The organism is Clostridium sp. AF29-8BH (assembly GCF_003478145.1).
GTDB lineage: Bacteria > Bacillota > Clostridia > Lachnospirales > Lachnospiraceae > Otoolea > Otoolea fessa.
The window spans coordinates 1-115343 of sequence record NZ_QUEL01000005.1 but is presented as its reverse complement, the minus strand read 5'-3'; the positions used below and the strand labels follow the sequence as shown (position 1 = coordinate 115343).

General features: G+C 49.7%; 96 protein-coding genes, 4 tRNA genes, 10 pseudogenes and 1 riboswitch (1 of these 111 running past the window's edge). Of the genes and pseudogenes, 8 read left to right on the top strand and 102 right to left on the bottom strand.

Annotated features, from left to right (window positions below):
* From DWZ16_RS05450 to DWZ16_RS05405, 10 genes are all read right to left on the bottom strand, one after another.
* Positions 1–268, bottom strand: the beginning of a protein-coding gene (locus DWZ16_RS05450) for a tRNA (adenine(22)-N(1))-methyltransferase (protein WP_118522422.1). It extends 500 nt beyond the left edge of the window; only the first 268 of its 768 coding nucleotides appear in the window; the start codon lies at positions 266–268; the stop codon falls past the left edge of the window.
* Positions 269–311: 43 nt separating this feature from the next.
* A complete protein-coding gene (gene rpoD, locus DWZ16_RS05445) occupies positions 312–1427 on the bottom strand; it encodes an RNA polymerase sigma factor RpoD (RefSeq protein WP_118522421.1) in 1116 nt (371 codons plus the stop codon).
* A 204-nt stretch (positions 1428–1631) separates the two neighbouring features.
* Positions 1632–3545 carry a DNA primase gene (dnaG, locus tag DWZ16_RS05440; RefSeq protein ID WP_118522420.1) on the bottom strand — a complete coding sequence of 638 codons (1914 nt, stop codon included), beginning with the start codon at positions 3543–3545 and terminating at the stop codon, positions 1632–1634.
* Between the two features lie 10 nt (positions 3546–3555).
* The gene (locus DWZ16_RS05435; protein WP_022359692.1) at positions 3556–4563 is read right to left on the bottom strand and encodes a deoxyguanosinetriphosphate triphosphohydrolase; all 1008 of its coding nucleotides are present in this window, start codon (positions 4561–4563) and stop codon (positions 3556–3558) included.
* Between the two features lie 324 nt (positions 4564–4887).
* The gene (locus DWZ16_RS05430) at positions 4888–6570 is read right to left on the bottom strand and encodes a carbon starvation protein A (protein WP_118522419.1); all 1683 of its coding nucleotides are present in this window, start codon (positions 6568–6570) and stop codon (positions 4888–4890) included.
* A gap of 262 nt (positions 6571–6832) precedes the next feature.
* Positions 6833–8590, bottom strand: a complete 1758-nt coding sequence (locus DWZ16_RS05425; protein WP_118522418.1) for a S8 family peptidase — start codon at positions 8588–8590, stop codon at positions 6833–6835.
* A 99-nt stretch (positions 8591–8689) separates the two neighbouring features.
* Positions 8690–8773: transfer RNA gene (locus DWZ16_RS05420), tRNA-Leu, on the bottom strand.
* A gap of 4 nt (positions 8774–8777) precedes the next feature.
* Positions 8778–8861: transfer RNA gene (locus DWZ16_RS05415), tRNA-Leu, on the bottom strand.
* A 166-nt stretch (positions 8862–9027) separates the two neighbouring features.
* Positions 9028–9111: transfer RNA gene (locus tag DWZ16_RS05410), tRNA-Leu, on the bottom strand.
* Positions 9112–9115: 4 nt separating this feature from the next.
* Positions 9116–9199: transfer RNA gene (locus DWZ16_RS05405), tRNA-Leu, on the bottom strand.
* A 481-nt stretch (positions 9200–9680) separates the two neighbouring features.
* On the opposite strand from DWZ16_RS05405, the gene ychF reads away from it, so the two are divergent.
* Together ychF and DWZ16_RS05395 are read left to right on the top strand one after the other, a co-directional pair.
* On the top strand, positions 9681–10778 hold the full coding sequence (gene ychF / locus DWZ16_RS05400; RefSeq protein WP_022359782.1) for a redox-regulated ATPase YchF: 1098 nt from the start codon (positions 9681–9683) through the stop codon (positions 10776–10778).
* 78 nt (positions 10779–10856) lie between these two features.
* Positions 10857–11300 carry a hypothetical protein gene (locus DWZ16_RS05395; RefSeq protein WP_118522417.1) on the top strand — a complete coding sequence of 148 codons (444 nt, stop codon included), beginning with the start codon at positions 10857–10859 and terminating at the stop codon, positions 11298–11300.
* A gap of 150 nt (positions 11301–11450) precedes the next feature.
* Here DWZ16_RS05395 and DWZ16_RS05390 read toward each other — a convergent pair whose 3' ends face one another.
* The 29 genes and pseudogenes from DWZ16_RS05390 to DWZ16_RS05245 all read right to left on the bottom strand — a co-directional run bounded on the left by DWZ16_RS05390 (position 11451) and on the right by DWZ16_RS05245 (position 42873).
* Positions 11451–12242, bottom strand: coding sequence for an RnfABCDGE type electron transport complex subunit B (locus DWZ16_RS05390; RefSeq protein WP_022359780.1), 792 nt, complete (start codon positions 12240–12242; stop codon positions 11451–11453).
* A 15-nt stretch (positions 12243–12257) separates the two neighbouring features.
* Positions 12258–12833, bottom strand: a complete 576-nt coding sequence (locus tag DWZ16_RS05385; RefSeq protein WP_107001556.1) for an electron transport complex protein RnfA — start codon at positions 12831–12833, stop codon at positions 12258–12260.
* The gene (locus tag DWZ16_RS05380; RefSeq protein WP_022359778.1) at positions 12833–13534 is read right to left on the bottom strand and encodes an electron transport complex subunit RsxE; all 702 of its coding nucleotides are present in this window, start codon (positions 13532–13534) and stop codon (positions 12833–12835) included. Before DWZ16_RS05380 ends, DWZ16_RS05385 begins: the two co-directional genes overlap by 1 nt.
* 14 nt (positions 13535–13548) lie before the next feature.
* Positions 13549–14157, bottom strand: coding sequence for an RnfABCDGE type electron transport complex subunit G (locus tag DWZ16_RS05375; protein ID WP_107001557.1), 609 nt, complete (start codon positions 14155–14157; stop codon positions 13549–13551).
* Positions 14157–15098, bottom strand: coding sequence for an RnfABCDGE type electron transport complex subunit D (locus tag DWZ16_RS05370; RefSeq protein ID WP_107001558.1), 942 nt, complete (start codon positions 15096–15098; stop codon positions 14157–14159). Before DWZ16_RS05370 ends, DWZ16_RS05375 begins: the two co-directional genes overlap by 1 nt.
* Before the next feature lie 13 nt (positions 15099–15111).
* Positions 15112–16437, bottom strand: coding sequence for an electron transport complex subunit RsxC (gene rsxC, locus DWZ16_RS05365; RefSeq protein ID WP_107001559.1), 1326 nt, complete (start codon positions 16435–16437; stop codon positions 15112–15114).
* 375 nt (positions 16438–16812) lie between these two features.
* Positions 16813–18183, bottom strand: a complete 1371-nt coding sequence (locus DWZ16_RS05360) for a sodium-dependent transporter (protein ID WP_107001560.1) — start codon at positions 18181–18183, stop codon at positions 16813–16815.
* Positions 18184–18351: 168 nt separating this feature from the next.
* Positions 18352–19248 carry a ribokinase gene (locus DWZ16_RS05355; RefSeq protein WP_118492118.1) on the bottom strand — a complete coding sequence of 299 codons (897 nt, stop codon included), beginning with the start codon at positions 19246–19248 and terminating at the stop codon, positions 18352–18354.
* Positions 19249–19269: 21 nt separating this feature from the next.
* Positions 19270–20298, bottom strand: a complete 1029-nt coding sequence (locus DWZ16_RS05350; RefSeq protein WP_118522416.1) for a LacI family DNA-binding transcriptional regulator — start codon at positions 20296–20298, stop codon at positions 19270–19272.
* Complete coding sequence (locus DWZ16_RS05345) at positions 20295–21440, bottom strand: M20 family metallopeptidase (protein ID WP_118467447.1); 1146 nt, start codon at positions 21438–21440, stop codon at positions 20295–20297. Before DWZ16_RS05345 ends, DWZ16_RS05350 begins: the two co-directional genes overlap by 4 nt.
* A 25-nt stretch (positions 21441–21465) precedes the next feature.
* Positions 21466–22212, bottom strand: coding sequence for a glutamine amidotransferase (locus DWZ16_RS05340; RefSeq protein ID WP_107001564.1), 747 nt, complete (start codon positions 22210–22212; stop codon positions 21466–21468).
* Positions 22213–22229: 17 nt separating this feature from the next.
* Positions 22230–23504 carry a M20 family metallopeptidase gene (locus DWZ16_RS05335; RefSeq protein WP_117795130.1) on the bottom strand — a complete coding sequence of 425 codons (1275 nt, stop codon included), beginning with the start codon at positions 23502–23504 and terminating at the stop codon, positions 22230–22232.
* A gap of 32 nt (positions 23505–23536) precedes the next feature.
* Positions 23537–24475, bottom strand: a complete 939-nt coding sequence (locus DWZ16_RS05330) for a nucleoside hydrolase (RefSeq protein ID WP_022359767.1) — start codon at positions 24473–24475, stop codon at positions 23537–23539.
* A gap of 41 nt (positions 24476–24516) precedes the next feature.
* Positions 24517–25454: pseudogene (locus DWZ16_RS05325) on the bottom strand (ABC transporter permease).
* A gap of 8 nt (positions 25455–25462) precedes the next feature.
* Positions 25463–26509, bottom strand: a complete 1047-nt coding sequence (locus DWZ16_RS05320; RefSeq protein ID WP_118522415.1) for an ABC transporter permease — start codon at positions 26507–26509, stop codon at positions 25463–25465.
* A complete protein-coding gene (locus DWZ16_RS05315; RefSeq protein WP_118522414.1) occupies positions 26506–28044 on the bottom strand; it encodes an ABC transporter ATP-binding protein in 1539 nt (512 codons plus the stop codon). The genes DWZ16_RS05320 and DWZ16_RS05315 overlap by 4 nt, the downstream gene beginning before the upstream one ends.
* A gap of 139 nt (positions 28045–28183) precedes the next feature.
* Complete coding sequence (locus DWZ16_RS05310; protein ID WP_107001569.1) at positions 28184–29290, bottom strand: BMP family lipoprotein; 1107 nt, start codon at positions 29288–29290, stop codon at positions 28184–28186.
* A gap of 441 nt (positions 29291–29731) precedes the next feature.
* Complete coding sequence (gene eno, locus DWZ16_RS05300) at positions 29732–31024, bottom strand: phosphopyruvate hydratase (protein ID WP_118522412.1); 1293 nt, start codon at positions 31022–31024, stop codon at positions 29732–29734.
* 58 nt (positions 31025–31082) lie between these two features.
* The gene (locus DWZ16_RS16000; protein WP_118522411.1) at positions 31083–33962 is read right to left on the bottom strand and encodes an acyl-CoA dehydratase activase-related protein; all 2880 of its coding nucleotides are present in this window, start codon (positions 33960–33962) and stop codon (positions 31083–31085) included.
* Positions 33935–34261, bottom strand: a complete 327-nt coding sequence (locus DWZ16_RS16620) for a BadF/BadG/BcrA/BcrD ATPase family protein (protein WP_412694292.1) — start codon at positions 34259–34261, stop codon at positions 33935–33937. The genes DWZ16_RS16000 and DWZ16_RS16620 overlap by 28 nt, the downstream gene beginning before the upstream one ends.
* Entirely contained in the window at positions 34195–34959 is a 765-nt protein-coding gene (locus DWZ16_RS16615; RefSeq protein ID WP_118522409.1) for a BadF/BadG/BcrA/BcrD ATPase family protein, read from the bottom strand. Before DWZ16_RS16615 ends, DWZ16_RS16620 begins: the two co-directional genes overlap by 67 nt.
* A gap of 26 nt (positions 34960–34985) precedes the next feature.
* The gene (locus DWZ16_RS15990; RefSeq protein WP_118522408.1) at positions 34986–35777 is read right to left on the bottom strand and encodes a BadF/BadG/BcrA/BcrD ATPase family protein; all 792 of its coding nucleotides are present in this window, start codon (positions 35775–35777) and stop codon (positions 34986–34988) included.
* A 394-nt stretch (positions 35778–36171) separates the two neighbouring features.
* Positions 36172–37422: a GTPase HflX gene (gene hflX / locus DWZ16_RS05275; protein WP_118522407.1), complete on the bottom strand. Its 1251-nt coding sequence runs from the start codon at positions 37420–37422 to the stop codon at positions 36172–36174.
* Between the two features lie 14 nt (positions 37423–37436).
* Complete coding sequence (locus DWZ16_RS05270; RefSeq protein WP_118522406.1) at positions 37437–38246, bottom strand: tetratricopeptide repeat protein; 810 nt, start codon at positions 38244–38246, stop codon at positions 37437–37439.
* Between the two features lie 19 nt (positions 38247–38265).
* Positions 38266–38697, bottom strand: a complete 432-nt coding sequence (locus DWZ16_RS05265; protein WP_117795742.1) for a dUTP diphosphatase — start codon at positions 38695–38697, stop codon at positions 38266–38268.
* Between the two features lie 301 nt (positions 38698–38998).
* Positions 38999–40158 (bottom strand): annotated as a pseudogene (gene gltS, locus DWZ16_RS05260) (sodium/glutamate symporter).
* Between the two features lie 202 nt (positions 40159–40360).
* Complete coding sequence (scpB, locus tag DWZ16_RS05255) at positions 40361–40969, bottom strand: SMC-Scp complex subunit ScpB (RefSeq protein ID WP_118467432.1); 609 nt, start codon at positions 40967–40969, stop codon at positions 40361–40363.
* Positions 40953–41771: a segregation and condensation protein A gene (locus DWZ16_RS05250; protein WP_107001576.1), complete on the bottom strand. Its 819-nt coding sequence runs from the start codon at positions 41769–41771 to the stop codon at positions 40953–40955. Before DWZ16_RS05250 ends, scpB begins: the two co-directional genes overlap by 17 nt.
* A gap of 160 nt (positions 41772–41931) precedes the next feature.
* Positions 41932–42873 carry a metallophosphoesterase gene (locus DWZ16_RS05245; protein ID WP_107001671.1) on the bottom strand — a complete coding sequence of 314 codons (942 nt, stop codon included), beginning with the start codon at positions 42871–42873 and terminating at the stop codon, positions 41932–41934.
* A 290-nt stretch (positions 42874–43163) separates the two neighbouring features.
* Here DWZ16_RS05245 and DWZ16_RS05240 point away from each other — a divergent pair, with 290 nt between their 5' ends.
* Entirely contained in the window at positions 43164–43973 is an 810-nt protein-coding gene (locus tag DWZ16_RS05240) for a YihY/virulence factor BrkB family protein (protein ID WP_107001577.1), read from the top strand.
* Between the two features lie 378 nt (positions 43974–44351).
* Here DWZ16_RS05240 and rlmD read toward each other — a convergent pair whose 3' ends face one another.
* The 3 genes from rlmD to DWZ16_RS05220 form a co-directional block, all read right to left on the bottom strand.
* Positions 44352–45731 carry a 23S rRNA (uracil(1939)-C(5))-methyltransferase RlmD gene (gene rlmD / locus DWZ16_RS05230; protein WP_118522405.1) on the bottom strand — a complete coding sequence of 460 codons (1380 nt, stop codon included), beginning with the start codon at positions 45729–45731 and terminating at the stop codon, positions 44352–44354.
* Positions 45732–45992: 261 nt separating this feature from the next.
* Positions 45993–46286 carry a hypothetical protein gene (locus DWZ16_RS05225; protein ID WP_022359751.1) on the bottom strand — a complete coding sequence of 98 codons (294 nt, stop codon included), beginning with the start codon at positions 46284–46286 and terminating at the stop codon, positions 45993–45995.
* A gap of 161 nt (positions 46287–46447) precedes the next feature.
* Positions 46448–48886 carry an ATP-dependent helicase gene (locus tag DWZ16_RS05220; protein WP_107001579.1) on the bottom strand — a complete coding sequence of 813 codons (2439 nt, stop codon included), beginning with the start codon at positions 48884–48886 and terminating at the stop codon, positions 46448–46450.
* Positions 48887–49131: 245 nt separating this feature from the next.
* Here DWZ16_RS05220 and DWZ16_RS05215 point away from each other — a divergent pair, with 245 nt between their 5' ends.
* Complete coding sequence (locus DWZ16_RS05215; RefSeq protein ID WP_022359749.1) at positions 49132–49746, top strand: DUF1836 domain-containing protein; 615 nt, start codon at positions 49132–49134, stop codon at positions 49744–49746.
* A 280-nt stretch (positions 49747–50026) separates the two neighbouring features.
* On the opposite strand, the gene DWZ16_RS05210 is transcribed toward DWZ16_RS05215, so the two are convergent.
* The 25 genes and pseudogenes from DWZ16_RS05210 to cysK all read right to left on the bottom strand — a co-directional run bounded on the left by DWZ16_RS05210 (position 50027) and on the right by cysK (position 74648).
* Positions 50027–50341, bottom strand: coding sequence for a YerC/YecD family TrpR-related protein (locus DWZ16_RS05210; protein WP_022359748.1), 315 nt, complete (start codon positions 50339–50341; stop codon positions 50027–50029).
* A 168-nt stretch (positions 50342–50509) separates the two neighbouring features.
* A complete protein-coding gene (locus DWZ16_RS05205) occupies positions 50510–51334 on the bottom strand; it encodes a Cof-type HAD-IIB family hydrolase (RefSeq protein ID WP_118467424.1) in 825 nt (274 codons plus the stop codon).
* 91 nt (positions 51335–51425) lie between these two features.
* On the bottom strand, positions 51426–51773 hold the full coding sequence (locus DWZ16_RS05200; protein ID WP_333490920.1) for a response regulator: 348 nt from the start codon (positions 51771–51773) through the stop codon (positions 51426–51428).
* 51 nt (positions 51774–51824) lie between these two features.
* Positions 51825–52139: pseudogene (locus DWZ16_RS16610) on the bottom strand (response regulator); the annotation flags it as partial.
* Positions 52140–52331: 192 nt separating this feature from the next.
* Positions 52332–52888, bottom strand: a pseudogene (locus DWZ16_RS16605) (HAMP domain-containing sensor histidine kinase); the annotation flags it as partial.
* Positions 52831–53988: a hypothetical protein gene (locus tag DWZ16_RS16600; RefSeq protein WP_412694289.1), complete on the bottom strand. Its 1158-nt coding sequence runs from the start codon at positions 53986–53988 to the stop codon at positions 52831–52833. The pseudogene DWZ16_RS16605 and the gene DWZ16_RS16600, both read right to left, overlap by 58 nt.
* Complete coding sequence (locus tag DWZ16_RS05190; protein WP_118522403.1) at positions 53978–54793, bottom strand: substrate-binding periplasmic protein; 816 nt, start codon at positions 54791–54793, stop codon at positions 53978–53980. The genes DWZ16_RS16600 and DWZ16_RS05190 overlap by 11 nt, the downstream gene beginning before the upstream one ends.
* A 360-nt stretch (positions 54794–55153) precedes the next feature.
* Entirely contained in the window at positions 55154–57787 is a 2634-nt protein-coding gene (ppdK, locus tag DWZ16_RS05185; protein WP_022359744.1) for a pyruvate, phosphate dikinase, read from the bottom strand.
* Positions 57788–58121: 334 nt separating this feature from the next.
* Entirely contained in the window at positions 58122–59510 is a 1389-nt protein-coding gene (locus tag DWZ16_RS05180) for a glycine--tRNA ligase (protein ID WP_118522402.1), read from the bottom strand.
* Positions 59511–59605: 95 nt separating this feature from the next.
* Complete coding sequence (locus DWZ16_RS05175) at positions 59606–60265, bottom strand: hypothetical protein (RefSeq protein ID WP_118522401.1); 660 nt, start codon at positions 60263–60265, stop codon at positions 59606–59608.
* A 155-nt stretch (positions 60266–60420) separates the two neighbouring features.
* Positions 60421–61446, bottom strand: a complete 1026-nt coding sequence (locus tag DWZ16_RS05170) for an acyltransferase family protein (RefSeq protein WP_118522400.1) — start codon at positions 61444–61446, stop codon at positions 60421–60423.
* A gap of 30 nt (positions 61447–61476) precedes the next feature.
* Positions 61477–62124: a DNA repair protein RecO gene (recO, locus tag DWZ16_RS05165; RefSeq protein WP_022359740.1), complete on the bottom strand. Its 648-nt coding sequence runs from the start codon at positions 62122–62124 to the stop codon at positions 61477–61479.
* Between the two features lie 20 nt (positions 62125–62144).
* A complete protein-coding gene (gene era, locus DWZ16_RS05160) occupies positions 62145–63062 on the bottom strand; it encodes a GTPase Era (protein ID WP_118481871.1) in 918 nt (305 codons plus the stop codon).
* A 26-nt stretch (positions 63063–63088) separates the two neighbouring features.
* Positions 63089–66007: an insulinase family protein gene (locus DWZ16_RS05155; RefSeq protein ID WP_118481872.1), complete on the bottom strand. Its 2919-nt coding sequence runs from the start codon at positions 66005–66007 to the stop codon at positions 63089–63091.
* A gap of 115 nt (positions 66008–66122) precedes the next feature.
* Entirely contained in the window at positions 66123–66935 is an 813-nt protein-coding gene (locus DWZ16_RS05150; protein ID WP_107001589.1) for a YdcF family protein, read from the bottom strand.
* A gap of 34 nt (positions 66936–66969) precedes the next feature.
* The gene (locus DWZ16_RS05145; RefSeq protein WP_118467416.1) at positions 66970–68208 is read right to left on the bottom strand and encodes a peptidase U32 family protein; all 1239 of its coding nucleotides are present in this window, start codon (positions 68206–68208) and stop codon (positions 66970–66972) included.
* Positions 68209–68222: 14 nt separating this feature from the next.
* A pseudogene (locus DWZ16_RS05140) lies at positions 68223–68863 on the bottom strand (O-methyltransferase).
* Positions 68850–69263, bottom strand: a complete 414-nt coding sequence (locus DWZ16_RS05135; protein WP_118522399.1) for an aminodeoxychorismate lyase — start codon at positions 69261–69263, stop codon at positions 68850–68852. The pseudogene DWZ16_RS05140 and the gene DWZ16_RS05135 overlap by 14 nt, the downstream one beginning before the upstream one ends.
* A gap of 30 nt (positions 69264–69293) precedes the next feature.
* Positions 69294–70960, bottom strand: a pseudogene (locus tag DWZ16_RS05130) (ribonuclease J).
* 34 nt (positions 70961–70994) lie between these two features.
* Positions 70995–71297 (bottom strand): DUF1292 domain-containing protein, encoded by a 303-nt coding sequence (locus DWZ16_RS05125; protein ID WP_107001592.1) that lies wholly within the window; start codon positions 71295–71297, stop codon positions 70995–70997.
* A 56-nt stretch (positions 71298–71353) separates the two neighbouring features.
* On the bottom strand, positions 71354–71791 hold the full coding sequence (ruvX, locus tag DWZ16_RS05120; RefSeq protein ID WP_118293431.1) for a Holliday junction resolvase RuvX: 438 nt from the start codon (positions 71789–71791) through the stop codon (positions 71354–71356).
* A gap of 107 nt (positions 71792–71898) precedes the next feature.
* Positions 71899–72162, bottom strand: coding sequence for an IreB family regulatory phosphoprotein (locus DWZ16_RS05115; protein WP_022359731.1), 264 nt, complete (start codon positions 72160–72162; stop codon positions 71899–71901).
* 110 nt (positions 72163–72272) lie between these two features.
* Positions 72273–73271, bottom strand: a complete 999-nt coding sequence (locus DWZ16_RS05110) for an ATP-binding protein (protein WP_412694288.1) — start codon at positions 73269–73271, stop codon at positions 72273–72275.
* A 5-nt stretch (positions 73272–73276) separates the two neighbouring features.
* Positions 73277–73441, bottom strand: coding sequence for a rhodanese-like domain-containing protein (locus tag DWZ16_RS16595; protein ID WP_412694287.1), 165 nt, complete (start codon positions 73439–73441; stop codon positions 73277–73279).
* Positions 73442–73713: 272 nt separating this feature from the next.
* Positions 73714–74648, bottom strand: a pseudogene (cysK, locus tag DWZ16_RS05105) (cysteine synthase A).
* Positions 74649–75440: 792 nt separating this feature from the next.
* Here cysK and DWZ16_RS05100 point away from each other — a divergent pair.
* A pseudogene (locus DWZ16_RS05100) lies at positions 75441–76198 on the top strand (tRNA threonylcarbamoyladenosine dehydratase).
* 126 nt (positions 76199–76324) lie between these two features.
* Here DWZ16_RS05100 and mtaB read toward each other — a convergent pair.
* Positions 76325–77640 (bottom strand): annotated as a pseudogene (gene mtaB / locus DWZ16_RS05095) (tRNA (N(6)-L-threonylcarbamoyladenosine(37)-C(2))-methylthiotransferase MtaB).
* Between the two features lie 91 nt (positions 77641–77731).
* Between mtaB and DWZ16_RS05090 the strand changes: the two are divergent.
* Positions 77732–77962 (top strand): HPr family phosphocarrier protein, encoded by a 231-nt coding sequence (locus DWZ16_RS05090; RefSeq protein ID WP_022359725.1) that lies wholly within the window; start codon positions 77732–77734, stop codon positions 77960–77962.
* Between the two features lie 154 nt (positions 77963–78116).
* Here the strand turns inward: DWZ16_RS05090 and thiI are convergent, their stop codons facing one another.
* The 29 genes and pseudogenes from thiI to DWZ16_RS04950 form a co-directional block, all read right to left on the bottom strand.
* Positions 78117–79295: a tRNA uracil 4-sulfurtransferase ThiI gene (gene thiI / locus DWZ16_RS05085; protein ID WP_117795086.1), complete on the bottom strand. Its 1179-nt coding sequence runs from the start codon at positions 79293–79295 to the stop codon at positions 78117–78119.
* Positions 79296–79375: 80 nt separating this feature from the next.
* A complete protein-coding gene (locus tag DWZ16_RS05080) occupies positions 79376–80530 on the bottom strand; it encodes a cysteine desulfurase family protein (RefSeq protein WP_118522398.1) in 1155 nt (384 codons plus the stop codon).
* A 31-nt stretch (positions 80531–80561) separates the two neighbouring features.
* Positions 80562–81296, bottom strand: a complete 735-nt coding sequence (locus DWZ16_RS05075) for a 16S rRNA (uracil(1498)-N(3))-methyltransferase (protein ID WP_118522397.1) — start codon at positions 81294–81296, stop codon at positions 80562–80564.
* A 2-nt stretch (positions 81297–81298) separates the two neighbouring features.
* Positions 81299–82255: a 50S ribosomal protein L11 methyltransferase gene (prmA, locus tag DWZ16_RS05070; RefSeq protein WP_107001601.1), complete on the bottom strand. Its 957-nt coding sequence runs from the start codon at positions 82253–82255 to the stop codon at positions 81299–81301.
* A 273-nt stretch (positions 82256–82528) separates the two neighbouring features.
* A complete protein-coding gene (locus DWZ16_RS05065) occupies positions 82529–83290 on the bottom strand; it encodes a sulfite exporter TauE/SafE family protein (RefSeq protein ID WP_107001602.1) in 762 nt (253 codons plus the stop codon).
* 92 nt (positions 83291–83382) lie between these two features.
* Positions 83383–84639 carry a radical SAM family heme chaperone HemW gene (gene hemW, locus DWZ16_RS05060; protein WP_118522396.1) on the bottom strand — a complete coding sequence of 419 codons (1257 nt, stop codon included), beginning with the start codon at positions 84637–84639 and terminating at the stop codon, positions 83383–83385.
* A complete protein-coding gene (gene lepA / locus DWZ16_RS05055) occupies positions 84639–86453 on the bottom strand; it encodes a translation elongation factor 4 (protein ID WP_022359720.1) in 1815 nt (604 codons plus the stop codon). Before lepA ends, hemW begins: the two co-directional genes overlap by 1 nt.
* 178 nt (positions 86454–86631) lie before the next feature.
* Positions 86632–87858, bottom strand: coding sequence for a stage II sporulation protein P (gene spoIIP / locus DWZ16_RS05050; RefSeq protein ID WP_118522395.1), 1227 nt, complete (start codon positions 87856–87858; stop codon positions 86632–86634).
* A gap of 88 nt (positions 87859–87946) precedes the next feature.
* Positions 87947–88948 (bottom strand): GPR endopeptidase, encoded by a 1002-nt coding sequence (gpr, locus tag DWZ16_RS05045; protein ID WP_118522394.1) that lies wholly within the window; start codon positions 88946–88948, stop codon positions 87947–87949.
* A gap of 593 nt (positions 88949–89541) precedes the next feature.
* Positions 89542–90147, bottom strand: a complete 606-nt coding sequence (gene yihA / locus DWZ16_RS05040) for a ribosome biogenesis GTP-binding protein YihA/YsxC (RefSeq protein WP_107001606.1) — start codon at positions 90145–90147, stop codon at positions 89542–89544.
* 21 nt (positions 90148–90168) lie between these two features.
* Positions 90169–92490 (bottom strand): endopeptidase La, encoded by a 2322-nt coding sequence (gene lon / locus DWZ16_RS05035; protein WP_118522393.1) that lies wholly within the window; start codon positions 92488–92490, stop codon positions 90169–90171.
* 142 nt (positions 92491–92632) lie between these two features.
* On the bottom strand, positions 92633–93931 hold the full coding sequence (gene clpX, locus DWZ16_RS05030; protein WP_117795072.1) for an ATP-dependent Clp protease ATP-binding subunit ClpX: 1299 nt from the start codon (positions 93929–93931) through the stop codon (positions 92633–92635).
* Positions 93932–93974: 43 nt separating this feature from the next.
* A complete protein-coding gene (gene clpP, locus DWZ16_RS05025) occupies positions 93975–94556 on the bottom strand; it encodes an ATP-dependent Clp endopeptidase proteolytic subunit ClpP (protein WP_022359226.1) in 582 nt (193 codons plus the stop codon).
* Between the two features lie 249 nt (positions 94557–94805).
* On the bottom strand, positions 94806–96092 hold the full coding sequence (gene tig / locus DWZ16_RS05020; protein WP_022359227.1) for a trigger factor: 1287 nt from the start codon (positions 96090–96092) through the stop codon (positions 94806–94808).
* Positions 96093–96291: 199 nt separating this feature from the next.
* A complete protein-coding gene (locus DWZ16_RS05015; RefSeq protein WP_118522392.1) occupies positions 96292–96846 on the bottom strand; it encodes a DJ-1 family glyoxalase III in 555 nt (184 codons plus the stop codon).
* 47 nt (positions 96847–96893) lie between these two features.
* Complete coding sequence (locus tag DWZ16_RS05010; protein WP_182427297.1) at positions 96894–97556, bottom strand: phosphatase PAP2 family protein; 663 nt, start codon at positions 97554–97556, stop codon at positions 96894–96896.
* Between the two features lie 47 nt (positions 97557–97603).
* A pseudogene (locus DWZ16_RS05005) lies at positions 97604–98076 on the bottom strand (CYTH domain-containing protein).
* 36 nt (positions 98077–98112) lie between these two features.
* On the bottom strand, positions 98113–98391 hold the full coding sequence (locus DWZ16_RS05000; protein WP_118522390.1) for a DUF4160 domain-containing protein: 279 nt from the start codon (positions 98389–98391) through the stop codon (positions 98113–98115).
* Positions 98375–98647, bottom strand: a complete 273-nt coding sequence (locus DWZ16_RS04995; protein WP_107001611.1) for a hypothetical protein — start codon at positions 98645–98647, stop codon at positions 98375–98377. Before DWZ16_RS04995 ends, DWZ16_RS05000 begins: the two co-directional genes overlap by 17 nt.
* Positions 98648–98699: 52 nt before the next feature.
* The gene (locus DWZ16_RS04990; protein WP_227589388.1) at positions 98700–98987 is read right to left on the bottom strand and encodes a hypothetical protein; all 288 of its coding nucleotides are present in this window, start codon (positions 98985–98987) and stop codon (positions 98700–98702) included.
* 376 nt (positions 98988–99363) lie between these two features.
* The gene (locus DWZ16_RS04985; RefSeq protein WP_107001612.1) at positions 99364–100356 is read right to left on the bottom strand and encodes a galactose/methyl galactoside ABC transporter permease MglC; all 993 of its coding nucleotides are present in this window, start codon (positions 100354–100356) and stop codon (positions 99364–99366) included.
* 14 nt (positions 100357–100370) lie between these two features.
* Positions 100371–101879 carry a sugar ABC transporter ATP-binding protein gene (locus tag DWZ16_RS04980; protein WP_107001613.1) on the bottom strand — a complete coding sequence of 503 codons (1509 nt, stop codon included), beginning with the start codon at positions 101877–101879 and terminating at the stop codon, positions 100371–100373.
* A 112-nt stretch (positions 101880–101991) separates the two neighbouring features.
* Positions 101992–103083 carry a substrate-binding domain-containing protein gene (locus DWZ16_RS04975; RefSeq protein ID WP_181357250.1) on the bottom strand — a complete coding sequence of 364 codons (1092 nt, stop codon included), beginning with the start codon at positions 103081–103083 and terminating at the stop codon, positions 101992–101994.
* Between the two features lie 247 nt (positions 103084–103330).
* On the bottom strand, positions 103331–104359 hold the full coding sequence (locus DWZ16_RS04970) for a galactose ABC transporter substrate-binding protein (RefSeq protein WP_118522389.1): 1029 nt from the start codon (positions 104357–104359) through the stop codon (positions 103331–103333).
* Positions 104360–104383: 24 nt separating this feature from the next.
* Entirely contained in the window at positions 104384–104638 is a 255-nt protein-coding gene (locus tag DWZ16_RS15985; RefSeq protein WP_243021934.1) for a hypothetical protein, read from the bottom strand.
* Complete coding sequence (locus DWZ16_RS04965; RefSeq protein ID WP_243021933.1) at positions 104596–105357, bottom strand: substrate-binding domain-containing protein; 762 nt, start codon at positions 105355–105357, stop codon at positions 104596–104598. Before DWZ16_RS04965 ends, DWZ16_RS15985 begins: the two co-directional genes overlap by 43 nt.
* Positions 105358–105388: 31 nt before the next feature.
* The gene (locus DWZ16_RS04960; protein WP_107001616.1) at positions 105389–107188 is read right to left on the bottom strand and encodes a sensor histidine kinase; all 1800 of its coding nucleotides are present in this window, start codon (positions 107186–107188) and stop codon (positions 105389–105391) included.
* Positions 107188–108816 (bottom strand): response regulator, encoded by a 1629-nt coding sequence (locus DWZ16_RS04955; RefSeq protein WP_118472438.1) that lies wholly within the window; start codon positions 108814–108816, stop codon positions 107188–107190. The genes DWZ16_RS04960 and DWZ16_RS04955 overlap by 1 nt, the downstream gene beginning before the upstream one ends.
* A gap of 174 nt (positions 108817–108990) precedes the next feature.
* A complete protein-coding gene (locus DWZ16_RS04950) occupies positions 108991–109173 on the bottom strand; it encodes a hypothetical protein (protein ID WP_107001618.1) in 183 nt (60 codons plus the stop codon).
* A 185-nt stretch (positions 109174–109358) separates the two neighbouring features.
* Here DWZ16_RS04950 and DWZ16_RS15980 point away from each other — a divergent pair, with 185 nt between their 5' ends.
* Positions 109359–110159, top strand: coding sequence for a hypothetical protein (locus DWZ16_RS15980; protein WP_233430273.1), 801 nt, complete (start codon positions 109359–109361; stop codon positions 110157–110159).
* A gap of 46 nt (positions 110160–110205) precedes the next feature.
* Positions 110206–110311: riboswitch (TPP riboswitch) on the top strand.
* A gap of 140 nt (positions 110312–110451) precedes the next feature.
* On the opposite strand, the gene DWZ16_RS04940 is transcribed toward DWZ16_RS15980, so the two are convergent.
* On the bottom strand, positions 110452–111192 hold the full coding sequence (locus DWZ16_RS04940) for a L,D-transpeptidase family protein (RefSeq protein WP_118467382.1): 741 nt from the start codon (positions 111190–111192) through the stop codon (positions 110452–110454).
* Positions 111193–111281: 89 nt separating this feature from the next.
* Entirely contained in the window at positions 111282–112007 is a 726-nt protein-coding gene (locus tag DWZ16_RS04935) for a YczE/YyaS/YitT family protein (RefSeq protein ID WP_243021932.1), read from the bottom strand.
* Positions 112008–112304: 297 nt separating this feature from the next.
* On the opposite strand from DWZ16_RS04935, the gene DWZ16_RS04930 reads away from it, so the two are divergent.
* Positions 112305–113645 carry an MATE family efflux transporter gene (locus DWZ16_RS04930; protein ID WP_118522388.1) on the top strand — a complete coding sequence of 447 codons (1341 nt, stop codon included), beginning with the start codon at positions 112305–112307 and terminating at the stop codon, positions 113643–113645.
* A gap of 109 nt (positions 113646–113754) precedes the next feature.
* Here DWZ16_RS04930 and DWZ16_RS15335 read toward each other — a convergent pair whose 3' ends face one another.
* The 3 genes from DWZ16_RS15335 to DWZ16_RS04920 form a co-directional block, all read right to left on the bottom strand.
* Positions 113755–113949 carry a hypothetical protein gene (locus tag DWZ16_RS15335; RefSeq protein WP_146143927.1) on the bottom strand — a complete coding sequence of 65 codons (195 nt, stop codon included), beginning with the start codon at positions 113947–113949 and terminating at the stop codon, positions 113755–113757.
* 56 nt (positions 113950–114005) lie between these two features.
* Complete coding sequence (locus DWZ16_RS04925; RefSeq protein WP_118522387.1) at positions 114006–114686, bottom strand: hypothetical protein; 681 nt, start codon at positions 114684–114686, stop codon at positions 114006–114008.
* Between the two features lie 169 nt (positions 114687–114855).
* Positions 114856–115343: IS200/IS605 family accessory protein TnpB-related protein (locus DWZ16_RS04920; RefSeq protein WP_243021931.1), on the bottom strand; the 488-nt coding region annotated here is incomplete at its 5' end.

The following is a 115343-nucleotide window of genomic DNA, read 5'->3' as shown; positions in this document are numbered from 1 at the left end:
CTGCCTCGCCTGCCTTCAATTTTGCCAGTCCGTCTGACAGGCGCAGTTCAATTTTCCCGGAAAGCCCCACCTCTTCCACGTGTTCTTCCGCCCGCTCCAGTGGGCCTTTCCGCACATCCATCGCCAATGCCGACGGGCACACGCCCTTCTGCACCAGCCAGATCGGCACATAACCGTGATCGGTGCCGATATCTGCTACCCGGCTGCCCGGCTGTACAAAAGAAGCGATCCGTTCCAGACGCTTCGAGAGTTTTACTTCTGTCCGCATGATTTATTCTCCTGTGTTCTACTTTTTATTTCTTCTTTCCAGATCATTCATCCAGATAATCCTTCAATTTTTTGCTCCGGCTCGGATGGCGCAGCTTCCGCAGCGCTTTCGCCTCGATCTGGCGGATCCGCTCGCGGGTGACATTGAACTGCCGTCCTACCTCTTCGAGCGTGCGCGGTCTGCCGTCGTCCAGGCCAAAGCGCAGACGCAGCACCTTCTGCTCCCGCTCGGTCAGCGTATCGAGCACTTCCATGAGCTGTTCATGCAGCAATGTATAGGTTGCCGCATCGACCGGAACCTGCACATGATCGTCCTGAATGAAATCGCCCAGATGACTGTCTTCCTCCTCGCCGATCGGTGTCTCCAAGGAAACCGGATCCTGTGAAATCTTCATGATCTCCCGCACACGCTCAACTGGCATCTCCATCTTTTCCGCGATCTCCTCCGGGGTAGGTTCCCGTCCAAGTTCCTGTAAAAGCTGTCTGGAAGTCCGGATCAGACGGTTGATCGTCTCCACCATGTGAACCGGAATCCGGATCGTCCGCGCCTGATCCGCGATCGCGCGCGTGATCGCCTGACGGATCCACCAGGTTGCATAGGTGCTGAACTTAAATCCTTTTGAATAATCATATTTTTCAACCGCCTTGATAAGACCCAGATTTCCTTCCTGAATCAGGTCAAGGAACTGCATGCCTCTGCCGACATAGCGCTTCGCAATGCTGACAACCAGGCGCAGATTCGCCTCCGCCAGACGTTTTCTGGCATTTTCATCTCCCAGCTCCATCCGCTTCGCCAGTTCAATCTCCTCTTCCGGGGAAAGCAGCGGCACTTTTCCGATCTCTTTTAGATACATCCGGACTGGATCATCGAGGCTGACGCCATCCGGGATGCTGAGATCCAGGTTGTCCACGTCGATCGGCTCCTCCTCCTCGCCGTCTTCAAAAAGTTCTGGCTCCATGTCCTCATCGTCATCCATCCGGAGAACGTCTACATGATGATTTTCCAGAAAATCATAGATCCGATCGAGCTGTTCCGGGCTCAGTATCTCACCATGGAAATAATTCAATATTTCTTTATTGTCCAGTACATTTTTCTTTGTTTTTGCCAATTCCAGAAGCTGTGTGAGTTTTTCTTCAAATGTAACTTTTTTCTCTTCCATAGTTCGTCCTTCCTTCCATCCTCAGAATCTGCCCGACCATTTCCAATTTTGTTACTGAACACGCATACGTGTCCAGTAACGGAATTTGCCGTGGCTTCGCATTTCAATACGGCAAATTCCTGCTGCCACCACGTTTTCTTATGGCACTTTCGGTTCCAAAAGTGCCTACCCGTGTACAGTAACCCAATTTTTCCCAATCCGCAATCACTCCAACGTAATTACGAGCGAAGGCAATCCCGCCTGTTCCCGTATGAGCCGCTGCAGCTCATTCAAATCCGACGCCCGCCGGATCTGATCGTCGAGGCTGTTCTTCTTGATCCGGCGCACCGTCTCCGCAAATGCCTTTTTCTGCTCCTCATTGTTTAAGGATTCTTCCAGACTTGCATTGAAAAGCGCCGCGACTTCTTTATAATTGCCCTCGTCGTCGATAAAGCGGTTCAAAATCGCCGCCGGATTGACATTTCCAGCTTCCAGACCCTCAAATACAGCTTTTGCCGCTTCTTTATAAAGTGGTTTTACAAAATCCTCCGGTCCGATGATGTCCTTGATCCGGGCATACAGCGATGGTTCTTCAATCAGCCATGTAAGAAGCAGGCGTTCTGAACGGCGGATGCCCTCGTCCTTCTCCTTCTTCCTGCCCACCGGTCTCACCGCCGGTCCCGCATTTCCCGGAAACTCTGCATTTCCAGCACCGCGGTTTTCCGCCATTGCCCCGGCACTGCCGACGCTTCCGCCTACCTCCCTGTTTTGTACCGCACCAGTCGTATTTCCGGTTCTATATGAATCCCCATAGCGACCCGCATATCCGCCTGCTGCCGTCTCCCCGACGCCATACCGGCTTCCGAGCTGGTTGACCAGCCGCCGCAGATCTTCATAATTGATAAAGTATTCCCTCGAAACCGCCTGTATATAATTATCCCGCTCCAGCGCCTCGCCAAATTCAAGCAGCTTGCGCGCCGTCTGATTGTAAAATGCCGTCTTCTGCTCCGGATCTTCCATATCAAAACCGGCTTTCAGCACATCGATCTCATAGAGAAAGCTGTTTCTAGCCGTCCCGATCCGCTTTTCAAACTCCTCTGCTCCCAGGTTTTTCATAAATTCATCTGGATCCTTATACGGACGCATATTCAATACCTTGGTTGAAATTCCTGCCCGCTTGAGGATCGGAATCGCCCGCAGCGCCGCTTTGACGCCCGCGCCATCGCTGTCGTAGGTCAGAATGACCTGATCCGTATACCGCTTCAGAAGCGCCGCATGCTGCTCGGTCAGCGCCGTTCCCAGCGATGCGACCGCGTTCGTATAACCCGCCTGATGCATGGAAATCACATCCATGTAGCCCTCGCAGAGCATCATATATTTCTTTCTCGAAGTACGCGCGTAATTAAGTCCGTATAGATTCCGGCTTTTGTCAAACAGCATCGTCTCCGGTGAGTTTAAGTATTTCGGTTCCCCGTCCCCGAGGACACGTCCGCCAAACCCGATCACCCGGCTGTTGACATCCATGATCGGAAACATAACACGGTTCCAGAACTTGTCCCTGGCGCCGCGCTCCTCGATCGTCACCAGCCCCGTATCCTTTAAAAGCTCGTCCTCATAGCCCTTGCTTTTCAGATACCGGTACAGATCGTCGCTGATTTTATTGGAAAATCCCAGTCCGAACCGCCGGATCGTCTCATCCGTCAGCTTCCGCTTTACCAGATAATCATATCCTATCTTTCCCTGCGGCTGCTTGAGCTGGTAATAAAAATAATTGGCTGCCAGCTTATTGATCTCCAGAAGCGCCGCCTTGCGGTCCGCCTTCGCCTTTGCCTCTTTAGAATATTCCATCTTCGGCAGTTTCACGCCCGAACGGTCCGCCAGCATCTCAACCGCCTCGCGGAATGAATAATTTTCATATTCCATCACAAACGTAATCACATTGCCGCTGACACCGCAGCCAAAGCAGTGGTACATCTGCTTGGACGGCGACACCGAAAAGGATGGCGATTTCTCATGATGAAACGGGCAGAGTCCAAACAGGTTGCTTCCCTTCTTCTGCAGCTTCACGTATCCGGAAATCACATCCACAATGTCGCTACGCATTCTGACTTCCTCGATTACCTCTTCCGGATAATACATTTCTTCCTCCTTATACGCTCCAGGCTTTCGGAATAAACAATTCCTTAAACCGGTCAATCGCGTAAATATCTGTCATACCCGCGATATAATCGCATACCGCGCGCTCTTTCGTCTCATTTCTCATCTCCATAATCCGGTGGGATTCTTCCGGAAGTTCCTCCGGATGCGCCATATAATATCCATACAGCATCTCGATCATCTGCTGTGCGCGCCCTTCCTCCGCTTTCGCAATCCCGTCATGGTAGACATGGTCAAACATCCAGCGGCGCAGCCCGTGCATCGCCTCCTCGCGTTCCGGTGACATCGCCACCTCCGGCTTGTCCTGGCTGTGCTCGATGATGTCGTGGATCATGATATTCAGCCGCTCATGCACACTGTTTCCCAGAATGTCCGTGTACTCCCGCGGCAAATCCTCTTCCTTCATGATCTTTCCCCGGATCGCATCATCTATATCATGGTTTATGTAGGCAATTTTATCTGAAAGCCGCACAACATTCCCTTCCAGCGTCGCCGGATGACCGCTCGTCCGGTGGTTCAGGATCCCGTTGCGAACCTCCCAGGTCAGGTTCAGCCCCTGCCCCTTCTGCTCCAGCACCTCCACAATACGGACACTCTGCTGATAATGCGCGAACCCCTCGCTGCAGAGCCGGTTGAGCACCGCCTCCCCCGAATGACCAAACGGCGTATGTCCCAGATCGTGCCCCAGCGCGATCGCCTCCGCCAGAGACTCATTCAGCCGCAGCGCTTTCGCGATCGTGCGCGCTATCTGCGATACTTCCAGCGTGTGCGTCAGGCGCGTCCGGTAATGGTCGCCCTCCGGCGCCAGAAAAACCTGCGTTTTCTGTTTCAGACGCCGGAACGATTTGCTGTGCAGAATACGGTCGCGATCGCGCTGATACTCTGGCCGGATGTCGCAGAGCGGTTCTTTCCGCTCCCGTCCCCGTGTATTCGCACTCAGCGACGCATACGGACTCAGGGTTTCCTGTTCCCATTTTTCGATCGTTTCTCTGATATTCATCCAGATCCCACCTTTATTCAGAATAATTTACGGAATAAATTCGAAAGTTCGCCCATTATCTTATAATAATATCATATTTTTGTAATTTGGGACAGAGGTTTTCCATGGATTTTTGATCTTTTTCTATTTTCTTTTTTTATTTTATGTGGAAAGAAGGGGAATTATGACTACTTATTTCCATCTATTGAACAAAGGGGCTTAGAATGAAAAAGAGAAGACATCTGTTCTTTTGAATACAGACATCCTCTCTTTGCTATCATACATACAAAACGTAACGGCTGTCCCTGATGGACCTCATCTACATTTTATTTTCACTTATTATTTTTACTTATCCGCTTTTTCAAGCAGTTTCTTGATACCCTGAATTGCTACTAATACACCCAGGATTAACAGCAGCACTGCAAATACAAGCTGCAGTGTATTTCCCAGATCCAGACCGCTCGTCATAAATGCGTTTGTGAGCTTTATGATGGTCATGCTCAGTGCAGTAAAGGTAACTGCCATCATGAACAGCATCGGCACCCAGAGCATCCAGCCCTGACGCTTGGTTTTCTTTAAGAATACTGCACAAGCTACAAGAGCAAGTACCGATAACAGCTGGTTTGCAGAACCGAATAACGGCCAGATCTCTGCATAGCCGACCTTGGTAAGCAGGTACGCGAGTACCAGTGTGATGATGGTTGCAAAATATTTATTGGTTACTACTTTTACAAACGGGCTCATATTTTCCTCGTCTGTGTCCGAATCCATGAAAAATTCCTGGAACGACAGACGTCCTACCCGGGCAACCGAATCCAGGGAAGTCAGTGCAAATGCAGATACCGCCAGGTTGATTAATGTAAATACAAGCGAATGCGGCAGACCAACTACGGAAAGAAAGTTTGCGATCGCGCCTGCAAAAATCTGCGGCTGGGTGGTAAGTCCCTGTGCTGCTGCCTCGCCATCTGCAAAGGAAGCAACTGCAATCAGTGCGATGATAGCAAGCATACTCTCCATCAGCATTGCGCCAAACGAAACCGGAAGCATGTTCTTTTCATTTTTGATCTGTTTAGATGCAGTACCGGAAGATACCAGAGAATGGAAACCGGAAACTGCGCCACAGGCAATCGTTACAAATAAAATCGGGAACATATACTGTCCATTTACATTAAAGCTTGTAAACGGTTTCAAATTACATGCCGGATTGGCCACAAATACACCGATAACTGCACCGACGATCATAAAGATCAGCAGATAGCTGTTCAGATAATCACGCGGCTGAAGCAGCGCCCATACCGGAGCGACACTGGCAATCAGAATGTACACAAAGATAATAATATGCCAGGTTCCAAGATCGACATAGACCGGGAAATTCAGTCCCAGCGCGATCGCTGCCACCAGTAATAAGATAGCGACGGCTGTGTTGATCCATTTGTTGAATTTGGTATATTTGAGGAAATATCCAAGTGCAACTGCCTCGATGATAAATAACATAGAAGTAGTTGCAACGGCTCCATTTGCCGCTATCTTTGTGACAGCACCTGCCTCATCGACCGTAAATCCCTTAAATGTTCCCGCTACAACGTCTGCAAACGCTGCGACAACCAGAATACAGAACAGCCAGCAGAATAAAAGAAATAATTTCTTTCCTAATTTTCCAATGTACTCTTCGATGATGTATCCGATTGTACGTCCCTTATTTTTGACAGACGCATACATGGATGCAAAATCCTGAACGGCGCCGAAAAATACGCCGCCGATTAAAATCCAAAGCAGGACCGGAAGCCATCCAAAAATTGCCGCCTGGATCGGACCATTGATCGGACCCGCACCGGCGATCGACGCGAACTGATGACCAAACACAACGTTTGTATCAGCCGGTACATAATCGACACCGTCCTCCATCTCATATGCCGGAGTTTTGGCATTCGGATCGATGCCCCACTTATTCTGGAGATAACGCCCGTACAGGAGGTATGCTCCTCCCAGAACAACGATGGCGATTATCATCATCATTACTCCACTCATAGTTAAACCTCTTTCCTTTGTTTATTTATAAAAAAACGCCTCTGCTATCCAGTCGGATAACAAAGGCGAATTTTCTATCCCAACAGCTTTCCCGATCCATCCAGTGACTCTCTGTATTTCCGTTCTTTTATGTCTTTCCATGCTCATTGCATTTTATATCATATAAATTATACTCTTTTGAGCGGAAAATTCAATTAACACTTTAAATATAATTTACAATTTCATTTATTGTTTTTTGTGCACCTTGCACTTCCTATTGTTTTTACAACGGGAAACTTCGCTCCAGACACAATGCCCCATACCCCACCCTCTCATTCGGATATACCGTCTCCCCAGGCAGACTCCGCGCCCCGCGGATGAGATATGCTTTCAGCTTCTCCCCATACAGATAGGGATCGTTCCCATTTACAATCCCCCATTGCATCATCAGCGCCGCCGATCCGGTCACAAATGGAGCGGCAAAGGAAGTTCCTGTCACCGCCTCATATCCGCCGCCTGCGCGGGCGGTGATGATATTTACACCAGGTGCCGCCAGCTCTGGTTTGATCGGATGCCCCAATCTTGAAAATCCACGACCGGAAAAATCTGCATACGCCTGCGTGGCGTCATCGTACGCCCCAACCGAAATCGCCCGGCTGGCGGTCGATGGGATTGTCAGCGTCGTGTCCGGCGATGCCGCCAAAAAACGTGTTTCTCTGTTCAGTGCCATGCCCGCTGGCAGCCACAGATCATACTGACCATCCCGTATTTCTTCTGGAATCAGACGGATTTTCCAGAGCCCGTCCTGAATGTAGCTTCCTTTTGGAATCAAATCCAGATAAATCTCCTGCGCCTGACTGTATGGACTCGGCATCCCATAATATAGAAGAATCTCTTCCGTCTCATAGGAAAGCCGTTGTGCTCCCAATGATTCCCGGATCACCCCGGTGCTGCTGCCGCCCGGGCTGAAAATTTCTACTGAAAACCGGTCCTGATACAATTTCCATAGCTGCACACCGAAGCCCGTCTGATATTCCCCCACTGCAAGCTCTATCTCCACCGGACGTCCCATCTGCAGAAATCCCGCCCGGTGTCCCATGCTGTATCCTTCATTTCCGGTTCCCACGATGATGGAAGTCCGCCCCCGCTCTGCCATCGAATTTAGATACGTCTCCAGCAGGCTGGTTCCGTCATGCGAACCGTATGTATTTCCAAAGCTCAGATTCACCGCCACCGGCATCCGCCATTCCTGTGCGATTCCCACCACATAGTCCAACGCCCGCATCAGCTCTGTTGTCCTGGGAAATGAATCCGCAAGCGGCGTTCCAAGCTTCACGACCAGAAGTTCACTCTCCCAGGCTACTCCCCGGTAGTGTCCGCCGCCCTCCCAGCCATTTCCGGCTGCAATCGCCGCAACTGACGTCCCGTGCCCGCTCACATCCCGCGACTGGACGATCTCGTAAGCGCGTTCCCGGCTGCCCGCCTCCAATGCCCGGTTGAGCTCCTCCCGCGTATAAATCCGGTTCTGCTCCTGATCCCAGAGTGCGGCGATGCGCGTCGTTCCATCTGCGTTTCGAAAGTCCGGATGGAAATAATCGATTCCGGAGTCGATGATGGCAGTCAATGTGCCGCGACCACTTAAATCAGCATCTCTGCCATACACGTTTTGAGAGACTTGATTTCCGCTCTGCACCGGCGCAATACAGGTATCACGAATCGCCCGGTTCACCTCAAAATAAAGACGCTTCGGCTTTTCTATATACTCAACCTGTGATAATCCTGCCAGATCATCCACCTGCGATTCAGGGAGCCGCACAATCGCGTAGCCGCCGGAAAGTGGATAAATTTCCGCCTGCGGCAGCTGTTCCTGCAACTTTTCCACAGTTCCATTATATTGAATGATTAATTCCCAGCGTTTCGTATTCTGGTCATATCCCATCTGAAGTGCCGGGGACTTTTCCCGTTCCGCTTCTGTCGCATCCAAAGATAAGTTTAAAAGGTTTTCTTTTTTCTGGCTCTTGCCATTCACTAATTCACTCATTTTACAGTTTATGCTTATATGGCAAATCCCAGCATCATATTCTATCTATTTTTTTAACAAAACAAAACCCGGCACATCTCTGTACCGGGCTATCGATCATGCAGAAGAAGGGACTTGAACCCTCATGATGTTGCCATCACACGGACCTGAACCGTGCGCGTCTGCCAATTCCGCCACTTCTGCTTACTGCGGGAGATGGGACTTGAACCCACACGAGCATACACCCACAAGATCCTTAGTCTTGCCTGTCTGCCAATTCCAGCACTCCCGCTTACTGTTTTTCAATTTTCTCTATTCGATGATTTTCTCACCGACAAAGAGTAGTATAGCACAATTTCATTTAAATTGCAAGCCTGTTTTCCGCAAATTTATATCTGAATTTATTGAATCAGAGTATAGCAAAAACCCGGCACATCTCTGTACCGGGCTATCAGTCATGCAGAAGAAGGGACTTGAACCCTCATGATGTTGCCATCACACGGACCTGAACCGTGCGCGTCTGCCAATTCCGCCACTTCTGCTCACTGCGGGAGATGGGACTTGAACCCACACGAGCATACACCCACAAGATCCTTAGTCTTGCCTGTCTGCCAATTCCAGCACTCCCGCTTACTGCTTTTTATTTTTGCCTGTCGAGTGAGTCACTCACTGACGAAGGTTAGTATAGCACAGGCGCTCCGCGAATGCAAGCATTTTTTTGTTTTTTTTATTTTTTTTTATTTGTTCTAATTATTCCTATATTTTTATAGTTTCTTTCTACTGCAAAATCATGTATTTCAGCCCTATCCTACCACTCCGCAGCTCCCTAAAAAAATCCTTTCTTACTTCTTAAACAGGAAAATAGACAACCATTACACATTTCCTGCTCACGCATACGTGTCCAGTAACCATTTCTGCATTCCTATAGCCACAAAATGTCTCCTTTGAGATTGAAAAAGCGCTGTCTTTCTGCTATAATACATAGTTGCATTGATTTCTTTCATTAAAATTAAGAAACATTACAAAAAGGGCGTAAAAAGGCGCAATAAGAAACCGAAAGAAAGGCGGAAATCCTGATAAGCAAAGGGTTTTCGGATAGGTAAATCATAAAATGAAATTAGGTATCGTAGGTCTGCCAAACGTAGGCAAAAGTACACTGTTTAATTCTCTGACCAAGGCCGGCGCTGAGTCTGCCAATTACCCGTTCTGTACCATCGATCCGAACGTCGGTGTCGTACCGGTTCCGGATCCGCGTCTGGGTCAGTTAGCAGCTCTTTATAATTCTGCCAAAATCACTCCGGCTGTGATCGAGTTCGTTGATATCGCTGGTCTGGTAAAGGGCGCTTCCAAGGGCGAAGGTCTTGGAAACCAGTTCCTTGCCAATATCCGTGAGGTAGACGCGATCGTACACGTTGTCCGTTGCTTTGAGGATCCAAATGTTATCCATGTAGACGGCAGCGTCAATCCGCTCCGCGATATCGAAACCATCAACCTGGAGCTCATCTTCTCCGATATGGAAGTTCTGGAACGCCGTATTGCCAAGACAACCAAGAGCGCCATGGGAAATAAATCCCTTGCAAAAGAGCTGGAAACTCTGAAAAAACTGTATGCGCACCTTGAAAACGGCAATCTGGCTAAGAGCTTTGAGCCGGAGGACGAGGATGAACTCACGTTCATCAATACGCTGGATCTCTTAACCTGGAAACCGGTTATCTTCGCTGCTAACGTATCTGAGGATGATCTGGCAGATGACGGTGCTTCCAATGAATATGTAAAACAGGTTCGCGAATTTGCAGCTGAGAACGACAGTGAGGTATTTGTTATCTGTGCACAGATTGAACAGGAAATCGCAGAACTGGACGAGGACGAGAAAAAGATGTTCCTCGAAGATCTCGGTCTGACCGAATCCGGTCTTGAAAAACTGATCGCAGCCAGCTACCGTCTGCTTGGTCTCATCAGTTATCTGACTGCCGGAGAAACCGAGACACGCGCATGGACCATCAAGGTCGGCACCAAAGCTCCGCAGGCAGCTGGAAAGATCCACTCTGATTTTGAGCGCGGTTTCATCAAAGCCGAGGTAGTCAACTATCAGGATCTTTTAGACTGCGGTTCCTACAATGCAGCCAGAGAAAAAGGGCTGGTACGCATGGAGGGCAAGGACTACGTGGTGAAGGACGGCGATGTTGTGCTGTTCCGTTTTAATGTTTAATACCCCTTCTATATAATTTAAAAACATTTTCCCCGAAATTCGCTCATACACTGTATTAAACGAATTCCGGGGATTTTTATGAGCTCAAAAACAAAAATTGTCGTACTCCGCATGAAAGAGATTATTTATACTGCTATCTTTATCGGACTGGGGCTTCTTCTCATCGCCCTTCTTCTCATCATGTTCCGACCGGGCAGGAAGACGCAGAGCGCCTCCGCTCCCGCTGCGGTCGGCATTTCCTATCTGCCTGGTATGTACAGTTCTACCCTGACACTCGGCAGCCAGGCAGTCAACGTCGAAGTCACGGTTGATTCCACCCAGATCACCTCTGTTACCTGCCGTCCTTTAAGCGATTCCATCGAAACTATGTACCCACTGCTCTCCTCCTCCGCTTCGCATCTCTCGGAGCAGATCGTGAGCACGCAATCGCTTGAAAATCTCTCCTTTGAAAGTGGCAGCCAGTATACCTCACAGGCATTATTAAATGTGATACATACTGCATTAGCAAAAGCAATCCTTTAAATTTCGTATAGCATAACATCAAAAATTTCAAAGAACCCCTTCATCGGATGCTTTAGAAAAGCACCTTATCTTTTAACCAAAAAAATCCGGCTGAACCATCTTTTCAAACGGTTCAACCGGACTTTTTATTTCCGTATTCTTTTACGTTATTTACTGAATAACCTTAACCGGGCACTTCGCTGCACAAGCTCCGCAGTTTACGCACTTCTCATAATCGATAACAGCTACGTTGTTATCCATATGGATTGCGTCAAACTTACACTGCTTGGTACACAGCGTACAGCCGATACAGCCAACCTGGCAGGCTGCCTTGACAGCCGGTCCACGATCGTGGGAGCTGCACTGTACCAGATGTTTTGCCTTGTACGGTACCAGGTCGATCAGATGTTTCGGGCAGGCTGCCACGCAGGCACCACACGCTACACACTTCTCTTTGTCTACAACCGCTACGCCGTCTACCACGTGGATTGCATCGAATTTACATGCCTTCACACAGGTACCGAAGCCGGTACAGCCGTAAGAACATGCCTTTGCACCGCCACCCGGTACAACGGATGCCTTCGCACAGTCCTCGATACCATGGTACTCGTACTGTACTTTTGTCTTGTCGCAGGTACCTTTACATTTAACGAAAGCTACCTTCTTCTCAGAGGAACCAGCCTCTACACCCATGATAGCAGCGATCTTCTCGCCAACCGGAGCACCGCCGACCGGGCAGGCATTAACCGGAGCTTTGCCCTCTGCGATGGCCTTTGCAAGACCATCACAGCCCGGGTAACCACAGCCGCCGCAGTTGTTGCCTGGCAGCTCTTCACGGACAGCTGCCTCTTTTTCATCTACTTCAACTTTAAATTTCGCGCCGAACAGACCCAGACCGACACCAACGATGATGCCGACTGCCGCGATCACGACAGCAGCGATAATGATTGAATTCATATCCATTTTCGTCTCCTCCTTCTACAGTAATCCGGAAAATCCGAGAAATGCAATCGCCATCAGACCAGCCGTTACAAGTACGATAGGAGATCCCTGGAAGTTATACGGGATATCATTTCCCTCGATGTGCTCACGGATACCTGCCAGAAGCACGATGGAGATGGTATAACCAACGGCTGTACCAACACCATTTACCACGCTCTGTAAAAATCCATATCCGTTCTGGACGTTTGTCAGGGCAACACCAAGAACGGCACAGTTTGTTGTAATCAGCGGAAGGAATACACCCAGCGCGTTATACAGGGAAACCATGCACTTCTTTAAGAACATCTCAACGATCTGAACCAGTGCTGCGATAACGAGAATGAAAACGATGGTTTTCAGGTAATCGATACCAAGCGGTGCCAGAACGAACTGATAAATCAGGTTTGCAACGATAGATGCGATGGTAATAACGAAAATAACCGCACCACCCATACCAGCTGCTGTTTCAACTTTTTTGGATACGCCGACGAAGGAGCAGATACCGAGGAACTGGCTCAGTACGACGTTGCTGACCAGCGCCGAGCTTATCGCAATAATAAGTAATTCTTTCATCACTTCTCCTCCTGTTCCTTCTTAACTTCTGCATCATGACCAGCACAGCTTAAGCAGTCGCCGCTGCAGCAGCCACCCTTCTTCTTCTCTTTTACGGAACCGTTTGTTGCACACGGCATCTTCAGACGATTCTGAAGAGCAGTCAGGCAAGCCAGTACGAAGAATGCACCCGGCGCCAGGATGAAGATTGAGATCGGCTGATAGGAAGCCGGCATAATCTGGATACCAAAGATAGTACCTGCACCCAGAAGCTCACGGAAGGAACCGATGAGTGCCAGAGCAACTGTAAATCCAAGTCCCATACCGATACCGTCAAATGCAGACAGGATCGGGCCGTTCTTCATAGCATATGCCTCGGCACGGCCAAGGATGATACAGTTAACTACGATCAGCGGAATGTAAAGTCCCAGGGAAGCATATAAGCTTGGAACGAAACCTTCCATCAACATATCTACGATGGTTACGAAGGATGCTACGACTACGATCTCTGCCGGCAGACGCACGCCGTCCGGAATGATCTTACGAAGCAATGCAATCAGAAAGTTCGCCGCAATCAGTACGGCGGTTGTCGAAAGTCCCATGCCGACACCGTTGATGGCGGAAGTGGTTACCGCCAGGGTCGGACACAGACCCAGCATCTGAACGAAAATCGGGTTTTCTTTCCAGATACCGTTATATAAGCGCTCTACATATTTATTCATAATCTTTCCACCTCCTACTGTGCCAGGCAGTTAGCCACGAAATAGATAGCTGCATCTGTCGCGTTGGTGACTGCCTTGGAAGTGATCGTTGCACCACTGATGGCTTCAATCTGATTATCTGCAGACGCGCCTGTCTTTGTAACTTCCAGGTTCTCAGCTTTCTTGCCGATAAACTGATCCTTGAAATCCGGTTCTTTGGCTCTCATACCAAGACCTGGCGTATCGCTGATGCTTAAGAAACCGATACCGGTCAGCTCGCCCTCGTTGCTGATACCAACTGCGATCTGCACGTTGCCGCCGTAGCTCTCTGCGGAGGTAGAGGTAATCAGGTAACCGATCTGGTTGCCGCTTGCATCCAGCGCTTCTTTTGCATCATTGATGGTAACTTTTCCAAATCCCCACTCAGAGATGCTGTCCGCTGCAGCAGTTACTGCGTCAGCCAGCTCCTGCGGTTCATCAAAGCTTGCCGCATCCGGGTAAACTTCCTGATAAGTTTTAGTAGCTGCTGCCTCCTGTGCCTGTGCAATCGGATCCAGCGTAATATCATGTACTGTTCCCAGACAGATACCAGCTACCAGAGTAATAACGAAAAGGATGATTGTATTTTTGATAATCTGGTTCATTATTTCTTCTGACCTCCTTTTCCAAATGCTGTCGGAAGCGTATAGCGCTCAATCAGCGGTACCAGCAGGTTGCTGAAGATGATCGCATAGGAAACGCCCTCCGGAGAAGCACCCCAGAGACGGAAGATTCCGGTTACGATTCCGAGGATCAGTCCGTATACGATCTGTCCCTTCGGAGTCAGAGGACTCGTTACATAATCGGTTGCCATAAAGAATGCACCGAAGATAAGACCACCTGCACAGATCTCACTGAGAGAATAGGTCAGGTTGAATCCACCAAACAGGAATGTAAATACAAATACGGTTCCAATGTAAATCAGCGGGATAACCGGGCTGATAACTTTGCGGACTACCATGTAAATCGCACCAATCAGCAGGGCAATTACAGATACCTCACCGATAGTTCCCGGGATACGTCCGATTACCAGGGATGCCAGATCCACTGTCTCACCGGCTCTTAACTGTGCCAGCGGAGTTGCACCTGTCAGACTGTCAAATCCAAGCTTTGCGGATGAGAAGTTATTCATAAACAGAGCGAAGGAAGTCAGAAGGAAACATCTGGCTGCCAGTGCCGGGTTCATGAAGTTCTGTCCCAGACCACCGTAAAGCTGTTTTACAACGATGATTGCAAAGAATGCACCAAGAACCGGGATCCAAACCGGGATTTCCGGCGGCATATTCAGTGCAAGAATCATGCCGGTAACAACTGCACTGCCGTCCGAAATCGTAATCGGCTTGTGCATTAATTTCTCATAAAGATACTCGGCTGCCACACTGGCGATCACGGTAGCGATCAGAACCAGAAGTGCATTCATGCCGAACTGCCATACACCATAAACACTGGCAGGAATCATGGCGATCACAACGTCAAACATCAGGCGCTGTGTCGTAACTCCGTCACGAACGTGAGGTGATGACGATACTTTTAATAATTTTTCCATTTCTTCCCACCTCCTACTTTCTGCGGCTGGCTGCTACTGCCTTACGCATCTCTTTGAATGCCTGGGTCAGCGGCCGTCTTGCCGGACAAGCATATGCACAGCATCCGCACTCAACGCATTCCATGCCGTTTAAGCTCTGGAATTTCTCAAGATCGTGAGCCGTAGATGCTTTCATCATCAGCGGAGGTACAAGGTGCTCCGGACAAACGCCTACACAGCGTCCGCAGCGGATACATGCTGACGGCTCCATCGCTGCTACCTGGTCCTTGGTAAAGGTGGTCAGCGCAGATGAAGTCTTCGCTACCGGGAAGTCAAGGCTGAAAAGAGCCTGTCCCATCATAGGACCACCAGAAATCATCTTCTCCGGTTCCTGTTTAAAGCCGCCTGCTGCCTCTACCAGTCTCTGATAGTTGGTACCAAGACGTACCTCAAAGTTCTGCGGCTCTGCAATGGCATCACCGGTTACCGTAATGATCTTGCGGATCAGCGGAGTTGTCTTGCATACTGCATTATAAATAGAAGCAACGGTATCAATATTGTCTACGATACAGCCTGCATCTGCCGGCAGCATGGAAGAATTGATCTCACGTCCTGTCACTGCATAGATAAGTGTACGCTCACCACCCTGCGGGTACTTGGTAAGCAGCGGACATACTTCGATTCTCGGCTCGTCCTTTACCATCTCCGTCAGCTTCTTGATAGCCTCCGGCTTGTTGTTCTCGATACCGATAACACCCTTCGCATTGTCAAACAGCTGAAGCATAACCTTCAGGCCGCCGATAATCTGCTCCGGACGCTCCATCATGGTACGATAGTCACTGGTTAAGTACGGCTCACACTCTGCACCGTTGACGATAACGTAATCAATTGCGTTCTCATCTTTCGGAGTAAGCTTTACATGTGTCGGGAAACCAGCGCCGCCCAGGCCGACGATACCGGCATCCTTAACGATCTTACGGATCTCTTCTTTCGACAGCTTTGTTGCATCTCTGTCTGTTCCGAAGCCCTCAATCGCCTCTTCTTCACCGTCATTCTCCACCAGGATTGACTGAACCATTGCACCATTGGCAACCAGCTTGGACTCGATTCCCTTTACTGTACCGGAAACAGAACTGAGTACGTTTGCGGAAATAAATCCGCCTGCCTCTGCAATGATCTGGCCTTTCAGCACGTGATCGCCCTTCGCTACCAGTGGTTTCGCAGGTGCGCCAATATGCTGGGACAGCGGATAAACCATGATCTCGCCCTGTAACGGTTCGAGAACCTTGATCGGCTTATCCTCAGACAGTTCTTTACCCTCATATGGATGAATGCCGCCTATAAATGTAGCCAAACCCATCAATTAAACCCTCTTTCTCTTACTAAATTTTCCTTCATCCTCCACCCATTCACCTCCCGTCAGATGCCTTTTCTGCCGAAATTGTGAAAATATTATCGGGCGTAGGAGCTAGAATCTACCGCGTATAGTATAACACAGGTAAAAAAAATTCACAATTGAAAAATGAATCTTCTGCCCCCTTCACTCTGTATAAAAATTAATACAAATGGTTATAATATAGCTTTTGTTTATACAGAATTAACAAAACTGTGTAAAAATCCCGTAAAACTTTCTCTTAAATACTATGTCAATAGCCTTGGCGAACAAAGGAAAGTCCGGCGGAGTTTGCCTCTGCCGGACTTTCCTTTGTTCTCGTTACCTAAAGAGCTGCACAGTCTACTGGAAAAACTTACTCCAGTACCCCTGCACAAAAATAAACAGCACAATCAGTGGAATGACATATGTCACATACGCTCGCACCTGGCGCGGGAACTTCACGCCTTTTCCCTCATTTGCCTCCTTGAGAAAATTCTCAAATCCCCATCCATACCGGCTGGTACAGAACATCAGGTAAACGAGACTTCCGAGTGGAAGCAGGTTGTTGCTGACGATGAAATCCTCGAGATCCAACACGTTGCTGCCCTCTCCGAACGGCATGAAACCACTCCAGAGATTGAAACCCAGCACGCACGGAAGCGACAGGACCGCAATCACCACCAGATTGACGCAGACTGCCTTTTTGATCGAACAGCCAGTCAGATCCGTTGCAAAGGATACGATATTCTGGAATACCGCTGTGACCGTTGATGCCGCCGCAAAGGTCATAAAGACAAAGAACAGCGTGCCCCAGAAACGTCCGCCTGCCATGTGGTTAAATACATTCGGCAGCGTGATGAAGATCAGGCTTGGTCCCTGTCCTGCCTCGATACCGTAAGCCGCACACGCCGGGAAAATGATAAGTCCTGCCATAAACGCTACCAGCGTGTCAAGGACCAGTACATTGATTGCCTCGCCGGTCAGGCTGCGCTCTTTATCGATATAACTTCCAAAAATCGCCATCGCACCGATACCGATACTCAACGTAAAGAACGACTGTCCCAGCGCCGCAAATACGACCTTGCCGACACCAACCTCCTGAATCTTGCCAAAATCCGGCTTTAAGTAAAATTCAAGTCCCGGACGTCCGCCTTCCATCCGCACCGAATTGATTGCCAGCACAACCATCAGGAATAACAGGCAGACCATCATCATCTTTGTGATCTTCTCAACGCCGTTCTGGAGTCCCATCGCACAGATGGAAAAACAGAATACGACACAGAGCAGCATAAATACCGTCATCAGTCCCGGATTTGCCAGTACAGAGCCAAATTCCCCGGCTACACCGTCCGCATCCAGACCCACGAAATCGCCTTTCGCCATCTTGAACACATACAGCAGAAGCCATCCGGCTACCGTCGTATAAAACATCATCAGGACATAGTTGCCCGCCATCGCGAACCATTTTTCAAAATGCCACTTAGTACCCTTTGGCTCCAGCACATCAAATGAAAGCGCCGCACTCTTCTGGCTCGCTCTGCCGACCGAGTATTCCATAACGATGATCGGAAGACCTAAAAGCACCAGAAATGCCGCATAAATCAGTACAAACGCCGCGCCGCCATACTGACCGACAATGTACGGGAATCTCCACACATTTCCCAGACCGATCGCACAGCCCGCGGAAATCAGGATAAATCCCAGCCGAGAGGAAAAACGTTCTCTTCCCATTTCTACTTACCTTCTCCTTTTTTATTTCTACATGCCCACACTGACAAGAGTCAGACGGGCGCAAAAAGAGGCGCCTCCGCAAATCCCGGTACCAGCCCGAATTTCGGAAACGCCACCAAATGGTATTTTACTATATTCTGTTTTAAAAGACAAGTTTTCAGGTGCTTTTTATCCCTCAAACGTCTCTACTTCCTCCCGGTTCGGCACCGACGGAGCTGCTCCTGGGCGTGAAACGGCGATCGCTGCCGCTTTTGCCGCATGTTCCAGCGCCGTCTTCGGGTCTTCACCGAGCTGTAAGCCGCCGATAAAATAACCGGTAAATGTATCGCCTGCCGCCGTCGTGTCCACAACCGGCACTTTATAGATTCCCTGACGAAGGACTGTGTCGCCATCGCGGTACACGGAACCATCGCCGCCGAGTGTCAGGACAATCTTCGCCTCCGGGAACCGTTTTACCAGTCCGTTCATCAGCGCCTGCGGATCTTTGGTTGCCTCAATGCCGCAGATATCCGACGCCTCCACCTCATTTAATAAGAAGTAATCCACATATTCCAGCGGATAGGACAGGATCTTCGCATTCATCGGGGACGGATTCAGAACGATCTTCATGCCTTTTTCATGGGCTTTCTCCATGATATAGCCGATCTCGCTGATCTCATTCTGTAAAATCAGGAAATCGTCCGCCTCAAACTGTGTCAGGACGCGATCCACCATTTCCCTCGTGATCCGCTGGTTGGCACCGCCATACAGCAGAATGCAGTTCTGCCCTGCCGGATCTTTCTGGATGATCGCGTGTCCTGTCTGCCCGTCGAGATGCTCGATCAACTCCGTGTGGACGCCCGCCTTCTTCATCTGCTCGATAAGGAAATCTCCATCCCCGGCTCCGACAGCTCCGGCGTGCCATACGTCTGCGCCCGCCTTGCTCAGCGCGATCGACTGATTCAGCCCTTTGCCGCCGCTGAATACCTGCAGCGACTCGGAGGACATCGTCTCTCCCGCTCTTACAAAATGATCCACCTGATACGTATAATCAATATTCAGTGAACCAAAATTCAATACCTTCACTCTGCTCCCCTCTCTCTCCGGTTACCGGGACGGCTGTATTCTCGCCGTGCTCTCCCGCACCACCAGTTCCGGCGCAAAGATTACCTTGCTCTCCGGTCTTTTATGTTCCCGTATCTGTTTCAGAAGCAGCCGTACCGCCTCTCTTCCCATCTCCCGTACCTGCTGGCGTACCGTTGTCAGCGGCACCTCCAGCATCCGTGCATAGAAAACGTCATCGTATCCGACAACCGAAACATCTTCCGGTACTTTCTTTCTATATTCCTTGAGTTTTCTGCATACGCCATACGCCGAAGCGTCGTTGCAGGCGAAAATCGCCGTAAAATCCTGTGAAATGAGCTTTTCGACCGCCGCCGCGCCGCCCTCCTGCGTATACTCGCCGGCACAGACGAGACGTTCATCCACTGGAATTCCCGCCTCCTCCATCGCCCGGCAGTAGCCATGGTAACGGGCCTCCGAATCCATCTGGGTCGCATGCGGTCCCACAACGCAGGCAATCCGCCGGTGTCCAAGGCTTAACAGATGGCGCGCCGCCAGATAACCGCCGATCTCATGGTCGGTACCGACCGCCGGACAGTTCCGAAGCTCCGGGATCCGGTCAACTACCACATAGGGTATGTGGATCGATTCCAGATAATCGATCTCCTCCGCCGCCATCTCCCGCGTATTATCTTTAGCCATGATAAACACAATGCCGTCCGCGCCTTTATCCGCCAGAAGATCGATATACTCGCGATCCCGGTCATAATTATCATTCGTGTTGCAGAGAATCACACTCCAGCCATTTTCGCGGCACGCCTCATCGATCGCACGCGCCATATTGGCAAAATATACATTGGAAATATCCGGGACGATAAATCCTATGGTCTTGCTCTGCCGCTTTACCAGACTGACCGCGAGCTGGTTCGGACGATAATTCAGTTCCCGCGCCTTCGCTAGGATCTGATTCTTTGTCTCATCCGAGATCTTATATCCTTTTCCATTGAGAACCAGTGAGATTGTCGTCACGGAAAAACCAGTCGCAGCGGCAATATCCTTGATGGTTGCCCTCACTCATCCACCTCCGATGCGATCAGATCCATGAGAACCTGAATGGATTTCTGATATTTTTCTATCTCGACCCGCTCATTTGGCTTATGCGCCATGCCTGCCTCGCCCGGACCAAATAAGAGAACGGCTGCATCCAGCTTGTGTTCCACGAGGATCGAAGCATCTGTAAAGAAATTAATCCCAGTCGTCTCCACCGGAAGCCCTTTTTTCTCCAGTCCCTTCGAGAGCTGTTTCACAAGCGGATGGGATTCTCCAATCTCGATCGCCCGCCGGTCATTGACAATCCGGCAGCTGACGCGGAATTTTTCTTCTGATGTAACGGAACGCGCCGCCGCAAACGCCTCCGCCTGACCGACTACCATCTGACTTGTCAGTCCTGGTGTCATACGGATATCCATGAGAATCCGGCAGGTGTCCGGCGTCATATTTGGCGCCACGCCTCCGGAAATCTGCGTTACCTGCGCGGTCGATGCGCCGAGAACCGGGTGTGTGAAGCTTTTCACATATGTTTCAATCTCACCGGTCAGCGCCATCGCCTGTTCCACGGCATTGCAACCCTCCTGCGGGTATGCCCCGTGGCTCGTCTTTCCGTGTGCTTCTATCTCCAGCCACAGGCAGCCTTTCTGCGCCACGCCCAGCCTGCATCCCGTCGGTTCTCCTATCAGAAGCGTTCCAATCGACGTCTCCGGGACTTCCTTTAAGATCTCCCTGGCGCCGATGCCGCCCTTTTCCTCATCACAGGTTCCGAGGAAATGGATCGTACGCGGCACCGGACGACCGGATTTTTTATATTCACAGAGCGCGTACACCATCGCGGCAAGCCCACTCTTCATATCGCTGGCACCGCGGGCATAGAGAAAACCGTCCCGTTCCACCGGAACCGCCGGGTCAGTCTTCCATTCTCCGGTATCTCCGTAAGGAACCGTGTCCAGATGCCCGTTCCAGAAGATCGGAGCGCCATCCGACTCCCCCTCAAGCTCCGCCAGCACATTGGCGTGTGTCGCGTCAATCCGCTGTATATGTGCAGAAATTCCCGATTGTTCGAAATACTTGCACAAATATTCTGCCACTGCTCCCTCGTCATCCCGTCCATTGACACTCCGAATGGTCAGAAGCTCTTTTAAAAGTTTCACCGCTCCGTCCATACGCGCTCTCCTTTTTCCTGCTATCTTATTTCTGAATCAGCCAGTCTGCGATATTCTGCCACAATTTATTGTAGTATTCCCACTCACAGAATTCCGGCGGTGCCCAGTGCGGTGCACAGTCGGTTGTGACAACACCGCTGCGCCCTTTTCCATAAGAAGCAAACGCGATAAACGGATCGCCCTCTACAGTAACCGGAACCTCTGCCTCCGGTTTTGCGATTACCTTATTGTAACCGAGAACCTCCGGCCAGTCGGTCGGAATGCCCTTTAAAGCTTCATGCTCGCCCACGGTTACCGGTTTTACACCCTCGCAGTGTTCCATACGATCATCGACCGTCAGAACCTCAACTGGAAGAACCTCCTGTACGGCTGTGTCATGCCATTTGCCCTTTGCATCCACGCCGGAGAAGGTCAGATAGCCGCCGACCATCAGAAGAGCGCCGCCATCGTTGACATAGTCGCGGATCAGATTGCAGCGGTTCGGCATTTTCTCACTGCGGTTAAACGTAGCACCCGGCAGAAGCAGGGTGTTCGCTCCAATATCGGACAGAATTACCAGATCATACTGTTTCAGTTCTTCCATTGTAAATGGAAATTCTTCATTTGCCAGATGGTTTGGAAGGAAGGTTACTTCGTAGCCGCCTGCCTCCAATGCAGCTTTCAGCCATTTCTCTCCTGTCTCATAGGTAGAGGTATAAAACGCGTCAAAGCCCTTTACATGGGTGGTATAGCTCATCCAGGACTCGCCTGCCAGTAATACTTTCTTGCTCATGATCATATCTCCTTTTCTCATTTATTTTTTCCCCACGCCAAAATCAGTTTCGCATACACCAGAATCGCTTCCAGATAGGAATCGAGCTTCAGCCACTCATCCACGGTATGGCACTGTGCGCCCTCACCCGGTCCGTACTGGATCGTCGGGCATCCGGCAATGTTGCGCCACAGGCGGGAATCACAGCCAAAATGGGATCCTTCCACCTTCACGTTGCGCGAAAGTGCCTCACTGTACGCCTCCTTAAAGGTGTCTACCAGCGGATGATCCTCCTCCATCTCAAACCCGTGTCCGGTCTGGTAAATGGAAATCTTCGGCGGATGTGCCTCCATCCACGCGTCGGAACGGCTGATCCGCTCAACGACCTCTGTAAATTCCTTTACAACCATATCCTGATTCATCAGGGTCGGAACATAGTGGACGCAGGTAGAAAAACTGCACTCGCCCGGCACGGTAGAACCGGCGGTTCCACCCTCGATCACGCCGATATTTAAGCTCGGCGGCGGAAGCAGGCGGTGGCGGATCGTCAGAAGCCAGCGGTGCTCCATCTCATTTAACCCCTGAATTACTTTGATCGCCTTCTCGATCGCGCTGACGCCCTCGGCTTTTGCACCGGAATGGCACGCTTTTCCTTCAAAATCAACCTTAAAGAATACCCAGCCCATATGCGCCAGAATCAGGGTATCGTCGGTCGGCTCGCAGTTGACAACGCCGTCGGCTTTCAGACCGCGCATTACCGCCTGGATCGAGCCATTGCCTCCGCCTTCCTCGTCACACACGGAGGTAATTGTCACATCGCCCGGCAGCTCATACCCGGCATCCTGCAAAAGCTTTACCGCCATCACCGATGCCATCAGACCGCCCTTCATATCCGTGCAGCCGCGTCCGTACATCTTGCCATCCCGAATTACCGGCTCAAACGGCGGGTTCGTCCAGCCGTCTTCCATCTCCGCCGGCATAACGTCAATATGACCGTTAAATAACAGGCTTTTTCCGCCCTGTTTTCCTTTAAATGTCGCATAGACATTGGCACGGTCGGTCTGGTTGTGCCCCAGGTTTCCTTCCTGATGCTTTTTGTAGCTTTCCTGAATCACAGCCTCATCCATCGGATCCACCGTGATCTCGTCGGCTCCCATCGATTCAAACAGGTTTACCATATACTCCTGTCCCTGTTTCTCCAGACCACCGTCGATTCCGTGCCCTAAGTCATGAGTATCAATTCCCACCAGATTCTTGAGTTCTTCGATATATTTCTCTTTGTTCTGCTCTAAAACTTCTTTCAGGTCTCTCATCTATATCTGCCTCCGAACACAAGTATTATGAACTATGCCTCGCTGTATCTTCTCAGCCCTGCCTCAACGATATCCCAGAACTTCGCCGCATCGATATCGATCGCTACGTTTGCAGTCGGCTCCTGTCCGCCGTAACCGAAGAAATCGCAGTTAGTACGTCCGTAGGACTGGACGCTGCGGATGTCAATGTCCACATGCATCGGTTTCAGGGTCACAACGCTCGGATCAATCAGCCATGCGATCGTAACCGGATCGTGCAGAGGTCCGCCTTCCCAGCCAAATACCTCTTTCTGGGTCTTGCAGAAGAAGCGCATCAGATCCGCAAAGAGCTTGGATGCCTTATTGCCTATCTTCTCCATCCGGTCAACGATCTCCGGATAGCACAGTACCTTGCGGGTAACATCCAGACCCATCATCGTGATTGGGCGTCCGCTGGTAAAGCATACATATGCTGCATCCGCATCGGCGATGATATTGAACTCTGCTGCTGGAGTTACGTTACCATTGGTATACGCGCCTCCCATCAGGACGATCTGTTTGATCTTCGGAATAATCGCCGGTTCCATCCGCATCGCCATCGCCAGATTGGTCATCGGACCGGTTGTCACCATCGTGATATCGCCGTCGGACTCCATCAGGGTTTTGATGATGAAATTGACTGCATGCTCTTTCTCTAATTCTTTTGTCAGCGGCGGGAAAACCGGACCATCCAGCCCTGTTTCACCGTGGATATCGCCCGCTATCATTTTTTCACGCACCATCGGCTGTCCGCAGCCCGCATACACTGGCACATCCACACCGAGCCACTGGCACACATTTCTCGCATTAATCTGCGTTTTCTCCAGCGTCTGGTTGCCTGCTACGACTGTAATACCTAACAGATCGATCTTGTCACTGTTCGCCGCCAGCGTGATCGCGACCGCGTCATCATGTCCCGGATCGCAGTCAAGAATAATTTTTGTCTTTTCCATCTGATTATGTCCTCCTTATAGTGTTTTATCTTTCTTCATCATCAGCTTCCCACATGCAGGGAAGATTCTCTCTTCTTGTTGGTTGAAATCTTCGCAATCATGGAAATTGCCAGTACCGCAATGGTCACGATATACGGCATCATCAGAACGAACTGGGATGGAATGCCATATGCCTGGAGACGGGCACCGACGGAATCTGAAAATCCAAAGAGCAGACAGCCCAGTGTGGTCAGAACCGGGTTCGCGCCGCCGAAATACATGGCTGCAACGCCCATGAAACCACGGTTATTGGTCATGTTCTCGATAAACTGGGTACTGTATCCCAGGGAAAGATGTGCACCTGCCAGACCACCGATGAGACCAGAAAGCAGCATCGCCTGATATTTGATTGCATTTACCTTGATACCTGCCGTCTTGGCTGCTTCCGGAAACTGCCCCACCGCACGCAGACGCAGTCCCCATACAGTCTTATAAAAGAAGAACTGAAGCAGAATAATCAGAACGATGGCAAACCACTCGGTCACACACCAGTTGTTAAACAGGTCGCCAACCACCGGCAGATTGTCTAAAAATCCGAGCGACACACGCGGAATTGCTTTGATGTCCGGGCTGGAAAAACTGCCGGTGCTGTGGAAGATCGCATTTACCATGAATTTTGTGAGCGCCAGCGCCAGCAAGTTGATACCCATACCGATCGCACAGATCTCAGAGTTATAACGGATGTGACCGACCGCATGATCATCGCAATCACAGCACCCGCGATCATCGCCGCGATGATACCTAACAGCCAGCTTCCGGTAAAGTAGCTGACCGCTACTGCTGTAAAAGCACCTACCAGCATGATACCCTCAGTACCGATATTTAAGATATTGGCCTGCTGGGTGATTGCCGCACAAAGAGCGGCAAAGATGATCGGAGTCGCTGAACGAAACGTTGCATAAATCAGCGACGCATTAAAGATTTTATCAAAATTCTGCATTATCGCATTCATGCCTTATCCTCCTTCTTCCCCTCCGTTTTCTTTTTACGTTTCTTTGTAAACTGGAATGCAGTCTCCATGGTCGCTATGATAATGAAAACTGCTGTAATGGTATCAACCAGTGATTTCGGCACACCGGTTGACTGCTGCATTCCCATAGCGCCCGATTTTAAAACTGCCAGGAAAAATGCCATAAATGGAGTCGAAACCATGTTGTTCTTTACAATCAGAGCTGCCAGCATACCATTGCTTCCAAGTCCGGTTGCAAAGTTGTTCAGGAAATATCCATGAACACCCAGAACCTCGATGCATCCTGCCATGCCGCCCAACATACCAGAAAGCATCATGGCACCGATAAACACCTTCTTAGAATCAATTCCCACATAATCCGCATGAGTCGGATTCAGGCCAACGGTACGAATCTTATAGCCCCAGCTGCTCTTCTGAAGCATAAAAATAATCACAATCACGGTGATGGCCGCGATGAAAATACCTACGTTAACACTGCTGGGTTTCATAAACTGATACAGCCTTACCGTAACCGGCAGGGACTGAGCGTTAGCAGTACCCGCACTCATAGGTCCGCTGACCAGATAAGATGTAATATAAAGGGCTACCGTGTTCATCAAAATGGTGGTACATACTTCATTTACATTATAATAGGCACGCAGAACCGCCGGAATAAAGGCCCAGGCAGCTGCTACCGCCATAGCGCCTACAAAACAGGCCACATACAGAGCCGGCTTCGGAAGGAAGGTCCAGTTAATGCCAATATAAGCAGCTGTGATACCGCCCAAGAAAACCTCGCCCTCAACACCTACGTTAAAAGCACCTGCTTTCGCTGCAACTGCAAAGGCAATGGATGTCAGCAGCAGCGGAGTAAATCCTGCCAAGGTTGTGCCCAGACGGAGCTTTCCGTCAAAAGCACCGCGGAACAGCGCCGCATATGCATCAATGGGATTTTCCCCGATGGCTATGATAAACAGCGCACCGACACCCATCGCAACGAGTATCGTAATAAGAATCCTTCGAATACCATTTAATGTCTGATTCATACTGCTGCTTCACCGTCCTTCCCTGTGTCTGTACCGCCCATCATAAGCAGACCCAGATTGTTTTCATTGGCCTCGTCGGCCCTCATCTCGCCGGTAATTTTACCTTCATGGATAACTACGATACGATCCGAAAGGGAGATAATCTCCTCCAGCTCTGCCGAAACCAACAGAACACCGGCGCCTGCCTTTTTCGCCTTTTCCAGGGTGTTTCGAATCAGTTCGATGGCACCGATATCTACACCTCTGGTAGGCTGGGATGCTACCAGAAGCTTATTGCCAAGAGATACCTCCCGGGCTACTACTACCTTCTGTGCATTGCCGCCGGATAAGGAGGATGTAGGAAGATTATAATCCGCCGGGCGGATATCAAACTGCTCTACCATCTCCTTTGCATAGGCATCCTGTCCCGATTTATTCATCATGATGCCCTTGGTAAAGGGAGGCTGATCCAGCCGAACTGCAATCAGATTTTCCTCAATGGTCATGGCACGGTTCAGACCTCTTGTATTTCGGTCCTCCGGAATATGGGAAAGACCGCTCTCCCTTACTTTTCTCGGACTCTGATTCGTAATATCCTTACCACAAAGAAGGATCTTGCCTTTCTCTACCTTGCGGAGTCCGGTGATCGCCTCAACCAGCTCACTCTGTCCATTTCCATCGATACCTGCCACGCCGACAATCTCGCCGGTCTTGACATGCAGGGACATGCCCCGGATCTTCGATGTCTCCTTCTGACTGGGAATCCACACATCCTGAACCTCCAGAATCGTATCTCCCACCTCAGAATAAGCCTTATCAATGTTTAAGAATACTTCACGTCCGATCATTCGTTTGGTCAGATCCAGCGGAGAGGTTTCCTCTTTATTAACAGTGCCCATATATTGTCCCTGACGCATCACAGAGATGCGGTCTGATATTGCCATAACCTCATTCAGCTTATGAGAAATAAAGACAAGGGATTTTCCATCCTGTTTCAGATTATTCAGGATTTCAAACAGACGTTCCGCCTCCTGAGGGGTCAGAACCGCTGTAGGCTCATCCAGAATGATGATATCAGCACCTCGCATCAATGTCTTGATAATCTCCACACGCTGCGCCTCACCTACTGAAATCTGGCTTACCTTTTTATCCAGCTGCACGTCCATATGATACTGTTCAATATACTTTTTAACTTCTTTTCTTGCCTTGTCAAAGTCAATTGTCAATCCCTTTTTCGGTTCAAATCCCAGAATAATATTCTCCAGAACCGTCAGCTCATTCACCAGCATAAATTCCTGATGGACCATGCCGACACCGTGCTCAATTGCAAGCTTCGGTGTGATGGCTCCCATCGGTTCACCTTTGACGATAATCTCGCCCTCGTCAATGGGATACATGCCGTACAGAAGCTTCATCATGGTGGATTTACCAGCTCCATTTTCACCAATCAGTGAATGGATCTCGCCCTTTTTCAGAGTAAATTCACCATGCTTTACCGCCTGAACCTGCCCGAAATTTTTGACAATTCCTTTCATCTCCACTACGTATTCGTTCATTCGATCACCCTCTCGTCCGGAAATGCCTGACGGCTCTTTCCAAGAAAAAACATTTTGTTGAAAATGAAGGGGAACCTGAAAGAATTCAGATCCCCCTTCGCCGCCAGGTTTCACTCGCTCCCGGCCTTGTCTTTATCAATTATGCCTGTGGGCCAAATCCTTCATAGTTTTCAACTACGATCTCGCCGGATTTGATCTTCTCGGCAAGCTCATCACACTTATCAACGATATCCTGCGGGAATTTGTCGCCCAGAGATTCTTTGATAACAGAGAAATCGGTCAGGCTGACACCGCCGTCCTTCAATGCCAGATATTTGGTTGTGCCGCCCTCAAAAGTTCCCTCTACTGCAGACTGGATAACCAGATAGCAAGCATTATCAACTCTCTTAACCATGGAAGTAAGAACATGTCCAGGCTGATCGGAATCCTGGTTTAAGTCAACGCCGATTGCGTATTTGTCAGCTTCTTTTGCACCTTCCAGAATACCAACACCGGTACCGGATGCTACGTTCATGACAATATCAGCACCCTGCTCATACTGTGCTAACGTCAGCTCTTTACCCTTTAACGGATCCGTCCAGCTTCCTGCAAAAGCCTGAAGAATCTTGATATCCGGATCGATATACTTCGCGCCCTGCTCATAACCTGTATAGAAGTCATGAAGTACCGGAATATCCATACCGCCTACCCAGCCGATGATATGATCTTCATTGACATTCGGGATATCGGTCTTGGTGGTGAACATAGCTGCTGCCGCACCTGCCAGGAAGGAGCCCTCATTCTGAGCAAAGCTGATGGACTCAACGTTCGGCAGATCAACGGTTGTATCGATAACTGCAAACTTGGTATCCGGATAACTGGATGCATTCTCAGTGATATAATCTGCGATGTTGGAAGAAGCACCGATGATTAAATCGTAGCCGTCATCACAAGCCTGAAGTAGGTTTGCTTTCCACTCTTCAGCAGTGGTACCCTCAAGGCTCTTAAGCTCGATGCCGAAATCCTCAACTGCTTTCTGTGCACCCATGTTGCAGGAGTCATTGTAGCTCTTATCACCTAAGTTGCCGGTGTAGACAACACACACACGAAGCGGTTTGTCAGATTTCTCTGAAGCGTCGGCTGCCTTTGTCTCGGTATTGCTGCTGTCAGCTGCCGTTGTCTCAGCAGTACTTCCGCCACCGCCGCAGGCTGTTAAGCTGGCACACATTGCTGCTGCAAGTACAATGCTTAATGTTCTCTTTCTCATTCTTTCATCCTCCTTTTTATGTGAAATACGTTATCCGCCGGACCATTCCTTTGGTAAAACGTTTTTCCATTCGTTCAAAAAAAATAAATCCTTTTTTCATATTTGCTTTACAGTTATTTTACAATCATTCCCACTGTTTTGTCAATAAATTTCGTATAAAAACGATTATTTTTTAAAATATTGTCAAACTTTTAGCAATATTCCTTTTTTCGGTCTTATGCAAAACAAAAAGGAATACGTTTCTCTCCGTCCTGGTTGTACGGTAAAACGCATTCCTTTTCAAAGTTGTATTCTATTTTCCTTTGTTTCGACGCCATCCGGCATTTCCCCAGATGATTTTTGTCTGTTTCTGAGGAAATGCATTCGTTTTCGGAACAATTCACACATTTCATGCAATGTAACAGATTGCTTGTCTGCACGATATCTCGCAAAAAAGACAACTTAATTTTTATTAAATGCCTCCTTCCCCGGATACTGTGCGCCGGTTCCCAGCTCTTCCTCAATCCGCAGAAGCTGGTTGTATTTTGCCACGCGCTCACTCCGGCTCGGTGCGCCCGTCTTGATCTGGCAGGTATTCAATGCGACCGCCAGATCTGCGATCGTCGTATCCTCGGTCTCGCCGGAACGGTGGGATACAATCGCCGTGTAACCTGCCTTATGTGCCATCTTGATTGCCTCCAGTGTCTCGGAGACGGATCCAATCTGGTTCAGCTTAATCAGGATCGAATTGCCGCAGCCGAGACGGATACCTTTTTCCAGGCGTTCGGTATTTGTTACAAACAGATCGTCGCCGACCAGCTGCACCTGTCCGCCGAGTTCTGCGGTCATCTTCTGCCAGCCTTCCCAATCCTCCTCGTCCAGACCATCCTCGATGGAGGCGATCGGGTATTTCCCGCAGAGCTGTTTCCAGTGTGCGATCAGCTCCTCGGAGGTGAAGTGTTTGCCATTCTTCGGAAGCAGATATTCGCCCTTCCTGCCGCTCTTCCACTCGCTGGATGCCGCATCCATCGCCAGGACAAAATCCTCGCCCGGCTTATATCCGGCTCTCTCCACTGCCTCTAAGATGCACTGGATTGCTTCTTCGTCACTTCCCAGATCCGGTGCAAAACCGCCCTCATCGCCGACGGAGGTTGCCAGTCCGCGCTCTTTAAGCAATGCTGCCAGCGCATGGAACACCTCGGTACACCAGCGGAGTCCCTCGCAAAAGCTCTCCGCGCCAACCGGCATAATCATAAATTCCTGTACATCGACAGTATTTGCCGCATGCGCGCCGCCGTTTAAAATGTTCATCATCGGGACCGGAAGACGGTTTCCAGATACGCCGCCGAGAAAACGGTACAGCGGAAGACCATACGCATTGGCTGCCGCCCGTGCGCTCGCGATCGAAGCCGCCAGGATCGCATTCGCGCCCAGCTTGGATTTATCCTTGGTTCCGTCCGCCTCGATCATCGCTTTATCAACCGCATAGACGTCCGCCGGATCCATGCCCTTTAATACTTCTGCAATCACGGTATTCACATTCTGGACTGCTTTTTGTACGCCCTTTCCGCCAAAACGCGACTTGTCGCCGTCGCGCAGCTCCAGAGCCTCAAATTCACCTGTCGATGCACCGCTCGGTGCCGCGCCGCGTCCTATGCTTCCGTCTGATAGATAAACTTCCGCCTCCACTGTTGGATTTCCTCTCGAATCAACAATCTCCCGTCCAATCACCTTTTCAATTTCCAGATGTTTCATAGCCTGTCCCTTTCCGCCGCGTGGGCTTATGTGATTTCTATTTTTGTCTAACCCGAAATCAGGAAACTTTCTGCTTTTTATTATCGGCGTTTTTCTGTTTTCTATTCATAGTCTCCACGGGGCTTCTCTGCCCCACGTCCGGCAGGGCAACCGTGTCCACGCTTCTTTCTTTCACATTCATAATCAGCATCTGCAGGCGGTTTTCCAGATTGGCAAAGCTCACATCCGGATCGTAGTCAAGCGGCAGGATCTGGGCGTCCGGGTACATTTCCCGCATTTTTTTTACGATGCCGCGTCCTACCACATGGTTTGGCAGACAGCCAAATGGCTGTAAAATCACAAATGCCCGGCAGCCATGCGCCGCATGGTGCAGGATCTCGCCCGGAATCAGCACGCCCTCGCCCGCATCAAAGGTGTGCGGGATGATCGGGTCACTTTCCTTTACCAGTTCCGGCAGGCGGCAGACAGGCGTATAGAGCGGATGCTGTTTCGCTATCCGATCCGCTGCCGCGTGCGCAGCGTCAAATACCCGGTTCGCCACATGATACCAGTTTTTCTTGACAAACGGCTTTTTCAGATGATACGTCCGAATCTGCTCATCCTGGCAGAAATACGTTTTCCGGATAACATCCGTCATCCGCGCCTCGATAATCTCAAATCCATTTTTCTCCAGGTAGCGCTCAATCTCATGATTCGCGCCCGGATGGAAATTGAGGAGATACTCGCCGATGATCAGGACGCGCGGGCGCGGCTGGCTCCGGTCATATTCGATCGCATTCATCCGCTGAATCGCCTTTTTAAAGCCTCGCAGAGCGCCTGAAAACCCATGCTGCTCCAGACCATCCACGACGAAATCCATCGCCTCGTCAAATGCCTGATCGCTGCTTCCGGAAACCTTCTCATACGGGCGGATCTTGCGAAGCAGCTCTTCCAGAATATCGATCATCGGAAGCGCTCCCGCCAGACGGATCGCCGACATAAGGTTCATCCGGAAGCCCGGATGCAGATCATGATAATCGACGTCATCATTCGTCAGAATCGCCACCTCCGGGTAGCCGGCGTCGTTAAGCGCCTTGCGAAGCAGCGCACTGTAATGGGTCAGGCGGCAGTCACCGATGTATTTTCCCATACCGATCGCCGTCTCAGATGGCACATACTGACCACTCCGAAGTGCTGCCAGCGCCTCGCCGATGACAATCTGCGCCGGGAAACAGATATCGTTGTGGACATACTGCTTTCCGAGGCGGATCGCCTCTTCCCTGCCGACCGCCAGCGGAACTGCCCGGATTCCCTGTGTCTTCAACGCCGCCGACATAATCCGGCAGAACGCGTGGGAGGTGTTCGGGACCAGAACCGTGCGCTTCTTGCGGTCTTCCACCTCAAATTTAACCGAATATGGATCCGAAAGTTCGTGAACCTGCCAGGATTTTTGAATGTCTGGTCCCAGCGCAGCCGTCCCGCATTCATTTCCGCCGCCCGCATTCTCCTGTCGGCTTGTTCCAGGCTGGTTTTGCAGCCTCTCCGCCATCTCCCGCTTCTTCCGCCGCATGTTGATCGTCTCCAGGAAGGAACGCACCCGGATCCGCAGCGGTCCCTGTACCTCGCTCTCGTCAAGTTTCAGGATCAGCGGTGATTTTCCGGAGATTTCCCGCATCATACGCTGGATCTCATCCGACAAATATGCGTCATGCCCGCATCCAAAGCTTACAAACTGGACATATTCCAGATTCTGGCTCTGTGCCGCCAGAACCGCGGACGCCAGCATCCGCGCGTGGTAATTGTTTACGACATCCAGACGGCTGTGGCTTAAATCCACATTTTCAATGCCCGGAACAGAATCTGCCGTCAGAACCGGAACGCCGAACTCGGTCAAAAGCTCCGGCAGGCTGTGGTTGACAAGCGCATCATTCTGATACGGTCTTGACGCCAGCACCACCGCATAGCGCCCCTCTTTTTCCACCTCTTCCAGAACCTTCGCTCCCGCCTCTTTCAGGCGGCTCCCAAACTGCCGCATCGCATCATTTCCTGCAAGAACCGCCTTTTTCGTTTCCGACGGCTGGATGGAAAATGTCTGTTCCATATATGTAATAAGCTGACGTTCTTTATCTTCCTCCCTGTACCAGTAAAATAACGGTGCATCAAACGGAATGCCCCACTGTTTCTCCGGAGAATCCGAGTTGCGGATCACAAGCGGATATCCCTTCACGACTGCACACATGGACTCGCTCGTTGATTCCGTATTTTCCGATCCGATCGCCGCAATCGACGGCATAAAAATACGATCCACTTTCTTCTTTACCAGATCGCGGATATGCCCGTGCACCAGTTTTGCCGGAAAGCAGACGGTATCTGAAGTTACCGCGCTTAAGCCTTCCTCAAACATCTTGTGCGTGCTCGGGGATGAAATCTGAATCTCAAAGCCCAAAAAACGCCAGAACGTCGTCCAGAACGGCATCGTATCCCAGAAAGCAAGGACGCGCGGCAGACCGATGGTTATATTTCGCCGCACAGTATCAGACACAGCATTCGGCACAAGACCAGTCTTAGCGGCTGCCCGCTCTGAATGACTTTTTGCAGACGATGCATCCCCTTCTTCCGCTTGATCCAGATAATCTGCAAACAGGAGTTCTTCCCGCAATTTATAGAGATTTGGCACTTTATTCCGGGTTTCTGACGCTATTTTCAGTCGCTCGCGCACCTTCACATCCTTCGGATCGCCAAGAATCTCGCCCCGCTCACAACGGTTGTTCGTGATCCATGAGGTTCCATTCGAAAACCGCACCACCGCACGCTGACAATGGTTCATACAGAACGGACACGGCACATTCGCCTCCTGCTGCCAGGTCAGGGACTCCATTTGATCCAAACCAATAAAATGCGGCTGTTTCCGGCTCTGTGCTTCTTCCTTCGCTAAAAGCGCCGCACCGATCGCCCCCATAATGCCCGGATACGCGCCCGGATCACCGGGCGGCCGACATACTGTTCCAGCGCACAGAGAACCGCATCATTTTCAAACGTTCCGCCCTGTACGACAATCCTCTTTCCCAGAGAATCCAGGTTCGACACACGGATAACCTTTGTAAATACATTTTCAATGATCGAACGGCACAGCCCCGCCATGATGTCCTCCGGCAGCTTTCCATTTCTCTGCTCCGTCACGATACTGCTCGTCATAAAGACGGTACAGCGGCTTCCGAGCGCAGCCGGATGCTGCGAAGAAAATGCCTTTTCAGCAATCTCCCGCGCCGGAATATGCAGGAGGATGCAAAATTTTCCAAAAACGACCCACAGCCGGATGAGCAGGCTTCATTCACGACAATATTTGTGATAACGCCATTGTCCAGCCAGATTGCCTTCATATCCTGACCGCCGATGTCCAGAAGAAACGTCGCATCCGGCGTGTATTTTGCCGCCGCACGCGCATGTGCCACCGTCTCAACCGCGTGTGTCTCGGCCGAAAATGCACGTGAAAACAGCATTTCTCCATAACCGGTCGTCCCGGCTGCCAAAATCTCCAGCCGCACGCCGTGGGACGCATACTTTTCCCGCATCGCAATCAATGCTTTCTTTGCCACCGTCAGCGGATCGCCTTGATTCGGCGCATAAAAGGAATCCAGAAGTTCCTCATTCTCATCTAACAGGACAAATTTTGTCGTCGTACTGCCCGAATCAATACCCAGATATGCCCGCAGCGTACTGCCTGACTGCGGATATACTGTTTTTCGTTCCGGACGTCTGTGTCTCTCCTGAAATTCCGTCTGCGCCGCCTGATCGGCAAAAAATGGACGGGAACGGAACGTGCCCTCCGCCATCTCATCGCCATTTCCGGCTTCACTTTGTTTCTTTGCTTCCTCGCGCGCCGCACGCACCTTCTCGATCCGATCTAACAGTCCGTCTGCCGTGGCGAGCGCCTCTTCCTTCGAAAAAAGCTTCACTGCCGCACGCGCCGCACCGCAGGCAATCAGAAGTTCCGGCCGTCCGGACTTAAAATTTCCTCCGGCCGAAGGTCCAGACGTTCAGCAAACACGCGCACCAGCGTCCGGTTAAAGGTCAGCGGACCGCCCTCAAAGACAACCGGCTTCTCGATCGAAAGTCCCTGTGCCAGACCGCCGATCGTCTGTTTGGCAATCGCATGGAAGGAGGAAAGCGCCAAATCTGATTTTTTCACCCCCTGATTTAAAAGAGGCTGGATGTCGGTCTTGGCGTACACGCCGCACCGTCCGGATATATCATATACGGTTGTTCCCTGTGCCGCCAGCGCGTCAAATTCCTCAACCGGTGTCTTAAGAAGAGAAGCAATCTCATCCACAAACGCACCTGTACCGCCAGCACAGCTGCCGTTCATCCGCATATCTGCGACCTGCAGCTCGCCCGTCCGTTTATCCCTCTGGAAAAAGATAATCTTCGCATCCTGTCCACCCAGCTCGATCGCCGTTCCGATTTCCCCGTACATGGCTTTCAAGGCGATCGAGTTCGCCACTACCTCCTGTACATAAGGGATCCCCAGCTCTTCCGAGAGGTGCTTTGCGCCCGAACCGGTCATCGCCGTCAGAAATGACCGCCCCGCAAGCGTCTCTTTCACCAATTTTACAGCTCTCGACACACTCTGAAGCTGATCCGAGTGATGGCGTGTATAGTCCGAAAACAGGACTTTCCCCGTTGCCGCCTCCATCACTGCCACCTTCGTCGTCGTTGAGCCAACGTCAATTCCGACGAGAATCTGTTCCTGTCTGTTTTGTCCCTTCTGTTCCATTCTGTATCTTCTAACTCCTTTATCCCAGATGTCTGAAAACTTGTGCGGTCATTCTATCCGACACAAACAGCCTGCGCCCTGTCATCTCTTTTCTCTTCATCTTAACAACTTCTTAGCATCCGCCAAAACATGAAGAAGAGGCATACGGTTTTTCCCCGCACACCTCTTTACCGTATGGATCTGTACGCATCTGCCTTCCAGCATTCTGTACAGCCATAAATATGCTACATTCTAACAAATTTAAAATAAAAAGTCAATTCCCGGCAGTTTCAAAAGTGCCGTAAGAAAACGTGGTGGCAGCAGGAATTTGCCGTATTGAAATGCGAAGCCACGGCAAATTCCGTTACTGGGCACGTATGCGTGAACCGTAACACAGTAACCTATCATCTGCCTGTTAGCGCATCAGCCCTGCGTAGAGCTCCGTCGGCACATACGCCTCCACGTAAATGCCATCTTCCCGGTACTCTTCTTTTAAAAGCTGACCGTATTTGCGGATCGTCTGGATGCGTCCAGCCTCCTGGTAGGAAAATACCTTTTCCAGATAAATCTTGCGGTTTCGCAGAATCATTTCCAGAATATCCTTCAGCTCATCCAGCCCCGCGCCCGTCTTCGCGGAAATCTGCACCTGATAATCAGAATGCAGATCTTTCAGCGTCTCCGGCTGCTCCACCTGATCCATCTTGTTAAAGACTGTTACCACCGTCTTATCGCCGATCTCCAGCTGACGCAACGTATCATATACGACATACATCTGCGTGTCCATCTGCGGATTCGACGCATCGACCACATGGAGGACAATATCGCTATAACGTGCCTCCTCCAGCGTACTCTTGAACGCCTCGATCAGATGGTGCGGCAGTTTGCGGATGAATCCGACCGTATCTGTCAGCAGGATCTCCTGTCCGCTCGCCAGCTTTAATCCACGCGTCGTCGGATCCAGCGTCGCAAACAGTTTATCCTGTGCCAGGATTCCTGCACCCGTCAGGGTGTTTAAAAGCGTTGACTTACCGGCATTCGTGTAGCCGACGATCGCCGCCGACAGCGTATATTTCCGGTCGCGCTGTTTTCTCGTCACCTCGCGGTGGCGTTTGACATCTTCCAGTTCCGACTTTAGCTGCCCGATCCGCTCATGAATCAGACGGCGGTCCATCTCCAGCTTCTTTTCACCCGGTCCTCTCGTACCGATACCGCCGCCCAGACGGGACAGGGAACTGCGCAGACCGACCAGGCGCGCTGCGCGGTAACGCAGCTGTGCCAGCTCAACCTGGATTTTTCCCTCGCTCGTCGTCGCATGCGCCGCGAAAATATCGAGAATGACCATCGTCCGGTCCATTACCTTCGTATCCAGCGCCGATTCCAGATTGCGAAGCTGTGCCGGGGACAGTTCATCGTCGCAGATCACGCCGGTTGCGCCCATTTCCCAGACCATCTCCCGCAGTTCCCCGATCTTTCCACTGCCCAGATAGGTGCCTGGATGAATCTTCTCCCGGTTCTGCACCAGACGCCCGATCGCCGTCGCTCCGGCGGTATCCGCCAGCTCCTCCAGCTCATCCAAGGACACCTCCGTATCATCTTCATCAGAGGTGCTGACCGCCACCAGAATGACGCGCTCCTCCAGTTCTTTCATATCGAACAATTCTGCCATATTACCTCCAATATTTACCGGCTTTCCAGAAAACGGATTTCCTTCTGCACCTCCGGTGTGTCCGCACCGGCTGCCTGGCACTCCTTAAACTGTTCCAGCGCCTTCGCAAAATCGCCCTCTTTCTCATAGAGAACCGCAATATTCTGCCGGATTACCAGCGCCGTCTCACTGTCCGCCAGCGAAAGCGCCTCCTCATAATGGGACATCGCGCTCTCATAATCGCCAGCCTCCATTTCACTGATCGCAAGCTGATTATAAATCTCCGGCCCCGACACGCCGCGCTCGATCGCCTGATTGCAGTACTGGGCTGCGAGCTCACTATCCCCGGCATCCCGCGCCGCCGACGCAAGCGCCGTAAACGCCAGACTCACACCCGGAGCCGCGGCGCTGCTCTTTTTGCTGTTCTTCGCCTTTTCCTCCGCTGCCGCAAAATCCTTTTCGGCATCCTCCGCCTGTCCGGCTGCTGCCTCCGATGCCGCTTTATAATAGAGGTATTCCGCTTTTCCGCCGTCTACCTCCGCCAGAATTCCATAGGTCTGCGTTGCCGCCTTATAATCCGCCAGTTTGTATTCTGCCTCGCCGCGGTATTTTAAAACATCCAGCTCAAAAGAATTGACGATCCCATCGCTCTCATCCAGCGCTTTTCCAAACGAATCAATCGCATCCTGATAATTACCTGCATTTAACTGCTCGATTCCGGTCATACGCGCCTCTTTCGCTTCCTTCGATTCACCGCCGCAGCCGGAAAGGATGCCCAGTGAAAGCACCGCTGCCGCCAGAAAAAGACTTACTTTTTCTCGTTTTAACCTCTTTATCTGCTTCATTTTTTACCAAACCTTTTTATTAATTCTTTCCCGTACTTCCGATCCCGCCGCGATCTTTATTGTCAAGCTTCTCCGTCTCCTCAAATACGATCTTCGGCTGATGCTCCATGATGCGGAACTGGCAGATGCGGTCATTGACATGGATCACTGTATCACGCAGCGCATATGCCGGAAAATGCCACTGATCATTGTCCCCGCAGTAGCTCTCATCGATCACACCCATATGATTGGTCTGGATGATGCCGAAATTTTTAAAGGTACTGCTGCGCGGAACTACATGCGCCTCATAGCCCTTCGGCAGCTCCATCGCCACGCCAAGCGGAATCAGGGCAAAATCACCCTTTTTCAGCACCACCTCACGCGCCGCACGCAGGTCGATCCAGTCAGATTTGCCGTCAATGTAGGCGAGGCGGTCAATGGCGTCTGTGAAATATTTGATCTTTATGTTCATGCTGTTCATATCTGTATGAAATCCTTTCTTATGTCACATTTTATCTGGTAATGGCTGCCTTGCAAGTTTGTTTTTCACAAAGCACCTCCCCGAAAAATATTTTTCAACTTTCCAGTTTCTCTATAATACCACACGCGCGCGTTTTCCGAAAGTATTAATTCGTGCAGGCACAGACTTTCGCTCGTTGCACGCGAAAAATCCCGGCGGCCTGGAAATCCAGAACCGCCGGGAAGGAAATAGGTTGGAGCTACTTCAATATCGGGATATTTTAAATGGATACTTTGCTGAACCAGCCATCAAATTATAAGAGGTTCATGAAAGTAGTCAGTACCATGGAGTTAAAGAAGTCTACGAATAAGCTTCCTACTAACGGTACGATGAAGAATGCACGCGGAGCCGGACCATAGCGCTCTACCAGTGCTCTCATATTTGCCATTGCGTTCGGGGTTGCGCCCATACCGAAACCACAGAATGCGGTGGTCATTGCAGCTGCTCGTAATCACGGCCCATGATGTTGAATACAAGGAAGTTTGCATACAGGAACATAACAACCGTCTGAACTAACAGGATAACAATCATCGGAAGCGCCAGAGCTGCTAACTGCCACAGCTTCAGGCTCATCATTGCCATCGCTAAGAACAGGTTCAAGGACAGACCGCCCAGTGCGTCAACTTCTTCCATCGGAAGATCTTTGTGCTGTACATCCCAGATGTTACGGATAGCGGCTGCTGCCAGCATCGCACCGATGTAAGTCGGGAATGTAAGACCAATGCTCTTAAAGAACGCGAAAATGAAGGTACCAACACCGATTGCAACTGCAAGGAATACAGCCGCGGTGGTGAATTTCTGACCGTCGATCGGCGATGCTACTTCGTCAACTGCATTGCCTTCCTCGGCTGCGGTTGATTTCAGATGGTGTTTCTCAACACGGGCACGGGCGATAGGACCACCCATCATACTGCCGGATACCAGACCATATGTAGCGGATGCCAAGGCAACTGTAGTTGCGCCTACAACTGCGTATTCCTGCTCCAGAAGCGGTCCGAAGGAACCACTCGTTCCGTGACCTCCAACTAACGGCATAGAACCCATACATAAGCCGAGAAGCGGATTCAGACCAAACGCTGCTGCCAGACCGCTGCCGACTGCATCCTGCACGATACAGATACCAACTGCCAGCGCCAGGAACATAAATACCTGAACGCCGCCCTTCTTTAACAGACGGAAGCAGGCGGTAAAACCGACGCTGCAGAAGAAGATCGTCATAAATACGCTCTGTAAGGTTGTATCAAAGGAAAGCTCCAGAACTCCTGTTGCATACAACGCCAGATGAGCGAATGCAAATACGACACCGCCCGCAACCGGAGCCGGTATACAATACTTGCTCAGGAAGGGCAGCTTTTGTACAAGCAATCTTCCCAGACAGTAGACCAGTGCGCCAAGAGCACACGCCTGATACATATCAAGCTCAAGTGTCAACATAAACAATTCCCCCTTTTGTTTTGCTGGCTTCTTTCATTTATGTAGCGATTTGAAAGAGCTGCTTGTTTGTTTGTGTTGACCTCATTTTCCACGTTGGCTACAAAAAGTTACAAGAAAATACAGAAATATGATGTTAAGAATCTGTTAATGTCAGAATTGAATGAATATTGTTAAGAAAACGTTAATATTTCATTTCCTTCTCTGCCTCTTCCGGCAGTTTCCCCTCAAACTTCAGCTCTTCCTCCGCCTCCATGCGGAACTCGTCGATTCGTCCCGGTGCCGGTTCCGGCAGTTCTTTCGTCGATCCGACTCCAAACCGGCGCAAAAATTCCTCCGTCGTCGCAAACAATGCCGGACGTCCCGGCACATCCAAACGCCCTACCTCGTAAACGAGATTGTACTCAATCAGTTTATTGACCGCGTGATCCGATTTAACCCCGCGGATCTTTTCAATCTCAAGCTTCGTGATCGGCTGTTTATAAGCAATGATCGAGAGTGTCTCAAGCACAACATCCGTTAAAATCTGCTTCTTCGGCGTCGCTGCCACCCGGATCAGATTCTCATAATATTCCGCGCGGGTCGCCATCTGCCAACTGTCCTCCAGCTGCGTGATCTGCATGCCCCGCTTTTCTGCCTCATAACGGCTCTGTAATCGTCTGACCGCCGCTTCCGCGCGCTCTGTATCCGTCCCGAGCGCCGCCGCAAGCTGGCGCAGCTCAACCGATTTTCCCATTGTAAAGAGAACCGATTCCACGATGGCTTCCTCGCGTTTTTCATCTAATTCTGGCATACTCTTCTCCTTCCTCCGTCGAAAGTTCCAGCTCTGCCTCGCCTTCCGTTTCATCCACATCCACCGTATCGAGCTGCATCTCATCAAACAATTTTTCCTGCACCAGATGAATCCGTCCCATCTTCATCAGCTCCAGCACTGCCAGAAACGCCACGACTATCTCCAGGCGATCGGATTCCCTCTCCAGCACATCGCTGAATTTAAAATGACGGTGTTCCCGCGCATAAGAAAGCACCGACCTTACCTTCTGCTCCAGGCTGATCGGTTCCCTGCGGATCGTACTGAACCGGCTTCGCACCGGGTCAAGCTTATTGGCATTCCGCTTCATGACCGCGTCAAACACTTTCTGCAGCTTTGCCAGCGTCAGACCATCCAGAAGCTTGTCCAGATCCAGCGGTTCTTCATATTTCGCCACCTCCCGGGGAATCGTCGGTTCCTTAAAAAAGAGAAGCTCTGCCTCCTGCTCCCGCTCTTCCAGCTCCTGCGCCATATATTTATACATCTTATATTCCAACAGCCGGCGCACCAGCTCGGCGCGCGGATCTTCCTCGTCTTCTTCCTCTTCTTTTTCCACCTTCGGAAGGAGCATCCGCGATTTGATGTCCAGAAGCGTCGCCGCCATCACCAGAAAATCGCTGACCACATCCAGATCCTCATGATCCATCTGATTAACATATTCCAGATACTGCTCCGTAATCAGGACGATCGGAATATCGTAGATACTTACTTTATTCTTTTCAATCAGATGAAGCAACAGGTCCAACGGTCCTTCAAAATTATCTAATTTATAGGAAATTTCCATTCTTTCCGAACTCCTTCTTTTAGCCAGCTTTTTCTACAATCATATACCAAATTCCGTATACATCCACCTGTGCCGAAGAGTTATTCCTGCTGCCACCACGTTTTCTTACGGCACTTTCGGTTCCAAAAGTGCCTACCCGTGTACAATAACCAGAATCTCTCTATTGTTTTCCCCGCAACGTCACACAAACCAGCTCTGGCCGGTCATTCAGCCGCACATTGATCGAATGCGTCCCAAGCCCCCGGCTGACGATCATCGTCTTTCCGTCCGCATCAAACCGTCCGGCGCACCATGGCAGGAAAAACTGGTACTGCGGCGTCATCACGCCTCCCAGCCCCGGGATCCGGATGGTTCCGCCGTGGAAATGTCCGCAAAGCGTCAGATCCGCGCCCCATTTCCGGCAGGTCTCAAAAAAGAGGGGAGAATGAAATAATAATATCTCATACATTTCATGTCCGGCTTCCCGCTCCTTTTCCGCCAAGTCAGGAAAAAACGATTCTTTCATCTGTTGAAAACACGTCTTCTCTGCCGCAGTTCCAACCCGCTCTGAAAGCTCTTCCATCGGCAGTTCCGGCACCGTGAAATGATGCTTATAATATATCTCCCGCAAATTGCACCCAGTCACCCGGATCCACGGATTGATCTCCTCGCTCCGATCCGACAAATAATGAACCCCCAGACGTTTTAATTCCATCTGGAACCGATCATACAAATCTCCGTACACATCCCGCTCCCGATTCATCCGCTCCTCATGATTTCCGTTCGCATAGTAAACCGGCACAAAGGAGGTCAATTTTTCCAGAAGCGATACCGTGACGGTTAAATCACCTTTTCCCTTACAGACCATCATATCGCCGCCGATCAGCACCGCATCCGGCTTGAATGTGCGGATCGCCGCCACCAGCGGCTCATTGTCCGTTCCATACACATTATCATGCAGATCCGACAAAAATACGCAGCGGAACGCAGCGCCATCCGGCAGCTTCGGACTCTCTATCTCATACTGGTCGGTCACAAAATGTTTTTTTTCATATTCCGAGCGGAGCAAAAGCCCCACTGTCACGGCTGCCAGTGCCGCCGCACATGCTGTGATTGCGATCATTTTGTTTCCTCCCATGTCCCATTTTCCAATTGGCTGCCGGCTGATTTTTGCTGCTGTCCGCATCACTGCCATCCTTATGCCCTGCAGACCCGAATCATTTCTATCCTGTTATCATACGGGAAACCGGTGTTTTCGTCAAGACAGGCAAATCCGTTGCTATTTTTTCGACCTCATGATAATATACTTTTAACAACACTGAAATGGCATTCACCTATCGTCAGCCATTTTTCAAAGGGAAATGAGCCAGTTACGGATATTTTCTTAATAACATAAATCAAGCGAGGTTTTTCATGCTTTCTTTTCTCCTGAACTGTAAACGGATTTACAACGATTTCATTAAAGACGAAGTCACGGTGTACGCCGCCCAGGCTTCTTTTTTTATCGTTCTCTCTGCCGCACCTTTTATCATGATTCTGCTGACGCTGATCCAGCTCATCCCCGCCGTCAGCCCGGAGGATCTGATGCACGTGATGACACAGCTTCTTCCCTCCAGCATCCACCCGCTGATTGAATCGGTAATCCAGGACATCCAGACTGTATCCCCGGCCGCCCTGCTCTCGGTTACCACCGTGGCAACCATCTGGTCGGCTGCCCGCGGCATGCTTGGGATCGAGCGCGGCTTAAACCGGATCATCGGCTGCCGCAAGCGCAGAAATTACCTTTTAGGACGTATCATCAACTCTGGCTATACCATCGTTTTTCTCCTGATGTGCATTTTCTCCCTGGTTCTGATGGTGTTCGGTTCCTCCCTGCAGCGCCTGCTATTCCGTTACTTTCCGATGCTGGACAGATTCGTTTCCTGCCTGATTAGTCTCCGGACGTTTCTTGCGCTGGCGCTGCTGACGCTCTTTTTCGTCGCGCTGTACACCTGGCTGCCCTATGAACGGCAGGATATCCGTCTCCAGCTTCCCGGTGCGCTGATTTCCACCGTCGGATGGATCGGATGTTCCTACGGATTTTCCATCTACTTCAACCATTTCAGTAATTATTCTTATATGTACGGCAGCTTGACCGCCGTCGTGATCCTGATGCTGTGGCTGTACGCCTGCATCTGCATCCTGTTTTTCGGTGCGGAAATCAACCAGCACTGGCGCAGATAATCCCCAGCTCAGGAACACCGGATACAGATAGCTTGCCCCAAACACTCCCAGCTGCTTTGGTCCGGTCACGCAGCCAAGCTCCTGCGCTTTTTTATACGCCACCAGGATGCTTGCACGCGTGACCGACTTTTCTTTCCGGCTGACAAACATCTCGTTGCCCCGGATCGTGTACGAATATTCCAGCCCTTTCGCCGTGTAAAATATTGCCCCTTCAAATGCAAGAATCGCTTCCCACAGGGCATCCGGCGTCTGCTCGCGCAGTAAAGTCTCCCTCTTCCGGCGCTGCACAGCTGTCTCCTGTACCTGACAATCTGCTGTATCTGGTTTTATTTCATTCTCTTTTGTTTCATCCATTTTTCCCACATCCATTTTGGGATCTTATTTCTTCCGCGTCAATGAAACCACCGTCTCACAATTGGCAGTATGCGGGAACATATCCACGCAGCACACCTTATCCACCTGATATCCTGCCGCCTGGATCGGTTCCAGATCCCTCGCAAGGCTGGTTGGTTTGCAGGACACATAAACCATGTGGCTGACGCCAAAATTCAAAATCTTTCCGATCGCCTTCGGATGGATTCCGTCGCGCGGCGGATCCAGAACGATCAGATCCGGCTTTTCTTCCAACTCGTCCACCACCTTGAGGACATCCCCCGCCAGAAATTCGCAGTTGCCAAGTCCGTTGCGCGCCGCATTCTCACGGGCTGCCTCGACTGCTTCCCCGACAATCTCCACGCCGACTACTTTCTCCGCCACCGGTGCGAGGATCTGCGCGATCGTGCCGGTGCCGCTGTAAAGGTCAAATACGACTTTTCCCTTCGTCTCACCCACATACTCACGCGTTTTCTCGTACAGCACCTCCGCGCCCAATGAGTTCGTCTGGAAAAAAGAAAACGGCGAGATCTGGAACCGCAGCCCTAAAAGCTCTTCGTAAAAATGCTCGCGTCCGAACAGAATGTCCGTCCCCTCATCTTTTACGGCATCCGCCAATGTATCATTTTTGGTATGCAGAATGCCCACAAAGCTTCCCTCCATAGGAAGTGCCTGAAGGCGCTCCGTCCATCCCCGTAAAAGTGCTTCCTCGGTTCCCTCAAAGGTATCCGTCTGTGTCGTCGTGATCAGATCGACCAGAATCTCCCCTGTCTTGATCGCACGGCGCACCAGAAGATGGCGCAAATAGCCAGTATGCTGCATTTTTTTATAAAATCCAACTTTCTTTTCCTCAAAATATTCTTTTGTACAGACAAGAATCTTGCAAAAATCCGGATGCACGATATGGCATTCGTCGGTTGTAACCACATCATAAAAACTGCCGCGCTTGTGCATTCCCAGCGACATAGGACCATCCTTGACCTCATCACCGAAAGAAAACTCCATCTTATTCCGGTAGCCCTGCACCAGCGGGCTGCCTAAGATGCCCTCAAACTCATATTCCGGACATACCGCATCCAGAAGAGAACGAACCTGTTTTTCCTTGATCGCAAGCTGTTTCTCATACGGAATCGGCTGATAAAGACATCCGCCGCAGATACCAAAATGCGGGCATATATCCTCTGCCGTCTCTAACTTTGAGTGCTCGACAACCTCCAAAAGCATACCCTCGCATCGGCCGCCGCGCTTTTTATTGATACGGAACCGGATCTTCTGTCCCGGAAGCGCATTTTTGACGATCGCTTTCTCTCCATCTATCACAACTACGCCCTTATTTGGAAACTCAATCCGTTCTACAGTTCCTTCGTAAATCTCACCTTTTTTCATTGATAACTATATAGCTCCTTCTCTCAGTGGCTTTTACCGCACTATAATCACCAACTGCAAATGATTTTTCAACTCACAGCTAATTTTCATCTGCGGTTCTAATTCATATCTTTATAGTATACAGGAATTTTTTTCTTTTTCCAAGATATAAAAAATACAAACTTATCTACAAACTTTCCTATGGCATAAAAAATACTGCGTGAAACCGATTTTCCGGTTCCGCGCAGTATTTTTTATGATTCATTGACTAAATTATCACAATCAGTCTTTCTTCTCTTTCTCGTCGCTCTCATCCTCGAAGAAATCATCGTCGAAATCATCATCGAAGTCGTCCTCGAAATCTTCCAGATAATCTGGAGTAAAGAAACGATATACGCCGTATGCAATCGCTGCAACTGCTGCTACAATACCGATAATGGCTAAAATCCAGAGAATACAGTTTTTCTGTTTCTCCTCTTCTTCTTTTCTGTGAAGGAATTCATTCAGTTTGGTTGCATTCATGATCTCTTCTACTCTGGAGAGCGCATCTTTGCTCATCATATCAAATTTATTCATACACTCCACATCCTTTCCCGCGTTTTGATCCGCAATTCTTGATTTTATTATACCATCTCTCAGCCGATTTTACTATATTTTTTATTGGATCTGGCGAAAATGTTTTAATACGGCATTACTGTTTTCGCATACGTGTACCGTAACAATACGGCAAACACGGTCTAACATTTCACCAGTTTTGCAAATGAAGCGAACATTTTTTTCACGCCCACGCGGTCAAAATTAACCGTCACCTCAAAATCCTTGCCGCCGTCCGCGATCTTCTGCACCGTTCCCTCGCCAAATTTGAGGTGGCGGACTCGGTCGCCCTCACCGTAGGAAAGATGGTCGGCCTTCTGGACCGTAAATGCCTTGCCAAATGACGGTGCCGGGCTGGCTGGACGGCTGCTGGAACTATAAGCGCTCTTATATGGATCCAGCGTGCGGCCAGAACCAGCACTTCCGGAACCATTCACACCGCCCCAGCCGCTCATCCGGGCTGCGCCGCGCTCCCAGGCGGCATCGTTCTCTGAAAGAGGGTGTTTTCCAGACATTCCGCCAATCCGCACCCGATCGCCGTCTCCCGCGCCAGATACACCAAAGCTGCCCGTTGTCCAGCCAGAAGTCCCCGAATCTTCAAATCCGCGTCTGCCCCGGCTCATACCAGCAGCCCGTTCAAAGACGGTCGGCTGCTCTTCCTCGTCCAGAAGCTGCGGCGGAATCTCCTCGATGAAGCGGCTGACCTTCGCAAACCGCGTTTCTCCATTGACCATGCGCTGTCTCGCCGCCGTCAGCGTCAGTTCTTTCTCCGCACGGGTGATTCCGACATAGCAGAGACGCCGTTCTTCTTCGATGGCGTCCTTATCATCCGAAAAGATGGACATGCTGCTCGGAAACAGCCCGTCCTCCATGCCGCTTAAATAGACATACGGAAATTCCAGACCTTTTGCGCCGTGCAAAGTCATCAGGACAATCCTGTTTTCGGATTCGTCCAGGCTATCTACATCCGCTACCAGCGCAACCTCCTCCAAAAATCCGTCCAGCGTCGGTTCCTCCGCTGTGCTCATATAGCCGGTCGCCTTATTAACCAGCTCTTCCACGTTCTGCAGACGTGTTTCTCCCTCGATCTCGCCTTCCGCCTCCAGATCCTTCTTATATCCCGTCTCTTCCAGAATCGCCTCGATAAGTTCCGGGATCGAAAGGGCCGAAAGCCGCGACCGGAAGTTTTCGATCTGCTCCGTAAACTTCTCGATCTTATCCGCCGCCTTGCCGATCGTCGGCACGCCGCGCACGCGCAGCAGCGCATCATAAAAGCTCATGCCATTGGCAGACGCATAGATCGTCACTTTTCCGATCGAGGTCGCACCGATGCCGCGCTTCGGCACATTGATAACACGCTGAACCGCCAGATCATCGCGCCCATTCGCAATCGTCTTTAAATAGCAGAGAATATCCTTGATTTCCTTGCGCTGATAGAAATTGACGCCACCGACCAGCCGGTACGGAATGCTGTAATAAATACATTTTTCCTCCAGAAGACGCGACTGTGCATTGGTACGGTACAGCACGGCAAAATCCGAATATTCCGCATTTTTCTCTTCTTTCTCACGCTCAATATCACAGATAATGGCGTCTGCCTCCTCGTATGCCGTGTCATACTGACGGAAGCGCACCTTCGGTCCCTCGTCATTCGCCGTCCACAGCGTCTTGTCCTTTCTGCCGCGGTTGTGGCGGATCACCTCATTTGCCGCGTTCAGGATGCTCTGGGTGGAACGGTAGTTCTGCTCCAGCTTGATAACGCGTGCGCCCGGAAATGCTTTCTCAAAACTTAAAATATTTTCGATATTTGCCCCGCGGAATTTGTAGATCGACTGGTCATCATCACCGACCACACAGATATTTCTGTACTTCTTTGCCAGCAGATCGACCAGCTTAAACTGTACAAGGTTCGTGTCCTGGTACTCGTCCACCATGATATACCGGAATTTATCCTGATAATATTCCAGCACATCCGCGTTTGCCTCGAAAAGCTCTACCGTTTTCACCAGCAGATCGTCGAAATCCAGGGCATTATTCTTCTTGAGTTCTTTCTGGTATTCCCGGTAAATCTGAGCAATCTTTTTCTCCCGGAAGTCCGCTCCCGCCTGCTGCTCAAACTCATCCGCCGTGATCCGGTCATTTTTCGCCGCAGAAATCCGTGACAGCACCGCCCGCTCCTTAAACTGCTTCGGATCCGCCTGCATTTTCTTGAGCACCTGCTTCATCAGCGTTTTCTGGTCGTCGCCGTCATAGATAGTAAAATTCGAGTCATATCCCAGACGGTCGATAAACCGGCGCAGAATCCGAACACAGCTCGAATGGAACGTGCTGACCCAGATCGCCTCCGCGCCTTCCCCCACAATCTTATCCACACGCTCGCGCATCTCCGCCGCCGCTTTATTGGTAAATGTGATCGCCATGATATTCCACGGCGCCACCCGTTTTTCCTCGATTAAATACGCAATCCGGTGTGTCAGGACGCGCGTCTTTCCTGAACCGGCGCCTGCCAGAACCAGGAGTGGTCCCTCCGTGTGAAAAACCGCCTCCCGCTGCATCGGGTTAAGTGTGTCGTATTTGCTCATATATGTTTCGTTCCCTTCTATCCTCTTATATAATCTATTTTTAATGACAAAAAGTATGTTCGAATACGCTCTAGTATAATCTATTTTCTCTTGGATGTCACGGAATTTTCATTGATTTTAAATTTCTCCTTGCTATCTGGTTTTCAAAACTATATAATATCACATAGAGAGTTCATGACAGCGGAAGCGCCAAAATCGCCTCCCTGTTTCGCAGCTTTCGAATTTCAACGCAGCGAGGTACATACATGAAATCGAACGAAGAACGCCTGCAGGATCTGCTGGCTTATGTTGATAGTCTGACCCGGGTGCATCCGTCGGAGATTCCCGGTATTGATTTATATATGGATCAGGTCACGACCTTCATGGACAGCCACCTGAACACTTCCAAATGGCTGGGCGAGGATAAGATCCTGACCAAAACCATGATCAATAACTATGCCAAAAATAACCTGCTGCCGCCGCCCGTCAAAAAACGCTACTCCAAGAATCATCTGCTGATGCTGATTCTGATTTATTATTTTAAAAATGTGATATCCTTTCGAGATATTGAGCAGCTCTTCTCGCCCATCAGCGAGCACCACTTTTCCCATGGTTCCAGCCCGGAATTAGAAGAGCTTTACAACGAAATCTTTTCGCTGGAAAAAGGGCAGCGCAAGCGCTTGCAGGAAGACGTCATGGCAAAATTTGACGCCGCCAGCCAGACATTCAAGGACTATGACTGTGAAGACCGCGAGTATTTACAGCTGTTCGCCTTTATCAGTGAGCTGGCGTTTGATGTCTATCTGAAAAAACAGATGATTGAAATCCTGGCGGAACAGCTCCGGCAGGAGACGCCGGTGAATCCGAAGAAGAAGAAATAGGCAGCACTTCCGCTGTACCGCCACACTCAAAAACAGGCTAAACAACAAAAAATTCAACCCATTGCACCATACACGATAAAAAAGACACTGGAATCACTTCCCCTTGTGGAAATTCTTTCAATGTCTTTTTTCTTTCATTTCTTTTTATCTTTCATTCAACCAGCTGCCAGCTCCTGGGACAATTCCACCCCAAGCCAAATTTGTCCATCTTTGGCAGGTTGGTTTGCTACACCTATGAAAGTACGCGCTTTATCTATCGTGCGTATATTCCTACTTCGTCTTACGCTTCCGTTTTCTCCGCCTCTTCCTGCTCTTTCACACGCGCAAATACCATATCATATCCGTCGCTTCCGTAATTTAAAGAACGGTTGACACGGCTGATCGTCGCTGTCGATGCGCCGGTCTTGTCCGCGATCTCCAGATATGTCTTCTTCTCACGCAGCATCTTCGCTACTTCATATCTCTGGGAAAATGATAAAAGTTCATTAACTGTGCATACATCCTCGAAAAAGCTATAGCATTCGTCGGTATTTTTCAGTGTCAGAATCGCCTGGAACAGATGATCCACAGCTTCGGTTTTCAGTTTTTTATTCATAATGCAAGGCACCCCTTTTTAATATGTACTCCGAAAATATATTCATTTTTCCGTTTTTCTTATATTAACATATTAAAGTTTTAAAGTCTAGTATCTTGCCTATTTTTATGAATATTTTATTTTTCATCTGTTCACGCAATATACATTTATGCGAATCTGCCAAATCTTCTACAGCATAAACTTCTCCACCACATGAGCCACACCGTCGTCGTTGTTGGAATAGGTAATAAAGTCTGCAGCTTTCCGCACCGGAAGCACCGCATTCTCCATCGCTACACCTAATCCGGCATACTGAATCATCGTGAGGTCGTTGTAGCCGTCCCCACAGGCAATCATCTGCTCACGCGAAAGCCCGATGTGAGAAAGAAGACGCTCTAACGACTGTGCTTTATCGATGCCCCTCGGAAGCACCTCCAGGAAAAACGGCTCCGAACGGTAAACGCTGAAATTCTTCCCCATCGCCGCCTTGACGCGCGGCTCGACCATCGCCAGGTAGTCTCCATCCTCCATCATCAGGTATTTCGGTACCGGATACGTGATCGCAGCTTCTATGTCGTCCACCTGTACTAACTCCATGCCGTTGATCCGCGCTTCCAACTTCGCATAGGGACTGTCACTCTGGTTCGTCAGAAGCTTTGCCCCCGCCTCATCGTAACTCAAAAGCCCCACCTGTTCCTCCTCGGCCAAGCGTATAATCTTCTGATTTGCCTCCTGCGGCAGGGAACGGCTGAATATGATCTCGCCGGTTTTGCAGTTCGTGATCCTGCCTCCATTAAACGACAGAATATAACTGCCGTATTTTGCCAGCTCCAGCTCTCTCGCAAGCGGCAGCACTCCCGGCGTCGGACGCCCGGACGCCAGTACAATCTTCTTTCCGCGCTCCTGAAGCTCCATCAGACGCTGCTTCGTCTTTGGCGTAATCACCTTATCTCTGTTTGTTAAGGTTCCGTCCAGATCCAGGACGATAATCTCATAACTATGTTTTTCGGTCATATTTACTCCACATTCAAATCATACATACTATTACACGTATATACGATACTTGGAAAAGGTGGATTTGTCAATTAGCAACATGCCACATTACTTAATGCAAGGTATTCTGAACTCTTTTCTTTACAATCACAGGATCAAACGGTCGGATGATATAATCCGTGATTCCCATGTCATATGCTTTACGCATCGTATCAACCGGTTCTTCCGAAGAAATCATGATTACAGGAGTTTCCGTAATACACTGACTTTGGTTCATCCATTTCAAAACATCAAAGCCATTCATCTGTGACATATTGATGTCTAAAAGCATCCGATCAATTCCAACATTTTCTCCCAGCATCTGAATGACCTGACTTCCATTTTCTGCTTCCAGATAATCATATGTTTCTCCCAGAATTTCTTTCAACCTATCTCTGTTAAATTCCGCGTCATCTACAATCAGTATTTTTTTCTTTTATCCGTATTTTAATTTTCTATATATATGCAGTTTTTATGAAGTTCTAAACACCTGGTCAAAAACAGCAAGTATGGTTTTTATATCAATCGGTTTTGCAATATGTTGATCCATTCCTGCTTCTTTTGCTCTTATTCTGTCCTCTGTGAACGCATTTGCTGTCATTGCAATGATCGGTATCGCTTTAGCATCCTTTCTATCCATGGAACGAATCGTCTTTGCTGCTTCATAACCATTCATAACCGGCATCATGATATCCATAAGAATCGCATCAAATTCACCGGGTTCACTTTTTTTGAATCGTTCAACGGCTTCCTGCCCATTCCATGCCTTAGTCACGACAGCACCTTCATTCTGAAGCACAAATTCAGCAATTTCCATGTTCAGCTCATTATCTTCTGCCAGAAGAATATGCAGTCCCTTTATAGATTTTCCATCTGATACATCTTTCTTTTCTTCCCGTTTATCCGAATTCAGATCGATTTTAAATGGAATCCGGATCACAAAGGTAGTCCCTGCACCGTTTTCACTTTCAAAGGTAATGGTTCCACCCATTGTCTCAATCAACTTCTTTGCAATCGGCATTCCCAGCCTGTTCCGGCAAATTTTGTACGGCTTCCTGCATGTTCCTGGGCAAACGGTTCAAAAATATGTTTCTGAAACTCATCTGTCATTCCGATTCCGGTATCCCGGCAGACAAATTCTATCGTCGTCATCTCTGGCTGTCCGGATGGAATCTCCCGGCAGCTAATATAGATATGTCCGTTTTTTCTGTTATATTTCACCGCATTCGACAGTATATTCATCATCACACGTTTCACATATCCTGGACTTCCAATAAGCTTCCGATGTGTGATTTCTTTCTTCTCCCACACGATCCGGATATTCTGTTCTGCCGCCATCTGCTCGATCACAACAAGTACTTCCCTGGAAATACGGCTCAGATCAAACGGAATTTCTTCCAAAATCACTTCGCCCGACTCCAGCTTACTCATATCCAGGACATCGTTTACCAGTTCCAGCAACAAATTGGATGCCTCTTTCACCTTTGTTCTGTATTCTGTCTGTTTCTCCATATCATCTGCACAATGATCTGCCATATTGACCAAACCGCAGATTCCATTAATCGGAGTCCGGATATCATGCTCATCCTTTGGAGGAATTCCGTTTTCGCCCTATTGGCGGCTTCCGCCTTTTTTGCAGCTATCAGAAGTTCTGCTTTATATTTTTCATCCTTTTCCCGTTCTTGTTTCTCATGTTCCAGATTGGTTCTGGAGATACAGAACCAGAATATACCAAATATCAGAAAATATAGAAAAATAACACTTATCATCCTTAATAGAAGATTATGAAATACTTCTCGATCCGCAAGATATGCATAAATATAATAATCCCGCTGCTTCAGCATGATTCCGTAGCATCCGGTTCCTTCATTCTTCAAATGAAAAATATGCTGGCTGTCTGTATGGCTTTTCATTGCCTGAACAACCTCATTGTCGGCCGTATTCTGCCCCAACAGGCTCTCATCGTTACTGGCAACAACGAGCCCATCGTCTGCAACAATAATTGTTCCATCTTTCTGGACACTATAGCCATTTAAAAGCCCCTGTATTGTCAAAGTATAGTTTCTGGTAAATTCAGGCGATGTGTAATAGTAAATTGCCACAATACCCGGTGCGTCTTTTCTGGCGCAGGCTGCAATGTCGATCCGGGACCCGTCTTCCCTGGCAAACCGTTCCGAATAGCTTCTTTCTTCATATCCGGCAAAATCCATGATAATTTCTTTTTGCAGATACTTCGTAATCTCATCCGTCAGAGACTCGTTCATGCTGTACTCACAGACCACCTTTCCTTCTGCATCAAGTACAAGGATACCATTCACCCAGAGCGTCTGCAGATTATCCTTCAGAAACTCCCGGCTTAACTGACCGCCGTTTTCTGTTTCCATGTTAATATTGGTACTCATCTGTCTGGCACTTTCAATGGCACGGAGGAGACTTTTGGATTCCGAAGATTCATTATAATGGGTGTAGGTGGAGCACTGCACTTTCACATAGTTTACGATCTCTACCATTCTTTCTTCTGCTTCCGCTTTTTCCGTGTGGAAGAAATAAAATAGAGAGACTACAGCCACACAGATTCCAAGCAAAATACCAATTGTTTTAATCTGTTTTTCCTTCGTTCTTCTCTTAATATCCAAGATTATCCACCTCCAGATACTTCTCCGGATCATCCAGATATTTTTCAATGATTTTCAGGGATGTGCCATCCTGACGCATTTCCTCCAGAATCTGATCCATCTGTTCACAGATTCCCCGCTCATCCTCTTTTGCAAAAGCAACCCCTATTCCGGTGATCATCAGCGGTTCTTCCAGGATACGAAAGCTTATGTCATCATCCTTCATATACTGGACAATCGATTCCTCATGTGCGGCAGCTGCATCCACATATCCTTTCCCCAGAAATGTATAGATCAGTTCCCGGTGTCCCAGGCTGATCAGATTTCCCAGTTTTGGGATTCTCTCATCCGTCCGGTTCAGAAAGATGCCCTCCGGTTTGGTTGTGGACTGGACAGCCAGATTTTTCCCCTCCAGGTCACTCAGTTTATAGATGTCACTGCTCTCATTTACAGCAACCACCTGGCGGCTTGCTATATACGGTCCGGCCCAGCGGTAATCATCCAGACGTCCTTCCATGGAAAAACAGCCCATGATGCAATCTATCTCTCCACTCTCCACCAGCTCTTTCTTCTTCTCCCAGTTAATCTGGACAACCTCCACCTGATAGCCCATTCTTCTGAAGGCTTCTGTAGCCAGTTCTACATCGATTCCTGTCGGCACACCATCTTCATTCAGATAATTGTATGGTGGATAGTTGTCGCTTCCGAGTGTGATGACGGGTTTTTCCGTTTCTTTTTTATTCTCATCTGTATTTTTGCACCCTGCCAGGATGACTGCTAAGATTCCAACAAGCAGAATACCTGCGATCACTCTTTTTCCTTTCATTTTCCTTCCATCCCTGTTATTCTTTTCTATTTTTTCACATCTTATTTCCGGCTATTTATTACGATTCAGTGGCCTGCGCTTCGGTGCCCCCCACACATAAGACTTAATTTCCTATATGATCAAAAAAAGCTCCATGTAAAAAATTTACAGGAACTTTATCTATAATACCCACTTAACTCTTACCTTATATTCTTACACTTTTGATTATAGCATTCAAAATATACCATGTCCATAAAAATTGCCATCATACATGTTTTTTTTCATAAACAGCCGCCGGTTATTTATACAAAAGAACCCCCTTACTTTCGTAAGGGAGTCCTTATCTACCCATTTATTCTATTTAAGGTTTCCCTTAAATAATTATTTCTCAGCGATTGCAGCCTGAGCAGCAGCCAGACGAGCGATCGGCACACGGAACGGTGAGCAGGATACATAGTCAAGACCAATCTTGTGGCAGAACTCTACGGAAGACGGGTCGCCGCCGTGCTCGCCGCAGATACCTACATGAAGGGTCGGGCGCTCTGCTTTACCTAACTTGATCGCCATCTCCATGAGCTTACCTACGCCAGTCTGATCCAGTTTTGCGAATGGATCGCTCTCGAAGATCTTCTTGTCATAGTAAGCATTCAGGAACTTGCCTGCATCATCACGGGAGAAGCCGTAGGTCATCTGAGTTAAGTCGTTTGTACCGAAGCAGAAGAATTCAGCCTCTTTTGCGATGTCGTCAGCGGTCAGAGCTGCACGCGGGATCTCGATCATGGTACCTACTTCGTACTTCAGATCAACGCCTGCTGCTGCGATCTCCTCGTCAGCGGTCTTCACAACGATATCTTTTACATATTTTAACTCTTTCGCATCGCAAGCGAGCGGAATCATGATCTCCGGTTTTACGGACCAGTCAGCGTGAGCTTTCTGTACGTTGATAGCTGCACGGATAACTGCCTTGGTCTGCATAACTGCGATCTCCGGATAGGTAACTGCCAGACGAAGTCCACGGTGACCCATCATCGGGTTGAACTCATGCAGGGAAGCGATGATGTTCTTGATAGTCTCAACCGGTTTGCCCTGAGCGTCAGCCAGTTTCTTGATGTCATCTTCCTCAGTCGGAACAAACTCATGCAGCGGCGGATCCAGGAAACGGATGGTTACCGGGTTGCCCTCCAGAGCCTCGAATAAGCCTTCGAAATCGCCCTGCTGATACGGAAGGATCTTATCCAGAGCTGCTTCTCTCTCTTCTACAGTGTCAGCACAGATCATCTCACGGAAAGCAGCGATTCTGTCTTCCTCGAAGAACATATGCTCAGTACGGCAAAGACCGATACCTTCTGCGCCAAGCTCTCTAGCTTTCTTCGCATCTGCCGGTGTATCAGCGTTGGTACGAACTTTCAGTCTTCTGAACTTGTCAGCCCATGCCATAACGCGGCCGAATGTACCAGCGATGGTAGCGTCTACGGTCTTGATCTCGCCCTCGTAAATATTACCGGTTGTACCATCAATGGAGATGAAGTCTCCCTCATTGAACTCTTTACCAGCTAATGTGAATTTCTTATTTTCTTCATCCATAGCGATGTCGCCGCATCCGGATACACAGCAGGTACCCATACCACGGGCAACTACGGCTGCGTGAGAGGTCATACCACCACGAACGGTTAAGATACCCTGAGCAACCTTCATACCGGTAATGTCTTCCGGAGAGGTCTCAAGACGAACTAAGACAACCTTCTCGCCCTTTTCAGCCCATTTCTCAGCATCCTCTGCAGTGAATACAACTTTACCGCAAGCAGCACCCGGAGAAGCACCTAAGCCTTTTCCAAGCGGAGTAGCTGCCTTTAATGCAGCAGCGTCAAACTGCGGATGCAGCAGTGTATCGAGGTTACGCGGGTCGATCATAGCGACTGCTTCTTCCTCTGTCTTATGTCCTTCATCTACCAGGTCGCAAGCGATCTGCAGAGCTGCCTGAGCAGTTCTCTTACCGTTACGGCACTGTAACATATAAAGTTTACGGTTCTCTACAGTAAACTCCATATCCTGCATATCATGGTAGTGGTTCTCAAGCACATCGCAAACCTTGATGAAATCTGCATATGCCTCCGGGAACTCCTGCTCCATCTGAGCGATCGGCATCGGAGTACGAACACCAGCAACTACGTCCTCGCCCTGTGCGTTCTTTAAGAACTCGCCCATCAGCTTCTTCTCGCCGGTTGCCGGGTCACGGGTAAATGCAACACCTGTACCGGACTCATCGTTTAAGTTACCGAATACCATCGGCATTACGTTTACTGCAGTACCCCAGGAATACGGAATATCATTATCTCTTCTGTATACGTTCGCACGTGGGTTGTCCCAGGAACGGAATACAGCTTCGATTGCTAATTTTAACTGAACAACCGGGTCAGACGGGAAGTCCTCACCTAACTGTTTTTTGTACTCAGCCTTGAACTGCTCAGCCAGAGTCTTTAAGTCAGCAGCAGTCAGTTCGATATCGTACTGAACACCCTTCTCTTCTTTCATCTTGTCGATGAGCTGCTCGAAGTATTTCTTACCAACTTCCATAACGACATCCGAGAACATCTGGATGAAACGTCTGTAGGAGTCATATACAAATCGCTCAAATTTCGGGTCCGGGTTGCCTGCGATCATCGCTGCAACTACCTCGTCATTTAAACCAAGGTTTAAGATGGTATCCATCATACCTGGCATGGATGCTCTCGCACCGGAACGAACCGATACTAACAGTGGGTTCTTCAGATCGCCAAATTTCTTTCCATTGAGCTCTTCCATCTTCTTAACGCCTTCCATGGTCTGTGCCATGATCTCGTCGTTAATCTTGCGACCATCTTCGTAATACTGGGTACAAGCCTCAGTTGTGATTGTAAATCCCTGTGGAACCGGCAGACCGATGCTTGTCATCTCCGCCAGGTTCGCTCCCTTTCCTCCCAGCAGGTTACGCATGGTCATGTCGCCCTCGCTAAACATATAAACCCATTTTGCCATAAGTATTTTCCTCCTATACTCGTTTATGTTTTACATTCACATATTTGTATTTATGTGAAAGATAAAAGCCATCGTGAATATTATAACATAAACTGCGGTCTAGTAAAGAGTTTTTTTGAATTCTTTCCAACTTTTTTTCGATCAATATATATTTTTTTGTAATTTTCGCGAATATTAAATGAGATGACTATCCAGAACAGTGCCTAATCTTCCCCAAAATAAATTTCGTTCTTTGCAAAATGCCAAAAATGTCACAAGCCCTCTCTAACACAAAAAGCAGAAACCATCTCCTGTTTTCTGGAATATGGTTTCTGCTTTTTTGTTTATTTAAAGATTAGAAACGGAACTTATCCTCAAAGTAGTTCTTTAACTCGGCGATCGGCACACGTACCTGCTCCATGGTATCACGGTCACGGATGGTAACAGCCTGGTCGGTCTCCGACTCGAAGTCGTAAGTGATGCAGAACGGAGTACCGATCTCATCCTGACGGCGGTAACGCTTACCAATGTTTCCTCTGTCGTCGAACTCGCAGTTGTAATACTTGGAAAGCTCTGCATAGATCTTCTCAGCGCCCTCGTTGAGCTTCTTGGACAGCGGAAGCACACCGATCTTAACCGGTGCAATCGCCGGATGGAAGTGAAGAACGGTTCTCACATCGCCCTCGCCGATCTCTTCCTCATCGTAAGCTGCACACAGGAATGCCAGCGTTACACGGTCAGCACCCAGGGACGGCTCGATAACGTACGGGATGTATTTCTCCTTCTTCTCATCGTCAAAGTAGGTCATATCCTGACCGGATGTGTTCTGATGCTGGGTCAGATCGTAATCGGTACGGTCTGCGATACCCCACAGCTCGCCCCATCCGAACGGGAACAGAAATTCCAGATCGGTCGTCGCCTTGCTGTAGAAGCACAGTTCTTCCGGAGAATGGTCACGCGCGCGCATCTCGTCCGGCTTGATGCCAAGTGTCTGCAGCCAGTCGATGCAGTGCTGTTTCCAGTATGCAAACCACTCAAGGTCGGTTCCCGGTTCACAGAAGAACTCAAGCTCCATCTGCTCGAACTCTCTGGTACGGAAAGTAAAGTTACCCGGTGTGATCTCGTTACGGAACGATTTACCGATCTGACCGATACCAAACGGGATCTTCTTGCGGGAGGTTCTCTGTACGTTTTTGAAGTTTACAAAGATACCCTGTGCAGTCTCCGGACGCAGGTATACAGTATTTTTGGCATCCTCGGTAACGCCCTGGAAGGTCTTGAACATCAGGTTAAACTGACGAATGTCGGTGAAATCATGCTTGCCGCAGCTCGGACAGCAGATGTTGTTGTCATCGATGTACTGTTTCATCTGCTCCTGGGACCAGCCGTCTACAGAACCCTCGATCTCGATGTTGTGCTCTGCCATATAGTCCTCGATGAGCTTATCTGCACGGAAACGCTCTTTACAGCTCTTGCAGTCCATCAGCGGGTCAGAGAAGCCGCCCAGATGTCCGGATGCCACCCATGTCTGGGAGTTCATAAGGATCGCACAGTCTACACCTACGTTGTACGGGCTTTCCTGAATAAATTTCTGCCACCATGCACGTTTTACATTGTTTTTCAGTTCTACGCCCAGATTGCCGTAGTCCCATGTATTGGCAAGGCCGCCGTAAATCTCAGAACCCGGATATACAAATCCTCTTGATTTTGCGAGCGCCACGATTTTGTCCATCGTCTTTTCCATTTGTCTTGTCCTCCTGATTCATTTATCATTGTACCCGTCCCCGCCTCTTCTTTCGATATCTGGCAGATGGACGAATTTAACAATCATTCTGTTTTTTATCTTTTAAAAATCACATAAGCCGTGCCTGTTTCCGGCAGACTGACGGTTGAATCGTCTTTTAACTCGGTATTCGAACTGCGGTAAAGCACTTTTCCGCCGACCATCAGCGTCGCACCGCCCTCGCTCCGGACTGCCATGCCGCTCTTTTCATTCTGAACCGTATCCGTTCCGGCTTCGCTTCCATCCGCTTTTACCAGCTCACCCTCGGAAAACCATCCATCGGCAATCGCCTCCGAAAGCGGCTTTGCCTCCAGCGCCGTCAGGGAGTTGCTGGTGTCCTCATTGTCATTCGTCTCTCCGAATGCTTTCAGATCTTCAAAGGAAGCATAATCAAAGATCGCAGTCACCGTGTCTTTTCCCGCCTTCAAACTTTTCAATGCTGCCGGCAGTCTCTCGGCATTTTTCTGGTTCTGTGCCAGCGCCCCGGCGCCTTTTTCTTCATTAAAATGAATCACTGCCGTCTCTAAATACTGCTTTAATTCATTCTCATCGACCGAAATACCGCCGGTCTGCTCCACCAGAGCACTCGACAGCGCCCCGTCTTTTGCCACATATACGCAGCTCTCCGAAGGGGAAAAGGCGGTTTCCCGTGAGCCACAGCCGGACAGCATCACACCCACGGTACACGCTGCCAGAAGAAATCCTCTTTTTTTCATTGCTCTTCCTCCCAAGCGCAAAAATGCTCCTACAACCAAGTTTTTATAGTATACCTGCTTTTCTATGTATTTTCAAGACTTGGACCTGAAAAAACGCATACTCGCACTTCCGTTTCCAGAGATACCTGCCTTTCAACCGTAAATCCTGCTTTTTGTCAGCGTCCCCCATTCAGGGTCTTCCAGATATCCGGACGGTACCTCCGCAACACGCGCGCCGCCTGATAACAGAGTGTCACTGCAAGCAGCGGCATACACACATACATAAACATCGAAACCAGCTGGCTGCCCGGAAATAGCAGCGCCGCCGCCTTATTGAGGAAACGGACCACCACAAAGTGCGTCGCATAGATAAAAAAGGTGCAGGTCATAAACGGTCTGACTTCTCCCAGCCAGCGCTCGTTTACCATCATCCAGATACCGATGACTGCCAGAAGCTGGTAGAGAACGATTCCCGGCACAAAATAGTGGGTATAATAGCTCCTGCTGAGCACGATTCCCACTGCCAGCAGGCACACCCCCAGTGCCGCCCGCTTCCACGACCATACCGCCTCCGCCCATTTTCTCCCGTGCAGCGCCGCATAGGCGGCAAAGGAATAATAAATCAGGGCGTCCAGATTCAGCTCCGGCAGCGCCACCCCCTTGAAAAGTGCCACAAGCAGCACCAGCAGAAATGCCGCGCCGGTCCAGATATTTTTCAGAAACAGATACAGCACCGGTGCCAGCAGCACCAGCAGGATGATCTGGTACATGAACCAGAACACCGGATTGAAGGTGTACTTGGTGATCGCCTGCCATGCGCCCGACGGCGTGATCACCAGATCCGTCCGGTTAGCGATCGTCTGCAGTCCCGGAATCCGGCTCGCCGCCACGTACGCCACGTAGTAGATAGTATTCCAGAGCAGGTACGGAACCAGAAGCGAATGCAGACGTTTATTTAATTTTTCTCCCAGCCGCTTCATCGTGAAGTTCCGGTAGAACAGGTAGGCAGACAGCATGATAAAGCATGGGATGTCCACCCGCAGAATTTCCTGCATGACCGGGTACTGGAAATGCCACCACGGTGCGTCCTGCCCCAGTTCCGGGAAAAACAGATCCGCGTTGCCGGAATGCGTCCAGATGACCATGAGGCAGCAGATGAAATTGAACCAGGCGATTTTCTGGTGGAATTTGGCTTCTGGCATATAAACAGCTCCTCCCTGGATAGTTGTATGTTATGTAATCGTCTGCAATATCTCCAATGAGTGAAAACTTTTATCTACATACGCCCTCTTATTCCGCTCCACATTCGCCGCAAATTGTGCAAATGCATCTTCTTTCAGAAGAAATGTATACAACTTCTCGATCGGCGCGTAGATGACGTACTGCCAGGCGTAGCGTGCGGAGTCTCCGGCGCGCAGGGGTGGATCTTCGGTGTATTCGCCGTTGATGACCATGATTTTTAACTCGAAGATACGCTGTACAAGTTTGTTGGGGAGTGCGGGTTTTAGGAGGGCACGGAAGGACTGGTAGAGTAATCGCAGCATTTCTCTTGCCTCCAGACCTTCTCTTCCGAAGTATTCGGCGAATTCAGCAAAATAGGAGGCGTAGCAGGCGCACTCAACGTCCTGTTCAAGTCCCTCGAAATAGTTTTCGATCTCCGCGCCATAAAGATTGTAGGCATCCCGCGTCTCAGAAAGTGTGAAGGTTCCAAATGCGAAAGGCCGGCTTGCCGCACGCAGCAAACTTCCAGTGCGCTTCGCCCCGCGGGCAAATGCCGTGATTTTTCCGCGGTCTCCCGTCAGGAGAATCAGACGTTTATCAAATTCACCGACCGGGGCTGCATAAAGCACCATTCCGGTTGTCTGTATCAAATCTCGCATGCAGCCCTTCCTTCCCTCACTTAAATTTCTTTCGGGTTATATCCGTAATTCTTCATATACATATCGCTGTCTCTCCACTCCCGGCGCACTTTAACCCAGAGTTTCAGGTTGACCTTCGTGTCCATCAGATTTTCAATTTCCATCCGGGCAGCGGTTCCGATACGTTTTAACATCGATCCGCCTTTTCCGATGATGATGCCCTTGTGGGAATCGCGCTCGCACACGATCGTTGCATCCACGTCGATGATGCCGTTTGGGCGCTCTTTCATCTGGTCGATGACAACTGCAATGCCGTGCGGGATCTCGTCGTCCAGCATCCGAAGCGCTTTCTCGCGGATCAGCTCCGCTGCGATCTGGCGCATCGGCTGGTCGGTGACGGTATCCTCATCGTAAAACTGCGGACCTGCCGGGAGATATTTAAAAATACTGCTCTTGACATCCTCGATATTCATCTCTTTGAGAGCCGAAACCGGGATAATCTCCGCAAAATTCAAAATATCCTTATATGCCGCGATAAAGGTCAGAATCTCTTCCTTCGATTTGACCGTATCAATTTTATTAATAACCAGAATAACCGGCGTCTTGATCTTCGAAAGCCGCTCTGCAATGTGACGCTCGCCTGCCCCGATGAAGGTGGTCGGCTCTACCAGCCAGAGAATCACGTCAACCTCTTTTAACGTATTCTCTGCGACATTGACCATGTACTCGCCCAGCTTGTTTTTCGCCTTGTGGATACCCGGTGTGTCCAGAAAAATGATCTGTCCGCGCTCGTCTGTGTAAACCGTCTGGATACGGTTCCGGGTCGTCTGCGGCTTCTCAGATGTGATCGCGATCTTCTGTCCGATCAGGTGGTTCATCAGCGTAGATTTGCCGACATTCGGACGCCCGATCAGGGTCACAAAGCCAGATTTAAACTCTTTTGTATCTGTATTTGCCATCTTGTTTCCTTTCACTTGCATTTTGTTTAGTTAAACAGATTCTTCACCGTCTTAAACAGATCCTGATTTGCCTTGACTTTTTCTGCATTTCCAATCGCACAGATGCTCTGCTCACTGAGCACTGCCCTGATAATCGGCGCCAGCTCCCGGATATCCTCCGGGGTAACTGCCAGGATCTCGTCTCTCTCTTTCTGAACCATCGCATCCGTCACGCCGGTAAACCAGGCCGCGTCGGCGCGAATGCCTTTGTACGGCGGCAGAAGCGGCGCATCAAGGTCGCTGATGGTTCCAATCACGAATTTCGTCATATCACGCTCGTCTGCCTCAAACTGCTCCAGATACGGCACGATGCCCTCGTAAACCTCATTCGTCTCGCGCAGGTTCGGATCGCGGTAGGAAACGAAATAGCTGTCGCCAAACCGTCCGGCTCCATTCATGACGCCGTAAGCGCCGCCCTTGACACGGACATTGATCCACAGATAATCATATCCGAGAATGACTTTCAGCGTCCGCAGCGTGCCCTTGTATGCCAGCCCTTTCTCCACGAAATTGCCGCAGCGCGCCAGATAATTGACCTGGGAGGAGGTCATGAAGCCCTCGTTTAAGTTCTCTTTTTTCCACTCAAACGGATAAACGGTTCCGTCGCCCTGTGGAAGACGTTCTTTTAAAAGCGGAAGCGCTGCTTCAAGCCCTGCCTGATCGTCGGCTGCTGCCGTGTAGCTTATCAGCATATTTTCTTTCGTAAACAGACGTGCCGCCGTCTCTTTTAATTTCGCGATCACCTCGCCCTTTTTCTCCTCAAAGTGCTTTGCCGTCTCTTCAAGGAACTGGTAGAAGCCGATTCCGCCCGTGCAGTCGTCAAATGCCGATTCTGCCGAAAAATAGGAGCTGGCTCTCATCACTGCCGCTGAATGTGCCGCCTGATTTAAACGCATCTGGCTCTTCGATTTCGTCTCCGCCACAATCTCGCCGAGACGTTTCTCATCATCAAGGATTGAATCAAGCAGAATCTCCGCGATCGCTGAAAATCCGAAGTCCAGCTTCTCGCACAGCACCCGGGCACTCGCGGTAAAAATACCGGTAAACGCGCCCTGTTTCCGGCTGTCCGCATAGGAGCTGACGCTGAGCGTGATACCGCCGGTATTTAAGTTGATCTCATCCGACAAATCGCTGTATGTGTGTTTCGTCGTATCGACAAATCCAAGCACTGCTTTCAAAAGTCCCACATACGGCAGATCCCTGGACGGTACATGGTCGGTACGGAACATCACGCGCAGATAACCGATGCCTGAGGTAAAGAGCTCATGTGCCAGCACCTTGGTTCCGCCAATCTCGCGCTCGGTCAGGATAAATTTCTCCGCCTCTTTGCGGATATCTGAGCGTTTCAACAGCGGAATCTTCTCTAAATCTTCCTTCGGGGACGGGGTGTCCTGATACTCTTTCAGCTCTTTCGTGCCATCCACGATTGCCTGAATCTCCTCCGCGCCCAGGCTCTTCTTATATGCTTCCAGCTTTTCACGCAGCTTCTCATCCTCGATCGCCGTCAGTCCCCGCTTCGGGCTGACCGTGATCACCGCCTCAAACGGGTTATCTAAGAGATATTTGCGGATCAGTTCTTCAAAATATCCTTCCTTTGCTGCTTTTTTGAGGAATGCAAATGTCTCCTCATATTCCAGGTGCATCAGCGGATCGCCGCCGTACAGCCAGCTATCTAAGCACTGCAAGCCGTACATCAATCCTTTCGGCGCGTTGCCGAAATCCGCCTCACGGCTGCGGAATTCATAGTAGTTGATGCCCGCCATCAGGCTCTTCTGGTTGATGCCATCATCTGCCAGCTTCTTAAGCGTTCCCTTGACAGTCTTTAAAAATGCCTCTTTCTGGCTGCCATCCGCATTTTTCGCAATGACAGAAAAATATGGCTGTAAAATACCATTTTCATAGCTTCCCAGGATATCCTGGCCAATCCCGGCGCTGATGAGTTCTTTCTTTAAAACGGCGCCCGGCGCATCCAAAAGCACATACTCCAGGATCTGAAATGCCATGTAGAGAATCGGGTCGAGATCGTCGCCCACCACCGTATTAACCGACAGGTAGGTTGCGTGATCCTCCGGCTCATCCTCAGTGATCGGATAGAAGATCTCACGGTCCTTCGGCGCGTCAAACGGCTTCTGGTAGTGAATTTCAGAATCCACCGGCTGACGGTCATAGTGGCTTAAATACTCACGATCCAGCCAGTCCAGCTTCTCTGCCATATCCATATTTCCGTACAGATAGATAAAGCTGTTGGACGGATGGTAGAATTTGCGGTGGAAATTCAGGAAATCCTCATAGGTCAGCTCCGGGATAACCTCCGGGGCGCCGCCAGACTCATGCGTATAGCAGGTATCCGGGTAAAGCGTGTTCTGCGTGTAGCGATCAAGCACGCCCTCCGGGGAGGAAAATGCACCCTTCATCTCATTGTAAACGACACCGTTTACCGTGATCGGGCTGTCCGCCGACTCCATCTCGTAATGCCAGCCCTCCTGGCGGAAAATCTTCTCTTCTTTATAGATATTCGGATACAGAACCGCGTCCATATAGACGTCCATCAGGTTCTGGAAATCCTTGTCGTTGCAGCTTGCAACCGGGTATACCGTCTTATCCGGGTAGGTCATCGCGTTTAAGAAGGTATTTAAGGAGCCCTTCACCAGCTCTACAAACGGATCCTTGACCGGAAATTTCGCCGAACCGCACAAAACACTGTGCTCCATGATATGCGGCACACCCGTGCTGTCAGATGGCGGGGTGCGGAATCCGATGCAGAATACCTTATTCTCATCGTCATTCGAGAGTAGGAACACTCTCGCTCCCGTCTTCTTATGTTCCAGAAGAATCCCCTCGGAATTCAGCTCTTTTACGTATTTTTCGTTCAGGATCTGATAGCTCTTCAAATCTTTTACTGTCATGCTGTCTTTCCTTTCTCTAAAACGATTCCACAGCGCATACAGACATCTGTTGAATCGTTACTGTTCACGCATACGTGACCAGTAACGTTGAATCGCACCTTTTTTTCTTCTTTTTTTACAGTCTTCCCATAAATTTGTCTTTTAGTACGGCAAATGCCTCCCGCAGCCACAGGTGCACCGCCAGCACCGGGTCGCACGCAGCTGCCACACCGACCGGCTCGATCTCCTGTCTGCGCGCGATCGCCTCCGCCCGGAACACATGGTAATTGCTCGTCAGAATCCCGATCCGGATGGTATCGCCGTCCGGGCGCTCACGGTAAAACTCCATCAGGTGTGCCCGCGCCGCCTGCGCCTTGTTGTATTCCTGCCGGTCGATCACCGTCCGGCTGAACTCGATGTTCTGCACCGTGTCGGAGGACTGGTCTTCAATCAGCAGCTTATCCTCCGGAATCCCGTTGTACTGTAAATATTCGTACATCGCCCGCGCCTCGCTGATCTCCTCGCCCGGACCTTTTCCGCCGGAAAGCACCAGAACCGTGTTCGGATATTCCTCCGAATACTCGATCGCCCGATCCAGACGCTGCTTTAGGGAATTGCTGATCTTGGTGCCGCGCACACGTGCTCCCAGCACGATCACATAGTCCGCCGGCTGTCCCGTCGCCGTAATGGCGCTCCAGCCGATCAAAACCTCCGTGATCACCAGAATCAGAAATCCCGCCGCACATACTGTCCCGACGGAAACGCCGATCCACACGGGGATTCTGCCCTCATGCTGGCTGCCAAACCACCATCCAGCCGCCAGAAGTCCCAAAAAGATCGCCAAGCAGGGCCAGATCAAGGCAAACGAAGTCGAAACACCTGAATAAATAACAATTATGATATAATATAACAGGCACAGGACCGCCGTTCCTCCTAAAAACCAAACCATCTGTCATCCTCCTGATGTCCATCCAGCCGCACCTTTACAAATCCAGCGCTTCGTCCTCACGCCGCAGGATATCCTGCGGCTTTGCCATACCGCCTAAGTCTACCCAGAGCTGCTGCTTCGGGTGCGGTGCGCTCTCCTGCGCGGTTCCATCCTCAGTAAAGATGCCTTTCACTTCCACACGCAGGTTACGTCCGTCCGGCTTCATGATCTCGATCGTCTCTCCCACGCTGAATTTATTCTTCTGCTCCAGATGAACCAGGCCATCCCCGCGCACAGCGCCGACCGTTCCCAGATAGGTGTACGGTTTTACATAAGTATTGCTTCCGTATACCTGCGACTCGGTACCCGGTTTATGGAAATAAAATCCAGTGATGTATTCCCGGTGGGTACATTTGCGGATCTCACTCTTATACCACTCCATCTTGGACTGGTATTTTTCCGGGCTTTCCAGATAATCGTCGATTGCGATTCGGTAGGTTCTCGCCACGGTTGCCACATAGAGTGCTGTCTTCATGCGTCCCTCGATCTTGAAGCTGTCGATTCCTGCTTCGACCATCTCCGGAATGTGCTCAATCATGCACAGGTCGCGGGAGTTGAAAATATAGCTGCCGCGCTCATTTTCATAGACCGGCATCCACTCGCCCGGTCTTGTCTCCTCCGCCACCGCATATTTCCAGCGGCACGGATGAGTACAGGCGCCCTGGTTCGCGTCGCGCCCCGTCAGAAAATTGCTGAGAAGACATCGTCCTGAATAGGAAATGCACATCGCTCCGTGGATGAAGCTCTCGATCTCCATATCCTCCGGAATATGTTCGCGGATCTCGCGAATCTCCTTCAAGGACAGCTCCCGCGCCGTTACCACGCGCTTCGCGCCCTGTTTATACCAGAAAAGGAACGTCCCGTAGTTTGTATTATTTGCCTGTGTGCTGATATGGATCTCCATCTCCGGGAGAATGCGTCTGGCAATCTCAAAAACACCCGGATCGGAAATAATCAGCGCATCCGGCTTGATTTCTTTCAGTTCTGTGAAATATTCTTCCACACCGGCTAAATCATCATTATGTGCAAAAATATTTGCTGTAATATATACTTTGACGCCGCGCTCATGGGCGAACGCAATGCCCTCTTTGATCTCTTCGTTCGTAAAATTCTTCGCCTTTGCCCGCAGACCAAACGCCTCGCCGCCCAGATAGACCGCATCGGCTCCGTAAAGGACCGCCGTCTTGAGGACGTCCAGGCTGCCCGCCGGGATTAAAAGTTCCAGTTTTCTCATGTTTTTCCTTTCTTTTATCGCTTTACACTTAACGCCACGCCATCCCCGATCGGAATGACAGACGTCTCAAATTCTTTCATGTGTGTCAGTTCATATAAATAATCGCGCATCCGCGTGTGGATCGTCCGGTTGCGGCGCTCGACCGCATAGCGGGATTCCACGATATCGCCGTCCTGTAAGACATTGTCCGACAGAAGAACGCCGCCGGACGGCAGCAGACGCAAAATCTGAGGCAGCCAGTGCATATACTGCCCCTTAGCCGCATCCATAAATATAAAATCATAAGGCCGGAAAGCGTCCCCAGTATCTCTTCCGCATCGCCTTCCAGTAAAGTAATGCACGGCTCTTTTCCTGCCCTTTCAAAATTGCGCTTGGCAATCGGTATTCTTTTTTCGTACTTCTCAATCGTCGTGATCCGGCAGTTTTCCGGCATCACACGGCTCATCAGTAAAGCCGAATAGCCCACAGCCGTTCCTACCTCCAGAATCGACTGCGGGCGCTTGAGAGCAATCAGTGTTTTCAGAAATGCGGAGGTCTCCCTGCGGATGATCGGCACGCAGTCAGCCAGCGCTTCTTCCTCTATCGAGTCGAGCAGCGGTCCGTTGCCCGCGTCCAACGACTGGATATAGGCGGTAATTCTGTCATTTACTATCACTTTTATCCTCCTCCGGGCTGGCGGCAGAAGCTGCCGCCTCATCCATCTCCTTCAGCATCTCCAGAGAAGTCTGGGCGGTGCTGAACTGATAGGTTCCCGGATATATCTTGTATTCATAAATCTTTGCCTGCAGCACAAAGACCACGCGGCTTTGAATCAAACCGACGCGTTCCAGCGCTTCGCCTGCCTCGGAGGTGCTTTCGCTTTCCTCGATGGTAACCGTTCTCATTCTTCCCGGCTCTGCCTCAACTGCGGTCGGGTTAAATATCTCATGCCCCAGCCAGTAGCCCTTCGTTACGCCCTCATAGAGCAGAAACAGTGTCAGTACCAGAAAAACGATCCGGAACACACTGTCCAGAATTGATACTGCGATATGGGGTTCCCCAGATGTCCGGCTCATATGCCACCTCCGTGCTGCTTTTGCAGTCTTCTACACTTCCATGATGATCGGAAGAATCATCGGATTTCTCTTCATCTTCTTCCATAGGAAATCACTCAGGCTGTCGCGGATAATGTTCTTGATCTTGCCCCAGTCGCTCACGTGCTTCTCAAGACAGCTTTGTACGGCTTCATCCACGATTCTCTGTGCCTCTTCCATCAGATCCTCGGACTCACGCACATAGACGAAACCTCGGGACACGATATCCGGTCCGGCTAAGAGCTGGTTGCTGTATTTCTCCAACGTCAGTACCACAATAATGATACCGTTCTGTGCCAGGTTCTGGCGGTCGCGCAGAACGATATTTCCGACATCACCGATGCCCAGACCATCGACCAGGATGCCGCCCGCCTGTACATGGTCGGCAACACGGTAGCCCTCGTCCCCGATCTCGATCACATCACCTGAGCGCATCAGGATGACATTTTCCTTCGGAATGCCCATTGAGATTGCCAGGTTGCGCTGCGCCATCAGGTGGCGGTATTCACCGTGTACCGGAATCGAGAATTTCGGACGAACTAAGGAGTACATCAGCTTGATCTCCTCCTGGCAGGCATGTCCGGATACGTGGGTATCCTGGTTGATAACCTCTGCGCCCTTCATCGACAGCTCGTTGATAACTCTTGCAACGGCTTTCTCATTGCCCGGAATCGGGGTGGAACTTAAAATAACCACGTCGCCCGGCATAATCGAAACCTTCTTGTGCAGGTCTGCCGCCATACGGGACAGTGCCGCCAGAGACTCGCCCTGGCTGCCGGTCGTGATAAGGACGGTATCCTCTTTCTTATAATTTTTCAGATGTTCAATGTCGATCAGTGTATTTTCCGGAATATTAATGTATCCAAGTTCGCTCGCCGTGCCGATGACATTGACCATGCTTCGACCCTCGACCACTACCTTACGTCCATAGTGGTATGCCGTATTGATGATCTGCTGGACACGGTCTACGTTGGAAGCAAACGTCGCAACGATGATCCGGTTGTTCTTGTGCTCTGCAAAAATCGAATCAAAGGTCTTGCCGACGGTGCGCTCCGACATCGTAAATCCCGGACGGATCGCGTTGGTACTGTCACACATCAGCGCCAGCACGCCTTTCTTTCCAAGCTCGGCAAAACGCTGCAGATCCGCCGGTTCACCGAATACCGGTGTGTAATCGATCTTGAAGTCGCCGGTGTGGACGATAATACCAGCCGGGGAGAAGATCGCAAGCGCCGATGCATCTGCGATACTGTGGTTCGTCTTGATAAACTCAATCCGAAAACATCCGAGATTGATGGACTGTCCGTGCTTTACGACCTTGCGGCGGACGGTCTTCATCATATTATGCTCTTTTAATTTATTCTCAATCAGTCCGATCGTCAGTTTGGTGCCGTATACCGGTGCCGGAACATCGCGGAGTACATACGGCAGCGCGCCGATATGGTCCTCATGTCCGTGCGTGATCACAAAGCCCTTGACTTTGTCAATGTTGTTCTTTAAATAGGATACATCCGGGATAACCAGATCGATTCCCAGCATATCGTCGCTCGGGAATGCCATACCGCAGTCTACTACAATAATGCTGTCTTCATATTCGAGGCAGTCATATTCATACCGATCTGTTCCAGACCACCGAGCGGTATGATCTTTACCTTATTATGATTTGTTTCCTTTTTCAATCAATGCACCTCCAAAAATTCGATTTTTAGATTTTTATTCGATATCAACGCCCAGATCGCTCATCAGCTCCGCAAACACCTTGGACATGTACTCCAGTTCTCCGTCATCGTCCACAAATTCGTAAGCTGCTTCTGCATCCTCCGGCTTTGATGTATCTCTCAACAGATAGCACTCTCCATCGCCGTCCTTCGTATCACTTGCCAGCAGATAGGACTCGCCATTTAACTTTGTCTCTTCCAGGACATACAGCTTCACTTCCTCGCCGTTCTCATCCCTCAGCGTGATGCTGTTTTCCATATTATTCAGTTCATCTAACATTGAATCCAGGTTTCCCATTCTATGATTCTCCTTCTATTCTTTATTTTCAATCATTGATTTTTATCACTGATAATTTATTCTTCCGCTTTTCCTTGTGCCTGTAAATCCAAATATCCCTGCAAAATCAATACTGCCGCAATCTTATCAATCACGCTCTTCCGGTTTTCCCGGCGCACTCCACTCTCGATCAGAATCTGCTCCGCCGCATTCGTCGTCAGGCGCTCGTCCCACATAACGACCGGAAGGTTCGTCCGCCGTTCCAGCATCTCTTTAAATGCCAGCGTCTTTTCAACGCGCTCTCCCAGCGTATTATTCATATTTTTAGGATACCCCAAAACAATCGTCCCAACCTCGTATTCCCGGATCAGCTCTTCAATCCGGGCGCAGGTCTGGCGAAGTTTGTTCTCATCCTTCCGTGTGATCGTCTCAATCCCCTGTGCTGTAATGCCTAACGGATCGCTGACTGCCACTCCCGTGGTCTTCGATCCAAAATCAAGCCCCATAATTCTCATATTCTATTTTCTCCATAACAAAACAAGCTGGCAGCCCGTCAGATATTGGACTGTTGTCGCCAGCTGTTTACTCTTCCGCTTTTTAATTGCCGTGCTGCATCCACTCTTTACTGAAGCTTCGTCTCAATATATACCTTCACAAGCTCTTCCAGAATTTCGTCACGCTCTACCTTCATAATCAGGCTTCTGGCACTCTTGTGGCTGGTAATATAGGTCGGATCTCCAGACATAATATATCCTACAATCTGATTGATCGGGTTGTAACCCTTCTCCGTCAGCGCTGTATATACCTGTTCCAGAACCTGGCTTGCCTCCAGCTTCTTCTCTTCCTGTACTGCTCTAAAAAACTGTGTATTGCTGATATCACCCATTTTGTCTTCACGTCCTTTTAAATACCCGCCACGATTTGCCACTCTGCTGATCCATGCGTGCAGGTAAATTACTCTTTTTTATTTTACTCTACTTTACCCCATTCGGCAAGTTATTTTTTATCATTATAATCATCCAGGAAATTGTATGTCCAATCGTCCTTGTGGTAACCGATCACAGTCTTTAAGTTGATATTGTGGACACTCTTAAAGATATTTTTCTCGATCACATCGCTCTCCTTGCGGAAATGGGCGATCAATTCCTTCATCTCATCGCGCTTAGAACCGCGTCCGCCTCCGCAGCTCACGCAATTTTCAGTAAAACGGCACGCGCACTGTATAAACTGCAATCCGTTGTAATCGCGCCACGCCTTGACCGCATCTTCCTTGATAAGGTACATCGGGCGGATCAGCTCCATGCCCTCGAAATTCTGGCTGTGCAGCTTCGGCATCATCGTCTCAATCTTGCCGCTGTACAGCATTCCCATGAGGATCGTCTCGATCACATCATCAAAATGATGTCCCAGCGCAATTTTATTGCAGCCCAGCGCTTTCGCCTGTGCATAGAGGTGACCGCGGCGCATTCTGGCACAGAGGTAGCACGGATTCTGCTCGATCGTCGCCACCGTGTCAAAAATATCGCTCTCAAATACCGTCAGCGGAATGCCGAGAAGTTTCGCATTGTCCTGGATGATCTTCCAGTTATCCGCATTGTAGCCCGGATTCATCACTAGAAAAACGGTTTCAAACTGGAATTTTCCATGTTTTTTCAATTCCTGGAAAAGTTTCGCCATCAGCATGGAATCCTTGCCGCCAGAGATGCAGACTGCGATCTTGTCGCCCTCCTGAATCAGATCATAGGTGTTGAGCGCCCGCGTAAACGCCCGCCAGATCGGCTTGCGGAATTTCTTTATAATACTCTGCTCAATTCTCGCCCGTTTTTCCTCTCGATCCGCCTCGGATTCTTCACCCACGAAGCGGGACAGGGAGAGGCGCAGCCACGCGCGGTAACCGCCGTCCACATTGACCGCGTCAAATCCGTCCCCGGTCAGACGACGCACCCACTCCTGGCTCTTCTCACCGGTATGGCACATCACGTACACTGGATGCATTTTGTCTAACCTGGCTGTTTCTTCCTCATACTGCTCTTCCAGCCGGAACGCCGGGAGCTTACCGCCCCCGGAAATGTTCCGCGCATATACTGGTCCTGCGGGCGGATGTCCACGATCGTCTTCTCCGCATCCTTTAACGCTTCCAGCTCCTCAATCGTAATCGTTTTCATTGTATATTCTCCTGTATCCGTTATTTGCAAAATCCTCTTTAAGAAATAAGACACAATTCTCATGAAATGAAACAAAAGCACAGGATCCGCTCTGACAGTGCTCTGCCAAACAAACGGGTCCTGTGTTTTCTGCTGCTTTGTTACCGTTCACGCGCACGTAACCAGTAACTCATTTTCTATTAATTATAACACTCTCCCCGCATTCTGGGAAGTCCTATTTCTATAATTAGTCTCTTAGTCATTACTGTTCACGCATACGTGCCCAGTAACTCCTAGTCCTCTGTAAAGAGTGGTGTGGAATAATAGCGGTCACCACTGTCTGGAAGAATCGCTACAATGGTTTTCCCCTTATTTTCCGGCCGCTTTGCCAGCTCAATCGCACCATGCAGGGCTGCTCCGGAGGAAATGCCGACTAAGATGCCCTCTTTGTGTGCCAGAAGTTTTGCTGCTGCAAATGCATCCTCATTCTCCGCCTCGAAAATCTCATCATAAATTTTAGTGTTCAGTACATCCGGTACAAATCCGCGCCGATACCCTGAATCTTGTGTGCGCCGCCCTTGCCTGTCTTTAATACCGGGGAGGAAGCCGGCTCCAGCGCTACGACTTTCACATTCGGGTTCTGGGATTTTAAGTATTCGCCGGTACCTGTCAGAGTTCCGCCGGTACCAACGCCTGCGATCAGGATATCAACCTTTCCGTCGGTATCATTCCAGATCTCCGGACCAGTGGTTGCTCTGTGAACCGCCGGATTGACCGGATTGACAAACTGACCGGCTAAGAAGCTGCCCGGTGTCTCCTTTGCCAGCTCTTCTGCCTTCTCGATCGCGCCCTTCATGCCCTTTGCGCCCTCAGTCAGGACAATCTCTGCACCGTACGCTTTCAGAATGTTGCGGCGCTCCACGCTCATCGTCTCCGGCATCGTCAGGATGATGCGATATCCCTTCGCTGCTGCGATGGACGCCAGACCGATACCGGTATTGCCGGAAGTCGGCTCGATGATGACGGAACCCTCTTTCAGGACACCTCTCTTCTCTGCATCCTCAATCATGCCTTTTGCAATACGATCCTTCACGCTTCCAGCCGGATTTAAATACTCCAGTTTTACCAGAACCGTTGCTTCCAGTCCCAGCGCTTTCTCAACATTCACAACCTCAACTAACGGTGTGTTTCCTACCAGTCCCAGTGTTCCCTTATAAATGTTTGCCATGATGATTTCCTCCTGTATCTGTGATGATTTTTATATTTTTTAATTTTTATATATTTCTATAGATTCTTCTTTTTTCCAGAACTCTTTTCCAATTTGAAAAACTCGCTTCAAAATGATTTTTATATTTTTTAATTTTTATATATTTCTATAGATTCTTCTTTTTTCCAGAACTCTTTTCCAATTTGAAAAACTCGCTTCAAAAGAAGTTTAAAATGCGAAAAGAGCCCATCCTCTATACACATTTACCGCCGTCCAATCCAGCTTTTCTGCCGCCTGTCCTGCTTGTTTTTCTGTGTACGCGGATGCGCTCTTTCTATATCCTTAACCCTTATGAATAAAAAGGTTCACGAAACCCGTTTTTCCCGGAAACCTCGCTTACCGAAGTCCAGCCTTCTGGTTTTCGCGTACACAAATGCGACAACAACATCGATCCATACAAATACAACCATTGCTGCAACACATCATATTCATCCCAAAACCATTGACTGCTTTCATGATCTTCACTCCTTTTCTTTTTCCTATCAGCTTAGTAGGCATATTATCACTTTATGCAATATCTGTCAACCTTTTTTTGATTATTTGTTACTGTTCACGCATACGTGCCCAGTAACGATTATTTGCACACTTTGTTACGTTTCTTCATGTCTTTCTTGACAAACGCAGACCGCACCTTTACAATAAAATACCGAACTGATGGGTAAAAAACGTTCAGAAACAGAGCCTGCTATTATTTAGTATAGCACAGTTGTGACTGTGAAGCTACTGACAGAATATATTACAAGGGAGTATCATATGTTAAATTCATTTTCCAGAACTGAACTTCTCCTCGGCAGGGATGCCATGGAGCGTTTATCGAAAGCCCGCGTTGCCATCTTCGGCATCGGCGGTGTCGGCGGCTATGCGGTGGAGGCGCTCGCGCGCAGCGGCGTCGGCACGCTTGATCTCATCGACGATGACAAGGTCTGCTTAACCAACATCAACCGTCAGATCATCGCAACCACCTCCACCATCGGAAAGTACAAGGTCGATGTCGCTGAGGAACGCATCAAATCCATCAACCCGCATGCGGTTGTCCACACCTACAAGACATTCTACATGCCGGATACCGCGAAGGAATTTGATTTTTCCCAGTATGACTACGTGATCGACGCAATCGACACCGTAACGGGAAAACTGATGCTGGTAGAACAGGCAGAGGCAAGCCACACGCCGATCATCAGCTCGATGGGTGCCGGAAACAAGCTGGATCCGGCTGCCTTTGAGGTAACTGACATTTATAAGACTTCCGTCTGCCCCCTCGCGAGGTCATGCGGCGTGAGCTAAAAAAACGCGGAATCAAGAAACTGAAAGTGGTTTATTCGAAAGAGAAACCCTTGACTCCGGGCGATGATATGGCAATCTCCTGCCGTTCCCACTGTGTCTGCCCGCCGGGAACCGCCCGTAAATGTACCGACAGACGGCAGATTCCGGGTAGTATCTCGTTTGTACCATCAGTAGTGGGACTGATTATTGCCGGGGAGGTTATTAAGGATCTCGTCGGGGTTCATTGATTGCTTACTGGTTAATTTATTAAGTCGATATATTCTATTTATGTCATTTTTTGAAATTTTATATGTATGTAAAAAACCAATGAATCCCATCTTGGGGGTATCATTGGTTTTTTCGTTTACGGTCTTCTATTCACTTTCCAGTAAAAGCACCTCTTCATTCAGTGCCTTCGTGAAGATTCCCTTCACCGTCTTATTTTTTAATCCTTCTTCGTATGGAACGGCACCTTTGACGTACTGGCGGGTGTGTCCCATCATGTATTTGGTTCCGTCGATCTCGATGGGTTCTTCGAGAAGGATTTCTTCTTCAGTTCCGAGGAAGCGCCCGCGGTATTCTACGGACTGCTGTTTTTCCAGTGCCAGCAGGATATCGCTGCGGACAGATTTGGTTCCTTCTGATACCTGATCCGGCATATCGGCGGCGCGGGTGCTGCGCGGCGGGAGTATTTGAATATATGCATCTCGTAGAAATGGATCGTTTTTAAGAAGCGCTCTGTTTCAGCAAATTCTTCTTCGGTCTCACCCGGGAATCCTACGATGACATCGGTCGTGATCGCCGGATTGTCAAATTCTTCCCGCAGAATTTCACAGCACACCTGGTATTCAGCAGCATTGTAGCGGCGGTTCATGCGCTTTAAGGTCGCGTCACAGCCACTCTGGAGTGACAGATGGAAGTGCGGGCAGATGGTCCGCAGACTCGCCAGCTCTTTGGCAAATTCGCGGGTTACGATACGTGGTTCAAGAGAACCAAGGCGCAGGCGCTCAATGCCCGGAATCTGGTCGAGACGTTTGATTAAAGTCAGCAGATTTTCTTTCTGCTCATCCTTGAAATCGACACCATAGGAGCTTAAATGGATACCTGTCAAGACAATTTCCTTGTATCCGGCTTCCGCAATCCCGCGCACCTCGCGCTCGATGTCCTCCGGGCGGCGGCTGCGGACGCGTCCTCTCGTATATGGTATAATACAATAGCTACAAAACTGGTTGCAGCCGTCCTGTACCTTGATAAAGGCACGCGTATGGTCAGCAATCCGGCGGATATGGAGTTCTTCGTATTCCTGTGAATGTCCGATATCCAGAATCTCACCGCTATTTTCGTGATCTGCAAAATAATCATCCAGAATCTGTACCAGATCTTTTTTCTGGTTATTGCCGACGATCAGATCGACCGCCTCATCTTTTTTTAGCTCCGCGCCTGCTGCCTGCACATAACAGCCGACCGCCACAACAGCCGCCGACGGGTTCATTTTCTTTGCCCGGTGCAGCATCTGGCGCGATTTCCGGTCGGCGACATTTGTCACGGAACACGTGTTGATAATATAAACATCCGCTCCTTCCCGGAACGGCACAATCTCATATCCTGCATCCTCTAAGAGCTGCTGCATGGCTTCCGTCTCATATGAGTTCACCTTGCAGCCCAGATTGTGGAATGCCGCTTTTCTCATTTTTATCTCCTTTAAATTGAATCCTCTCTTGACTTTTGTCAGATTACTTTGTAGTATAAAAGTATTATTGTAGATAGAGGAGGTTTTTTTCATGAAAACAGTTCGTATTTCTTTAAACTCGATCGATAAAGTTAAATCCTTCGTCAACGACTTAGCGAAGTTCGACGTAGATTTTGACCTTGTTTCCGGACGTTATGTGATTGATGCTAAATCCATCATGGGTATCTTCAGTCTGGATCTGTCCAAACCGATTGATTTAAACATCCATTCTGAGAACCAGATTGACGAGATCTTAACGACACTGGCTCCGTACATTGTATAGCAACCATTAGAACGATCGAGATGGTTCTGTTTGAAACGAAAAAAACCGCTGTTAAGCAACGCGCTTTGCAGCGGTTCTTTTTTAGATTTGGAAGAACGGCTCCAGCGGCTTCTCTGGATTATCGTTGTTCCTCCAAATCCTCTATTTTATATGACTAGCACCGGATAACCTCAACCGTATCGATCGCCTCTTTTACCAGCGCATCTATCTTCTCTTCCAGATTGCGCTCGGATTTTTCAATCAGGTGCAGGACCGGCTTGGTAACCGGGTGTTTGGCTACGAAGATGGTGCAGCAATCTTCATACGGCTCGATCGATGTCTCGTAGGTACCAATTTTCAGGGAAATATCGACGATATCCTGTTTATCGAAACCGATCAGCGGGCGGAAGACCGGAAGTGTGCAGACTGCATTGGTAACCGCCAGGGAATGAACCGTCTGGGATGCTACCTGACCGATGCTCTCGCCGGTGATGAGTCCGAGACAGTCGTCTTTCTTCGCCAGCTCTTCCGCAATCTTCATCATGTAGCGGCGCATGATAATCGTCAGCTCCTCATGCGGGCACTGCTCGTAGATGTAGAGCTGGATGTCTGTGAAATTGACTACATTTAACTTGATCGGACCTGCGTATTTTGCTACCTGTTTTGCCAGATCGACTACTTTCTGTTTTGCGCGGTCGCTGGTGTATGGCGGTGCATGGAAATAGGTTGCCTCAATAGTAACGCCGCGTTTTGCGATCATGTATCCGGCTACCGGGCTATCAATGCCGCCGGATAAAAGCAGCATCGCGCGTCCATTGGTTCCGACCGGCATACCGCCCGGTCCCGGAATCACCAGAGAGTATACGTTGATACGTTTTGCACGCAGTTCCACATTTAAAAGAACATCCGGATTGTGTACGTCTACCTTTGTCTCCGGGAATGCGTCCAGGATGACCTCACCGAGATCGCGGTTGACTTCCTCGGAGGTATGCGGATACTGTTTGTTTGCACGGCGGGTGTTTACCTTGAACGTAAAGTGTTTATCCGGATATGCTTTGTCCACATACTCAACAATCTTCGCTTTCAGATCGTCGTAACCGTTGTCCTCTAACTGGACCATCGGACAGATCGCCGCAATACCGAATACCTTTTTCAGTGCGTCGATGACCTCATCGTAATCAAATTCTTCAGCTGCGGTCGCATAGATACGCCCTGCCTCCTTGGTTACGGTAAATTTTCCATCGAGACGTTTTAACGAGTGATGGATGTGGGACACCAGCGCGTCCTCGAATACATAGCGGTTTTTACCTTTCAGGCCGATCTCCGCATATTTAATCAAAAATGTATGAAACATGGAATTTCCTTTCTACAGCAGGCTGTCATTCTTCTGCTTTCCCACAAAAAAACTGAACAGCCATTCTTTAAACAGCCATTTTATTTCATCTGGTAACGGCGAAGTACCGGAAGCAGCTCTCCCAGAACGCCGATCGCATAGTCTACTTCTTCCTCAACATTCAGATCGCCCAGACTGAACCGGATCGTCGAATCGAGAAGTTCTTTTTTCACGCCGATTCCCTTTAAAGTACCACTGATGCCCGGATGATTGGACGAGCAGGCGGAACCGGACGATACATAAACCCCTTTGTCCTCCAGTGCGTGGAGAAGTACCTCGCTGCGGACGCCCTCAAAGCTTGCGCTGACGATCTGCGGCGCGTTGGTGCGATCCTCACTGCCGTTGATGGTAACGCCGCCGAGCGGTTTCAATCCCGCAATCAGGCGTTCCCGGAGTGTATACAGCTTTTCAATGCGCGCATCAAAATCTTTGTACGCCTCGCGCGCTGCCACGCCGAGTCCGACACACCCCGGCACATTTTCCGTACCGGAACGCATGCCCTTCTGCTGGCCGCCGCCAAACAGAATCGGGCGGATCTTGACACCGTCGCGGATATAGAGAAATCCGACGCCCTTCGGCGCATGGATTTTGTGTCCGCTGACAGAAAGCAGGTCTATTCCCTGTTTTTTCGGACGGATCTTATATTTTCCGTATGCCTGGATCGCATCAACATGGAACAATGTCTTCGGATTTTTCTTCTTAATGCACTGGCTGATCGCCTCGATCGGCTCTACTGCTCCGACCTCGTTATTGACGTACATCACAGACACCAGGATCGTGTCCTCGCGGATAGCTTTTTCCAGATCCTCCAGAGAAATATGTCCCAGATGATCGACCGGAAGATAGGTCACCTCAAAGCCCATCTCCTCCAGAAATGACATCGTATTGTAGATCGACGGATGTTCCACGCCGGTCGTGATAAGATGTTTTCCGGCTCTGCGGTTTGCCAGCGCCGTGCCGATCAACGCCGTATTGTTCGACTCTGTTCCGCCGGAAGTAAAGAGAATCTCCTTCTCCTGCACTTTCAATGTATCCGTGATCGCCTTCTTTGCCTCGCGAATCAAATTTTCTGCTTCCACACCTTTTCTGTGCTTCGCCGCCGCGTTTCCGTAGTTGACACACATCGCATCAACGACCGCATCCTTCACGCAGTCCAGCACCTTGGTGGTAGCTGAATTATCAAAATAGGCTTCCATTTTTATCTCTATCTCCTTTGTAATTTTCCAATTACACTTCCAACTGCAGCATCAGCGCCGACAACATACACAAGCCTGCCGTCTCCGTCCGCAAAATTCTCTTTCCAAGCGTTACGATCTCCGCCCTGTTTTCCCTGGCAAGCTCGACTTCTTCGTCCTCAAAACCTCCCTCTGGACCGATGAAAACGGCGATATCCGTGCCCGGTTTGACTGACGCCAACAGTTCCCGCGTTTTCCGGATGCCGTCCGCCGACTCATACGGCAGAAGAACCATATCGTACCCGGCTGCCTCTTTGACCGCCTCTTTGTAGGTCATAAGCGGCGCCACCTCCGGGATAAGGCTGCGCTTGGACTGCTTCGCAGCGCTCTCAGAAACCGCATTCCATCGTTTTCCCTTCGCATCCGCTTTTTTCGCATCCAGCTTGACAACCGAGCGCTTCATGCTGACCGGAATCACCCGGTACACGCCCAGCTCCACCGCCTTCTGGATGATCAGTTCCATCTTATCGCCCTTCGGAAGTCCCTGGAACAGGTGAATCCGCGCCGGAAGCTCATTGTTTTCCCGTTCTTCCAGAATCTTTGCCGAAACATACTCTGGTTCCAGTTCTTCCACACGGCAGAAATAGTCGCCGCCCTCACGGCTGCTGATCATGATCTTCTCGCCCGGCTTCATCCGCAGGACATTACGGATATGGTTGACATCCGCGCCCTCAATCCGGATTTCTTCCGCCCCGATCTGGTGCGGTTCCACAAAAAAATGGTACATGATTATTTCTTCCTCGCTGTGACAGAAACCCACTCGCCCTGATGGGTGATCTCTACAATCTCAAAGGCATCGTTCGCCTCAAATGCCGCCTTGACTGCCTCTTCCTTCATATCAATGATACCCGATGTGATGAAGATACCATTTTTCTTAATATGAACCGGGATCTCTTTCTGCAGCATGATGATAACGTCTGCAAGAATATTGGCAACCGCAATGTCGTAATACTCGTATTTTACTTCGTCCTGCACTGCCTTGTCGTCGATGATGTTGCCCTGTACGACCTTGAACTGCTCCGGTGCAATTCCGTTTGCTTCCAGATTCTCGCCAACGGCTGTGATCGCATTTTCATCCAGATCCGTTCCAAATACGTGTTTTGCGCCCAGTTTTAACGCCGTGATGCCTAAGATACCGCTTCCGGTTCCGACATCAAGCACCTCTGAATCCGGTGTCACGTATTTTTCGAGCTGGCGGATGCACAGCTGCGTTGTCTCATGCATGCCCGTACCAAACGCCGTACCCGGATCGATCTGAATCAGCAGCTTGTCCTTGTGCTCCTCCGGCACTGTCTCCCAGGTCGGCTTGATGAGGATGTGATCGACCGTAAACGGTTTGAAATACTGTTTCCAGTTGTTGATCCAGTCCTTATCCTCCGTCTCGGATTCTGCAAACGTGCAGGCTCCCAAATCGGTAAACGGCTTCAATTCTTCCAGTGCCTCTTTGACTTTTGCCATCATCGCCGGGATATCATCGTCCTCATCGAGATAAAAACTTACCTTTGCCACGCCCTCATCCGGCGGAAGCTCCGGCAGAATGTCGATGAACATTCCCTTCGTCTCTTTCTCGGTCAGCGGGATATTGTCCTCAATCTCAATACCCTCGATGCCGAGCTCATCCAATGTGTAGCTGATGAGATCCACCGCCTCTGTGGTGGTCGTCAACGTAAATTTCTTCCATTTCATGTTCGTTACCTCTCTTTATTGAAATGACTTATCATCCAAATATTCACGTTTCATCACGCAGCTATTTTTGCATCATTTTCACTGTAAATGTGTCAAACGTTACTGTTCACAGGTAGGCACTTTTGGAACCGAAAGTGCCGTAAGAAAACGTGGTGGTGGCAGGAATTTGCCGTATTTAAATGCGAAGCCACGGCAAATTCCGTTACTGGGCACGTATGCGTGAACAGTAACTGTCAAACGAATGAATCCGCCTAATCGTTCTAATTTTCTTTTCTAATTTCCCAATAAAATCTTCACAAACAGGATCGCCAGCACTACCAGAATCAGCGGGCGCACGATCTTCTGTCCATTTCCCAATACCAGGCCGGAACCGATATAATTTCCTAAAATACTGCAGATCGCCGCAGCCAGTCCCAGCGTGTAAATGATCTTGCCGTGAATCACAAATGTGACAAACGCCGCCACATTGGACGAAAGATTGATCGCCTTTGTCGTACCCGCCGCCTCTTTCATCGTATAGCGCGCCGCTCCCGTGAGCACCAGCAGCAGGAAAGTTCCGGTTCCCGGTCCGTAAAAGCCGTCATAGATACCGATGATCAGCGCGGATGCCAGCGCAATCAGGAATGATTTCCGCTCCGGCAGGGTGCCCGCCAGCGAATCATCGCCCATTTTCTTATTCCGCATAACATAAAATGCTACAATCGGAAGAATCACGATCATCATATACTGTAAAATCTTATCGCTGACTAACAAAGTCAGGTTCGAACCGATCGAAGAACCGATCAGCGCCGCCACGATAAACCAAACCACCTTTTTAAACTGTATGTAACCGTTTTTGGCAAACCGCCCGGTGGCGATTGCCGTTCCCATCATGGAACTCATTTTGTTGGTTCCAAGCGCCATATGGGTCGGAACCCCGGCGATCAGGTACGCCGGAAGTGAAATCAATCCGCCTCCCCCTGCGATCGCATCCACAAAGCCTGCCAGAAATACCATCGGGCAGACGATTATAAACTGCAGTATCGTGCAATCCATGCTACATCCTCCAAAATTTTCATGCACGCCCAAATTCCTCCTGCCGTCGCAAAACAGGTGTCAAAAAGCGCTCCGGGCGTACATTTCTATTCTTATTGCAAAAACTCCGCCAGTGCATAGGTACTGACATCCAAACCATATTCCGTCAGGCGGATATGGCTATCTGTTTGGGCTGACGCTTCCAGCAATCCTTCTTTCAAAAGCCTCTCGATCACCTCGCCGTACACCGCTTCCATCGTCACGCCAAACCGGCGTTCAAACTCTGCCGTACAGACGCCGCCGGTCAGCCGCAGCCCCAGAAACATAAATTCTTCCATCCGCTCCTGACGGCTCACTTCGTGTATTTCCTCATACTGTGCGCCCGCTGCCAACTCTTCTTTCGTAAACGTCAGATAACGGTTCAAATCCGCCGTCACCTGAAAGCGTTTCCCGCCCGCCAGCGAGGACGCCCCCAGACCAAGCCCCAGATACTCCACGCCGGTCCAGTAACCGATGTTGTGGCGGCAGGCATAGCCCGGTCTGGCATAATTGGAAATCTCATACCGCTCATAGCCCCGCTTCGCCAGCGTTGTTTTCGTATGATGGTACATATTCCGGTCTGTCTCCTCATCCGGCAGACATTTGCAGTCTTCATACTTCGTCTGTAAACGCTTTGGCATCGAGGCATAATCGCCGTATTTCTCCAGATCCGCGCACATCTCCCCGTACTCTTCATATAACGGCGTGCCTTCTTCCACAATCAGGCTGTACGCGGAAATGTGTTCCGGTTCAAGGCTGCAGACGAACCGCAACGTCTCCTGCCAGCTCTCCTCCGACTGTCCCGGAAGCGCCGACATCAGATCGACATTGATATTGTCAAATCCAGCGTCCCGCGCAGCACGAAAGCTCTGCAAAAACTGCTCCCGCGTATGAATCCGCCCTAAAAGCCGCAATTCCTCCTCCGAAGCCGACTGCAGCCCCAGACTCAGGCGGCTGACCCCTGCATTCCGGTAACCGGCTGCCGAATCTGGTGTCAATGTCCCCGGATTCGCCTCCATCGTGATCTCCGCATCCGGCTCTACCCGAAAGACCTGCCGGACGGCTGCCAGAATCCGCTCAACCGCCGATGGCGGAAGCAGAGACGGCGTTCCGCCGCCGATAAAGATCGTCTCCACCGTCCGCCCTGCCAGATTTAGCCGCGGCGCCGCATTTTCAGGACACTGCCCTGCATCCTCTTCCGGAATGCTTTCAATCTCCCGGATCAGCTGATCCACATATTTCTCCCGCACGCACGCATCGGACGCAAACGAGAGAAAATCACAGTAGCGGCATTTGCGGACGCAGAACGGGATGTGTATATATAATTCCATTATTCCTCGTCCAGCTTCAGGACGCTCATAAATGCCTTCTGCGGAATCTCTACGTTTCCGATCTGACGCATACGTTTCTTTCCTTCCTTCTGCTTCTCCAGAAGTTTTCTCTTTCGGGAAATATCGCCACCGTAGCATTTTGCCAGAACGTCCTTCCGCATTGCCTTGACCGTCTCGCGGGCAATGATCTTTCCACCGACCGCCGCCTGGATTGGAATCTCAAATAAATGACGCGGAATCTCATCCTTGAGCTTCTCGCACATTTTTCTGCCGCGCTCATATGCCGAACCTTCGAATACGATGAAAGAGAGCGCGTCCACTTCCTCGCGGTTGACGAGAATATCCAGTTTTACCAGCTTGGATTCCTCGTAGCCCTTTAACTCATAATCAAACGACGCGTAACCGCGGGAGCGCGATTTCAATGCATCGAAGAAATCATAAATAATCTCATTTAACGGAAGTTCATATTTCAGCAGCGCACGGCTCGCCTCAATATACTCCATTCCCAGGTAAACGCCGCGGCGCTCCTGGCACAGCGTCATGATCGCACCGACAAACTCGGTCGTAACCATGATCTCCGCCGACACGATCGGCTCTTCCATATAGGCAATCTCGGACGGATCCGGGAGGTTTGACGGGTTTGTCAGCTCAATCATATCGCCGTTCGTCTTGTGCACCCTGTATACAACACCTGGCGCCGTTGTCACAAGATCCAGATTGTACTCGCGTTCCAGGCGTTCCTGGATAATATCCAGATGGAGAAGCCCCAGGAAACCACACCGGAAACCAAAGCCCAGCGCTACCGATGTCTCTGGCTCAAAATAGAGCGCTGCATCGTTGAGCTGCAATTTTTCCAGCGCGTCCCGCAGATCCGGATATTTCGCACCATCCGCCGGATAAAGACCGCAGTATACCATCGGCGTTACCTTCTTGTAACCCGGAAGCGGCTCTGCACATGGGTTGTCCAGATCGGTAATCGTATCGCCCACGCGGGTATCCTGCACATTTTTAATACTGGCAGTCACATAGCCAACCATACCGGCTGAAAGCTCTTCGCACGGAATAAACTGACCTGCGCCAAAATATCCAACCTCCACAACCTCGGCAGCCGCTCCGGTCGCCATCATTTTCATGCGTGTGCCTTTTTTGATCGTACCGTTCTTCACACGGCAGAATACGATAACGCCCTTGTAAGAATCATACAGGGAGTCGAAAATAAGCGCCTGCAACGATGCCTCCGGATCGCCCGCCGGTGCCGGGATCTTCTGCACGATCTCCTCCAGAACTGCCTCGACATTTAAGCCGGTCTTCGCAGAAATACGCGGTGCATCTGACGCCTCCAGACCGATCACATCCTCGATCTCCGCTGCCACGCGCTCCGGATCCGCACTCGGCAGATCGATCTTATTTAACACCGGAATGACCTCCAGATCATGATCCAGCGCCAGATATACATTCGCCAGCGTCTGCGCCTCGATTCCCTGTGCCGCATCCACAACCAGAATCGCACCGTCGCACGCCGCCAGGCTTCGGGAAACCTCGTAGTTAAAGTCCACATGTCCAGGCGTGTCGATTAGGTTAAAAATGTACTCCTGACCGTCTTTCGCCTTATATACCGTGCGGACTGCCTGCGACTTGATGGTAATACCTCTCTCCCGCTCCAGATCCATGTTATCAAGCACCTGCGCCTGCATCTCACGGCTCGTTAAAAGTCCCGTCATCTCAATAATACGATCTGCCAGCGTTGATTTGCCGTGATCGATATGTGCAATGATGCAGAAATTTCTGATTTTGCTCTGATCTATAATTGCCATCCGTTCATTCCTCTCTCTGTATCACTTTGTTTGGCAGCAACATGTTTGCTGCGATATCTTATTTTTTATTTAAAATCATCTTTTATAATAAATAACACCTGATCTAAATGAATATACCATTTTTTCAGGTACGCCGCAAGTCCTGAAATAGAAAAAGCCTTGACTAAAAGCCTTGCCATTAGCCTGTCAGCACCTGATCCAGAAGCTGCGCCAGCGGATCCATCGCATTGACCGCCTCTTCATATGTATTCGTCTGTGCTCCGACCTCAATCAACGCCGAGCGCGGGCGTAAATGTAGATTGTAACGAAGCCCCTTTAAATAAATCGTCCGCGTAAACCCAGGATATATCTGATCGGCATTCCACTTCATCTGAAAACTGAACGCCAGATTTTCCTTCCGGCAGGGATTTGCCAGATACTCAATCGGTCCGTCCGGCGTCTCGCTGGTACCGTTGAAAAACATGATCTGTGCCGTTGGTTTCCCTTCTATCTGCGTGACTAGATGCGTCTGCTCGCTGACACCGTCCCGGTGCACATCTAAAATCACCTGAATCGACGGGTATTTCTGCAAAAGGTTCGTGACACCCTCGCAGGCATATGTATAGGCACGGCTCCGGTCTAGATGCCCCGACTTCATATCATAGGCAGTTGTATCGTGCCAGACCTGATATCCTTTCGCCCGCAGCCGTTTTGCCAGCTCTTCCCCCAGAGACACCACCGCGCCCTTTCCGTCGCTTCCCGCATAATCTCTATAATTTTCCTGCGAATGGGTATGATAAATCAAGATCTGTGGTCCGTCCGCCTCGTCCTTCCTGATTGTCAGATCCATCGACAAAAATGTCTCTGCGTTCATCAGGCTCCGGTCAATCGACGCCGTCGGGTGGATTGTAAAAAAATGCTGGATCAGATAATCATAATCTTCCAGCTTTTTCCGCAGACGCGGGCTGTCCACCAGTGCGGCAGGATTTGCCCTCTCTGTCTTTTCTCCATTCTTTCCAGCACTATACAGCCTCTCTTCGTCCGTCTCTCCGCCGCCCTGTCTCCCACTTTCATGAACAAGCCCGTTCCATTTTCCAAGTAAAGTTCCATCCACCAGCCTACTCCCGGAAAACTGTGCCAGGAAATCCGTATACTCCTGCCGGACTTCCTGTTCTTCCAGATATTTATAATAGGACGGATCGGCTTCTCCCTGCGTCTGTTTCTTCCACCCGGCAAGTCTATGCCTTTTCCCATCCTCCGAATCTGGTATATCCCGCAAATTAGTCCCCCAGACCGGATACCAGGACCTTACCACCGCATTCTGCACAGCTGTCCAGATGAATGCACGCATCTTCCAGCCGACTGTCAGCAAAAACAGAACCATCAGGAGCCCGGCTGCCCTCTGCCACCACCGCACCGCATTCATCTCCCTTCTTTCCTGTTCTATCCTATGCGGTTAGCAAAGTGTAGTTTCCTGTTTGGTTCTGTTTTTCAATCTGGCATTTTTTTCAGTGTTATCTTTCTTCCTCCAGCCGTTCCATTGCCCGCCGGATCCCCTCGGCGATTGCAGCGCTCAGCTTGCAGATACGCTCGTCCATGTCCTGCGGGGTCACAAACATCGCTCCAAATTCAGGTTCCAGAAGTTCCCGGATCAGCTCATACTGGCTGTCCGAATCCAGTTCCCGGATGTATTCACCGTACCGGCTGCCCTCTTTTGAGGCGGTTAGTGTCCGCACTAACGCATTGACCGTCCCGTGAACGATCGCCGCCGCGCCCACAACCGTCGGAACGCCGATCGCGATTACCGGCACGCCGAGATTTTCCCGCGTCATTCCCCGGCGGTGGTTGCCGACGCCGGAACCCGGATGAATTCCTGTATCCGTCAGCTGAATGGTGCTTGCCAGACGGTGGACGTTTCGCGCCGCCAGCGCGTCGACCGCGATCACCAGATCCGGGCGGCTCTCCCGCACGACGCCGCGGACAATTTCTGCCGTCTCCATCCCTGTCTGTGCCATCACCCCTGGATGGATACCGCTGAGAACCGGATGCACCGTCCGCCCCGCTTTCTCAGCCGTATAGAGGTATGTGCCATTTCTTCTGCCTGGCTCCGTCCGCAGATGGCGGTTCATCGAAAGCCCATCCACCACGCGCGGTCCCAGCGAATCCGGCGTCACCTGCCGGTTTCCCAGTCCCGCTACCAGAATCGAAAGTCCGGCCATGGTTGAAGCACAGTTTTTCCGGATCAGAGACGCCAGCTGCCGTCCTAACTCCCCGGCAGCCGCCTCACAGTATGCGTCCTCTGTCTCCGACAGCCCCGGATCTTCCATCGTCAGGTAGGTTCCCATCGGCTTTCCCATTGATTCCGCACCTTTTTCGTTCAAAATCGAGACTTCCGTCATCCGGATCGAACTGCCATGACAGCGCCATTCCCGCAGCGCCACACCGCCGATTTCGCCCCCATCCCCCTCAAAACTTTCTCTCTCCTCCAACGCCAGATCCGTCCGATTTTCAAACATGGCTGCTCCCTTCTATCTCACAACTCAATCACAACCCGCACCACTATAAGGCTTAAATTCCATCCTGTCACTTTTTACTTCAAGATAGCCTTATTATTTTTCTCAATTCGTAACTGTTCAGTATCTTCACAGTCACGCGCAAAAATCCATTAAAAATTGCCTACGGCAATGGGATTTTTGCCTGCTGGCCCATGTTTTCGTACGGTCAGCGCAGTAAATGCGCAGACCTACTGAACAGTTACCTCAATTCTTATATTTTCCAGAAATATATGTTTTATTCTCTCAAAAAATCCTAACGTAAAAAACTGCGCCACCCAGCCCAGATATTTGACATCGCCCGCAAGGATAGGCGCCGCCTGATATCCGGTCAGATACCGCAGTTTATACGTTTATTTTTCGAATTTTTCTAAAACTCTATTCTATTTCTCGCCGTCCGCACTCTCCACCGGCGTTACTGTTCACACATGTGTGCTCAGCAACGGGATTTTGCCGATGCTACGCATTCCAAATCGGCAAAATCTGCTGCCGGAACTGTATCGTACGGAATTTTCAGTTCAGAAAATTCCTACCTGTGAACAATTACCCACCGGCATCTATTCCCCCGGATGTTCCACCTTCCAGATCTCCGTCTCCAGATAGTTCCAGATCTCTTCTCTGCCCTGTTTTGTCTCGGCGGAGAACGGAATCATCATCACTTCGGTGCCGACTCCCAGACCTGTTCTGAGAATCTTTAACTGTTTCTGGAGCTGGCTGCGCTTGATCTTGTCAGCCTTGGTCGCAATCAGGATCGGCTGGAAGCCCTGGGAAACGATCCAGTCGTACATGAGTTTGTCGTTTGAAGACGGCTCATGACGGATATCAATCAGCAGGAAGACGCAGCGAAGCATCTGCGATTTGTGCAGATAATTCTCAATCATCTTGCCCCACTTTGCCTTGACCTCAACGCTCGCGCGCGCGTAGCCGTACCCTGGCAGATCGACGTAGTAAAACGCGTCGTTGATATGGTAAAAATTGATCGTCTGGGTCTTGCCCGGCTGCGAGGATGTTCTCGCATAGGATCGGCGGTTCATCAGCGCATTGATCAGGGACGATTTGCCGACGTTTGATTTGCCTGCAAACGCGAATTCAGGCTGTGTATTTGCCGGCAGCTTACTGGTGATACCGCAGACGGTTTCCAGATTTACATCTTTTATAATCATATTTTTTCTCCTACTAAACCGCTATTTCTCCGGTACAAATGCCTCTCGGATGACTTCGTTCATCTCCTTGATGTATACGATCTCCATTCCTTTCGTGATTTCCTTCGAAAGTTCCTCGACATCCGGCTGATTTTTCGCCGGTACCAGTACCTTTTCCACCTGCGCCATGCGGGCTGCGAGCAGTTTTTCTTTCAGACCGCCGATCATCAGCACATGACCGCGCAGCGTTACCTCGCCGGTCATCGCCACACGCGGCAGTACCTTCCGTCCTGTCACCGCCGACAGCATCGCCGTTGCCATCGTGATTCCGGCCGACGGACCATCCTTCGGCACCGCGCCCTCCGGGATATGCAGGTGAATATCGTGTTTCTCGAAATAGTTCTCCTTCACGCCGTAATCAGATGCAACCGAACGCACATAGGTCAGTGCAATCTGCGCCGACTCCTTCATGACATCGCCCATCTGACCCGTCATCTGCAGCACGCCTTTGCCCGGCATGACATTGACCTCGATCTGCAGTGTATCGCCGCCGACGCTCGTCCACGCCAGACCGCGCACGATACCGACCTGTGCCTCATTTCCGGCTGCATCGAAGAAGACTTTCTCGCGTCCCAGATAATGATCCAGATTCCGCTCTGTCACTCGGATCGACGGTTTCTTCTTCTCCAGCACCTCTCTGGCTGCCTTGCGGCAGATATCGCCAACCCGGCGCTCCAGATTCCTGACTCCAGCTTCCCTGGTGTAGCTGTGAATCATTTTCTCCAGCGCCGGACCCGTGATATTTAACTGTTCCTTCGAAAGACCATTCTTCTCCAGCTGTTTCGGAATCAGATAGTCTTTTGCAATGTGATATTTTTCATTTTCCGTGTAACTATTGACTTCAATCAGCTCCATACGGTCCAGCAGCGGTCCAGGGATCGTCTGCGTTGTATTCGCCGTCGCGATAAATAATACCTCCGACAGGTCAATCGGGATCTCCACATAATGGTCGCGGAATTTCACATTCTGCTCGCTGTCCAGCACCTCTAAGAGCGCCGAGGATGTATCTCCCTTATAATCACTGCTGACTTTGTCGATCTCATCCAGCAGCATCAGCGGATTGGCAACCCCTGCCTGCTTGAGCCCTTCCACGATGCGTCCCGGCATCGCGCCGACGTAGGTCTTTCTGTGACCGCGGATCTCCGCCTCGTCGCGCACGCCGCCCAGGCTGATGCGGACATATTTGCGTCCCATCGCCTTCGCAATCGAACGAGCGATCGAAGTTTTACCGGTTCCAGGCGGTCCCACCAGACAAAGGATCGGGCTGGTGCCCTTCTTCGTCAGGATGCGGACTGCCAGGTATTCCAGCACGCGCTCTTTGACCTTTTCCAGACCATAATGGTCGGCTTCCAGAATCTCTTCCGCATGCTTCAGGCTCGCGTTATCCTTCGTCATTTTGTTCCACGGCAGTTCCAGCACCGTTTCCAGATATGTCCGGATCACATTCGCATCCTGGCTGCCAGCCGGCATATTCTGGAAACGGTTGATCTCCTTGCGGATCCGCTCCTTTACTTCCACGCTGGCTTTGATCTTCTTCAACTGTTCCTTCATCTCATCCGCATCAGAGACCGGATTTTCCTCTCCCAGCTCCTCCCGGATCACACGCAGCTGTTCCCGCAGAATATAATCACGCTGATTTTTATCCAGCGCCGCCCTTACCTTCGTCTGAAACTCGCGTTTCACGCGGTAAACCTCTAATTCCGTCAGCAGAAGCTGCAGCTCTGTCTCATACATCTCCGTCAGCGTCCGGCATTCCAGCACCGACTGGCGCGCTTCATAGTTCCACGGGAACTGGGCTGATATCTGGTTCATTAATTCGGTCAGATCTGGCTGTGCAATCAACGGACTTAATACTTCACGTCCCGCTGCCACATTTAATTTTCCGTATTCTTCCAGCTTTTCTTTCAGAATCCGGAGCATCGCCTCTTTCTGAATCGTGTCCAGATCGTCCTCGACCGGATCCAGAATCTCCACGATCGCAGTGCAGCATGACTCGCCCTTCTCCATCTCCAGAAGCTTGGCTCTCTCCTGCCCTTCCACCGTGACGCGCACCATGCCGCCCGGCATCTTGACAAGCTGTTTCACGTAGCCAATCGTTCCTACCTGAAAAATCCCATCAATATCCGGGATCACCTCATCCGGCTGCTTCTGCGTCGCCAGAAATACTCGCTGATCGCCCACCATAGCCTGCTCCACCGCCGCGATGGATTTATCCCGGATGATATCGAAATTTACCGTCATCTGCGGCAGCACGGTCAGTCCGCGCAGCGCGATCATCGGCATTGTCAGTTTCTTATCTTCCATAACACCTTTATCTTTCTTACATCAAACGTATCGTTATTTCCTGTGAAAAGAAAAACAGGGGTCTGCCTATGGCAGTTCGCCATCTCACAGACCCCATTAACAGCCGCCATTCTCAAGCTGCTGCATTTATTTTCCTTTACATTTACGCAATCTCGCCGGTTCTGTCTTTCTTAGAACGTCCTGTAAAAGACTTGCGGGGCACCGTATTGTCGCGATATACCAGCTCCGGCGCACTCTTTCCCTCGACTACGTCTTTGGTAATCGTGCAGATGCCGATCGTGGAATCGGACGGAATCTCATACATGGTATCCATCATCAGGGACTCCATGATAGAACGAAGTCCTCTGGCTCCCGTCTTTCTCTCGACTGCCATGTGGGCGATCGCCATCAGCGCATCATCCGTGAACTCCAGCTTCACGCCGTCCAGATCGAGAAGCGCCTGATACTGCTTGATCAGCGCATTCTTCGGCTCTCTTAAAATGCGGACCAGCGCCTCCTCATTGAGCGTCTGGAGCGATACCGTGATTGGCACACGACCGATAAACTCCGGAATCAGACCAAACTTCGTCAGATCCTGCGGCATTACCTGTTTCAGAAGCTCATCGATATCCTGATGCTTGCGATCCACAATATCGGAGTTAAATCCGATGGAACCGGCACCTAAACGGCTGTCGATGATCTTCTCCAGACCGTCAAATGCACCGCCGCAGATGAACAGGATGTTGGTCGTATCGATCTGAATCAGTTCCTGCTGCGGATGCTTTCTGCCGCCCTGCGGCGGAACACTGGCAATGGTTCCTTCCAGAATCTTTAAAAGCGCCTGCTGTACACCCTCGCCCGATACATCGCGGGTGATAGATACATTTTCAGACTTCTTCGTAATTTTATCAATCTCATCAATATAAATGATGCCGTACTCTGCCTTGCTGACGTCGTAATCAGCCGCCTGGATGATCTTCAAGAGAATGTTCTCTACATCCTCGCCGACATATCCAGCCTCGGTCAGAGTGGTCGCATCCGCGATGGCAAACGGTACATTTAAGATCTTCGCCAGCGTCTGCGCCAGGTATGTCTTACCGGAACCGGTCGGTCCGAGCATCAGGATGTTGCTCTTCTGAAGCTCTACATCCTGCGTGGACTTGGACATAACTCTCTTGTAATGGTTATAAACTGCTACGGAGAGCACCTTCTTGGCGTCGTCCTGTCCGATGACATACTCATCGAGAAATTCTTTGATTTCCTTCGGCTTCAGCAGGTTGATTCCGCTGAAATCCGGTCCTTTTTCCTGATCGGCAAATTCCTCTTCCAGAATCTCCGAGCAGAGTTCGATACAGTCATCGCAGATATATACATTATCTGTGCCAGCGATCAGTTTTCTAACCTGATCCTGTGTCTTGCCGCAAAATGAGCAGCGTATTTTGTCGTCTGTTCTGCCTGGCATACTTCCACCTTGTTCCTTTCTATTATTCCATCCAGAAATCTAATTAGTGGTTGGTAATGACACAATCAATCAGACCATACTCTTTCGCCTGCTCTGCTGTCATGTAATTATCACGCTCTGTATCACGCACGATCACGTCATACGGCTGGCCTGTATTGGCTGCCAGAATCTCATTTAATTTCTTCTTGGTACGAAGAATATTCTCCGCTACGATCTGGATCTCGGTTGCCTGTCCTCTCGCGCCGCCGGATGGCTGGTGAATCATCACTTCTGCGTTCGGAAGTGCATATCTCTTTCCTTTGGTACCGCCGGAAAGCAGGAATGCGCCCATGCTGGCTGCCATACCCAGACAGATGGTAGATACATCACATTTGATATAATTCATCGTGTCATAGATCGCCATACCTGCGGTAACAGAACCGCCCGGGCTGTTGATATATAAGCTGATATCCTTATTCGGATCCTCTGCCTCCAGAAACAGAAGCTGTGCTACAACCAGGCTGGCTGTCACATCATTTACTTCCTCTCCCAGGAAAATGATACGATCTTTAAGCAAACGGGAGTAAATGTCATACGTCCGCTCGCCGCGGCTGGTGGATTCAAGGACATAAGGTACTAAACTCATGATTCTTCCTCCTATAATTGAGAATGAATGTTTATGGCAAAAATTGTTACAGTTCACACGCGTGCAAACTGTAACAGGATTTTGTTGATGCTTCGCATTACAAATCAGCAAAATCTGCTGCCACTATGTTATCGCACGGCACTTTCGGTTCCAAAAGTGCCTGCCTGTGAACAGTAATACAAAATTCTATGATGCCTTAGGACACCATAGAATTCTGCCGTATTTCAGTATTCGCTTTTATCGGTTTGATTAAGCAAGCTTTGCCTGCTCTACCAGTAAATCGATCGCTGCCTGAACTTTCAGGTCCTCACGGATCTGCTCTTTCTCGCGCTCACCCATCATTTCTTTCAGCTTAGCGCCTTCCAGTTTGTAGGATGCTGCGATCTCGTTGATCTGCTCGTCAAGCTTCTCATCGGAAACTTCTACGTTCTCAACTTCAACTACTTTCTCAAGAACCAGTCTGGTCTTGATTCTCTTCTCTGCTTCCGGACGCATCTGCTCCATCAGCTTCTCCGGTGTCATGCCGGTATATTTCATGTAATCGTTGATGTTTAAGCCCTGGCTCTGCAGACGGCGAGCGTAGTTCTCTACCATCTCTCTTGCCTGAGTGTCAACCATCGGCTGCGGCAGTTCCATCTGAGCGTTCTCAACTACTTTTTCGATTACGTTGTTCTCGTTCTCTACTTTAGCATCCTGCTCTTTCTTCTCCTGCAGTTTCTTGCGGATGTCTGCTTTGTACTCATCCAGAGTATCGAAATCAGATACTTCGCTTGCGAACTCATCGTTCAGCTCCGGAAGCTCGTTTCTCTTAACTTCTTTGATGGTTACAACGAACTTAGCCGGTTTGCCAGCCAGCTCATCTGCATGGTACTCAGCCGGGAAAGTAACGTTTACGTCACAGGTCTCGCCTTTTTTCTTGCCGATTAACTGATCCTCAAAGCCCTCGATGAAGGAATGGGAACCGATTACCAGCGGATAATCTGTACCAGCGCCGCCGTCAAATGTCTTGTCATCAATGTAGCCAGTGAAGTCGATGATAGTGTTGTCGCCGTCCTCGATTGCGCCGTCTTCTACATCGATCAGTCTGCCGTTTTTCTTACGTGCTGCAGTCAGCTCGTTCTCTACATCCTCGTCTGTCACAACAGCTTCTGCCTTCTTAACTTCTACGCCTTTGTACTCGCCCAGAGTTACTTCCGGTTTCAGAGCTACGGTTGCCTCGTAGATGAATGCCTTACCTTTTTCGATCTGAGTTACTTTGATCTCCGGAGTGGAAACGATCTCTTCCTTGCTCTCCTCTGCTGCCTTCGGATAAGATGCGTCGATCACTTCGTTTGCTGCATCCTCATAGAAAATGCCAGCGCCATACATCTTCTCCAGCATAGCTAACGGTGCTTTACCTTTACGGAATCCCGGGATGCTGAATTTGTTTTTGTTCTTGTTGTACGCATTTTTGATTGCTGCATCAAACTCTTCAGCCGGAACTTCGATGGTCAGCTTTGCCATGTTCTTCTCTAATTTTTCTACCTGTAAACTCATTTTAAGGGGTCCTCCTTGCTTCTATATGTGAACCGCCATTCTACCGGGCGTTACACTTCAAGATAGCATTATAGCATATCTGCGTGCTAAATACTAGCGGAAAATATAATTTTGCGTTCACTTTTTGCGGGTTTATGAGTGGTTTTAGGTGGGTTTTATGCCATTTTTGATGCATTTTCTGTATGTTTCTAAGTTGAAACTACACCTGGTCATACTGAATTGAATCTTTGACCTGTAATGCTACCGGGCGATCGACTAAGAGCGATGCCAGCTCAATTCCCAGATCCAGCGCATATCCAAGTCCACGCGCCGTTGTGATATTGCCGTCCGTCACAACGCCCGCGCCCGTCAGCTTCGCACCGGTCAGGGCATCCTCAAAGCCCGGATAGCAGGTTGCCTTCTTGTCCTTCAAAAGCTCCAGCTGCCCCAGAATGCTCGGAGCCGCACAGATCGCTGCCAGGCGCTTTCCAGCAGCATCTGCCTGCACCAGTGCATCGCAGAGCGGTTTGCACGCCATCAGATTTTTCGTTCCCGGCATACCGCCCGGAAGGAACAGAAGATCCGCTTTCATCGGATCAATCTCATGCAGCAGGGTGTCTGCATGAATGCCAAATCCATGTGCGCCCTTCACCTCTTTTTTACCCGTAATCGAAACCAGTTTTACCTTCACACCCGCGCGGATCAGCACGTCCGCCGTTGCCAGACATTCCACTTCTTCCAGTCCATCTGCTAAAAATGCGTATACTACAGCCATGATTATTTCCTCCTTTTCTTTGTTTTTATAACACTTTTTATATTAAATTATTTATTTGTTTTCCACAAAGCAATCATTTTTCCTTTTGAAAATGCCTTTACTAGTACCCACACATTCACCGCCTCGTCAAGAATCAGGCTCAAAATCCAGCCACAGAGCACATCGACCAGCGAATGCTGTTTGATGAACATGGTTGAAAGACAAATCAGAATCGTGACAATCCACGAAAGTGTACGGATCGGTTTCTTGTTCCGCACACTTGCCGCGTGGCAGATCGTCAGATGTACCGCCACAGTGCTCGATACATGGATCGACGGGCAGACATTGTTCGGCGGATCCACCCTCCGCAGAAACCGCACAATCTGCGCGCAGAAATTCTGTGATGTGATCTCCTGCCGCAGATTTAAACCGTTTGGTGCCAGCAGGTAGACAAATAAGCAAAAGGTTGCTCCTGAAAACATCACAAAGCAAAGTCTCAGATATGCCTCCCGATCCTTGATCATAAAATAAATCATAAACACCGGCACCCACGCGTACCACAGAAAATACGGCAGTACAAACCATTCATTAAACGGTATCAGGTCATCGACCGCACAATGTATAATATGAACATCCGATGGTTCATGCAGCTCCAGCAGAAAAAATCCTGACAGAAACACCAGCATATAGAGTCCTGCCAGACAGTAGCGGTGCGTTTTGATCCAATTCATTACTTGTTTTATCATTAATAATATACCTTTGTATTGTTCTTTCGTTTTTATTCTTTCGTTTTTAATACCAGGTTTTCCGCCAGCGCCAGACGGCTGTTCTGGTACTCGCCCGTAAACGTCACCTCGCGCCCGAACCATTCCGGCGGCACAAAGGCAAGTGCGGCTTCCTCACTTGGAAATTCAACCTCCGCCAGCTTCAATCCCTCATATTCACCTAAAAAAATGTCCAGCTCAATCGTGTACTCCGTTCCTTCCATCGGAATCAGATAACGCTTTTTCGTCAGATCCTGCCGTCAGCCTTCGAGCGGAGATGCTCATAGGATTCCTTCGTCAGCGGCAGATTGTATTCCTCCCGCGCCATCAGTCCTTTGGATTTGTAGGTCAGATAATAGGTGTCATCCTCCTGACGGACACGCACAACCGGGGCAGTGCTTAGATATGCCTGCTCGATCTGGTGGAAGGGGTATCCGGCTATATCAAATGGAATGTGACTAATTAAATATTTGCGTTCGATTTCCATAAAATTAGTTGTCCTTTTTATATTTCTTAAAAAGTCTTAACAAAAGTACCGTATTTCTCCAAAATGAGAAAGCCATTTTTCTATAATTTCTTCACTGTTGGCCTCTATCACCCGAATCATACTGTTCAAAATTTGGGCTGATATTTTGGAAGAATTGTGGCTGAGCAATGCCTTGCCCGTACTGGTTATCCACACTTTTGTCGCATTTGAAGTTGCTCCTCCCTCTGCAATATGGACATGCACCGGTTCCAGCGGCTCATTTTCATTCGACCAAAAATATACAATATATGGTCCAATCCTAAAAATTTGCGGCACTCAGAATTCCTCCCTCTTGTGAAAACTCCATAATCAAGTGTGCATTTTCCCGAATCAGTTTCTTGAAATAACTCATTTCCATATCTGAATAACCATTTATATTCTCCCACTTGTAATCTGGCAAATAGCATATCGCATTGTGAAATCCATCTTTTTCATCGGGTGTTTCTATATAAACTTTAACCCTGCCATCTGCCCGCATTTCAGAATGGGTAATTTCCGTATCATCATTTAAGGTCATAAATGGGTACATCATCTTTCTTCCTCCTCTCATTTATCCTCAAAACAGTTTTAACCACGGCTGCTTTCTACTTATTCAGCATCCCCATCACCACAACCACCACAAACAGTACCACCATCACGCCGATAAAAATATCCATCGTCCGCACAGAGACATGCACATGGTCATAGATGCGCTCTTTGATGGTCTTTTCTTTCATGAGTTCCAGCTCCCGGCGGAGCTTTTCATTCTCCGCTTCCAGTTCCTCCAGAGTTTTATCTGCCGTCTCCTCTGCCGCTTCTTTCGCCGTCTCCAGTTTTTCGCTCACTGTTTCTTTTATCGTCTCATTCTTTTCCAGCATTTCGTTTTCGCTCATCCTTGTTCCTTTCAGAATATGGCTTGTTTTCTCTGCTGCTCACTCTGAAACAGCCTCTTCTCTTATTATATCCATAAAAATAAGTTCAGGCAATCCAAAAATATTTTTCCGTCACTGTCAAAGCAAGCGCTGGCACGCCATCTCGTCCACCATCCCCCTGCCGATTACAACTTTTCAGATTTATACAAGAAAAAATCCTGCCCGGCAGGGCTGTTTATATAATAGGAGATTCCAACGGATTCTCCCATTATATAAAAAACTCCCCCGCCATGCATCCATGGAGAGGGAGTTTTGGATTTGTTTTCAATATTTATGTACGGTTCCCGACGACTTTTCATATGGTACATACATTCTCGTCAGAACACAGTTAATCTTATTACTTCTTCGCAATGTACTTACGGATATCCAGTGCAATCGCAACAACGATAACGATACCCTGTGCGATATACTGGTAGTTCGGGTCGATGCCAAGGAACTGCAGACAGGTCTTTAAGAACTCGAATACAAGTACACCGATGATAACACCGGAGATACGTCCGATACCACCGTTTACAGATACACCACCGATGGTACAAGCTGCAATAGCCTCCAGCTCGTAACCGTTACCGGTATTTACACCGGCACCACCGGACTTAGCTCCCAGAAGGAAACCAGCGATGGCATACAGTGCAGTAGCTGTTACATAGATGATGATCTTGGTTTTCTTAACATTTACACCAGCAACCTCTGCTGCTGCCTCGTTGCCGCCGATTGCATACATATATTTACCATGGCGGGTGTAGTTAAATACGAACCACATGATCGCGCCGATGACAAATGCAATGATGAACAGGTACGGAATACCGAAGAAGTTACCATTTGCAATGATGGTATACTCCTGACGATAACCGCCTAACGGAACGGATTTTGTGTAAACCAGGTTGATACCGTATACGATCATCTGCATACCCAGGGTACCGATGAAAGCCGGTACATTCAGGTAAGCAACTACGATACCATTGATAAGACCAAATACACAGCAGATAGCAATACAGATAAGGAGAATCAGCCATACGTTCTGCTCGCCAAATCCTTTGGTAAGTTCAAAATGTCCGCTGTAATCACTCTTCTGGAGCAGAGTACCTGCCAGGCAGGCAGAAAGTCCAACCAGACGTCCTGCAGAAAGGTCGGTACCTTTCGTAATCAGACAGCCGGATACGCCGACTGCGATGATGAAACGGCATGCTACGTTGATGGAAATGTTGCTAAAGTTGCTACGGCTGAAGAAGTTCTGTTTTGTCACACCAACAAAGAGAACCATCAACAGGATCAGAATAACGATACCGTTATTGATCAATATATCTTTTACATTCAGTTGTTTCTTATCCATTCTCTCTTCCTCCTTTAGAACTTAGTCGCGTAGCTCATGATACGCTCCTGAGTTGCTTCCTCACCCTGTACCTCACCGGTAATGTGACCATTACACATGACAAGGATACGGTTCGACATACCAATCAGCTCCGGCATCTCAGATGAAATCATGATGATACCTTTGCCCTGCTTTGCCAGGTCAATCATGATCTGGTAGATCTCGTACTTGGCACCAACGTCGATACCACGGGTCGGCTCATCCATGATGAGGATATCCGGGTTGTTGGCCAGCCAGCGGGAAATCAGAACCTTCTGCTGGTTACCGCCTGAAAGTGACTGAATCAGTGTCTTACTGCTCGGTGTCTTGATTGAAAGCTTTGCCACGTTATCCTTGACAAGCTGCTCAATCTTCTTCTTATTCAGTTTGATACCATAGTGTAAATACTGATCCAGGGAGGAAATTGATACATTATCTGCAATGGACAGACATCCCAGAATACCAGTTCCGCGTCGGTCCTCGGTAATCATACCGATACCGCCCCGGATTGCATCCTGCGGACGCTTAATGTTCATTTTCTTACCCTTAATATAAACTTCTCCGGATTTAATATGACGCATACCGAAGATACCTTCCATCAGTTCCGTTCTCTGAGCACCTACCAGGCCGCCGAATCCAAGAATCTCGCCTCTTCTAAGGGTGAAGGAGCAATCCTGGAAGGAACGATCATGGATACTGGAATATCCTCTGACATCCAGCAGTACCTCTCCGGCTTTTGTATCATTCTTCGGAGGATAGATATTGGTCAGCTCACGACCAACCATCTGTTTGACGATCTCATCATCCGAAATCTCGTCCATATGCCAGGAACCAACATAGGTGCCGTCTCGCATGATGGTAATATCATCACAAATCTCACGAATCTCCGCCATCTTATGGGAAATATAGATGAGGGATACGCCTCGTGATTTCAGGTCACGGACAATGCGGAAAAGCGCCTCTACCTCATTATCCGTCAAGGAGGAAGTCGGCTCGTCCAAAATTACAACTCTGGCATTTAAGGATACAGCCTTGGCAATCTCGACAGACTGCATCTGGGCGATGGACATGGTTCCCAGTTTTGCCTTCGGGTTATACGGCATCTTAACATCGTCCAGCCATTTTGCTGTCTCTTCAAACATCTTTTTATGGTCGATGACCTGAATCGGACCAAATTTCTTGGTTGGATAACGACCGGTGTACATATTCTCTGCTACCGTTCTCTCAGGTATCGGCTGCAGCTCCTGATGTACCATGGCCAGTCCTCTGTGAAGGGCTTCATCCGGATTGTGGATCTCCACTTTTTCTCCATCCAGATATACCTCACCTTCATCCATATGATAAATACCAAAGAGACATTTCATCAAGGTGGATTTACCAGCGCCGTTTTCTCCCATCAGTGCATGGACGGTGCCGGGACGTACTTTGAGGTTTATCTTGTCCAGAGCTTTTACGCCAGGGAAGCTTTTCGATACCCCGCGCATCTCCAATCTGTACTCTGCCATCCCATTCTCTCCTTTCATAAAATCGGGTGTGCCATCTGCACACCCGACACTTTATTCACTCCCCTGCAGGGGAGTGATATGTTCATAACCGTCCTTCTCTGAACAGCTACAATTATTTAATCATTTCCAGAATATCGCCAGCGTTCTCAGTTGTAACCTTTACATAGTCTACCATGTATACGTTGTCAACATCTTTGCCGTTTACGAAATCAAGAGCTTTGTCAGCTGCTGTATGAGCCTGTCCGAAGTAATCGTTGAATACGGTACCGGTCATCTTGTCGTTCATAACGTTCTCAACAACCTCAACCAGAGCATCAACACCTACCAGGTAGATATCTTTGTTTACAGTTCTTCCAGCTGCCTCGATAGCCTGCAGAGCACCAAGAGCCATAGCATCGTTGTTGCAGAATACAACATCGATCTTGTCGCCGTACTGGGACAGAGCGTTAGCAGTGATCTCCTGACCCTTTGTCTGATCCCAATCACCACGCTGCTTGGTCAGCTCTTCAACCTCTACGCCAGCTGCCTTTAAAGCCTCAACGGATTTCTCAGTTCTGTACTGAGCATCTACGTTCTCCGGATCACCCTGAACCATGATGTAACGAACAACGCCGTCGCCGTCTGCATCACCCTTGTTCTCAAGCTCAGCGATCTCTTCACCCTGATATGTACCGGACTGTCTAGCATCAGCACCTACATAAGTAGCTTTGATGCCGTCGTCAACCCAAGCCTGCTCTCTCTCAGCATCCGGCTCACGGTTGATGTAAACAACCGGGATACCTGCTTCGTTGCAGATGTTGGTTACATCCGGCTCAGAAGAAGCCTGAACCAGGTTGATGATCATAACATCAAATCCCTGAGTAACGAAGTTACGGATCTGGTTCATCTGCTCGGACTGGTCATTCTTACCATCCATGATGGAGATGTTCTCTGCCTTTAAGCCAAGCTCATCTACTAAATATTTCTGAAGTTCGTTTCTATACAGTGTCATGAAGTTATCAGCGAACTGGTAAATAGAAATACCAACTTTAACTTCTGCCGGATCTTTTCCTTCGATTGCTTCTTTAACAGTCTCTGCTGCGTCAGCTGCTGCTGTTGTCTCTTCTGCCGCTGCAGTTGTCTCTGCCGGTTTGCTGGAGCAAGCAGTTACGGAAAATGCCATTGCAGTTGCCAAACCAAGTGCTGCTACTTTTTTCAGTTTCATAATGTTTGTCCTCCCTTAAACTTGCGTATCCGTTTGCGCTGTCCGGATCCACCGAACAGTTAAATTTTCCGCATACACACATTATACAGTTTCGCCGATTCGTCATTTTTTCTTATCGACACCTTTATTATACGGATCGTTTGTACACTTTTCCATATAATTTTCTTGGTTCTTATATAAAATTTTTTTAGATCCTTTGTGATTTTATTCACATATTCTTGTTTTTCCGGTGTGAAACTGTGGGATTTTATGGTAAATCAGCAACAGTCAACGCTTTCTGACTGCATTGATAATAGGTTCCGTCCTCTAATTCGACCTTTTCCTGTACATTTTGACCAAGTGCCTCGGCGGCAGCTATCTCAAAAATCACTTCTGCATACTCGTCGCTGTCGCACTGGACTGTTCCATACAGCTTTCCGCTCTTAAGCCCCTCGATTCCCTGCGGGGTTCCGTCGATGCCGACCACCTTCACACCCCTTGTGTCACCGGCGCGTTCAAGCGCCTCGGCAGCTCCGAGCGCCATCTCATCGTTGTTGCCGATCACCACCTCGATCGCATCCCCGAACTGGCGGATCCACTGTTCCATCAGCGCCGCTGCCTGGCTCCGATCCCAGTTTGCCGAACCACCGGTCAGTTTTTCCAGCGGAATACCTCCGTCGCGCATCGTCTGCACCGACCACTCTGTGCGGATCAGCGAATCCTGATGGCTGCGCTCGCCCTCCAACATCACATATCCCACGGTTCCATCCTCGTTTAAATCAAGACTGCCTGGATTTTCCTGATACGCATCCACCAGAAGTTCTCCTTGCAGAACCGCCGATTCCCGCGCGTCCTCCCCTACATAATAGAGGTGCTCCCATCGTTTCATATCCTCCTCGACCGGTTCGCGGTTGAAAAATACAACCGGCGTCCCGGCATCCATCGCCTTGTTGATGACATACGATGCTGCTGAGCGATCCACCATATTGACGCAGATCGCATCGTATTCCAGGGAAAGGAAACGATCTACCTGGCTGTTCTGCGTATTTTGGTTTCCCTTCGGATCCATGATTTCCAGATTGACCTTAATGCCCGTCTGCTGCTCATATTCCTTCGCCTTTTCCTCCAGGCTGGAACGGATATTGTTGATAAAGGCATCCTCGCCCCGGTACAGCGTTACACCGATACGGATGCTCTTTTTTTCTGCCGGTTTTGCCGCGCTGCATCCATTTAAAAGAAGTGTGCCCACTGCCAGAAGTGCCAGCGCCATCTGAATGCTTTTTCCGTTTTTTTTCATCTTTCTATACTCCCTCCCGGATTTTTAATCAATCGGGTACAGCATCTTCTCATATTTCTTCGAGCGCAGCTCATCCTTCTCTATATAGTAGGATTCCAATGAAAGCTGGCTTCTCTCCTGCTCTTTTTCAATCGCCTGCACTGCTTTTTTGACCGCAAAATAGCCCGCGTCAAACTGGTTTGTTACCACCAGCCCCCGGATTGTCCCCTTGTCAAGCTGATCCAGCAGGGACGGCATCATCCCGACGCCGTATAGCCCGGAAATGTATTTTCCGTACACGCTGCTTCCGCCGACAATCTCCGCCGCCTCCGCTGTGCTGGCGAAATCCAGTGCCGCCACCACCGCCGTGCCGCTGCCCGGATAAACTGTTTTTTCAATGACGGAACGGTAAGTATCATCGGTGCCGCGCGCACAATGGTATAGGAAAAGCCCTGTTTTTCCAGCACCTCCGTCAGCCCCTGCTTCATCTCCCCCGCCTTGCCGATATATGGGTTATCTGCAAAGATCCAGACAGGAAGATCGGGGCTCTGTTCCGCCGTAATCGCCTCGCCCAGCTTTCTCCCGGCTGCCGTCCAGTCCATATGAACCGCCCCCTTGACCTCCTCATCCGGTGATAATTCACCCAGCAGGATAATCGGCGTTCCATATGTATTTTCTTCCAGATATTGGCGGCATTCCAGCTCATCAACCGGCTCCAGTATCACTGCCCCGGCACCGTCTGCCGCTTCCCGGCGCACCAGCTCCATCTGCTGTGCCAGATTATCCTTTTCATACAGGGTAATAAAGCTGACATCTACATTATACTCAACCGCCGCCTGATCCACGCCCTTGCGGAAGTTGACGTAATCATCATCCGAAGTATCGCTGATAATCAGGGACACCGGGTAGACCTCCACCTCTTTTTCCTTGATGATCCAATCCGTGGAGGAAAGGAGATACAGCAAAATAAGTCCCACACACAGGATTCCCCAGAGCACCAGCTCCTTTTTTTTTCTCACTCCATATCGCATTGATCTGTCGCCCCCACTTTTACACTTTCTTCTCTTCCAGCACTTTCTCGTAAGGCACTGCCGGAAGATGAATCTTCACCGCGGTTCCCTCATCCGGCTCCGACTCGATCGAAAGACCATATTCCGCGCCGAAATACAGCTTGATCCGCTCGTTGACATTGCGTACCCCGATGCCGGATCCGCGCTTGGATGCCACGTGCGCCGTATCGGTAAAGAGGCTCTCGACCTGTTCCTCCGTCATGCCAAGCCCATTGTCCCGCACCTCCAGATACAGCTCTTTTTCCTCCTGCCAGGCGCGCACGAAGATCTCACCGTCGCCGTCCATATATTCCATGCCATGGTAGATCGCATTCTCCACCAGCGGCTGCAGCATCAGTTTTAAACTTGCAAGTTCCAAAACCTCATCATCTGACTCGATCGTATAGGTAAACTTATTTTTAAACCGCATCTGTTGGATCATCAGGTAATTCCGGACGTGTTCCAGCTCATCCTTCACAGTAATTAAGCTCTTGCCGCGGCTTAAACTGATACGGAAGAACCGCGCCAGCGCCGTCACCACCTTGACCGCCTCCGTTTTCTGCTCATTTTCAATCATCCAGACAATGATATCGAGCGTATTATAGAGGAAATGCGGATTGATCTGCGACTGCAGCGTATCAAACTCCTGCTTGCGTTTCGCCTCATGCTCACGCACAATATCCTGCATCAGGAGGCGGATCTGACCCGCCATATCACTGATCGATTTTCCCAGATGGCGGATCTCATACGAACCGCCGATGTACACCGGTGCGCTTAAATTGCCCGCCTCCAGGACGCCGACCGATTTTTCCAGCTCGCGGATCGGATTCGTGATCCTCGATGAAATATAAGAGTTAATCAGAGCCAGAATGCACAAAATGAGGGCAATGACAAATACGATAAAAAGCCGGGTTTTGATCGTGTTGAGCGACACGGCATTTTCCGGCGTCACCCCGACCACCTTCCAGCCTGTGTAGCCGATCGTCTTGACCGTCGCCATCCGCTTTTTTCCGGCAAATATCTCCTCATGATTTCCGTCCGAATAGCCGGCTGCCTGTCCATTGTTCTCCTGCACCCAGCCGGAATCCAGAAGCTGCATCTGCGGGTGGTAAAGAATCTCGCCATTTCCGCTGATCATATAGAAATAACCACCGCGCCCCGTCGTGATGCCGCCAAAGAGCTGTTCCAGGCTCGAATAGCGGATATCGACCAGAAGGACGCCCTGCGAGGTCGAGGTTCCGTGTGTCAGTTCGACCGCCCGCGATAGCGAAATGACCCATCGGTATTGATTTTCCGCATTGTCAAACACATACTGTACGTGCGGCAGGGAAAAATGCTGGTTTTCCGTCCGGTTTAAGGCGCTCCGGAACCATTCTTCCTGCGTCACATCCACCTCATTTTTCAGACGCACCGCCGGGACTGCCTCCAGAAGCGCCCCATCCTCCGAAAACAGGGCAATATTCTCCACATTATCCTTATTATTATCGTAGAGAAGCGTAAATTCACTTCCAAGCGACTGGCTCGACAGATCGGCATTCTTGATCGTGCCATAATAAAGCGAGTCGGACAGCTTCATGATCGTGCGGAGGTACGACTCCACAGAGCGCCCCACCTGCGCGATCAGGTTCTGGCTCTCCTCCTGTACTACTTCCGTGACCTGCCGTGACATTCTCTGGTACAGCGACAGGGAGATCAGCACGCTCGCCGCCAGCGCCGTAATCGTAAAATAGATAAAGATCATAGACCGGATGCTGGCGTCGTCAAAAAGCTTTTTCTTCCAGATCGTCCTTTTTTTACCCATTATGCCTCCCCGCTCCGGTGTGCCGTGCGGTACCGCGTCGGGGAAACACCGAATTTTTTCTTAAATACGTAACTGAAATAGTTCTGCTCCGGGTAGCCGACCTTTTCCGCGATGATATACGTCTTATCGTCAGTTGCCATCAGAAGCTCGACCGCGCGCCCCAGCCGGACATCGGTCAGATAGGCGATGTACGCCTGTCCCGTCTCCTTCTTAAACATCGTTGAAAAATACGCCGGGCTCATATGCAGATGGCGGCAGATCTTCTCCACCGACAGCTCCGGATCTTGAAAATTGTCCTGAATGTACTGCTTCGCCTCGCGGATCACGTTTTTTGTCGTATTGCTCCGCTCTTCTTCCATTCCGGCATTCATCTTGAGCGCCACCTCGGTCAGGTACGGGCGGACATTCTCCATCTTCTGGACGCGCCCCAGAATCTCGAAATAATCATTTTCCACGCCAAACATCTCGCTGATCCGCAGATCATACTGCTGGGAGAGCTGTGTCAGCACATTGATGATCGCAAGCACATACGCCTGATACTGGCGGTAATGCACCCGCGCATCCTCCATCCGGCTCACAATCCCGTCTATCACGGAACGGATCTTTTCCTTCGGTCCAAACTTGACTGCCGCTATAAGCTCCGACTCCATCCGGCTGTCGAACCGGAGTTTTTCATGCCCGGACGGCTCCATATCGCCGATGCAGATCACACCGCCGGAACCTGTGATCGCACGGTAACCGAGTGCATTGAGTGCCGTGTGGCACGGGCGGCTTAAATCCGTCAGCGAACTGCAGCTCTCACCCACGCCGATCGTAACCGATACCTCCAGAATTTTCTTCGTCTCCTTGCAGATATCGCCCAGCAGGGCAATCAGTCCGGTCTGCGTATTGTCTTTGTCGATCGCCACCAGAAGGATCGTCTCAAAGGAAGAGTGGAACACAATAAAGCGGTACTGCCCTTCCAGTTTTTCCTCAATCAGATTGCGGACGGAAATCGGAATCAGCTCCCGCTGCTGATGCAGCGAAACTGCCTTGTCCACCTTCTCATCCGGTTCCAGATGGATCGCCGCAATCACCCATTTGACCGCACCCGCAACGTCGATCGCATATTCGTTCAGTTTTTCCTCAATCTGCGCTTCCTCCATGCCGCCGTGAATCAGGTCATTCAAAAAATGTTCCCGGATCGCCGGAAGACTCTTGATATAACTTTCCCGAAGTAGGGTAACATTCCGCTTCTGCTCGATCTCCTCATCGAGATTTTTCTTGATTTTCTTTAAAATCGCCGTCAGCTCTTCGACATTGACCGGCTTTAAAATATATTCGATCACATTGAGCTTGATCGCCTTTTTGGCGTACTCAAATTCATCAAAACCAGAAAAAATCACGATCTTGATGGACGGATATCTCTGCCGTATATTCTCCGCCATCTCCAGCCCGTCCATATATGGCATCCGGATGTCTGTCAGCACAACATCCGGCTCATTCTGCTCGATCTTTTCCAGCGCTTCCTTCCCGTTCTCCGCATCCCCGATCACCTCGAATCCGGCATCCTGCCAGTCGATTTTGCGTATGATGCTTGTCCGTACTTCCTCCTCGTCATCTACCAGCATGATTTTATATGGGTTCATATGGATTCGTCCTTTCAGTTCCTGATGCAATGTTGTTGTGAGCCAGTTTGTCTTAGGACTCTGGAGCTCTGCTACGGTATCCCCATTCCAGCTTTCCCTGACACCTCATGAGGAAGTGGCTGGGCAGGCTGGAATGAGGGGAATTTCTTTCTTTACATTATACCACATCTTTCTTTATTTGTGAGTTTGTGATTTTTCACTGGCAGGTTCCAATTTCTGTAAAGGCGTGCTTCGTCCCCGGGTGCGGGAACCCGGTTCCACACAGCGTCTGCATCCAGTCCGCCGTCCGCGGCAGGCAAGACAGTCTTCATCTATTTCATAAACGGCATTTCCATCAATGATCAGCCGGGTGTTCATAGCTCTGAATCCTTTTCTTTCTTATTTTTTATAATATACTATATGTGGTTTTTCCTGTCCCGGAGCTTTTTTTCTTTAAACATTCCCGTTCTTTTTCGATTCCAAAAGTGCCTACCCGTGAACCAAAACGTCTTTTTTTCCTCTCATCTGCATATATTGAGACAAAGATTTGGGAGGTTTTTTTCGTGAACCAAGATGTTTCTCTCAAAATGACCGAGTTAGACCGCTTGACCTCACTCCCACATATGCAGCTTGTCAAGGCGGCGCTTCCCTATATTCACATCCCGGAACAGCGTTTTTTCTCCCTGTTTGTGAAATTCCGCGAACTAGAAAAGACGATGCAGCTATTTGCTGATCCGGCCGACGGTGAGATCGGAATCTGCTCGGTGGGCGAACGCGACAAGGATTCGCCGGTTGATATGCTGAAAGCGATCAAGCCGTATGGCACAGAGGAAGAGCAAAGTTCGATCGATCTGGTCTTAAATTTTATCGAAGGTTCCCGCCTCTATGAATCCTACTGGCAAAATATGCCGCAGACAGCATCCTTTCCGACTTCGCAAGATATCCAGAATGATTCACCCAATTCTGATGCAGTTCCGGCATCTGTCCTTTACCCGCAAGCCGAATATTCCCGCAGACAGAAAAAAACCACAGACCGTGCATCTGGCACATCCACTTCAAACAGACAGGAGGCACACACTATGGAATTTCAAAACTGGAAACAGGATCCGAGACTCCGCTCCATGGATCCAGACAAAATAAAACAGATGGAACAGTTAGCCGATCAGGCAAGAAACACGCCGCAAGACAAGCTTCTGCCGCTTCTCATGAGTCTCCGGGGCAGCAACGGTTCCCCGCAATTCTCAACCTCAGAAATGGACACTCTTTTTTCGATCCTGACAGACCAAATGCCCCCAGCGCAGAAACGGCAGGCGGAAATGCTGCGGATGCTGAGCCGGCAGATGGGCGGGGCAAATAAATCATAAAACCAGAGTTGCCATTGCTATTTTTTTCCAAATCATGCTACAATTCATTTCGATAATGGGGAGCTTGTGATGCAGGCTGAGAGGGAACCAAAAGTTTCGACCCAAAACCTGATTTGGATAATGCCAACGTAGGGACAAATATTTTGAGACACCTGAGCGCCGGATATTGTCCGGCGTTTTTGGGTTTCATTAGGAAATTATGTCCTATGAAACAAAAAAACTCATCTGGGGGTTCCTATCTGCTTCCAGATAAAAATCCCCAAATGAGATCTGACTCTCACAGCCTATCTAATTAGTAATTTGCTAAATCGCTCTCATCCTGCACCACCACAATCTTCGTCCCGGTATCCACCTGGCACACAACCTGTTTCATATCTTCCTCCGGAATACTGATGCATCCGGAAGTTCCCGTATTATTCCAGCTCTTCGGGCAATGCAGAAAGATCGCCGATCCCTTTCCCGGTGTACACTCCGGATTATAATCCAGTACCAGGCCGTAATTATACTGCGGCGCCTGCGCCATCAGATCCTCCGCCGAATTCCAGTCCTTCTGTACCTGCTTCGTATTTGCCAGCTTGTTATAATACTGGCTGTTTCCGTCATCTACATAATAATCGCCGTCCACGATCTGGTGATACGGCAGAATCGTTCCCGGATTTGCCTTCAGGCCAAATGCCATCGTAAAGCGGTACACACCCGCCGGCGTCTTCTTATCGCCCTCCTGCTTCTGCATCGTGATACCGTTCATGCCGCTGACCGCTTCTTTCGACATCACCTGCACCAGTTTTCCATCTGCATCGCGTTTATACCAGTCCAGACGGCTCTTCGCCGGATCCTGGCGGTTGCCAATCACCACAATCAGCTGCGTTGCATCCTTCGCCGCCTCCAGTGTATTTACATCCCCGTTGTAGCTTGCCGTAAGCGCCGGTCCTGTCGCTTTCTCCGCCGCCATCGCAGCCGCCGGAGCTGCCGCACTCATCAACATGCCTGCTGCCAATACTACCATTGCTTTCCGCTTCATTCTCAATTTCATCTTATTTATCTCCTATTATTTTATGTATCTGAATTTCACTCAAAAATCGGCTGCTTTTATCTTTCGCACACCTTTTTCCACACACTCTGTCAGTTCCTGCCACTTTCCAGTCCAGCCGCCTGCAGCATCGCCTTTCCAAAAATATGATGAAACAGCGCAATCACGCGCCCCACCAGCATGACAGCACAGACCGTTCCAATGCCGATTCCCACCGGTTTTCCCGCAAACAAAAGTCCCATAATCAGTGACAGAACAATGCAAAACGCATCCACACAGTTCTTCATCAGACCCGTGCCGATTCCAAAGGTGTCTGCAAGCACCTGCACCAGACCATCGCCCGGATTTGGCACCAGCCGCATTGACAGGGACATCGCCGCGCCGATGCCTGTAAAAATCAGGGCAAGCATCAGCACTCCCAGGCGTCCTAAAAGTCCAGACGCCGCCGTTCCGCATTCTTCTAACGACGGTATGCACACTGAAAATACATTCAGAAATCTTGTAAATACAATACTCAATGGAAACTGCAGAGCATCTTTCATAAGCAAGCTGCGTCCTGCTTCTCCTTTCTCCCGCAGATGAATCGCCGCCTGAATCAAGACAAAGATACCATACAGGACAAAGGTCATATCACCAAAATTCCGGTTCCAGATCACGGATGCCGCATACGAAAGTGAAATAATCGGCGACACTCCGAGTCCAGCTTTCGTATTGAGCGTAAGCCCCATCGCCAGAATCAGAAGCCCCATCAGATAAAAGCCCCACCGTGCTGCCCCGCTTCCCGTCGTTTTCTCCGTCATTTCCATGTTGTGATTCAAGATTTCCTCATCCCTTTTTCTTAATATTCGTTAAATCGTAACTGTTCAGTCCCCTCACAGTCACGCGCAAAAATCCATTAAAAATTGCCTATGGCAATGGGATTTTTGCCTGCTGGCCCATGTTTTCGTACGGTCAGCGCAGTAAATGCGCAGACCTGCTGAACAGTTACATTAAATCTATTCTATTATAGATCCTTCTCTTTCCACTTGACAAGCGCTTTCCGTTCTCTTTACTTTTTCCATCCTCTATGCTACACTAAACTCATGATTTAGCTGTATCAAAGGAGTTTTATACATATGAAAAAAGATATGACCGAAGGGCGGGAATGGTCCTCCATCCTGCTCTTTTCCCTGCCTATCATGGGGGCAAACCTGCTGCAGGTTTTGTACAACCTCGCTGACAGCGTGATCGTCGGAAACCTCATCAGCGCAACCGCCCTTGGAGCCGTCGGACTAACCAGCTCCATGATCTGGCTTCTGACCGCCATCTGCACCTCCATCGGTGCCGGTGTCAACATCGCAGTTGCCCAGTATTTCGGTGCCAAAAAAGAGACAGACATACAGGAATCCATCTCCGTCTCCTATCTGATTGCCATAATCGCAAGTATATTTTTAACCGCCGCCTGCTTTCTGGCAACCCGTCCAGTTATTTTCGGTTTTTTGCAGGCACCGGAGGAAATGCGTTTCGACAGTATGGCATACTTTCTGATCTACAGCGGTGGAATTATTTTCCAGCTGCTCTACAATGTTACCTATGGCATCCTGCGGGCACACGGTGATTCGCGCGGCGCACTCATTTTCCTGATGATCTCCGCCGCCCTGAACATCGTGCTGGACTGTGTGTTTATCTCCATCTTTCATATGGGTGTCTCCGGCGCGGCTGCCGCGACCGTGATCGCACAGGCAGGTTCCGCCATCGCCAGTTTCCTGTATCTGCGGCACATTTTCCCGGATCTGCTGCCGAAACGGCGTTATCTCTACGCCTGGAAGGGACAGGGGGCGCTGCTGATGCGCCTGAGTATTCCGATCATGCTGCAGACGGGCGTCAATTCAATCGGCTTCCTCATCCTGCAGCGTCTCATCAACTCCTTCGGCGCTCCCAGCATCGAGGGCTACGCTGCCATGCTGAAGGTCGAACAGCTCGCGCACATCCCGTCCCAGAGCTTTAACGTCGCCATTTCCAGCTTCGCCGGACAGAATATCGGCGCTGAAAAACTGGACCGTGCCCGCCGCGGCTACCGCACCACCATCCTGATGGGCGTCCTGATCAGTATCTCCATCAGTATCGTAGTTCTGCTTTTTGACCGGCCGCTTCTCCAGATCTTCAACATCACCGGAGAGTCCCTGCGGCGCGCAAAGGAACATCTCGACATCCTGATGTTCTTCATCTGGACCAGCACGATCACCAACATCACCTGCGGTTTTCTGCAGGGTGCAGGCGATGTCAAGATCCCGGCAGCTTCCGGCTTCATCAACCTGGGCATCCGCCTCGCGCTCTCCTTCCTGCTGGCGCTCACCCCGGTTGGCTTCCGCTGCTACTATGTGAGCATGCCGCCCGCATGGCTGATCGCCTGCTTCGTAGTTGTGATGCGCTACCGGAGTGGAAAATGGAGGGAGTTTCGGATTGTAAAAGAGTAAAGAAAAGGGATGGAAGAATTCACTTTGGAGGGTGATTTCTTCCATCCTTATTTCGTTTAGAGCTCTTTTTCGCGTTTTACCCTCTCCTAAAATTTTAGCACACTACTATCTATAAAACACAAACTCCATTTTTACCATGCACATTCCACTCCACGCGCACACCGCTGCTGCCAGTGCCCGGTATGTAAACACGATATGGATATAAGAATATTGGATCTTCATTCTGGTAATCTGGTCGGTAGGCTGCAGCAACGCAGTTCAGGGCACTGACATCTTCTTTTTGATAACAGGCATTTCCAATCATAAGCGCATCCGTCCAGTTATCCAGCTGATCCGCATATGTATAACCAACCGCCGCACCTATTCCTTAAACTTTTCCAAAATATTCCTAACTTCATCCACATCTATCTTCATCTGTTCTGCAATCTGGTTTTCTGTATATTTATCTCGATATAATCTATAAATTCCAAACACTCGTTCTTCACCCTGCTTCTGACCTTCCTTTAATCCTTCCTTCTTACCTTCCGCATACTCTGCCTTCCGAATCAATTCCTTTTCCCGTTTCTCATCATATTCGAAAATACACACCTCTATCGCCTCCGTTCGATTCTTTCTCAGGAAATCAGCCAGTATATTTTCCTCAATACATTCCGTCACAGCCTGCTCTGCCGCCCGGTTTATGTCCTTATACTCTGCCGCATATTTACGAATCTTGTCAACCAGAAGCATATACTCTTTCAACAGGCAGCAAGTTTCCAAAATCCTCTGTTTTTTATCCAGATTAATATTCAATACCTTCACTATCAATTCCAGCTCTGGTTCATCCGCCTTCTGGCAGAATGAATGTGACAGTTTCAGAACACTTTCCGCTTCCCGCTCCTCTTCTCCATTGTAAAATACAACAAAGTGTGGGGTCGGCAATTCTACCAGCGTTGACGCATACAGCGTTTGATTCCGAATGAGCATCTGGTATTCTTTCGTCACATAAATCAGAAAACGCAGCGGCATATTCGGATTCCAGGTTGACTGATGTTCATACAAAGTGAACCTCACATGGCTAAAGTCACGTGCTTCTCAGCCGTTTTAAACGGCAAGACTAAATATCGGCGGATACGCCAGTAACTTAGAATTCGTGCGGATACGCACTTTTCCCTTGCCGGATACGGCTGGTTTCCACATTACAGGTAGTCCGCTGTATATCTGCCTGCGTTTATGCCGCTTTTAAATTGTTTACTTCTACATAAAGCTTTCTTAAATCTGCATAAACACATGAGGTTCTACGCTTCACTGCAGGTACTTTTGCCTCCAGTGAAGACCTTCCCGTTTCCGGCAAGGGTTTTAAAAGTTCCCGTATAAAATATCTCGCTCCGATATTATAGGCTGCTGACAGGTCGCAGTTGTACTGTTTTCCTGTCCGGAAGGTACATAGGCTATGGTTCTCCTGATTTCTTACTACCGCTCCGCTTCCGTCACAGGCCAGCCTGCTGGTGTTCCGGGCACTGACCCTGGACACACGAATCCTGTTCCGATGTGCCTGATGTTCACATAGCTTCTGAATATCCCGCTTTCTCCATAAATGAAGTTTTTGCTTCTTTTTTCCGGATATTTTTCCCTGCATTTCCAGATACTCAAACACAATTACATCTGCCTGATACTCTGCGGCATATTTCGTGATCTCCGCAGCTATTTTGCGGGACA

Coding starts and splice junctions, on each gene's coding strand:
- DWZ16_RS04995 (WP_107001611.1), bottom strand. CDS start 98,647: ATGATGTACCCATTTATGACCTTAAATGATGATACGGAAATTACCCAT.
- clpX (WP_117795072.1), bottom strand. CDS start 93,931: ATGCCAGGCAGAACAGACGACAAAATACGCTGCTCATTTTGCGGCAAG.
- DWZ16_RS16595 (WP_412694287.1), bottom strand. CDS start 73,441: ATGAAAACGATTACGATTGAGGAGCTGGAAGCGTTAAAGGATGCGGAG.
- DWZ16_RS04930 (WP_118522388.1), top strand. CDS start 112,305: ATGAAAAAAGATATGACCGAAGGGCGGGAATGGTCCTCCATCCTGCTC.
- DWZ16_RS05370 (WP_107001558.1), bottom strand. CDS start 15,098: ATGGAAAAATTATTAAAAGTATCGTCATCACCTCACGTTCGTGACGGA.
- DWZ16_RS05210 (WP_022359748.1), bottom strand. CDS start 50,341: ATGAATAAAAAACTGAAAACCGAAGCTGTGGATCATCTGTTCCAGGCG.
- DWZ16_RS05115 (WP_022359731.1), bottom strand. CDS start 72,162: ATGGGTGATATCAGCAATACACAGTTTTTTAGAGCAGTACAGGAAGAG.
- DWZ16_RS05225 (WP_022359751.1), bottom strand. CDS start 46,286: ATGAATAAATTTGATATGATGAGCAAAGATGCGCTCTCCAGAGTAGAA.
- rsxC (WP_107001559.1), bottom strand. CDS start 16,437: ATGGGTTTGGCTACATTTATAGGCGGCATTCATCCATATGAGGGTAAA.
- DWZ16_RS05435 (WP_022359692.1), bottom strand. CDS start 4,563: ATGAATATCAGAGAAACGATCGAAAAATGGGAACAGGAAACCCTGAGT.
- DWZ16_RS05425 (WP_118522418.1), bottom strand. CDS start 8,590: ATGAGTGAATTAGTGAATGGCAAGAGCCAGAAAAAAGAAAACCTTTTA.
- DWZ16_RS05265 (WP_117795742.1), bottom strand. CDS start 38,697: ATGAACATAAAGATCAAATATTTCACAGACGCCATTGACCGCCTCGCC.
- DWZ16_RS05125 (WP_107001592.1), bottom strand. CDS start 71,297: ATGGGAAACCTGGATTCAATGTTAGATGAACTGAATAATATGGAAAAC.
- DWZ16_RS05010 (WP_182427297.1), bottom strand. CDS start 97,556: ATGAATTGGATCAAAACGCACCGCTACTGTCTGGCAGGACTCTATATG.
- DWZ16_RS05170 (WP_118522400.1), bottom strand. CDS start 61,446: ATGCCAGAAGCCAAATTCCACCAGAAAATCGCCTGGTTCAATTTCATC.
- DWZ16_RS16000 (WP_118522411.1), bottom strand. CDS start 33,962: ATGGGGGCGATCGGTGCGGCGCTTTTAGCGAAGGAAGAAGCACAGAGC.
- hemW (WP_118522396.1), bottom strand. CDS start 84,639: ATGGAATTATATATACACATCCCGTTCTGCGTCCGCAAATGCCGCTAC.
- spoIIP (WP_118522395.1), bottom strand. CDS start 87,858: ATGAATGCGGTGCGGTGGTGGCAGAGGGCAGCCGGGCTCCTGATGGTT.
- DWZ16_RS15990 (WP_118522408.1), bottom strand. CDS start 35,777: ATGGAACAGAAGGGACAAAACAGACAGGAACAGATTCTCGTCGGAATT.
- DWZ16_RS05080 (WP_118522398.1), bottom strand. CDS start 80,530: ATGGAAGCCTATTTTGATAATTCAGCTACCACCAAGGTGCTGGACTGC.
- DWZ16_RS05240 (WP_107001577.1), top strand. CDS start 43,164: ATGCTTTCTTTTCTCCTGAACTGTAAACGGATTTACAACGATTTCATT.
- ychF (WP_022359782.1), top strand. CDS start 9,681: ATGAAATTAGGTATCGTAGGTCTGCCAAACGTAGGCAAAAGTACACTG.
- DWZ16_RS05430 (WP_118522419.1), bottom strand. CDS start 6,570: ATGAGTGGAGTAATGATGATGATAATCGCCATCGTTGTTCTGGGAGGA.
- era (WP_118481871.1), bottom strand. CDS start 63,062: ATGGCAAATACAGATACAAAAGAGTTTAAATCTGGCTTTGTGACCCTG.
- DWZ16_RS05320 (WP_118522415.1), bottom strand. CDS start 26,509: ATGAATCAGACATTAAATGGTATTCGAAGGATTCTTATTACGATACTC.
- DWZ16_RS05360 (WP_107001560.1), bottom strand. CDS start 18,183: ATGGGAAGAGAACGTTTTTCCTCTCGGCTGGGATTTATCCTGATTTCC.
- DWZ16_RS05220 (WP_107001579.1), bottom strand. CDS start 48,886: ATGAGCAAATACGACACACTTAACCCGATGCAGCGGGAGGCGGTTTTT.
- recO (WP_022359740.1), bottom strand. CDS start 62,124: ATGCGAGATTTGATACAGACAACCGGAATGGTGCTTTATGCAGCCCCG.
- DWZ16_RS05090 (WP_022359725.1), top strand. CDS start 77,732: ATGAAAACAGTTCGTATTTCTTTAAACTCGATCGATAAAGTTAAATCC.
- DWZ16_RS05145 (WP_118467416.1), bottom strand. CDS start 68,208: ATGAGAAAACTGGAACTTTTAATCCCGGCGGGCAGCCTGGACGTCCTC.
- DWZ16_RS05015 (WP_118522392.1), bottom strand. CDS start 96,846: ATGGCTGTAGTATACGCATTTTTAGCAGATGGACTGGAAGAAGTGGAA.
- thiI (WP_117795086.1), bottom strand. CDS start 79,295: ATGTTTCATACATTTTTGATTAAATATGCGGAGATCGGCCTGAAAGGT.
- DWZ16_RS05245 (WP_107001671.1), bottom strand. CDS start 42,873: ATGATCGCAATCACAGCATGTGCGGCGGCACTGGCAGCCGTGACAGTG.
- DWZ16_RS05190 (WP_118522403.1), bottom strand. CDS start 54,793: ATGAAAGGAAAAAGAGTGATCGCAGGTATTCTGCTTGTTGGAATCTTA.
- DWZ16_RS15335 (WP_146143927.1), bottom strand. CDS start 113,949: ATGATTGGAAATGCCTGTTATCAAAAAGAAGATGTCAGTGCCCTGAAC.
- DWZ16_RS05315 (WP_118522414.1), bottom strand. CDS start 28,044: ATGAACGAATACGTAGTGGAGATGAAAGGAATTGTCAAAAATTTCGGG.
- DWZ16_RS05345 (WP_118467447.1), bottom strand. CDS start 21,440: ATGGACGGAGCGGTGAAACTTTTAAAAGAGCTTCTGACCATTCGGAGT.
- scpB (WP_118467432.1), bottom strand. CDS start 40,969: ATGCCAGAATTAGATGAAAAACGCGAGGAAGCCATCGTGGAATCGGTT.
- DWZ16_RS04940 (WP_118467382.1), bottom strand. CDS start 111,192: ATGAAATTGAGAATGAAGCGGAAAGCAATGGTAGTATTGGCAGCAGGC.
- DWZ16_RS05310 (WP_107001569.1), bottom strand. CDS start 29,290: ATGAGAAAGAGAACATTAAGCATTGTACTTGCAGCAGCAATGTGTGCC.
- DWZ16_RS04970 (WP_118522389.1), bottom strand. CDS start 104,359: ATGAAAAAAAACGGAAAAAGCATTCAGATGGCGCTGGCACTTCTGGCA.
- DWZ16_RS05375 (WP_107001557.1), bottom strand. CDS start 14,157: ATGAACCAGATTATCAAAAATACAATCATCCTTTTCGTTATTACTCTG.
- dnaG (WP_118522420.1), bottom strand. CDS start 3,545: ATGTATTATCCGGAAGAGGTAATCGAGGAAGTCAGAATGCGTAGCGAC.
- DWZ16_RS05215 (WP_022359749.1), top strand. CDS start 49,132: ATGAAATCGAACGAAGAACGCCTGCAGGATCTGCTGGCTTATGTTGAT.
- ruvX (WP_118293431.1), bottom strand. CDS start 71,791: ATGAGAATTATGGGGCTTGATTTTGGATCGAAGACCACGGGAGTGGCA.
- DWZ16_RS05270 (WP_118522406.1), bottom strand. CDS start 38,246: ATGAAGCAGATAAAGAGGTTAAAACGAGAAAAAGTAAGTCTTTTTCTG.
- prmA (WP_107001601.1), bottom strand. CDS start 82,255: ATGAAATGGAAGAAATTTACGTTGACGACCACCACAGAGGCGGTGGAT.
- DWZ16_RS04960 (WP_107001616.1), bottom strand. CDS start 107,188: ATGGGTAAAAAAAGGACGATCTGGAAGAAAAAGCTTTTTGACGACGCC.
- DWZ16_RS04950 (WP_107001618.1), bottom strand. CDS start 109,173: ATGAACACCCGGCTGATCATTGATGGAAATGCCGTTTATGAAATAGAT.
- rlmD (WP_118522405.1), bottom strand. CDS start 45,731: ATGAAAAAAGGTGAGATTTACGAAGGAACTGTAGAACGGATTGAGTTT.
- DWZ16_RS05390 (WP_022359780.1), bottom strand. CDS start 12,242: ATGGATATGAATTCAATCATTATCGCTGCTGTCGTGATCGCGGCAGTC.
- DWZ16_RS05250 (WP_107001576.1), bottom strand. CDS start 41,771: ATGGAAATTTCCTATAAATTAGATAATTTTGAAGGACCGTTGGACCTG.
- DWZ16_RS05150 (WP_107001589.1), bottom strand. CDS start 66,935: ATGGTTTGGTTTTTAGGAGGAACGGCGGTCCTGTGCCTGTTATATTAT.
- eno (WP_118522412.1), bottom strand. CDS start 31,024: ATGAAACATCTGGAAATTGAAAAGGTGATTGGACGGGAGATTGTTGAT.
- lon (WP_118522393.1), bottom strand. CDS start 92,490: ATGGAAGATAAGAAACTGACAATGCCGATGATCGCGCTGCGCGGACTG.
- rpoD (WP_118522421.1), bottom strand. CDS start 1,427: ATGGAAGAGAAAAAAGTTACATTTGAAGAAAAACTCACACAGCTTCTG.
- DWZ16_RS04990 (WP_227589388.1), bottom strand. CDS start 98,987: ATGAGCGAAAACGAAATGCTGGAAAAGAATGAGACGATAAAAGAAACA.
- tig (WP_022359227.1), bottom strand. CDS start 96,092: ATGAGTTTACAGGTAGAAAAATTAGAGAAGAACATGGCAAAGCTGACC.
- DWZ16_RS05180 (WP_118522402.1), bottom strand. CDS start 59,510: ATGGAAAAGACGATGGACAAAATCGTGGCGCTCGCAAAATCAAGAGGA.
- DWZ16_RS05205 (WP_118467424.1), bottom strand. CDS start 51,334: ATGACCGAAAAACATAGTTATGAGATTATCGTCCTGGATCTGGACGGA.
- DWZ16_RS05155 (WP_118481872.1), bottom strand. CDS start 66,007: ATGACAGTAAAAGATTTGAAGAGCTATCAGATCCTGAACGAAAAATAC.
- DWZ16_RS05380 (WP_022359778.1), bottom strand. CDS start 13,534: ATGAATAAATATGTAGAGCGCTTATATAACGGTATCTGGAAAGAAAAC.
- lepA (WP_022359720.1), bottom strand. CDS start 86,453: ATGGCAATTATAGATCAGAGCAAAATCAGAAATTTCTGCATCATTGCA.
- DWZ16_RS05385 (WP_107001556.1), bottom strand. CDS start 12,833: ATGAAAGAATTACTTATTATTGCGATAAGCTCGGCGCTGGTCAGCAAC.
- DWZ16_RS04980 (WP_107001613.1), bottom strand. CDS start 101,879: ATGGCAGAGTACAGATTGGAGATGCGCGGGGTATCGAAAAGCTTCCCT.
- DWZ16_RS05075 (WP_118522397.1), bottom strand. CDS start 81,296: ATGTACCATTTTTTTGTGGAACCGCACCAGATCGGGGCGGAAGAAATC.
- DWZ16_RS05065 (WP_107001602.1), bottom strand. CDS start 83,290: ATGGATTGCACGATACTGCAGTTTATAATCGTCTGCCCGATGGTATTT.
- DWZ16_RS04955 (WP_118472438.1), bottom strand. CDS start 108,816: ATGAACCCATATAAAATCATGCTGGTAGATGACGAGGAGGAAGTACGG.
- DWZ16_RS05175 (WP_118522401.1), bottom strand. CDS start 60,265: ATGAAAAAAAGAGGATTTCTTCTGGCAGCGTGTACCGTGGGTGTGATG.
- DWZ16_RS05335 (WP_117795130.1), bottom strand. CDS start 23,504: ATGAGAGACCTGAAAGAAGTTTTAGAGCAGAACAAAGAGAAATATATC.
- ppdK (WP_022359744.1), bottom strand. CDS start 57,787: ATGGCAAAATGGGTTTATATGTTTAGCGAGGGCGACATGACCATGCGT.
- hflX (WP_118522407.1), bottom strand. CDS start 37,422: ATGGCAGAATTGTTCGATATGAAAGAACTGGAGGAGCGCGTCATTCTG.
- DWZ16_RS05395 (WP_118522417.1), top strand. CDS start 10,857: ATGAGCTCAAAAACAAAAATTGTCGTACTCCGCATGAAAGAGATTATT.
- DWZ16_RS04975 (WP_181357250.1), bottom strand. CDS start 103,083: ATGAAACTGAAAAAAGTAGCAGCACTTGGTTTGGCAACTGCAATGGCA.
- DWZ16_RS04985 (WP_107001612.1), bottom strand. CDS start 100,356: ATGGATAAGAAACAACTGAATGTAAAAGATATATTGATCAATAACGGT.
- DWZ16_RS05330 (WP_022359767.1), bottom strand. CDS start 24,475: ATGGAAAAGACAAAAATTATTCTTGACTGCGATCCGGGACATGATGAC.
- clpP (WP_022359226.1), bottom strand. CDS start 94,556: ATGAGTTTAGTACCTTATGTCCTTGAATCCACCAGCCGCGGCGAGCGG.
- DWZ16_RS05340 (WP_107001564.1), bottom strand. CDS start 22,212: ATGAGCAAGAAAGTATTACTGGCAGGCGAGTCCTGGATGAGCTATACC.
- gpr (WP_118522394.1), bottom strand. CDS start 88,948: ATGTTTGAAAATCGGACGGATCTGGCGTTGGAGGAGAGAGAAAGTTTT.
- yihA (WP_107001606.1), bottom strand. CDS start 90,147: ATGATTATAAAAGATGTAAATCTGGAAACCGTCTGCGGTATCACCAGT.
- DWZ16_RS05110 (WP_412694288.1), bottom strand. CDS start 73,271: ATGCATCCAGTGTACGTGATGTGCCATACCGGTGAGAAGAGCCAGGAG.
- DWZ16_RS05135 (WP_118522399.1), bottom strand. CDS start 69,263: ATGAGCCGGACATCTGGGGAACCCCATATCGCAGTATCAATTCTGGAC.